The organism is Pseudoalteromonas sp. SWN29, assembly GCF_015864465.1.
Classification (GTDB): Bacteria; Pseudomonadota; Gammaproteobacteria; order Enterobacterales; family Alteromonadaceae; genus Pseudoalteromonas.
This window is the reverse complement of sequence record NZ_JADYXE010000003.1, coordinates 57,672-142,475: the sequence shown is the minus strand read 5'-3', so window position 1 is coordinate 142,475 and position 84,804 is coordinate 57,672. Positions and strand designations below refer to the sequence as shown.

The 84,804-nt window shown below is 39.0% G+C and carries 75 protein-coding genes and 3 tRNA genes (1 of these 78 cut by a window edge); 26 read left to right on the top strand and 52 right to left on the bottom strand.

Going from position 1 to position 84,804, the window contains the following annotated elements; genetic code table 11:
• Positions 1–257: 257 nt before the first annotated feature.
• The 4 genes from frr to rpsB all read right to left on the bottom strand — a co-directional run bounded on the left by frr (position 258) and on the right by rpsB (position 3,419).
• Positions 258–779 carry a ribosome recycling factor gene (gene frr, locus I6F53_RS02105; protein WP_231609641.1) on the bottom strand — a complete coding sequence of 174 codons (522 nt, stop codon included), beginning with the start codon at positions 777–779 and terminating at the stop codon, positions 258–260.
• 49 nt (positions 780–828) lie between these two features.
• A complete protein-coding gene (pyrH, locus tag I6F53_RS02100; protein WP_166421109.1) occupies positions 829–1,578 on the bottom strand; it encodes a UMP kinase in 750 nt (249 codons plus the stop codon).
• 157 nt (positions 1,579–1,735) lie between these two features.
• Positions 1,736–2,587, bottom strand: coding sequence for a translation elongation factor Ts (gene tsf, locus I6F53_RS02095; protein WP_007580981.1), 852 nt, complete (start codon positions 2,585–2,587; stop codon positions 1,736–1,738).
• A 103-nt stretch (positions 2,588–2,690) separates the two neighbouring features.
• Positions 2,691–3,419: a 30S ribosomal protein S2 gene (gene rpsB, locus I6F53_RS02090; protein ID WP_166421110.1), complete on the bottom strand. Its 729-nt coding sequence runs from the start codon at positions 3,417–3,419 to the stop codon at positions 2,691–2,693.
• 271 nt (positions 3,420–3,690) lie between these two features.
• On the opposite strand from rpsB, the gene map reads away from it, so the two are divergent.
• The 3 genes from map (at position 3,691) to dapD (ending at position 7,996) form a co-directional block, all read left to right on the top strand.
• A complete protein-coding gene (gene map / locus I6F53_RS02085; RefSeq protein WP_165739365.1) occupies positions 3,691–4,476 on the top strand; it encodes a type I methionyl aminopeptidase in 786 nt (261 codons plus the stop codon).
• A gap of 64 nt (positions 4,477–4,540) precedes the next feature.
• Positions 4,541–7,159: a [protein-PII] uridylyltransferase gene (gene glnD, locus I6F53_RS02080; protein ID WP_197160161.1), complete on the top strand. Its 2,619-nt coding sequence runs from the start codon at positions 4,541–4,543 to the stop codon at positions 7,157–7,159.
• 9 nt (positions 7,160–7,168) lie between these two features.
• Positions 7,169–7,996: a 2,3,4,5-tetrahydropyridine-2,6-dicarboxylate N-succinyltransferase gene (dapD, locus tag I6F53_RS02075; RefSeq protein ID WP_197238314.1), complete on the top strand. Its 828-nt coding sequence runs from the start codon at positions 7,169–7,171 to the stop codon at positions 7,994–7,996.
• A 130-nt stretch (positions 7,997–8,126) separates the two neighbouring features.
• Here dapD and I6F53_RS02070 read toward each other — a convergent pair whose 3' ends face one another.
• From I6F53_RS02070 to pspA, 9 genes are all read right to left on the bottom strand, one after another.
• Positions 8,127–9,212 carry a hypothetical protein gene (locus tag I6F53_RS02070; protein WP_197238313.1) on the bottom strand — a complete coding sequence of 362 codons (1,086 nt, stop codon included), beginning with the start codon at positions 9,210–9,212 and terminating at the stop codon, positions 8,127–8,129.
• Positions 9,213–9,460: 248 nt separating this feature from the next.
• A complete protein-coding gene (locus I6F53_RS02065) occupies positions 9,461–9,805 on the bottom strand; it encodes a 4a-hydroxytetrahydrobiopterin dehydratase (RefSeq protein ID WP_002958326.1) in 345 nt (114 codons plus the stop codon).
• Positions 9,806–9,842: 37 nt separating this feature from the next.
• Positions 9,843–10,640: a phenylalanine 4-monooxygenase gene (gene phhA / locus I6F53_RS02060; protein WP_165740569.1), complete on the bottom strand. Its 798-nt coding sequence runs from the start codon at positions 10,638–10,640 to the stop codon at positions 9,843–9,845.
• A gap of 237 nt (positions 10,641–10,877) precedes the next feature.
• A complete protein-coding gene (megL, locus tag I6F53_RS02055; protein WP_197178587.1) occupies positions 10,878–12,059 on the bottom strand; it encodes a methionine gamma-lyase in 1,182 nt (393 codons plus the stop codon).
• A gap of 147 nt (positions 12,060–12,206) precedes the next feature.
• Entirely contained in the window at positions 12,207–13,232 is a 1,026-nt protein-coding gene (locus I6F53_RS02050) for a TIGR01620 family protein (protein ID WP_166421616.1), read from the bottom strand.
• Positions 13,229–14,647 carry a YcjX family protein gene (locus I6F53_RS02045; protein WP_197119481.1) on the bottom strand — a complete coding sequence of 473 codons (1,419 nt, stop codon included), beginning with the start codon at positions 14,645–14,647 and terminating at the stop codon, positions 13,229–13,231. Before I6F53_RS02045 ends, I6F53_RS02050 begins: the two co-directional genes overlap by 4 nt.
• A gap of 63 nt (positions 14,648–14,710) precedes the next feature.
• Positions 14,711–15,112, bottom strand: a complete 402-nt coding sequence (gene pspC / locus I6F53_RS02040) for an envelope stress response membrane protein PspC (RefSeq protein ID WP_197178589.1) — start codon at positions 15,110–15,112, stop codon at positions 14,711–14,713.
• Positions 15,109–15,342, bottom strand: coding sequence for an envelope stress response membrane protein PspB (pspB, locus tag I6F53_RS02035; RefSeq protein WP_024612319.1), 234 nt, complete (start codon positions 15,340–15,342; stop codon positions 15,109–15,111). The genes pspC and pspB overlap by 4 nt, the downstream gene beginning before the upstream one ends.
• 67 nt (positions 15,343–15,409) lie before the next feature.
• Positions 15,410–16,069: a phage shock protein PspA gene (gene pspA / locus I6F53_RS02030; protein ID WP_197160136.1), complete on the bottom strand. Its 660-nt coding sequence runs from the start codon at positions 16,067–16,069 to the stop codon at positions 15,410–15,412.
• A 186-nt stretch (positions 16,070–16,255) separates the two neighbouring features.
• Here pspA and pspF point away from each other — a divergent pair, with 186 nt between their 5' ends.
• The 7 genes from pspF (at position 16,256) to I6F53_RS01995 (ending at position 23,186) form a co-directional block, all read left to right on the top strand.
• Complete coding sequence (pspF, locus tag I6F53_RS02025; RefSeq protein ID WP_165728517.1) at positions 16,256–17,320, top strand: phage shock protein operon transcriptional activator; 1,065 nt, start codon at positions 16,256–16,258, stop codon at positions 17,318–17,320.
• A 15-nt stretch (positions 17,321–17,335) separates the two neighbouring features.
• On the top strand, positions 17,336–18,943 hold the full coding sequence (locus I6F53_RS02020; RefSeq protein ID WP_165740564.1) for an ABC transporter substrate-binding protein: 1,608 nt from the start codon (positions 17,336–17,338) through the stop codon (positions 18,941–18,943).
• On the top strand, positions 18,943–19,977 hold the full coding sequence (locus tag I6F53_RS02015) for an ABC transporter permease (protein WP_166421611.1): 1,035 nt from the start codon (positions 18,943–18,945) through the stop codon (positions 19,975–19,977). Before I6F53_RS02020 ends, I6F53_RS02015 begins: the two co-directional genes overlap by 1 nt.
• Positions 19,964–20,857, top strand: coding sequence for an ABC transporter permease subunit (locus I6F53_RS02010; RefSeq protein ID WP_166421610.1), 894 nt, complete (start codon positions 19,964–19,966; stop codon positions 20,855–20,857). The genes I6F53_RS02015 and I6F53_RS02010 overlap by 14 nt, the downstream gene beginning before the upstream one ends.
• Positions 20,858–21,850: a peptide ABC transporter ATP-binding protein gene (locus I6F53_RS02005; protein ID WP_166421609.1), complete on the top strand. Its 993-nt coding sequence runs from the start codon at positions 20,858–20,860 to the stop codon at positions 21,848–21,850.
• The gene (locus I6F53_RS02000; RefSeq protein ID WP_197238312.1) at positions 21,850–22,611 is read left to right on the top strand and encodes an ATP-binding cassette domain-containing protein; all 762 of its coding nucleotides are present in this window, start codon (positions 21,850–21,852) and stop codon (positions 22,609–22,611) included. The genes I6F53_RS02005 and I6F53_RS02000 overlap by 1 nt, the downstream gene beginning before the upstream one ends.
• An 89-nt stretch (positions 22,612–22,700) precedes the next feature.
• A complete protein-coding gene (locus I6F53_RS01995; protein WP_197238311.1) occupies positions 22,701–23,186 on the top strand; it encodes a VOC family protein in 486 nt (161 codons plus the stop codon).
• A gap of 67 nt (positions 23,187–23,253) precedes the next feature.
• Here I6F53_RS01995 and I6F53_RS01990 read toward each other — a convergent pair whose 3' ends face one another.
• The 8 genes from I6F53_RS01990 to I6F53_RS01955 all read right to left on the bottom strand — a co-directional run bounded on the left by I6F53_RS01990 (position 23,254) and on the right by I6F53_RS01955 (position 32,429).
• The gene (locus tag I6F53_RS01990; protein WP_197238310.1) at positions 23,254–25,155 is read right to left on the bottom strand and encodes a SurA N-terminal domain-containing protein; all 1,902 of its coding nucleotides are present in this window, start codon (positions 25,153–25,155) and stop codon (positions 23,254–23,256) included.
• 171 nt (positions 25,156–25,326) lie between these two features.
• Positions 25,327–25,617 (bottom strand): HU family DNA-binding protein, encoded by a 291-nt coding sequence (locus I6F53_RS01985; RefSeq protein ID WP_157823336.1) that lies wholly within the window; start codon positions 25,615–25,617, stop codon positions 25,327–25,329.
• Positions 25,618–25,800: 183 nt separating this feature from the next.
• Positions 25,801–28,170 (bottom strand): endopeptidase La, encoded by a 2,370-nt coding sequence (gene lon / locus I6F53_RS01980; protein ID WP_197238309.1) that lies wholly within the window; start codon positions 28,168–28,170, stop codon positions 25,801–25,803.
• Positions 28,171–28,321: 151 nt separating this feature from the next.
• Positions 28,322–29,605, bottom strand: a complete 1,284-nt coding sequence (gene clpX, locus I6F53_RS01975; RefSeq protein WP_166421484.1) for an ATP-dependent protease ATP-binding subunit ClpX — start codon at positions 29,603–29,605, stop codon at positions 28,322–28,324.
• A gap of 135 nt (positions 29,606–29,740) precedes the next feature.
• Positions 29,741–30,358 (bottom strand): ATP-dependent Clp endopeptidase proteolytic subunit ClpP, encoded by a 618-nt coding sequence (gene clpP, locus I6F53_RS01970; protein ID WP_166421485.1) that lies wholly within the window; start codon positions 30,356–30,358, stop codon positions 29,741–29,743.
• Positions 30,359–30,522: 164 nt separating this feature from the next.
• Positions 30,523–31,827, bottom strand: a complete 1,305-nt coding sequence (tig, locus tag I6F53_RS01965) for a trigger factor (RefSeq protein ID WP_197178601.1) — start codon at positions 31,825–31,827, stop codon at positions 30,523–30,525.
• Between the two features lie 378 nt (positions 31,828–32,205).
• Positions 32,206–32,282: transfer RNA gene (locus I6F53_RS01960), tRNA-Pro, on the bottom strand.
• 70 nt (positions 32,283–32,352) lie between these two features.
• A tRNA-Pro gene (locus tag I6F53_RS01955) sits at positions 32,353–32,429 on the bottom strand.
• A 352-nt stretch (positions 32,430–32,781) separates the two neighbouring features.
• On the opposite strand from I6F53_RS01955, the gene folD reads away from it, so the two are divergent.
• Positions 32,782–33,636 (top strand): bifunctional methylenetetrahydrofolate dehydrogenase/methenyltetrahydrofolate cyclohydrolase FolD, encoded by an 855-nt coding sequence (folD, locus tag I6F53_RS01950; protein ID WP_002958348.1) that lies wholly within the window; start codon positions 32,782–32,784, stop codon positions 33,634–33,636.
• A 71-nt stretch (positions 33,637–33,707) separates the two neighbouring features.
• Here folD and cysS read toward each other — a convergent pair whose 3' ends face one another.
• Positions 33,708–35,087 carry a cysteine--tRNA ligase gene (gene cysS / locus I6F53_RS01945; RefSeq protein ID WP_197238308.1) on the bottom strand — a complete coding sequence of 460 codons (1,380 nt, stop codon included), beginning with the start codon at positions 35,085–35,087 and terminating at the stop codon, positions 33,708–33,710.
• Between the two features lie 155 nt (positions 35,088–35,242).
• On the opposite strand from cysS, the gene I6F53_RS01940 reads away from it, so the two are divergent.
• The 3 genes from I6F53_RS01940 (at position 35,243) to I6F53_RS01930 (ending at position 37,408) form a co-directional block, all read left to right on the top strand.
• Positions 35,243–35,734 (top strand): peptidylprolyl isomerase, encoded by a 492-nt coding sequence (locus tag I6F53_RS01940; RefSeq protein ID WP_197238307.1) that lies wholly within the window; start codon positions 35,243–35,245, stop codon positions 35,732–35,734.
• 87 nt (positions 35,735–35,821) lie between these two features.
• Positions 35,822–36,559 (top strand): UDP-2,3-diacylglucosamine diphosphatase, encoded by a 738-nt coding sequence (locus I6F53_RS01935; protein ID WP_197238306.1) that lies wholly within the window; start codon positions 35,822–35,824, stop codon positions 36,557–36,559.
• Positions 36,560–36,613: 54 nt separating this feature from the next.
• Complete coding sequence (locus I6F53_RS01930; protein ID WP_197238305.1) at positions 36,614–37,408, top strand: substrate-binding periplasmic protein; 795 nt, start codon at positions 36,614–36,616, stop codon at positions 37,406–37,408.
• On the opposite strand, the gene miaE is transcribed toward I6F53_RS01930, so the two are convergent.
• Positions 37,405–38,166 carry a tRNA isopentenyl-2-thiomethyl-A-37 hydroxylase MiaE gene (gene miaE / locus I6F53_RS01925; RefSeq protein ID WP_197238304.1) on the bottom strand — a complete coding sequence of 254 codons (762 nt, stop codon included), beginning with the start codon at positions 38,164–38,166 and terminating at the stop codon, positions 37,405–37,407. The two genes, I6F53_RS01930 and miaE, sit on opposite strands and share 4 nt — an antisense overlap.
• Positions 38,167–38,372: 206 nt before the next feature.
• On the opposite strand from miaE, the gene I6F53_RS01920 reads away from it, so the two are divergent.
• A complete protein-coding gene (locus I6F53_RS01920; RefSeq protein ID WP_197238303.1) occupies positions 38,373–38,972 on the top strand; it encodes a Yip1 family protein in 600 nt (199 codons plus the stop codon).
• Positions 38,973–39,087: 115 nt separating this feature from the next.
• Here the strand turns inward: I6F53_RS01920 and purF are convergent, their stop codons facing one another.
• The 10 genes from purF to I6F53_RS01870 form a co-directional block, all read right to left on the bottom strand.
• Positions 39,088–40,614 carry an amidophosphoribosyltransferase gene (purF, locus tag I6F53_RS01915; RefSeq protein ID WP_197238302.1) on the bottom strand — a complete coding sequence of 509 codons (1,527 nt, stop codon included), beginning with the start codon at positions 40,612–40,614 and terminating at the stop codon, positions 39,088–39,090.
• An 18-nt stretch (positions 40,615–40,632) separates the two neighbouring features.
• On the bottom strand, positions 40,633–41,127 hold the full coding sequence (locus tag I6F53_RS01910; RefSeq protein ID WP_002958356.1) for a CvpA family protein: 495 nt from the start codon (positions 41,125–41,127) through the stop codon (positions 40,633–40,635).
• Between the two features lie 261 nt (positions 41,128–41,388).
• The gene (locus I6F53_RS01905; RefSeq protein WP_197238301.1) at positions 41,389–42,030 is read right to left on the bottom strand and encodes an SPOR domain-containing protein; all 642 of its coding nucleotides are present in this window, start codon (positions 42,028–42,030) and stop codon (positions 41,389–41,391) included.
• An 11-nt stretch (positions 42,031–42,041) separates the two neighbouring features.
• Positions 42,042–43,307, bottom strand: coding sequence for a bifunctional tetrahydrofolate synthase/dihydrofolate synthase (folC, locus tag I6F53_RS01900; RefSeq protein ID WP_197238300.1), 1,266 nt, complete (start codon positions 43,305–43,307; stop codon positions 42,042–42,044).
• Positions 43,308–43,332: 25 nt separating this feature from the next.
• A complete protein-coding gene (gene accD, locus I6F53_RS01895) occupies positions 43,333–44,208 on the bottom strand; it encodes an acetyl-CoA carboxylase, carboxyltransferase subunit beta (protein ID WP_149591815.1) in 876 nt (291 codons plus the stop codon).
• A gap of 154 nt (positions 44,209–44,362) precedes the next feature.
• On the bottom strand, positions 44,363–45,157 hold the full coding sequence (gene truA / locus I6F53_RS01890; protein ID WP_166421495.1) for a tRNA pseudouridine(38-40) synthase TruA: 795 nt from the start codon (positions 45,155–45,157) through the stop codon (positions 44,363–44,365).
• 149 nt (positions 45,158–45,306) lie between these two features.
• Positions 45,307–49,872, bottom strand: coding sequence for a FimV/HubP family polar landmark protein (locus I6F53_RS01885; protein WP_197238299.1), 4,566 nt, complete (start codon positions 49,870–49,872; stop codon positions 45,307–45,309).
• A gap of 354 nt (positions 49,873–50,226) precedes the next feature.
• Positions 50,227–51,243 carry an aspartate-semialdehyde dehydrogenase gene (locus I6F53_RS01880; protein WP_197238298.1) on the bottom strand — a complete coding sequence of 339 codons (1,017 nt, stop codon included), beginning with the start codon at positions 51,241–51,243 and terminating at the stop codon, positions 50,227–50,229.
• Between the two features lie 48 nt (positions 51,244–51,291).
• A complete protein-coding gene (locus I6F53_RS01875; protein WP_197238297.1) occupies positions 51,292–52,413 on the bottom strand; it encodes a 4-phosphoerythronate dehydrogenase in 1,122 nt (373 codons plus the stop codon).
• Positions 52,414–52,691: 278 nt separating this feature from the next.
• On the bottom strand, positions 52,692–54,914 hold the full coding sequence (locus I6F53_RS01870; RefSeq protein WP_197238296.1) for a TonB-dependent receptor: 2,223 nt from the start codon (positions 54,912–54,914) through the stop codon (positions 52,692–52,694).
• Between the two features lie 1,096 nt (positions 54,915–56,010).
• On the opposite strand from I6F53_RS01870, the gene I6F53_RS01865 reads away from it, so the two are divergent.
• Positions 56,011–57,141 carry a porin gene (locus I6F53_RS01865; protein ID WP_197238295.1) on the top strand — a complete coding sequence of 377 codons (1,131 nt, stop codon included), beginning with the start codon at positions 56,011–56,013 and terminating at the stop codon, positions 57,139–57,141.
• Positions 57,142–57,153: 12 nt separating this feature from the next.
• A complete protein-coding gene (locus I6F53_RS01860; RefSeq protein WP_197238294.1) occupies positions 57,154–57,561 on the top strand; it encodes a phosphate ABC transporter substrate-binding protein in 408 nt (135 codons plus the stop codon).
• A 591-nt stretch (positions 57,562–58,152) separates the two neighbouring features.
• Here the strand turns inward: I6F53_RS01860 and I6F53_RS01855 are convergent.
• The 10 genes from I6F53_RS01855 to rlmE form a co-directional block, all read right to left on the bottom strand.
• Complete coding sequence (locus I6F53_RS01855) at positions 58,153–58,575, bottom strand: substrate-binding domain-containing protein (RefSeq protein ID WP_197238293.1); 423 nt, start codon at positions 58,573–58,575, stop codon at positions 58,153–58,155.
• An 11-nt stretch (positions 58,576–58,586) separates the two neighbouring features.
• Positions 58,587–59,921, bottom strand: coding sequence for a hypothetical protein (locus I6F53_RS01850; protein WP_197238292.1), 1,335 nt, complete (start codon positions 59,919–59,921; stop codon positions 58,587–58,589).
• A gap of 1,073 nt (positions 59,922–60,994) precedes the next feature.
• Positions 60,995–62,620: a methyl-accepting chemotaxis protein gene (locus I6F53_RS01845; protein ID WP_197238291.1), complete on the bottom strand. Its 1,626-nt coding sequence runs from the start codon at positions 62,618–62,620 to the stop codon at positions 60,995–60,997.
• Positions 62,621–62,817: 197 nt separating this feature from the next.
• Positions 62,818–62,902 (bottom strand) — tRNA-Leu (locus I6F53_RS01840).
• An 81-nt stretch (positions 62,903–62,983) separates the two neighbouring features.
• Positions 62,984–63,337: a preprotein translocase subunit SecG gene (gene secG / locus I6F53_RS01835; RefSeq protein ID WP_149591809.1), complete on the bottom strand. Its 354-nt coding sequence runs from the start codon at positions 63,335–63,337 to the stop codon at positions 62,984–62,986.
• A gap of 1 nt (position 63,338) precedes the next feature.
• Positions 63,339–64,088, bottom strand: a complete 750-nt coding sequence (tpiA, locus tag I6F53_RS01830) for a triose-phosphate isomerase (RefSeq protein ID WP_197238290.1) — start codon at positions 64,086–64,088, stop codon at positions 63,339–63,341.
• Between the two features lie 71 nt (positions 64,089–64,159).
• Positions 64,160–65,509: a phosphoglucosamine mutase gene (gene glmM, locus I6F53_RS01825; RefSeq protein ID WP_007586638.1), complete on the bottom strand. Its 1,350-nt coding sequence runs from the start codon at positions 65,507–65,509 to the stop codon at positions 64,160–64,162.
• The gene (gene folP, locus I6F53_RS01820) at positions 65,509–66,354 is read right to left on the bottom strand and encodes a dihydropteroate synthase (protein ID WP_197238289.1); all 846 of its coding nucleotides are present in this window, start codon (positions 66,352–66,354) and stop codon (positions 65,509–65,511) included. Before folP ends, glmM begins: the two co-directional genes overlap by 1 nt.
• Positions 66,355–66,434: 80 nt before the next feature.
• On the bottom strand, positions 66,435–68,378 hold the full coding sequence (ftsH, locus tag I6F53_RS01815) for an ATP-dependent zinc metalloprotease FtsH (RefSeq protein ID WP_231616509.1): 1,944 nt from the start codon (positions 68,376–68,378) through the stop codon (positions 66,435–66,437).
• 66 nt (positions 68,379–68,444) lie between these two features.
• A complete protein-coding gene (gene rlmE, locus I6F53_RS01810; RefSeq protein WP_197179309.1) occupies positions 68,445–69,074 on the bottom strand; it encodes a 23S rRNA (uridine(2552)-2'-O)-methyltransferase RlmE in 630 nt (209 codons plus the stop codon).
• Between the two features lie 88 nt (positions 69,075–69,162).
• On the opposite strand from rlmE, the gene yhbY reads away from it, so the two are divergent.
• On the top strand, positions 69,163–69,459 hold the full coding sequence (yhbY, locus tag I6F53_RS01805) for a ribosome assembly RNA-binding protein YhbY (protein WP_002963153.1): 297 nt from the start codon (positions 69,163–69,165) through the stop codon (positions 69,457–69,459).
• An 80-nt stretch (positions 69,460–69,539) separates the two neighbouring features.
• On the opposite strand, the gene I6F53_RS01800 is transcribed toward yhbY, so the two are convergent.
• Together I6F53_RS01800 and I6F53_RS01795 are read right to left on the bottom strand one after the other, a co-directional pair.
• On the bottom strand, positions 69,540–70,043 hold the full coding sequence (locus I6F53_RS01800) for a SixA phosphatase family protein (RefSeq protein ID WP_197238287.1): 504 nt from the start codon (positions 70,041–70,043) through the stop codon (positions 69,540–69,542).
• Positions 70,040–71,194 carry a serine hydrolase domain-containing protein gene (locus I6F53_RS01795; RefSeq protein ID WP_197238286.1) on the bottom strand — a complete coding sequence of 385 codons (1,155 nt, stop codon included), beginning with the start codon at positions 71,192–71,194 and terminating at the stop codon, positions 70,040–70,042. Before I6F53_RS01795 ends, I6F53_RS01800 begins: the two co-directional genes overlap by 4 nt.
• Positions 71,195–71,306: 112 nt before the next feature.
• Here I6F53_RS01795 and I6F53_RS01790 point away from each other — a divergent pair, with 112 nt between their 5' ends.
• The 6 genes from I6F53_RS01790 to I6F53_RS01765 all read left to right on the top strand — a co-directional run bounded on the left by I6F53_RS01790 (position 71,307) and on the right by I6F53_RS01765 (position 77,031).
• A complete protein-coding gene (locus I6F53_RS01790; RefSeq protein ID WP_197238285.1) occupies positions 71,307–72,110 on the top strand; it encodes a hypothetical protein in 804 nt (267 codons plus the stop codon).
• 164 nt (positions 72,111–72,274) lie between these two features.
• Complete coding sequence (locus I6F53_RS01785; RefSeq protein ID WP_231616508.1) at positions 72,275–73,057, top strand: MipA/OmpV family protein; 783 nt, start codon at positions 72,275–72,277, stop codon at positions 73,055–73,057.
• On the top strand, positions 73,047–73,430 hold the full coding sequence (locus tag I6F53_RS01780; RefSeq protein ID WP_166421238.1) for a DUF3019 domain-containing protein: 384 nt from the start codon (positions 73,047–73,049) through the stop codon (positions 73,428–73,430). The genes I6F53_RS01785 and I6F53_RS01780 overlap by 11 nt, the downstream gene beginning before the upstream one ends.
• 24 nt (positions 73,431–73,454) lie before the next feature.
• A complete protein-coding gene (locus I6F53_RS01775) occupies positions 73,455–74,159 on the top strand; it encodes a response regulator transcription factor (protein ID WP_197179291.1) in 705 nt (234 codons plus the stop codon).
• A 19-nt stretch (positions 74,160–74,178) separates the two neighbouring features.
• A complete protein-coding gene (locus I6F53_RS01770; RefSeq protein WP_197238283.1) occupies positions 74,179–75,471 on the top strand; it encodes a sensor histidine kinase in 1,293 nt (430 codons plus the stop codon).
• Positions 75,472–75,675: 204 nt separating this feature from the next.
• Entirely contained in the window at positions 75,676–77,031 is a 1,356-nt protein-coding gene (locus tag I6F53_RS01765) for a sodium-dependent transporter (protein WP_197238282.1), read from the top strand.
• 79 nt (positions 77,032–77,110) lie between these two features.
• Here the strand turns inward: I6F53_RS01765 and I6F53_RS01760 are convergent, their stop codons facing one another.
• Positions 77,111–77,560 (bottom strand): GNAT family N-acetyltransferase, encoded by a 450-nt coding sequence (locus tag I6F53_RS01760; RefSeq protein WP_197238281.1) that lies wholly within the window; start codon positions 77,558–77,560, stop codon positions 77,111–77,113.
• A gap of 74 nt (positions 77,561–77,634) precedes the next feature.
• Entirely contained in the window at positions 77,635–78,378 is a 744-nt protein-coding gene (locus tag I6F53_RS01755) for a sporulation protein (RefSeq protein ID WP_197238280.1), read from the bottom strand.
• A 267-nt stretch (positions 78,379–78,645) separates the two neighbouring features.
• Between I6F53_RS01755 and I6F53_RS01750 the strand changes: the two genes are divergently transcribed.
• On the top strand, positions 78,646–80,220 hold the full coding sequence (locus I6F53_RS01750) for a cation:proton antiporter family protein (protein ID WP_197238279.1): 1,575 nt from the start codon (positions 78,646–78,648) through the stop codon (positions 80,218–80,220).
• Positions 80,221–80,570: 350 nt separating this feature from the next.
• Positions 80,571–80,786 carry a DUF3820 family protein gene (locus tag I6F53_RS01745; protein WP_170071858.1) on the top strand — a complete coding sequence of 72 codons (216 nt, stop codon included), beginning with the start codon at positions 80,571–80,573 and terminating at the stop codon, positions 80,784–80,786.
• Between the two features lie 97 nt (positions 80,787–80,883).
• Here I6F53_RS01745 and I6F53_RS01740 read toward each other — a convergent pair whose 3' ends face one another.
• The 5 genes from I6F53_RS01740 to I6F53_RS01720 all read right to left on the bottom strand — a co-directional run.
• Positions 80,884–82,131 (bottom strand): ATP-binding protein, encoded by a 1,248-nt coding sequence (locus I6F53_RS01740; protein ID WP_197238278.1) that lies wholly within the window; start codon positions 82,129–82,131, stop codon positions 80,884–80,886.
• Positions 82,132–82,156: 25 nt separating this feature from the next.
• The gene (locus I6F53_RS01735) at positions 82,157–82,849 is read right to left on the bottom strand and encodes a response regulator (protein WP_197238277.1); all 693 of its coding nucleotides are present in this window, start codon (positions 82,847–82,849) and stop codon (positions 82,157–82,159) included.
• Between the two features lie 14 nt (positions 82,850–82,863).
• A complete protein-coding gene (locus I6F53_RS01730; protein ID WP_197238276.1) occupies positions 82,864–83,244 on the bottom strand; it encodes a DUF3019 domain-containing protein in 381 nt (126 codons plus the stop codon).
• A 1-nt stretch (position 83,245) separates the two neighbouring features.
• Positions 83,246–84,058: a MipA/OmpV family protein gene (locus I6F53_RS01725; protein ID WP_197238275.1), complete on the bottom strand. Its 813-nt coding sequence runs from the start codon at positions 84,056–84,058 to the stop codon at positions 83,246–83,248.
• Between the two features lie 447 nt (positions 84,059–84,505).
• Positions 84,506–84,804 carry the final stretch of a GGDEF domain-containing protein gene (locus tag I6F53_RS01720; protein WP_231616506.1) on the bottom strand. The gene runs 748 nt beyond the window's last position, so the window shows 299 of its 1,047 coding nt (coding positions 749–1,047); its start codon lies off the right edge, out of view; its stop codon occupies positions 84,506–84,508.

Here is an 84,804-nt window from a genome sequence, read left to right as displayed (position 1 = left end):
GGCGTATTTCAATATGGGGTAGAGCCAAATTTTTAAGGCTGCACTTAAAATTTTTCTTAAGTACCTACCTATGACATCCATGTAGGCAACAAAGAGTTAATCGCCCCTAGGCAGAACCCTTTGGGCAGCGCATGTTTGGATTTTATGCATCGTTATCGCCTAATTATGGGGAATAACCACACAACATAGGCTCTGCCTTACCTAAAAACCAAACACACTGCTGCAAATTCAACCTCGAAAGATAGACAGGACCTTACTTAGATTTCCATCAATTCTGTTTCTTTAGCCGCTAATAGAGTATCCATTTCTTTAATAAACTTATCAGTAAGCTTTTGAATTGCATCATCTGATTGACGCGCTTCATCTTCAGAAATGTCTTTCTCTTTTAATAAACTTTTTACATCGCCATTAGCATCACGACGAATGTTACGAATAGCAACACGACCGCCTTCTACTTCAGCGCGTACAATTTTAATTAAATCTTTACGACGCTCTTCAGTAAGAGGAGGAAGTGGTACACGAATAACAGTACCTGCTGACATAGGGTTTAAACCTAAGTCAGACGCCATAATTGCTTTTTCAACAGCTTGCGCTAAAGACTTATCAAACACACCAATAGCCAGTGTACGAGAATCTTCAATTGTTACGTTAGCAACTTGGTTTAAAGGCGTTGGTGCACCGTAGTACGACACCATAATGCCATCTAAAATTGCAGGGTGTGCACGGCCAGTACGAATTTTAGATAGTTGACTACCTAGTGCAGTTACACTTTTTTGCATGCGCGCTTGCGCGTCTTTTTGAATATCGTTAATCACGGTTTAATCCTAATTATTTGATTATTTCATCTGAGGCTTGTGAAGAAATAAGTGTTCCTTCCGCTTCACCCATAATTACGCGTTTTAGCGCGCCTGATTTATTCATGTTAAATACGCTCAATGGCATTTTATGATCGCGAGCTAGAGTAAACGCCGCTAAATCCATAACTTTTAATTCTTTGTCAATAACTTCATTGTAGCTTAAATGGGTATAAAGCGTCGCATCTGGATTTTTAACAGGGTCATCACTGTATACGCCATCAACTTTAGTCGCTTTAATTACAGTATCCGCTTCAATTTCGATACCGCGTAAACACGCAGCAGAATCGGTAGTAAAAAACGGATTACCTGTACCGGCTGCAAAAATAACAACGCGACCAGTTTTTAATAAGCTAATTGCTTCAGCCCAATTATAAGCGTCACATACACCATTAAGCGGAATAGCCGACATTAAACGACAGTTTACAAATGCACGGTGTAGCGCATCACGCATTGCAAGGCCATTCATAACCGTTGCAAGCATACCCATGTGATCGCCTACTACGCGGTTCATACCTGCTTCTGCAAGTGATCCACCGCGTAAAAAGTTACCTCCACCAATAACTAAACCCACTTCTACGTCGAGTTCTACTAGCTCTTTAATTTCTTGAGCCATACGATCTAAAACTTTAGGGTCGATGCCAAAGCCTGCGTCTCCCATTAAAGCTTCACCACTTAATTTGAGAAGAACACGTCTAAAAATAGGTTTGCGATTGATAATCATAGTATTGGGGCCAACTTTTATTGAATTATGGATAAAAAATAACCGCGCTTATGTTAAACATAAAAGCGCGGTTATTTTAAAGAATTTCTAGCTGCGAAGCAAAACCAAATAGTACTTTAATTGCATCTAATTTCCTTTTGCTTCACAAATAGTAATCTTACTTAGCTTTAGCAGCAGCGATTTGAGCAGCAACTTCAGCAGCAAAATCTTCTTCTTTCTTCTCGATGCCTTCACCAACTTCTACACGTACGAAGCTAGTAACTGTTGCGTTTTTCTCTTTAAGAATATCGCCAACAGTTTTCTTAGGCTCCATGATGAAAGCTTGACCAGTAAGAGAAACCTCACCAGTGAATTTTTTCATACGGCCAACAACCATCTTCTCAGCGATTTCAGCAGGCTTGCCTTCATTCATCGCGATTTCGATTTGTACTTGCTTTTCTTTAGCAACAACGTCAGCAGGTACATCTGAAGGTGTTAGGTATTCAGGGCTAGATGCAGCAACGTGCATTGCAACGTGCTTAAGTGTTTCTTCATCAGCAACACCAGCAACAACAACACCGATACGATCGCCATGACGGTACTCAACTAGGTTTTCACCAGTTACATACTGTAAACGACGTACATTGATGTTTTCGCCAATTTTAGTAACTAGCTCAACACGGTCTTCTTCAAACTTAGCTTGTAAGTCTTCGATAGAGATAGTGTCAGCAATTGCAGCGTCAGCAACTTTATTAGCAAATGCTAAGAAGCTTACGTCTTTTGCAACGAAATCTGTTTGACAGTTAACTTCTACTAGTACTGCAACACCCGCGTTTTGCTTGATGATGATAGTACCTTCAGCAGCAATGTTACCTGCTTTTTTAGCAGCTTTAGCAGCGCCACTTTTACGCATGTTTTCAATCGCTAACTCGATGTCGCCATCAGTCTCAGTTAACGCTTTTTTACAATCCATCATGCCAGCGCCTGTGCGCTCGCGTAATTCTTTAACTAGGGCAGTAGTTACAGCCATTAGTAAATCCTCAAATCTGAAATCAGGTTAGATAAGCGGGTTACCCGCTCGACAAGAATAGCAAGTCTTCACCTTAAAAAGATGAAGACTTGATGACAGCTAATTACTCAGCTTCAACGAAATCGTCTTTCTCAGCTTGAGCAACGATGTTATTCTCGCGGCCTTCAGTAATAGCAGCTGCAACAGCGCTAGTGTAAAGGCTTACAGCACGGATAGCATCATCGTTACCAGGTACGATGTAATCAACACCGTCTGGGTTAGAGTTAGTATCTACGATTGCAACAACTGGAATACCTAGGTTGTTTGCTTCACGGATAGCAATGTGCTCGTGGTCAGCATCGATAACGAAAAGCGCGTCTGGAAGACCGCCCATGTTTTTGATACCACCAAGGCTCTTTTCAAGCTTTTCCATTTCGCGGTTAAGCGTTAACGTTTCTTTCTTAGTTAACTTCTCGAAAGTTCCGTCTTGGCTTTGTGCTTCAAGGTCTTTAAGACGCTTGATTGATTGACGTACAGTTTTCCAGTTAGTCAACATACCACCTAACCAACGGTGATTTACGAAGAACTGGTCGCTTTCTAAAGCAGCTGATTTAACTGCGTCGCTTGCTGCGCGCTTAGTACCAACGAAAAGAACTTTACCTTTGTTTGCTGCAGCACCTGATAAAAACTTAAGTGCGTCGTTGAACATTGGTACAGTTTGCTCAAGGTTGATGATATGTACACGGTTACGTGTGCCGAAGATGAAAGGCTTCATCTTAGGGTTCCAGTAACGTGCTTGGTGACCAAAGTGAACACCAGCTTGAAGCATATCGCGCATTGAAACGTTTGCCATTTTATAGATCCTCTATAGTTGTTTAGGGTTAGGCCTCCACATATCCCATAGCACCAACACCGAAGTAATTAAACTTCAAATGCACCCAAGTGTATGTGACGATACGTGTGTGTGTTAAAATAAAATTGTGTTTGCCTTAAATACAAAAAATCATTTAAGAATTTATTTGTAAAAAGACGGCGCGCTTTATACCATATTAAAATTAAATACTCAACGTCGCGTGCAAAATTTGTTCTGCGACAAATGTTAAAAACTCAACTTTGGAGCCTCAATGAGCGCTATTATCAAGACCCCTGAAGAAATAGAGAAAATGCGCGTAGCTGGGCGCTTAGCGGCCGATGTACTTGAAATGATCGGCCCTCATGTAGTGCCAGGTGTTACCACCGATGAGCTAAATACAATTTGTCATGATTATATTGTTAATGTGCAACAAGCAATCCCTGCTCCATTAAATTATCATGGCTTTCCAAAATCAGTTTGTACGTCAGTTAATCATGTTATTTGTCACGGAATTCCAAATGACAAAGCATTAAAAGAAGGCGACAGCGTAAATATTGACGTAACGGTCATTAAAGATGGTTACCACGGTGACACATCTAAAATGTTCCACGTTGGTACACCAAATATTCAAGGTAAACGTCTTGCAGAAGTAACGCAAGAAAGCTTATACCTTGCTATCAAAATGGTAAAACCAGGTGTGCGCTTAGGTGATATTGGTGAAGCAATTCAAAAATATGCAGAGAGCTTTAATTACTCAATTGTACGTGAGTATTGCGGCCATGGTATTGGCGCAGGATTTCATGAAGAACCACAAATAATGCATTACGGTAAAGCCGGTACTGGCGAAGCCTTAAAAGCAGGTATGTGTTTAACTATTGAACCTATGGTTAATGCGGGTAAACGCCAATGTAAGCTTCTTAAAGATGATTGGACAGTAGTTACACGCGACCGTAGTTTGTCTGCGCAGTGGGAACATACTTTATTAGTGACTGAAAATGGTGTTGAAATTTTAACGCTACGATCAGATGATACAATCGACAGGATTATCGAACACTAATAAAAACCGAACCATTTGATAAAAGTACTTATCAAAATAAAGGTTCTACAAGGAGCCAGCCCACGTGGCATTACCCAACAAAGTAAAAAAGTTGCTCAGCGATGCTGAGCAACTTAGTGATTATCGCGATTGTTCTAGCTATTTTTATAAATGGCTACATAACGAGTTTTCTAAACAACCGGTTGGGAATTTAATTAATGCCCGGGCTGAGTTTATTGACCGCCTACTCATAAAGCTGTTTCATGTTTACGACTTAGCGCATGAGCCTGATTTAGCGCTAATTGCTGTAGGCGGATACGGACGTGGCGAGCTACATCCCTACTCCGACATCGACTTTTTATTGCTTGTAACTAAACCGCCAAGCGAAGAAATATGCGAAAAAATAGGCCAGTTTGTCACCATGCTATGGGATCTCAACTTAGAGATAGGTCACAGCGTGCGCACCATAGAACAAGCCATTGAGCAAAAACGTGAAGATGTTACTTTTGCCACCAGCTTGCTCGAAAGCCGCCTTATTTTTGGTAACCACATTGAGTTTGAAAAGCTCAAAATGCATATTCTTGAAACGCCAGTATGGCGCTCAGGTGAATTTTTTACTGCTAAAGTTCAAGAGCAAAACTTACGCCACAGAAAGTGCCACGGCACCGCGTATAACCTTGAGCCAAACATTAAAGAAAACCCTGGTGGTCTGCGCGACTTACAAACTATTATTTGGGTGGCAAAAAAGCATTTTAGAACCGAAACCCTGCAAGAATTAATAAGTCACGGATACTTAACTCACGAAGAGTTTCAAGAGCTTTCTGAGTGCCTAGAAAACCTATGGAATATTCGCTTTGCACTGCATTTAGCTGCAGGTCGAGCCGAAAACCGTTTATTGTTTGATCATCAACCGCAAGCCGCTGAAATTTTAGGTTTTGGTAGCGACGGCAAAGCCTCCGTCGAGCGTATGATGAAACGCTTATTTAGAATAATGAGCCGCGTGCGCGAGCTTAACCAAATGCTACTTTCATACTTTGAACAAAGTATAATGCCCGAAAGTAGTGAAAAAACGGTGATAGAACTCGACAGAAACTTTGAACAAGTGGGCCATCAAATACGCGTAAAAGATCCGTCGGTATTTTTTAGACGCGACCAACTCTTTGTATTGTTTGAACACATAGCCGATAACCCAGCAATAACGCATATTTACCCAAGCACTATTCGTACCATTCGCCAGGTGCGCCGTCGTTTATTGGGTGACTTACAAGATTACGCAGCCTGCCGTGAAGCATTTTTACGCTTAGTTAAACACCCTAATGGCATGGGACGCGCATTTACGCTGATGCACAAGCACGGCATGCTTGCCGCTTACCTACCACAGTGGCGTAATATATTTGGGCAAATGCAGTTTGATTTATTTCATGCTTATACCGTTGATGAGCACACCCATAAGTTAATCAAAAATATTTACGAATACTTTGATAAAACAGGCATTAGCGAGTTTCCTATTTGTAGTGAAATAGTTACTCGAATGGATAAACCAGAGTTACTTTATTTAGCCGGTATTTTTCATGATATTGCTAAAGGCCGAGGTGGCGACCATTCAGAACTTGGCGCTGTTGATGCCATAGCTTTTGCTAAATTGCATGGCTTTTCATCGGCTGATGCTAAGCTAGTAGCATGGCTTGTAAGTAACCATTTACTTATGTCGGTTACCGCACAGCGTAAAGATATTAACGACCCAGCTGTAATAAAAGACTTTGCTACACGTATTAAAACAGAGCGCCAACTCGACTATCTATATTGTTTAACCGTTGCCGACATACGTGCAACCAACGACAACTTATGGAACGATTGGAAAAACACCCTACTGCGTGAGCTTTATTTACACACGCAACGCGCACTACGCTTAGGGCTCGAAAACCCAATGGATCAACGCGACCAAATTCGCGACAAAAAGCATCAAGCTAAACAGCGTCTACTTAATTTAGGTTATCAAGAGGAACAAATTGATTTAATTTGGAGCCGCTTTAAAGCCAACTATTATACCGCTTTTAGTGAACAGCAAATATCATGGCAAACCGAGCATTTATTAAATAGCCCCGACTTAAGCCAACCCAGTGTTATTGTGTCTAACAAAGCGATGCATGGCGGTACGCAAGTATTTGTATACAGCCCTTACTCTGGCGCATTATTTGCCAGATTAGTGAGCGTAATTGGCTCTAAAAAAGCACAAATACAACACGCCCAAGTACTGACCACAAAAGACGGTTATATACTGTTTAGCTTTGTAATACTTGAAGTGAGCGGCGACCCTATAGCCAGTGGTAGAGCGCAATCAATTAAACGTGGGCTTGAGCAAGCACTAAGCGATCCGCGTAAAAAAATTCGCTTTAAAAAGAGCCGAACTCAACGCTTTAAAGATTTTAATATTAAACCTAAAATTGTACTGCGCCCACATGCACGCAAAGATCGTAGCTTAATAGAAATTCAAGCCGTCGATATTCAAGGTTTACTAACCAAAATAGCCGAAGTTTTCCAAGCGCATTTACTACACATTCACGCTGCCCGTATTACCACAGTAGGTGAACGTGCCGAGGATTTCTTTGTTGTATCTAATAACGAATACCAAGCGCTGACTGATGAAGAGCAAGCAAAAATTCATCAGGCATTACGTAAAAAATTCAACGCCGAAACAGAATAGAGGACACACATGTCAGATTTAAAAACGATGATCGAAAACGCATGGGACAACCGCGATAGCATTAGCCCAAGCACAGTATCAAGCGACGTAAAACACGCTATTATCGACGCACTTGATTTACTTGATAGCGGCGCTGCACGCGTTGCTGAAAAAAAATCAGGTGAATGGGTTGTACACCAGTGGCTTAAAAAAGCAGTGTTACTGTCGTTTCGTATTCGCGACAACCAACCAATGAACGATGGCGTAAACCAGTTTTACGACAAGGTACCGCTTAAATTTAGCGACTACACCCCAGAGCAGTTTCAGCAAGGCGGTATGCGCGTAGTACCAAACGCAGTAGCACGTAAAGGCAGCTTTGTAGGTAAAAACGTTGTACTTATGCCATCGTACGTAAACATTGGCGCCTACGTTGACGACGGCACCATGGTTGATACATGGGCGACTGTAGGCTCGTGTGCACAAATTGGTAAGAACGTGCATTTATCAGGTGGCGTTGGCATAGGCGGCGTTTTAGAGCCTCTACAAGCTAACCCAACCATCATTGAAGACAACTGCTTTATTGGCGCACGTTCTGAAATTGTGGAAGGCGTAATTGTTGAAGAAGGCGCTGTAATTTCAATGGGCGTTTACATCAGCCAAAGCACCCGTATTTATGACCGCGAAACTGGCGAAATTCACTACGGCCGCGTACCAGCAGGCGCAGTAGTTGTTCCAGGCGCACTACCGTCAAAAGATGGCACCCACAGCCTTTACGCTGCAATCATCGTGAAAAAAGTAGACAAGCAAACACGCGAAAAAGTAGGCATAAACGCCCTACTCCGCTCAATTGATGAGTAATCGAAGGTTAGGTTGAGTGAAACGAAACCCAACGATACGTTGAAGTTAGGTGTTTTAGCTGAACTTTACTTGTATATAGAAAAGCTCTAAGCCTTTGGTTTAGAGCTTTTTTGTTTATGGCAATAAACTCTCAATCAAGCAGCATTATTTTTGTCTTAATGAATAACGTATTAACTGGATCTTCTATCTTAAAGTCATATATGTAGTCTGTTTCTTCATTAAATCTTTTTAGGTAATGATTAGCTAATGGATCGTAGCGACTCTCATGCAGCCAACTATAAAACTTCCCTAACTCATAACTTAGCTTTCGACTTAAATCTGATTTAGGCTCAAGAAGTCCGTCATTATCTAAATCTATAATATTCATCAATTGGAGATTTATTTTTATTTCATCAATTAATAACTCTAACGACCTTCTGTAATTAGCAGCCTTAATTTCAAGATCTGGCTCTAAAGGCTCGGCTTCGTAAACCATAATTAAATTATCAATAACATCATTATAATAATCATTGTTTAATCTTATCTCAGACTCATTTTTTAAAATATATAACTGCTCTAAATAGGATGCTTTAGTTTCTATAGGCTGCTTAGTTAAAATCAGCTTAAAATCGTTAAATAATTTTGTTATTGCTTGAGATAGAACATCCAGATAGTTGTATCTCTTAAGAAGGAAACAAAATAGTTCGTTAGAGTTAAGAACCATAACTAAATCACTCTCACCCACTTTATTGCTATATAAGTTAACAGTAAGCTCATCATTATCCATGTGGTCATCATAAGGCCAACTAGCAAACCTTTTACAGTCTGAATGATTCAAATTTACAGGGTGAGCACCAAATGACGCTCTTATTGATTTGAAGTAGCTGTTGTCGTCCTCATCAAATAAACGATTTGTAAAACACTCCTTTTCGCCGGAGAAAGGCAGAGTCCTCGGGTTTATAAACACTCGGTGTAGTTGGGTTATTGCTTCTGAAACGAGATCTATCGCAGAAATTAAAGAAAACATCTGCATTACACGCACATCAATATTTTCCTCAAATCCTGGGGTATGTTGTAAATACCTAATCGATACAGTGATCCAGTCCATACAAGAACAAATTAGATTCCATTGGTTTTTGTCATTTTTATTATGATAAGTGTTATAAACAAAACTTGAATTGGAATTTACCAGATCTCTAAAGTCAGAAATCTTGTCATCCTTGATCGCCTTTTCCATTAACTTTTACTCTGAAGCTAGTTATTAGCTCTAAAATATCACTAAAAATACAAACGTATAAAGAAAAAAGGAATCTTTTAATCTAGGCCAAAAAAATATTGGTGGTAAAACAAGCGCCGAAGTAAATAAGGTCATTAGAGGTTCGTTGGGTTTCGTTTCACTCAACCCAACCTACCAAAAAATCTCCCAAAACCAAAAAAGCACTTATAAAAATAAGTGCTTTTGTTGGTTTGCTCAATTAGTGTGGTTTACAGCGCGTTAAATACGTCGTCAGTTTTAGCTGCGCAAATAAAATCGTTTTTGTGTAGGCCTTTAATTGAATGGCTCCACCATGTAACCGTTACTTTGCCCCACTCGGTTAATAAACCTGGATGATGGCCTTCGTCTTCTGCCATGTCGCCTACTTTGTTAGTAAACGCGATAGCCTGTTTAAAGTTTTTAAATTTATAAACACGCTCAAGCTGCATAATGCCGTCGCGTACTTCTGGTACCCAGTCTGGGATTTTAGTAATTAATTGCGCTAACTCTTCGTCAGATACTTTTGGCGCATCGACATGACAGGCTTCGCATTTTTGTGCACTTAATGAAGACATTCTAAATCCTTACTTTTAGCTTTTTTAGCATTAATGTTTAACTGGCTAATTTTTCTTTTGGTGGAAATTTTGGGTCGTGCAAGCCAAGCTCTTTAGCTCGCTCAACCAAAGTCATAATATCCATTTGCGATATATCAAACAGATCATGAATCGAATTTATGGTGTAGTACTGTGGTTGCATAATATCAATACGGTACGGCGTACGCAGTACATCAAGCACATTCATTGGGCTGATTTCTGGGGTGTTTGAGTATACGTACTGGGTTTCACCTGGGCTTGATAAAATACCGCCGCCGTAAATACGCAGGCCATCTTCGGTTTGCATTAAACCAAATTCAACCGTAAACCAGTATATACGCGCAAGGTATACACGGTCCTTTTTCTGCGCTGCGTAACCTAATTGCCCGTACTTATGCGTAAACTCGGCAAAGTCAGGATTAGTTAGCATGGCGCAATGGCCAAATATTTCATGAAAAATATCTGGCTCTTGTAGGTAGTCAAATTCTTCGCGGCTACGAATAAATGTAGCTACCGGAAACTGCTTGTTTGCCAGTAATCTAAAAAACTCATCAAAGTCGATAAGCGCAGGTACTGGCGTAACTTGCCACCCAGTAGTGGCTAGCAATACTTCGTTTAGTTCGCTTAACTGAGGAATACGATCGTGCGGCAGGTTAATCTTTTTTAACCCTTGCATGTACTCATTGCAGGCTTTGCCTTCTATGCACGCAAGTTGGCGTGCTACAAGCTCAGACCAAATTTTATTTTCTTCATCACTCCAATGTATAACACCATTTTCGTCTGGTGTTTTGGATGTGTATTTACTTGCTTTAGCCATAAGTACCTTCTTGGGTGTGTGCCCTAAATCGGTGTCAGTGTGATACTCAAATCTATTGAATATCGAATGACCCCATACTATGCAAAAGTGAAGAAAAGTTTAATAGATAGGCTAACATCAGTATTTGGCACGATCACTACAATCGTAAATTTATAATTACACCTGTGGAACATTAAAAATACAGGCCTTAAATTAAAGGCCTGCAGCCTGACTTTTCACGTACACAATTAAATACACCTAGCCAATTTGAGTGAAAGCTTGGTTTAAATCACTAATAATGTCGTTAACATCTTCAAGCCCAACCGAGAGCCTGATCAGCCCATCACTTATTCCAGCGGCAGCTCGCTCCTCTGGCGTATAAGGCGAGTGGGTCATAGATGCAGGATGCTGAATCAGTGTTTCAGCGTCGCCTAGGCTTACAGCAAGTGTACAAAGTTTCATACTATCAATAAATTGCGCGCCATCTTGTAGCGTACCTTTTATTTCAAATGCAATAACACCACCAGCGGCTTTCATTTGGTTACCAATAAACTTATAACCTGGATGCGATTTAAGCCCAGGGTAATATACGGTACTTACTTGTGGGTGCGCTTCTAGATATTCAGCTATTATTTGTGCGCTTTGACAATGGCGCTCTATTCTAATAGCGAGTGTTTTTAGGCCTCGATTAATTAGCCATGCATCGTGCGGGCTTATGGTTGCACCAATATCTTTTAGTACGGTCATTTTAATGTGTGTTATGTGCTCAAGCGATCCACATACAATACCCGCTACTACATCACCATGGCCGTTTAAGTACTTGGTCGCACTGTGCATTATAATGTCGATACCGTATTTTTTAGGCGATTGCAGTAGCGGCGTTAAAAAGGTGTTGTCGACCACACTAATTAAATTGTGCTCTTTAGCAACTGCGCCAATCAGTGCCAAATCAATAACCGCCATAGTGGGGTTAATTGGCGTTTCTACAAATATCATTTTTGAATTAGGTTTAATGGCAGCGCGTAGTTCGTCCTCGTTGGTCATATCAACAAACGTGACTTCGATTCCCCAGCGCGGCAACATATGCGAGAAAAACGCAAAGGTACAACCATACAAAGCACTTGAGGCAACAAGGTGATCTCCCTGCGATAAAAAGCTCAGTACTGAGGCTGATACTGCCCCCATACCTGTTGCGGTTGCAGCTGCGGCTTCACAGCTCTCTAGTTGGGCAACTTTTTGTTCAAGCTCTGTGGTTGTGGGGTTTCCTAAGCGCGTATAGATATAGCCAGGTTCGTCGCCTGCAAAACGCGCAGCACCTTGTGCGGCGTTTTCAAAATGAAAGGTAGAGGTTTGATACAAAGGAGAAGTAAGTGCGCCGTGCGGGTCGTTTGCTTTTTGTGGTCCGTGAATACATTGGGTGTTTATATGATGCTTGCTCATTGTAGGCTCGTTTTTTGATTATTATGTTTTTGCGATTCAACAATCAAAACGTATGCGCTTACAAACAGCAAGCATGCCGGATGCTCAGATGGCTATTTGTGTAAAAACCGTGCAGCTCATGTTTGTACACAAATATTGCCACTACCCTTACTGCGTTGACTCCGCCTTTTTACGGCTCATAATTTTACCTGCGATGCTTTGCACAGTGCCTTTTAGTAAGCTGCGTTTGTTCTCAAGCCGTGGTAATGGGCGGCTAAGCTCCATTGCTTTGTAACCAATACGTGCAGTAAAAATACCCGCGCTTACGCCCTGCGCAGCCCGTCCCGAAAGCTTACCTAATAGCTCAGCACTCAATGCAGTTGCAGCAAGGTCAGATACAAGCTCTGCACTGCCTACAAACATTACTTGTTTTATTAGCATGCGGTATAGCTTTATACGGCTTGCGTAGCCAAAACCAATGCCGTAAATTTTACCAATTTGTTCAATCAGTTTAGTACCGCGCCAAAGCACAGCCATCATATCAACCAGCGCAAGTGGGCTTAGGGCAACTAGCAGTGCAGATTCAGTCGCAAAACGATTTATAAGCTTTTTAGCTTTGGTGTCTTGGGTTATTAATAAACTATTGGCGTACAGCGTCATGATTTCTTTGTCGCTGTGATGCATCGCTACTTGGTTTTTAAAGGTTTCAAAGTTATCAAGCTCTTGGTGTTTATTTAGCTTTTCGAGCCAAGGTAATGCACCACCTACTTGCTCGCTGTTTAAAAGCCTGTCGGCTTCAACTCGGTGCAATTGGTTACGCTTTAAACTGCGCAGCATTCGGTACTCTCGCCACAATAAGCGCCCTATTAGCAGCACACCACTTACAACCGCAGTTAAATAAACACTGCCTAAAATAATTGACTGCTCGAAAGCAAATACTAACGAGTACGCAAACTCTAAAAGCACCAGTACTATAAAACTAATAGCAAACACACCTTTAAGCGTTTGCCACTTTGACTTTTTGTACACAGGCTCAAGATCAATTTCGGGCTCTAATGCTTCATCTTCAAGTTCTTCGTAATCACTTTGTCCGTGCTGAATAATTTTTGCAGGTGCTAAAACGGGTTCGTTTTGCTCAATGCTTTGCGTATCTATACGACGCCCTGCTTGAAATGGTTGGTTTGACTCACTCATGTTAATTTGTCTCCTAGCAGGTACTGCATGACATGATCTAATCGAATATGTTTTAGTTGTTTATCGGGGCTCGGCATTGGAGAGAACGATAAAAACTCAAATCCCTGTGCTGGCCACTCACTTTTATTTAGCATCCGCGTGGGAGGCTGCGGCGGTAAATACGTAAGCCAATCAGGCTCGTTTAATGGTTTACCGTAAATGCAATCAAGCGCTTGGCCTTTGTCGGTAATTTGGCGCGGCTGCGTTGCTGTAATTGACGACATAGCCATGGTTTCTATTTGCACACCATCAAACTTTAAATGATTACTCTGTTCATGCACGAGCGAATCAAGCAGCAGTGCTAAATCTTTATGGTGTTTTGCACTTATGTGGTCTGACTTATTAGCTGCAAATAATATTTTATCTATGTTTGGTTTAAATAAACGTTTAAAAAAGCCTGACTCACCATAGTTAAAGTGCGCGAGTAATTGGTTTATTACACTGCTTTGCTCTTGTAGTGTTTCGTGCCCTTCGTTTAGCGCACTAAGTACATCGACAAGTACAATTTGGCGGTCAAAGTGCCTAAAATGCTCATTATAAAATGGTTTTACAACTTCTTTTATATAGGCGTTAAAACGCTTAATTAAATGCGCTAAATTAGACCCCGCAACGACATTGTCACTGTTTATTTCACCCGATACCGGAAAAAACAATAACAATGGCGCGCCTTGTAAGTCGCCAGGCATAAGCATGCGCCCGGGTTGTAACATGGCAAGTTTGGTATCTTTTTTAAGCCCTACTAACATGCTTTGATAAAGCTGAGCAATATGAGCAAGTGCGTTTTCATCTACAGGCGCATTTAAATCAAGTTGCTCAACAGCAGCTAGAAAATCACTTGATGTATTTACACGCGAAGGCTGAGTTAGTAACGGATATTGCTGTTCGCACCATTGAGAATAGCTTTGTTCAAGCATAGGTAAATCAAGAAGCCATTCACCCGGGTAGTCAATAATATCTAAATAAAGCGTTGATTGCGGCGAAAAGTGCCCACGCAGCCCTGCATTACTCTGATACTTTATTGCTAAGCGTAGTGTATTAATACGCTCGGTTGATGCAGGCCACGTAGGCATCCCATCGCTGGGTAATAATGAACTTAGCGCGCGCGTATAATTAAATGTAGGGACTTTTAACGCCTCTTGCGGCACAACTTTAGTGGCAACATGGCGATGCTCGCGCATTACATCAAAAAAAGGTAAGTTTTTATCGTCCGCTTGGGTTGTTAAGTGTTTAACAAGCGCGGTAATAAAGGCTGTTTTACCACTACCACTTAGGCCTGTTACGGCAAGTTTTACGTGTTGGTCTAAACTGCGATGAAGGGCTTTTTGTGCTTTGCCTTTAATACTTTTAAAGGTCTTTTTTGCAAATGATTGGCTCATAAAGTGTCTTGCACCTAATTTGCCGTAATTTATCACGCTGCAAATAAGGTGCTATTAAATCCTTTAAAGTTTGTTAATTTCACGGCTCACCGTAAACTCACTTGAAGTAACATGGCGCTCCATATCTTGAAGGCGAGTATCTACACGCGTTAAACGCTCTTTTAAATCTTGCAATGCGCGGCGCGGTGGCTCGCCCTTTTGCCATACTTTAAATTTTACTTCTAGTGGATCGTCATGTTTAGTTGAGCTGTTAGTTTGCGCTGTCGCGGGCTCTTTTTTATCTAAAATAAACCAGGCTGCAATATACGCTACCACAAATAATGGGCCACCCGTTAGCAGTACCGCACTAACAAATATAATGCGAACTAACCATAACTCCATATTAAAGTAGTCACTTAATCCCGCACATACGCCGGCTATTTTACCGCGTTGTGGGTCTCTTAATAATTCGCGTTTGGCACTCATACTTTGCGTCTCCATTGTGGTGACTCTTGATCAAGCAATGCTTCTAGTGTTTCGACTCTGTCGGCCATTTTTTCGGCTTTATGTGCAAGCTCAAGTAACTGGCGATGTTCGTGTTCACTTAAACCTTGGCTTACTTGTTTTTTGCTACGGTAGTGTAAAATTAACCACAGCGGTGCAACAAAAATCATAAACAAGATAAATGGTGCAACTAGTATCTCTGGATCAAACATAATCCTCTCCTGACAATCCGTTTTGATGTTTTTAAGCAGTGGGGTACTTTAAGTACCCCTTTATAAGTTATTTATCAGCTAGCTTCTTTTTAAGTTCGGCTAGCTCATCATCTATCTTTTCATTTTTTTGTAGATTAGCAATTTCGTCCGCTAACGTTTTTTTACCTAAATCGTAAGACTCAATTTGAGATTCTAGTCCATCAATTTTAGTTTCGTAACGTTCAAAGCGATTAAGTGCGTCTTCTACTTTTGAGCTATCAAGTGTCTTTTTCACTTCAAGGCGCGACTCAGCCGAACGTTGGCGAAGTATAATTGCCTTTTGACGTGATTTCGCATCTGCTAGCTTTTCTTGTAGTGTCGTTACTTCTTGTTGTAGTTTCTCGATATGAGACTCTACATGTTCAAGTTCACTCGCTACTGAAGTAACTGCATCTGCAGACTTTTGCTTTTCAAGTAAGGCTGAACGCGCTAAATCGTCGCGGTCTTTACTTAAAGCCAGCTCGGCTTTATCTTGCCAATCACTTACTTGTGCTTTAAGTGTATCTAGGCGGCGTACGATTTCTTTTTTCTCAGCTAATGTTTTAGCTGATGTAGAACGTACTTCAACAAGCGTATCTTCCATTTCTTGAATAATCAGACGAACCATTTTTTCTGGGTCTTCTGCTTTATCTAAAATGGCGTTGATATTAGAATTAACAATATCTGCAAAACGTGAAAAAATTCCCATAACATTTACCTCTGTAATTAAAACTTAGTTAGTCTGCTATAACTAGTATCAATATGCTTGCCAACTTTTTAAAAGTTAAAATACACTTTATTTTCATTACGTTAAACTAAATATACAAATTTCTTTAGTTATCCCTATTTATGAAATACACTAACTGTTAGTAAAAATGACCAAGAGTTAGGAAATATGAGCCAATATCGCCAACAGGATAATTTACTCGGCCAATCAGATAGCTTCCTGTCTGTATTAGATCAGGTATCGCAACTGGCTAATTTAGATAAACCGGTACTTATTATTGGTGAACGCGGCACAGGTAAAGAGCTAATAGCAGCACGCTTACACTTTTTATCAAAACGCTGGGATCAAAACTACGTAAAGCTTAACTGTGCAGCGCTTAACGAAAACCTGCTCGAAAGTGAATTGTTTGGCCACGAAAGCGGTGCCTTTACTGGGGCAAGTAAACGCCACGAAGGTCGTTTTGAACGCGCTAATAGCGGCACACTGTTTTTAGATGAATTAGCTAACACCTCCGCTATGGTACAAGAAAAACTGCTGCGCGTTATAGAATACGGTGAGTTTGAGCGTGTTGGCGGCAAACAAACTGTAAAAGTAGATACACGCTTAGTGTGTGCTACAAACGAAGATCTTCCTTATTTAGCTGAGCAAGGTGAATTTAGAAGTGACTTACTCGATCGCCTCGCCTTTGATGTAATTACCCTGCCGCCACTGCGCGAACGCCAAGACGATATTATGCTGCTTGCTGAACAATTTGCGATGAATATGGCGCGCGATTTAGAATGGGAACTCTTTAGCGGTTTTACCCGAAGCGCAACAGAAACACTGCTTAGTTATGATTGGCCTGGTAATATTCGCGAACTTAAAAATGTCGTTGAACGCAGTTTGTATCGCCATGGTAGTGAACATATCCCCGTTCACCAGATTATTTTAGACCCATTCGACAGCCCATTTAGACCAAAAGCGCGCATTAAAGCACCTGTAGCGGCTCAAACTGTTAATGCCGAGCCTATTGTGGTTGCGCAGCCGATTGCTCAAGCAAGCGCAGATATAACCCTTGATATTCAATTTCCGTGTAGCTTAAAAGAACGTTCAAACGACTTTGAAATAAACATGATTAATAAAGCGCTCGAACATAGCCAATTTAATCAAAAGAAAACTGCAGAAGTACTTGGTTTAACGTATCATCAATTACGTGGTTATCTTAAAAAATACAACTTGTTGGATCAACAATAGTCAGAGGTTATGCGGGTGCATAAATTATTACTTGTTTTGCTTGCCACCACTTTAGTTGGTTGCCTTGATAGCAAAGAAGAAATCATAGAAGAAAAAAACCAAGGCTTAGTTTACTGCGCTGAAGCCAACCCTGTGTCGTTTAATCCGCAAGTCACGACCACCGGTTCAACTATTGATATAATTGCTAACCAATTATACGACCGTCTAATTAGCATTGACCCTGTTACGGCAGAGTTTCAAAGTGAGCTGGCAACCGATTGGAAAATTAGTAAAGATGGTAAATCGGTTACCTTTACCCTGCGTAAAGATGTAAAGTTTCATACTACTTCTTATTTTACCCCCTCGCGGGATTTTAACGCCGACGACGTTATATTTACCTTTAGCCGATTATTCGATGTATACAATCCATATCACTTTGTGGGCGATGCCAATTACCCGTATTTTCAAAGTGTGGGGATTGATCAACTTATTCGTAAAATTGTCCGCGTGTCTGACTATCAAGTCCGTTTTGAATTGTTTAATCCTGAAAGTAGCTTTTTAGCCAATATGGCTACCGACTTTGCTGTGGTGCTTTCAGAAGAATACGCCATGAAACTTAAGAAAAACAATCAAGAAAACTTATTTGATCAGTACCCAATTGGTACCGGTCCGTATATTTATAAAGAATATCGTCGAGATCACCTTGTACGCTTTTACCGTAATCCACTTTATTGGAAGCACGATGTAGCACTTGAGCAACTCGTTTACGACATAACGCCTAATGGCACTGCGCGCATAGCCAAAATGCTGACTAAAGAGTGCGATGTAACGGCTCACCCAAGTAGTGCGCAATTAAGTATTTTAGCGCAACGCGATGATATAAATATCGAAAAAGAAACAAACTTAAACATAGGTTATTGGGCGTTTAATACAGAACGTGCCCCATTTGACGATTTACGCGTACGCCAAGCACTCGCGCATGCAATAGATGTAGATAAAATAATGCAGGCGGTTTATTACGGTAACGGTACTCGCGCACAATCTATTTTGCCACCAACCTCTTGGGCGTTTGAGCCACAAGAAGATATTCCTACGTTTGATCCAGAACTTGCTAAAAAGTTACTTATTGAAGCAGGCTTACCTGATGGCTTTGATATGACAATATGGGCTATGCCTGTGAGTCGTATTTATAACCCTAACGCACGTAAAATGGCTGAGCTTATGCAAAGTGATTTACGCAAAGTGGGCGTTAATGTAAGCATTGTAGAATATGAGTGGAACACGTTTATTCAGCGTATTGGCGAGCACAGGCACGACAGCGTGTTACTTGGTTGGGCGGCAGATACACCCGATCCTGATAACTTTTTTAGCCCACTGCTCAGTTGTACCGCTACTTTTAGTGGCAAAAACCCAGCAAACTGGTGTAATCCCCAATTTGATTTATTGCTTACTCAAGCACTCGACACCACTGATTTAAACAAACGTAAAAAATACTACGACGATGCACAAAGTTTGATTATTAAAGAGCTGCCGTTATTGCCTATTGCTCATGGCCTGCGCTTTCAAGCGAGTAGCGCCGATGTGGAAGGCATAACACTTGGCCCGTTTGGCGCTATTTCGCTTGCCAATGCGAGGAAAAAATAATGATCTTAGATTATATTTTACGCCGCCTTGGTTTATTCCTTTTTATGATACTAATGCTTAGTGTATTTACGTTTTCGCTAGCGTATTTATTTCCTGGTGATCCACTCAGTAATTTAAGTGGCATACCGAGCAGTAACTTTGCACAGCATAGTGAGCTTGAAGACAAATATTTATACAACAGCAATTACTTTATGCAATACATTGCCTTTTTAGGGCGAATATTTCAGGGTGATTGGGGGTTTTCGTTTGCCTCGGGTAACAGCGTCTTTAGCCATATTGTTGATTTGCTACCGGCCACTTTAGAGCTAAGTATTTATGCTTTAATTGTATCGGTTGTTGTTGGTGTACCTTCGGGTATTTTAGGCTCTGGCTATCATAAACGTTGGCCCGACAAGCTTATAAACTCGACCACTATGGTTGGGTATTCGATGCCTGTATTTTGGCTCGCATTATTGTTAATTATGGTTTTTTCATTAAAGCTTGGCTGGTTTCCTATGTCGGGCAGAATGGGACTACTTTACGAAATACCCGCAAATACTGGGTTTATTTTAATTGATATTGCACTTGCTGGCTTTCCGTATAAAGGCATGGCTTTTATTGATGCGCTGCGCCACTTAACACTTCCGACTATTGTACTGGCTATGTATCCAACCACGGTATTAGTGCGCTTTACTCGCGAGTCGATGCTTAAAGTAATGGATCAAAACTTTATTAAAACAGCTAGGGCAAAAGGCCTTAACCGCCGTCAACTTATCATGCACCATGCACTGCGTAATGCATTACTGCCGGTAATTAAGCAAATTGGTTTGCAATTTAGTACGCTAATAACGCTTGCGATGATTACCGAAGTTATTTTTTCGTGGCCGGGTATTGGCCGATGGCTAATCGATAGTATTTATCAGCGTGACTTTCCTGCAATTCAAGGCGGATTAATGGCGGTATCTTTATTTGTTATTTTAGCTTCTATTACAGCTGAACTTACTTACACTTTATTCGATCCACTCTCGCGGAATCAGGCTCATGGCAAAGTTTAATTTATTTTCTGAAGAGTCGAATAAATCGCCACTCGCGCGACTTTGGCGAAAGTTTAAAAATAACCACCCTGCTTTGGTTGGTTTATGGATATTTATAGCGTTTGCACTATTAGCCGCCACCGCTCCTTTTTTAGCCCCGTATGGTGTAAATCAACAACACAGTGATGCACTACTTATTCCACCATCGTGGCGAGAAATGGGCGATGTACGCTTTCTTTTAGGTACCGATGATTTAGGCCGTGATGTACTCTCGCGCTTAATGAATGGGGCTACGTATACGTTTGGCCTTTCTGTTGTAGCCGCCCTAATCACCACTATTTTTGGTGTATTAGTAGGTACTTTTGCAGGGATTAGTAAAGGGCTGCGTTCAAGCTTTTTAAATCATTTACTTGATATAACGCTTTCTATTCCTTCTTTGTTATTGGCAATAATCATAATCGCCATACTCGGCCCAGGTTTAATGAATACCGTATGGGCCATTATTTTAGCGTTACTGCCGCAGTTTATTCACTCAGTGCGTAACCTGATTGTTGATGAATTAAGTAAAGACTACATTACTGCGTTTAAACTCGATGGCGCATCTAATTGGCATATTATATCGCGCGGTATTTTCCCTAATATTTATGAGCATATTGTGGTTATATTCACGATGGCGCTTTCTACCGCTATATTAGATATTTCAGCACTGGGATTTTTAAAATTAGGGGCTCAGCCACCAACGACCGAATGGGGCGCAATATTAGCCGAAAACCTAGGCCTTATTTATTTAGCGCCGTGGACTGTAGCGCTACCTGGTGTGCTGTTATTTTTAGCCGTGTTATCTACTAATTTAGTAGGCGATGGCCTGCGACAAGTGCTTAAAGCACGTAAGGCTGATTAAATGCAATTACTCGATGTTCGTAACTTAACAATTGAACTACGTACCTCTGAAACTGTAATTAGAGCCGTAGACAGAGTGAGTTTTAGCTTAAAAGAAGGCGAAGTACATGCGCTTGTAGGCGAGTCTGGCTCTGGTAAAAGCCTAATAGCAAAAGCGATTATTGGTGTATTGAACGAACGCTGGGATATTACTGCCGACCGTATACATTGGCGCGGCGTAGACTTAATGCGTTTAAGCCCAGAAAAGCGCCGTAAAATAGTAAGCCAAGATATAGCGATGATCTATCAAGATCCAAGCCGCTGCCTTGACCCAACCGCTAAAATATTTGATCAAATTGCCGAAACACTCCCTGAGGTAGCAACTAAAGGTTTCTTTTTAAAACGCAACCGCGAAAGAAAAGACAGAGTAAAAGCACTTATTCATAAAGTGGGTATTAAAAACCACGAAGCGGTACTAAGTAGTTACCCCCATGAGCTCTCCGAAGGCGTATGCCAAAAAGTAATGATTGCGATGGCCATTGCTCGCACGCCTAAGTTATTAATAGCTGATGAGCCAACTACAGCGCTTGAAAGCACAACTCGCGCACAAGTATTTAGGTTATTAAAAAGCTTAAACCAGCTTAAAAACATGTCTATTTTAATGATTTCTCATGAACTTGAAGAGATTGCACATTGGTCGCATGGTATTCATGTTTTATATTGCGGGCAAATGGTTGAAGCAGGCCCAACTCATGAAATATTTAAACAGCCTCGCCATCCATACACGCAAGCCTTATTAAAAAGTTTGCCAGACTACGAACAAGGTTTAGCGCATAAAGAACCTTTTTATGCCCTTAAAGGAACTATCCCTACCCTGCAACATTTACCTATTGGCTGCCGCCTCGGGCCGCGCTGCCCGCAAGCGCAAAAAGCCTGCGTGGTAACTCCCACCCTAACTAAGCATCATGGTCATAGTTATGCGTGCCATTTTCCGTTAATTAAGGACATGAAATAATGCAGCCGCTACTTAAAGTACAAGCGCTATCAAAAACATTTAATGTGCGAGCTGGGCTTTTTTCACGTAAAAAATTTGAAGTACTTAAGAATATTTCATTTTCTGTGGGTAAAGGCGAAAGTATAGCCATAATTGGTGAAACAGGTGCAGGTAAAAGTACGTTAGCAAAACTACTTTCAGGAGCTGATACTGCTGATAGCGGGCAAATTTTGCTCGAAAATAATATTATTGAAGACAATGGCGTACGCGATAATCAATGTCGCCATATTCGTATGATTTTTCAAGACTCTGCTGCATCGCTCAACCCGGGGTTAACCATTGGCGAAATGCTTGATGATTGCCTGCAATATAATACTGAGCTTGATGAAGCCGAACGAACTGAGAAGATTGATGCAACGCTCTCAAAGGTGGGTTTGTTAATCGATCATAAACACTACTACCCGCATATGTTTAGTGTGGGGCAATTACAACGTGTAGCATTTTCTCGCGCATTAATTTTAGATCCTAAGGTGATTGTGCTCGATGAAGCCGTTTCGTCTTTAGACCCTTCTATACGTGCGCAAATAGTGAATTTATTACTTAAGCTGCAGCGCGATACAGGCCTTACGTACGTCCTGATCACCCATCATTTAAGCCTAGTGCGTCATATCAGTGATTATGTGGTTGTACTCGATAAAGGCGAAGTAGTTGAATACGGCCCGACTGAAGATGTTTTTCAAAACCCTCAATCAAAAGTAACGCAGCGATTACTTAGCTGCTAAAAACAGCTTATAAATTTATACCTTTTTTGTAAGGTAACCGTATTTAGATGGGTCTTGTTGTTAACTTTATTTAATTAACAAGAGACCTCATGCTTAAAAACACGTTATTGCTTAGCCTTTCCCCCTTACTCCTTTTGTCTGCCTCAGCCATTGCTGATACATCAAAAAACGTTAAAAATTGGGTTGGCGGTGTTGATCACCTTGGTTTAACAGTGTCCAATTTAGATTCATCTAAAGTGTTTTTTACAGATGTACTTGGTTTTAAAGTGCTGGGAAATGACCCAACCTATCCTGCTTATTTTTTATCTAATAACAAAATAACTATTACACTGTGGCGCGTTAAAAATGATGACAAGCGTGTAGAGTTTAATCGGGCAGACAATGTGGGGTTACATCATTTAGCACTCAGTGTTGAAAGTATCAAAAAGTTAAGCGAGCTACATGAACACTTAAAAATGCAAAATAATATTATTATAGAGTTTGCACCAGAGAACTTAGGAAAAGGCCCAACGCAACATATGATGATTAGAGAGCCTAGCGGCAATCGGATTGAGTTTATTGCCAGAGGTAATTAATACCCACTTTATTCAAGACAATAAAAAAGGCGCTTTAAAAAGCGCCTTTTTTTATGAACTAAATTAATTATTCAACAGTTTGTGTAGCCGTTGGTAAATTAAGCTCAGCATTTGCTTTAAGCGCTTCAATAAATACCATGTAGTTTTTATTAGCTTGCGCCATAGTAATACTTTGTTTTGCTTGAGGGTCAATGTTAGCTGCAACTTGTGCATCTGTTACCGACTTAAGCGCAACAATTGCTGCATCACCATTATTTAAATTAACAAGCTCAACTACTGCAGAATCTGCTGGGTGAGCCATCTTAAATGCTTGAGTCACAATAGCAGGTGAAACAGTGTAGCTTTGACGCGTTAACTGCGCTTCTTGGCGAACCGTTAAACTTTGCTCGTTTGCTACATCGTTTAAGCTCTTACCTGCTTGTACTTCTGCAAATAAGCTACGCGCTTTTTCTTTAGCAAGCTCAGATGATTTTTCGTTAACTAAACGCGCTTTAATTTGCTCGCTTACTTCATCCAGTGGTTTAGTCGCAGCAGGTTTATGCTCGTTAATACGAACAATAATTGCGTGCTCTTCACCCAGTTCAATAACTTCAGAGTTTACTTTATCTTCAAGTAAATCAACTGATGTTAGTGCTGTTACAACTGCAGGACTGTTTAACGGCTCTGGTAGAGCATTAAGTGCTAAAAGAGGTGTAGATTTAACTTCTACGTCAGCAACTTCTGCAGCGTCGTCTAAGCGGTCTGAAATTTCAAATGCAAGTGCACCCATTTCTGTTTGCTTTTCGTAAAACGCATCTACTTTTTCAGCTTGTTCTAGTTCAGCACGTAAGTCAGCTTTAACATCGTCATACGCTTTAACTTGTTGTGGTTGAATATCTGTCAGTTTAATTATGTGATAACCAAACTCAGAAGCAACAACTTCAGAAATATCACCTTTGTTTTGAAGTGCGAAAGTCGCGTCTTCAAATGCAGGGTCCATTACGTCACGTTCTATCCATTCAAGATCGCCGCCCATTTCGCCACTAACGATATCGTCAGATGATGACTCTGCTAACTCAGCAAAGTCTGCACCTTGCTCTAGTTGTGCATGAAGTGCATTAGCTTTTTCTTTTGCTGCGTCATCGTCTTCACTGTTATCAATTAAGATATGTGATACGCGACGTTTTTCTGGCTCAACGTATTGTGCTTTATTTTGCTCGTAATACGCTTTAACGTCATCCTCGGTCACCGATTCAACATTAATATCTGCTGCTTTAAGCTCAATGTAACTTACTGAAATAAGCTCTGGAGACAAAAATTGTGATGCGTTTAGGTCATAGTAATCAGACACTTCTTGATCTGATACTTCAACGTTCGCGGCAAGCGCCTCTTTGTTTACTACTACATAATCAATACTACGAGTTTGCTGCTGTAGAGCAATTGCGCTTTTAAGCTCGCTCTCTAGTGCAAAGTCTGTACCTGCAACAGCCGATACTACTTGGCTGCGTGTCATATCTTTACGTAAGTATTCACGAAAAGCATCTGGTTGAAAGTTCATTTGACGAATTACTTGTAAGTAACGGTCGTTATTAAATTTTTCACCAATTTGAAAGTACGGTAGTTCTAAAATTGTTTTACGTACACTTTCGTCACTTACGCGAAGGCCTAAATCAGCCGCTAGCTGTGATTGCAATTCTTGTTGTACTAAGCGGTCAACTACACCTTGGCGAATTTGCGCCATGTAATTTGGATCAGCCGCAATTTGTGTAAAGTATTCACCAAATTGTTGCTCTAAACGGCTACGTTCATTTTGGTAAGCACGGTTAAAATCGGTTTGACTAATTTTAATTCCATTTACTTCAGCAACGGGTTGTTCTGTGGTTTGACCTAAGTAACTACCGATCCCTGCTAAGGCAAAAGATAAAATCACCGCGCCTAAAATTATTTTGGCTACAGGTCCTTGCGAACCTTCTCTGATTTTCTCAAGCATTTGTTTATCTCTTTTTGATCAAGGTATTTTACCTTGTCACATGTAAAAAAAGCGTATCTTACCAGATACGCTTTTTCACTTGAAGTAACTGGCGGTAAAGTTACTTAATTCATCTGTTGTGGTGAATCAGTAACTTTACACTCGCCATAACTAATGTGTTTAAAACAGTGATTAGTTTACTGCGTCTTTAAGCGCTTTACCGGCTTTAAAAGCCGGAATAGTTGCAGCAGCAATTTGGATTGTTTCACCAGTTTGCGGGTTACGGCCTGAACGTGCAGCACGGTCACGTACTGAGAAAGTACCAAAACCAACAAGTGCAACTGAGTCGCCTTCTTTTAGCGCGCCAGATACAGATTCGATGAATGAATCTAGTGCACGACCTGCAGCCGCTTTAGAAATGTCAGCATCAGCTGCGATTTGATCGATTAATTGAGATTTATTCACAATATCATCCTCTTTCATTGTTATTATCAAGAGCGATGGTTTTTTAAACTAACATCACTGTTTTTAAAATTTTAGAGCAAACTTTTAATGCTCACATGATTATATTTTTCTTAAGCCTACGCCCCATAAGGGCTAGGCTTGAAAACCAGTGCTTAACTTATCATACCGTTTAGATTTGAAAAGCCCTAAAAAGCATTTTTTTTAGCTTTTTTCTTGGTTTTTAGGTGTTTCGACCGAAAAACTCTCAACAGGATGCACTAAAGCAAGCTTTAACACCTCGTCAATCCAAGTAACTGGGTGAATATCCAAGCCTGCCAGCACGTTTTCTGGGATCTCTTTTAAGTCACGTTCGTTAACTTTTGGAATGATGACTGTTTTAATTCCACCACGATGCGCCGCTAATAATTTCTCTTTAAGGCCACCAATAGGAAGCACTTCACCACGTAGCGTAATTTCACCGGTCATTGCAACATCTGCTCGTACAGGATTACCTGTTAAGCTAGATACAAGACCTGTTACCATTGCTGCGCCCGCACTTGGACCATCTTTTGGTGTTGCGCCCTCAGGTACGTGTACGTGAATATCACGTTTTTCGTAAAAGTCGCTATTAATACGAAATGTATCTGCGCGATTACGTACTACCGTCATTGCCGCTTGAATCGACTCTTGCATTACATCGCCCAGTGAACCGGTATAAGTTAACTTGCCTTTACCTGGTACCGCTGCACATTCGATTGTTAGCAAATCACCGCCAACTTCTGTCCATGCTAAGCCTGTAACTTGACCAATGCGGTCGCCATCTTCAGCTTTACCATAGTCAAAGCGTTGTACACCTAAAAAGTCTTCTAGGTTATCTTGATTGATAGTTACTGTTTTAGTGTCTTTTTCAATTAAGATATTTTTAACTGCTTTACGGCATAATTTTGAAATTTCGCGCTCTAAATTACGTACACCCGCTTCACGCGTGTAATAACGAATAATGCCAATAATTGCACTATCATCAATTTCAATCTCATGCTCTTTTAAGCCATTGCGCTTAACTTGCTTGGTGATTAAGTGTTCTTTTGCAATGTTTAGCTTTTCATCTTCGGTGTAACCCGATAAGCGAATAACTTCCATACGATCCAATAATGGACCAGGAATATTAAAGCTATTTGATGTAGCTACAAACATAACATCAGATAAATCGTAATCAACTTCGAGGTAGTGATCCGCAAAGTGACTGTTTTGCTCAGGATCAAGTACTTCTAAAAGTGCTGATGCTGGGTCGCCACGCATGTCTGATGACATTTTGTCGATTTCATCTAACAAGAACAGTGGATTTTTAACGCCCACTTTAGTCATGTTTTGAATTAGCTTACCTGGCATCGAACCGATGTAAGTACGACGATGCCCACGAATTTCAGCTTCATCACGTACGCCGCCAAGCGCCATACGAATATATTTACGACCAGTAGAACGCGCAATAGATTGACCTAATGACGTTTTACCGACACCTGGTGGGCCCACTAAACACAAAATTGGCCCTTTAAGCTTATTAGTACGCTGTTGTACCGCGAGGTACTCTAAAATACGTTCTTTAACTTTATCTAAGCCATGATGATCGCTATCAAGGATTTTTTGTGCGCCTGCTAAGTCTTTCTTCACTTTAGAGCGTTTTTTCCATGGCACATTAATTAACGTGTCGATATATGAGCGCACTACGGTAGCTTCTGCAGACATTGGCGACATCATTTTAAGCTTATTAAGCTCTGTGGTCGCTTTTTCTTGTGCTTCTGTTGGCATACCCGATTCTTCGATGCGCTTTTTAAGTGCTTCAAATTCGTCAGGTACATCGTCAAGTTCACCAAGCTCTTTTTGAATGGCTTTCATTTGCTCGTTGAGGTAATACTCGCGTTGAGATTTTTCCATCTGCTTTTTAACGCGGGTACGAATTTTCTTCTCAACTTGTAATAAGTCTATTTCGCCTTCCATTAATGCCATTAAATATTCAAGACGTTCTGTCACGCTTGAAATTTCTAGCACTTTTTGCTTTTCAGGTACTTTTAATGGCATGTGTGCAGCCATTGTATCGGCTAAGCGCGCAGGCTCATCGATACCTGAAACTGAAGTTAGTACCTCAGGTGGAATTTTTTTATTAAGCTTTACATAGCCTTCAAACTGGCTAATCGCGCTGCGAATAAATACATCTTGCTCTTGCTCATCAATTAAATCAGATTCAATAAATTGAGCATTAGCAACAAAAAAGTCATCGTTATCAACAAAGTCTTCAATTTGCGCGCGCTGTGTACCTTCCACTAAAACTTTTACTGTACCGTCTGGTAATTTTAATAACTGAAGTACAGTGGCAATAGTCCCGATACGATAAATATCATCTTGTTCTGGTTCATCTACAGTTGCATCTTTTTGTGCAACCAAGAAAATTTGTTTGTCTTTGTCCATTGCCGCTTCTAGGCATTTTATTGATTTTTCACGGCCTACAAAAAGCGGGATCACCATGTGCGGGTATACCACAACATCGCGCAGTGCTAGGACTGGGATTTCGACTAGGTCGGTTCTCTCAAGCGTCATTATAGTTTCTCTTCGCACTTCATTTATTTTAAAGATTACTCAAGTATATGGGGATAACCTAATTAAAGTTCAACAATTTTCCCTTACTCGATTAAATTAATTATAAAAAAAGGAGCCTAAGGCTCCTTTTTTCATTCAAATAGCTTAAAAACTATTCTGACGCAGCTTTATCTTGTTTATTATTTTCATAAATCAAGATTGGGTCTGACTCACCTTTAATAACGGTTTCATCAATAACCACTTTGCTTACGTCATCCATTGAAGGTAGCTCGTACATAGTATCAAGCAATACACCTTCAACGATTGAACGAAGACCACGTGCACCTGTTTTACGCTCCATTGCTTTGTGTGCAATTGCAGCTAAGGCATCATCGCGAAACTCAAGTTCAACGTCTTCCATACCAAACAATACTGAAAACTGTTTAGTAATCGCGTTTTTAGGTTCGCTTAATATTTGTATCAGTGCAGCTTCATCAAGTTCAGTTAATGTTGCAACCACTGGTAAACGACCTATAAACTCAGGAATCAAGCCGTATTTAACTAAATCTTCTGGTTCTACGTCTTTAAATGTATCACTTAAAGAACGGCTCGCCGCAGATTCTTTTACGCTAACGCCAAAACCGATACCGGTATTTTTATGGCTGCGTTGCTCAATTACTTTATCTAGGCCTGAAAATGCACCACCACAAATAAACAAGATTTTAGATGTATCTACTTGTAAAAACTCTTGTTGTGGATGTTTACGACCACCTTGCGGTGGAACCGAAGCAACGGTGCCTTCAATCAGTTTAAGTAGCGCCTGTTGAACGCCCTCGCCCGATACATCGCGTGTAATTGACGGGTTATCTGATTTACGAGAAATTTTGTCAATTTCATCAATGTAGACAATACCGCGTTGCGCTTTTTCAACATCGTAATCGCACTTTTGTAAAAGCTTTTGAATGATGTTTTCAACATCTTCACCTACATAACCTGCTTCGGTTAATGTAGTAGCATCGGCCATAGTAAACGGCACATCAAGTAGACGCGCTAACGTTTCTGCAAGTAATGTTTTACCACTACCTGTTGGACCGATAAGCAAAATATTACTTTTACTTAATTCAATGTCTTGCTTAGTCGATTGATTGCGCAGGCGCTTGTAATGGTTGTATACCGCTACAGACAATACTTTTTTAGCATGGTCTTGACCAATAACGTAATCGTCTAAGTGTTTACGAATTTCTTTTGGTACAGGTAGTTTGTCAGACGTATCATGCTTAGGAGCAATGTCTTTGATCTCTTCCCTGATAATATCGTTACACAACTCTACACATTCATCACAAACGTATACTGAAGGGCCTGCAATTAATTTACGCACTTCATGTTGGCTTTTGCCACAAAAAGAGCAGTATAACAATTTATTACTTTTGTCGCCGTCTGTAGGAGTGTCAGACATTCAGCTACCTCATTTTATTACGTTGGCCACCAAAACTGTTGGCGGCTATTTCAATACGCTTTAACTATACCAAAATTTATTAGTTTTCGCATAGTAACTCAAAGTGGCAAACAGGCAATCCTGCTCACCAAGCGCTTACTTTTTGTCGCGATTTGTAAACACAGAGTCTACCAAGCCATAATCTACAGCTTGCGAAGCACTCATGAAGTTATCACGATCTGTGTCTTTAGAGATAATATCTAATGGTTGACCTGTATGCTCAGACATCAAGCGATTAAGCTTATCTTTAATAGACAGAATTTCTTTAGCGTGTATTTCAAAGTCAGATGCTTGACCTTGGAAACCACCTAATGGTTGGTGAATCATCACACGTGAGTTTGGTAGGCAAAAACGCTTACCTTTAGCGCCAGCAGTAAGTAAAAAAGCCCCCATGCTTGCAGCTTGACCAACACATATTGTACTTACATCTGGTTTGATGAAGTTCATTGTGTCGTAAATAGCCATACCCGCAGTTACTGAACCACCTGGTGAGTTGATGTATAAAAAGATATCTTTATCAGGATTTTCTGATTCTAAAAATAGCATTTGCGCTAAAATCAGATTTGCCATGTTGTCTTCAACTTGACCTGTTAAAAAGATAATACGCTCTTTTAATAATCTCGAATAAATATCATACGAGCGCTCGCCTTTCGGTGTTTGTTCAACAACCATTGGGACCAATGCATTTAGGGGATCTGTAATACCAGTATTCATACTTATTTAATTCCTTATGCGCTTATACTTATCCTTATTATAAGGAAGCATAGTTATCGTTTTTCGCAAATTTAAAGCCAAAAACTAAAATGGCCCGGGCACGCTGTATAAACAGAGTAGCACGAGCCATTTAATCGTTAGCGAGAGCTTAAGTCAATGACTTATTAAGCGCCTTGCTGTGGATTCATGATGTCATCAAATGCTTTTTCAACGTCAGTTACAGTTGCCTTAGCTAAAATAGCTTCAACAGCTTGCTCTTCCATTGCTACATTACGCATTTGCTGCATAAGTTGATCATTACCTTTGTAGTATTCTACTACTTCAGTTGGATCTTCGTATGCAGAAGCTACCGTTGCGATTAATGCTTCAACTTTAGCGTCGTCAACTTTAATCTCGTTAGCTTTAATCACTTCACCTAATAAAAGGCCAGTTTTAACACGTGTCACAGCTTGCTCGTGGAACAATTCAGCTGGAAGCTCTGGCATGTTTTGAGCGTCGCCGCCAAAACGTTGAGCTGCTTGCTGACGTAGAGCATCAACTTCTTGATCAACAAGTGCTTTAGGCACTTCGATCTCGTTGTTAGCTAAAAGACCTTTGATTGCTTGGTCTTTAACGCTTGCTTTAACCGCTTGGTCTAGCTCACGTGTCATGTTCTTTTTAACTTCTTCTTTAAGCGCGTCTACGCCGCCTTCGGTAACACCGAATTTAGTTGCAAACTCTTCGCTTAATTCTGGTAATTCTTGCGCTTCAACTTTTTTCACTGTGATAGTGAATTGAGCCGCTTTACCTTTTAAGTTTTCAGCGTGGTAATCATCAGGGAAAGTTACATCAGCAACTACTTCTTCGCCTGCTTTTTTACCTACGATGTTATCTTCAAAACCTGGGATCATACGACCTTGGCCAAGTTCTAATGGGAAGTCTTCAGCTTTGCCGCCTTCAAATACTTCACCGTCGATAGTACCTACGAAATCAACTGTTACACGGTCGTTTTCGCCAGCAGCTGTATCAACATCAGCCCACGCTGCGTGTTGCTTACGAAGTGTTTCTAGCATGTTAGCTAAATCTTCGTCAGTTACTGTTACCGCTGGTTTTTCAACAGTAATTTTGTCTAAACCTTGAACTTCAACTTCAGGGTAAACTTCAAACGTTGCTGAGAATTCTAAATCTTTACCTGCTTCAAGTGATTTAGGTGCGAATGTAGGCGCGCCAGCTGGATTGATTTTTTCAGAAACGATTGCTTCAATGTAATTACGTTGCATTACTTCGCCAGCAACTTCTTGACGAACTGCAGGGCCAAAGCGCTTGTTAATTACAGATACTGGAACTTTACCAGCACGGAAACCATCTATACGCTGTGTTTTTGACAGTTGTTGTAGGCGTTTTTTTACTTCGGTCTCAACGTTCTCTGAAGGAACGGTGATAGTTATACGGCGCTCAAGGCCTTGGGTCGTCTCAACAGAAACTTGCATGATTTACCTCAATATTCAATTTTGGCGACTGTTCGCCTTCCTTTACAAACAAAGTGATCTGCATGAGTCTTGATAAAGTTTAAGCGGTTTTTCACACTTAAAAGCATCCGTCGCTACCATGAGATACCATTGCTGCTTTGCCCTTCGGGCACTATGTTAAACAATAGACGCGGCATTATAACCTAATATTTATGATAGTCGAGTATAGGGGGCAATTATTTGGACTAGATAAGGGACTATAGAGGCTAACTGAATAAAAAACAGGCTAACTGAGCATTGAATAGAATAATGTACAAATTATTTAATAAAATTATAGGTTAACGAATTTAGATTTATAACTTAGAGGAGTTTACTTATTATTCTTATTAGATAAGAAAATGGTCGGCGATGCAGGATTTGAACCTGCGACCCCTTGGACCCAAACCAAGTGCGCTACCAAACTGCGCTAATCGCCGACATTGAAGAATTAACTTCTTTTTTCATACTGAACACTTAAACTGAGAGTTTAAGACCATTTTAAGAAAATGGTCGGCGATGCAGGATTTGAACCTGCGACCCCTTGGACCCAAACCAAGTGCGCTACCAAACTGCGCTAATCGCCGAAACTTATTATTGTTAGCGAGTGACCTCGTTGACAACGGGGTGCATAATAGTGATTTGACGGGGTTAGGTCAAACGTTTTTTTAATAAAACCAATCAAGTGCTCATTTTTAGTGCACAATGGTTAAATATTACAATAGTAGGCTGAAATTTAGACTATTTAATAACTCAAATGTTATATACATTAAAAGCAACTTGGCGCTGCTATGCTTTTCTGCGAAAATAGTAAGCACATTATAAAACGAGTTAAATAAAGAGTATGTTTTCTTTATTAGCATTTTTACCCCTATTTTATTATGCATTCGTTTTTAGAGTATCGGTATCTAGTTAATTAACCCCAATTAAAGGTCACCCATGACGGCAAACATCATTGATGGTAAGGCAATCGCAAAACAAGTACGTAGCGCTGTAGCAGAACGCGTAAGTGAACGTGTAGCAAATGGTTTACGTGCACCAGGACTTGCAGTAGTACTTGTAGGACTTGATCCAGCAAGCCAAGTTTATGTTGGTTCAAAACGTAAAGCCTGTGAAGAAGTAGGTTTTATCTCCAAATCATTTGATTTACCAGCAGACACGCAAGAGCAAACTCTTTTAGATTTAATTGACGAGCTAAATAATGATGCCGAAGTTGATGGAATTTTAGTGCAGTTACCACTGCCAAAAGGTCTTGATGCTGAAAAGATTTTAGAACGCATTACCCCACATAAAGATGTTGATGGATTTCATCCATATAACATTGGTCGATTAGCACAGCGTATGCCTGCCCTTCGCCCATGTACCCCTAAAGGTATTATTACATTACTTGATTCAACGGGTGTACGTTATAAAGGGATGCATGCAGTTGTCGTTGGCGCGTCAAATATTGTTGGTCGTCCAATGTCGCTAGAGCTTTTATTAGCGGGTTGTACTACCACAGTATGCCATAAGTTTACTCAAGACTTAGAAACGCATGTTCGCCGCGCTGACTTATTAGTTGTGGCTGTAGGTAAACCTGAATTTATACCTGGAGATTGGATAAAAGAAGGCGCTATCGTTATCGATGTGGGTATTAACCGTTTAGATACGGGTAAATTAGTTGGTGATGTTCAATACAGTGTGGCTGAACAAAAAGCGCATTTTATTACACCTGTACCAGGTGGCGTTGGCCCGATGACGGTCGCTAGCTTAATTGAAAACACACTTGAAGCGTGTGAGAAATATCACAGCTAAGCTGTTAAAAAATTAAAAAGGGTTGCCATTTGGCAACCCTTTTTTAGTTTAACGTGTATTATTTTAAACGCTTATGCTTTACGCCACGTTGTTTTACCGGCTGAATCTTCAAGTATTACACCTAACGCATTAAGCGCATCACGTGCTTCATCAGCAGCAGCCCAGTTTTTACTCGCACGTGCTTCATTACGTTTTACAATTAATGCTTCAATTGTCGCAACTTCATCGTCATCTTGTCCGCCTTGTAAAAAAGCTTCTGGTGCTTGTTGAGCAACCCCTAGCACTTCACCAAGGCTGCGCAGTATAAACGCTAATTCGCCAGCTTGACCTGCATCAGTGTCTTTCACGCGGTTTAACTCTTTAGCAAGTTCAAACAACACAGGTAGTGCTTCTGGTGTATTAAAGTCGTCATTCATTGCTTTTCTAAATTTAGCAACAAACTCATTGCCTTCTAAATCACACTCTACAGGTTCTACACCACGAAGCGCTGTATAAATACGCTCAAGTGATGAACGCGCTTGGTCTAAATTTTCTTGCGAGTAATTTAGTTGGCTGCGGTAATGGCCTGAAATTAAAAAGTAACGAACAGATTCAGGATCGTATGCTTTTAAAACTTCACGTACAGTAAAAAAGTTATCTAACGATTTAGACATTTTTTCTTTGTTTACTTGCACCATGCCAGTATGAATCCATGTATTCACATACTTGCCGTTATTGGCACAGCACGATTGCGCAATTTCATTTTCATGATGTGGAAACTGTAAGTCAGAACCCCCACCGTGAATATCAAAATGTTCACCTAGATGCTTTGAGCTCATTGCCGAACATTCGATATGCCAACCCGGTCGCCCTTCACCCCAAGGTGATGACCATGATGGCTCACCTGCTTTTGCTTTTTTCCATAAAACAAAATCAAGTGGATCGTCTTTGTCTTGCGCTACTTCAACGCGAGAACCTGATTGCAGCATCGTTAAATCTTGCTGAGAAAGCGCACCGTATTGCTCAAACGTTGATACATCAAACAATACATCGCCGTCGGCAGCAACATAAGCATGACCCTTTTCAATCAAACGTTTAACCATAACGATAATTTCGTCCATATGGCTTGTAACTGTTGGCTCTACGTCAGGGCGCAGCATGTTTAAGCTATCAAAATCTTCATGCATTGCTTTAGTCATGCGCACAGTTAAGTCGTTTATTGACTCGCCATTTTCGTTCGCACGTTTAATTATTTTATCGTCGATATCTGTAATGTTACGCACATATTTTAAATCGTAACCAATATGACGTAAGTAGCGCACAATAACGTCAAAACCAACAAAAGTACGTGCGTGTCCAATATGACAGTAATCATAAATGGTGATACCACACACATACATGTCGATTTTTCCTTCGACCATAGGTTTAAATTGCTCTTTTTGTCGCGTGAGTGTGTTGTATATATTTACCATTTACTTTGAGTCCTTGACTATTTACTTGAACAGTTATGTTACCACTTGAAAAGCCCCTGCTCTAGCGCTTTATAACAAACCAAACATCTACTTTGTTAATCTTAGCCAACTACGATAAAATAGCGCCAATATTTAAACCGGATATAGGAAAACACATGGTTGTTCTACACACTAATTTTGGTGACATCACCATTAAAATGTTTGAGAAAGAAGCTCCAAACACAGTTAAAAACTTTTTAGAGTATGCAAATGCTGATTTTTTCAACGGCACTATATTTCATCGTGTAATCGATGGTTTTATGGTTCAAGGCGGTGGTTTTGTTCCAGGTATGGAACAAAAAGACGTAAACGACCCAATTCAGAATGAAGCTAATAACGGCCTGTCTAATAAAGTAGGCACTTTAGCTATGGCACGTACACCTGATCCTCATTCAGCTACAGCACAGTTTTTCATTAACGTGAACAACAACGACTTTTTAAACCACAGCAGCGAAACATCGCAAGGTTGGGGTTATTGTGTTTTTGCTGAAGTAGTAGAAGGCATGGACATTGTAAATAAGATTAAAGCAGTTGCAACAGGTAGTACTGGTTTTCACCAAGACGTACCTCTTGAAGATGTGATCATCGAAAGCGTTACTGTTAACTAGTAACGTTTACTCATATTATGTGAGTATATAAGCGGGTGTGTACTATTAGTATATGCCCGTTTTTTTAAAACTAGAATAGACTGACCTATGACTCGCCAAACTTACTTTATTGCAGATTTACACCTAAGCGAAAACCGCCCCGACATTAGCGCTGCATTTTTTGACTTTTTAAATACACATATATTAAATAAAGATGTAGATGCACTTTATATTTTGGGTGATTTTTTTGAAGTATGGGTTGGAGATGACTACATTACTGCACTGAGTGCCGATGTAGCAAAACATTTAAGCGCCGTTAATGATGGTGGCACACCTGTTTATTTTATACATGGCAATCGTGATTTCATTATGCGCAAGCAATATGCCGACATGGCCGCAATGACATTACTCGATGAACAAACAGTCATTGATTTATATGGCACGCCTACCATTATTTTACATGGCGACGAAATGTGCACTCAAGACACTGAATATCAAAACTTTCGTAAAAAGAGCCGTGGTTGGTGGTGGCCAAAATTGATGCTTGCAATGCCGCTTTGGTATCGTAAAAAAATAGCGCGTAATGCCCGCGAAAAAAGTAAGTTAAGCCAAGCTGATAAACCTATCGAAATTTTAGACGTTGTCGATGAGGCTGTACTTGCCACCTTTGCCAAACATAACGTTACGAATATGATTCATGGCCATACTCACCGCCCTAATGTTCATACGTATAAAGTTAATGAACAAACACTTACTCGCACAGTGCTAGGTGACTGGTATACCCAAGGCTCTTATTTAGTCGTTACCCCTCAATCACAAGAATTAATTAGCACGCCTTTCGCATAATTTAAAATTCTGACTATTATTTATCTATATATATGAATAATAGTGAGAGGTTGAATGATTAAGCTGTTAATTTTCATCGTAGTAATTGCCATTCCTACACAAGTATTTAGCAAGCAAACATGGCAAATTGTTACAGAAAACTACCCTCCCTATTTTAGCGAAAACCTACCTAGTAATGGCTGGCTATATGAAATAGCCGAATCAGCGCTTAAAACGCAAGGTATTAATAGCGAACCAGAATTCACGACATGGGATCGCGCTTTAAAGCTATTAGAAAAAAACAGAAAAACCGCTATTTTAGGTGCTTTTTATTCATTAAAAAGAAATGAAGTTTTTTACTACTCTCGTCCACTTGCAGTTGCTCACTCAGGAGTTTTCAAACGAAAAGAGAGTGTTATTAATTTCGATGGCAGTGTCCAATCGTTAAAACCTTATAGTATTGGCACAGAAGACAATGCCTTTGTAAGCCAAGAGTTTGCTAGAAATAGGGAGCTGGCAATAACGTCCACTAAAAGCCTTCCTACAAGCTTATATTTACTACAACAAGGGCGTATTGATTTAGTCGCGGGTACTAAAGAGGTTGGAAATTATTGGCTTGAACACACTAAAACCGAAGATTCAGATGATAATAATATTGAGTACTTATCGCCAGATCTTGCTTCTCATAAACTATATTTAGTTGTCTCTAAATCAAATTATAGAGCCAAAGAATACTTACAAAAATTTAATAGAGGAATTGATATAATAACTAAAAATGGACGCATTGCTAAAATTATGAAAAAACATAATTTCAGCAATCAGAAAATAGCAGAATATATTAATTTTTTAAAAGAAAATGAGGGTATTTAAACAGTGGGAACACCGCTGTGAAATTTAAAATCAGTATCGGTTGTAGAAATTAACTCTTTTTCTTTTTCACCAAAAAAGTTTACTCGTTCGGTAATATCAAAATCAGCAATTTCTTGCGCTAAAGTTAAATAATCTTGGTAATGACGCGCTTCTGAACGTAACAACGAAATATAAAAATCACCTAAACGTTTGTCAACATGCGGTGCAAGCTTTGCAAAACGCTCACACGAACGCGCCTCAATATAAGCGCCTACTATTAGCTTATCGACTAATGCATCGGGCTCGAACGTTTTAACATGACGGAGCATGCCTTTTGCGTAACGACATGGTGTAATACTTTGATACTCAACACCGTACTCATCCATAATTTCGAGCACTTGATAAAAGTGATGCAGCTCTTCTTTTATCAGCAAAACCATTTTATCGATTAGACCTTGCCCGTATGGAGAACTCGATTTAGGAATTATTGATTTAGTTAGCTTATTTTTAGCAGCCAGATCGCGCCAATTCCCTTCTCGTTTGTAAATAAGCGTTTCAAATGGCTTTAGCCACTCGAGTAATGCATCACTACCCTCTTTATCTACCGCGTATTTACGTATTAAAAACATCGCACTTTGAGCTGCTTTCAATTCACAAATTAAGTGATCTATTAAAATGACTGATAAGTTTTCTTTTTTAATTGCTTGCTCCACCCATTGCTCTGGGGTGGTACACAATAAAAAGTTATTAATCGGCTCTAAAAGTTGGCTATGTGGCACGTTGACTGCTCATTACTAAATAAATTTGATAGACCGTTATTTTAACACGAAATTTTGCTTGGGATAAATCAAAGCCCTTATCTGCGTCTAAATGTTAATAAAGAGTTAACTTGACTTTGCAAAATAAGTGAACCATAACTGTACATAGACTGTATAAAAATAAACCAACCAAAACAATAATACGTTCCTTTTATGGAGTAAGTACTATGATACTAAATCACCTCTGGGGCATTTATGCTCACCCACTTGAAGAATGGCAAACAATAGATAATCGCCATGAAAGTTTAACCTATAGTTTGTCGCATATTTTACTGATTGCTTTATTTCCTTCAATAATGGGCTACTACTCATCTGTTTATTTAGGATGGAGTATAGGTGCAGGCAATCCCGTATTTTTAACGCACGATAGTGCACTGCTAATTGCAGGTGCAATGTATTTTGCTTTAATAGCGGGTGTTTTTGCATTGGCGTATTTAGCCCATTGGATGGCGGTTACATTTGGCTCTAAACCTACATTTACACAAACACTTGAACTTGCAGCATATACTGCAACACCAGTGTTTATGTCGGCACTCGCCGCTTTTTGGCCTGTACTTTGGTTTGTAGTGTGTATTGGAATTATTGCACTGGCTTACTCGGTTTATTTACTCTACACCGGCGTACCAATACTTATGCATATTCCCCAAGAGCGTGGCTTTATTTACGCCAGCTCGGTAGTAACGTGTGGATTAATATTACTGGTTATTATTTTAGCTGTAACAGCTATGCTTTGGACTAATGGGATTGTTAGCCCAATGTTTACTTAATAAAGTTTACCTAATAAAGAGTCGTGTTTGATAGAAATGTTCCCTTTCTTTCCTTCGCAAAAAAGGAGCTAATTAGCTCCTTTTTTTTGTCTAACGACTTTTTATTAACTAACTATTAATCAGCTTCGTTTTCGTCTTGGTTGTGTATTTCTAAACCTGAAGACATCGCACTTTCGCGGGTACTTTTTGCTGAATCGTTACGTAGCTTATCAATACGGTTTAAATAGTTTTGATCAATATCGCCAGTAATATATTGGCCATCAAATACTGAAGTTTCAAACTTAGTAATTTCAGGATTTTCTTGGCTAACCGCAGCAATTAAATCTTTTAACGATTGAAAGATTAAACCGTCAGAACCAATACTTGCATTAATATCTTCTACTTCACGTCCGTGAGCAATAAGCTCAGCCGCTGAAGGCATATCAATACCGTACACATTAGGGAAGCGTATTTCAGGTGCTGCTGATGCAAAGTAAACGTTTTTAGCGCCAGACTCTCGGGCCATTTCAACGATTTGTGCTGATGTTGTGCCACGAACAATTGAGTCATCAACTAATAATACGTTTTTACCTTTAAACTCACGATCAATTGCGTTTAGCTTTTGACGCACTGATTTTTTACGCATCTCTTGGCCAGGCATGATAAATGTACGACCAATATAACGGTTTTTAACAAAACCTTGGCGATACGGTAAATCAAGCACACGTGCAATTTCCAGTGCTACATCACATGACGTTTCTGGGATTGGGATAACTACATCAATGTCTTTATCAGCCCATTCGCGTGCAATTTTTTCACCTAGTTTAGTCCCCATGTTTACGCGTGTTGCATAAACAGACATACGGTCGATAGTTGAATCAGGTCGAGCAAAATAAACAAATTCAAAAATACACGGTGAATAAGATGCTTTCTCTGCACAACTAAGTGAATGGAATTCACCATCTTCAGTTACATATATTGCTTCGCCAGGTGCTACATCGCGAATAAACTCAAACCCATCCGGTTTCAACGCAACGCTTTCTGAGGCAAACATGTACTCAGTACCTTTTTCGGTTTCGCGTTTACCAAATACAAGTGGGCGAATACCATTAGGGTCGCGAAAAGCAACAATACCGTGGCCAATAATCATTGCAATGGTTGCATAGCCACCGCTTACTTTATTATTTACTTCGGTTACTGCTGTAAAAATATCTTCTGGGTCTAAATGCAACTTATCAGATTTACTTAATTCATGAGCCATGATATTAAGTAAAATTTCAGAATCTGATGTTGTATTTACATGGCGACGGGCTTCTGAAAACAACTGCTCTTTTAACTCTTCTGCATTAGTAAGGTTGCCATTATGGGCAAGCGCTATACCAAACGGTGAGTTAACATAAAAAGGTTGTGCTTCAGACGAGCTTGAAGATCCTGCGGTAGGATAACGCACATGGCCAAGACCAATTGTACCTTGTAGTCGTTTCATATGACGAGTGTGAAAGGCATCTTTCACAAGGCCATTTGCTTTGCGTAAGCTAAACGTATTATTCTCAATGGTAATGATACCCGCGGCATCTTGACCACGGTGCTGCAAAACAGTTAAGCCATCATAAATCGCCTGATTAACAGGGGATGTTCCGACTATTCCAACGATACCACACATGTAATTTATCCTCGCCGATTAACGGTTTACTGAATTTAAAAAGCTCGAGTTGTTTTCTAGGTACGAAAAGAACCATTCAACTACAAAGCCAAATTCTGGAATCAAAATAGAATTGCCCCACCAGTGCGTATTGGGTGCACCAGTAAAAGCATCAAGAAAGAAGAGTAACGCGCTCACGACCAACACGCCTCGTAGAGCACCAAACACTATGCCAAAAACACGGTCGGTACCCGATAAACCAGTACGATGTACAAGCTCACCTAAAATATAGTTTAGTAAACCGCCTAACAGTAGCGTCGCAAAGAATAATATGGCTATGGCCGCCGCATTTCTTAAAAGGGGTTCAGAAATGGTTGTTAGGAAGGAAGCTAAATATTGGTAAAATAAGCTAGAGATGATAAAGGCGCCAGCCCATACCGCTAATGACATTGCTTCTTTAACAAAGCCGCGTATTAAGCCGATGATGGTAGACAATACAATGATGCCAATAATGGCGTAATCAACCCAGATCATAAGAACCAATTAGTCGCTAATTTGGGGCGCATTCTATACCCAAACATCGTTTGTATGCAAGTTTAAGCGGGAGATAACTGTCATGTAATTAATACAATTATTTAACATATAAAAATACTAATATACGGCGGTCAAATATAATTAATAGACGGGTAATAAAAACTAAAAAACCCCGCTTGGCGGGGCTTTTCTAATGCTTGCTGAATATTTAAAACTAATACTACTAAAAGCTAAAAATAAACTTCTTATTAAAAGCGCTAATTACTTAGCTACTTCATACTGAGTTACTTTACCGTTTAACTTAGTAAGCTCTTTAAGTTCTGGCAGTTTTTTTTGTAATTCATTTTTATTCAAAGATGGGCCAACAAAAACCTTAGTTAATGTACCATTAGGTGTTTTAATCGGTTTGGTAAATGTCTTAAAGCCCTTGGCTTTTAACTTAGCCTGCAGTGCTTTTACGTTTGCAGCATGAGAAAAGCTACCCAATTGCACAACATAAGCCATGCTCGTTAAGTTTTCATCACTTTTACGCGGTGCAATAGGTTTTGGTTTAGCTTGAACAGGTGCTTTAACAATGGGTGCTGCTTTGGGCTCTATTGTTGCTTCAACAACTTTATCCTCTACGGCGTAATCACTCTCATCCATTGCATTTTGCTGTTCATATGCTTCATCGTCAGCCTGAATATCTTCAATTTCATCTTGCTTTAACGGCTCAGCATTAGCCATATTTTCATCAATTGACTCTTGGAGATCGATTGTTTTTAACTCAGGGCGATCTGGAATCGCTTTAAAGCCTTCTTTATAATGCACTTTTTCGCCATCGAGTATATTAGGAATAAACACAATTGCTGCGATCACTACTATACTTGTTCCGACTAAGCGATTAATAAAACTTGAGTTCACCGACATCCTCTCTATTTTTTAAAGTAATTAATAGCGTCAGCCACTGTAAAAAACGAACCAAATGCAATCAACATAGTATCACTTTGCTGTTTTGGTAAAATTACACTCAGTGCTTGTGCCACGCTATCATAGCTATTAACAGTATTATGATGAGATATACCCTGCAGCGCATTTTGTAAATTACTTGCAGTGTCGCCTCGTGGGCCACTCAAACTTGCTAATGACCACTCATCGATCAGATGACTTATTTCTTTAAGTACACCCGCTTTATCTTTATCAGCAAGCATAGCGACTAATGCATGAATTTTAAAGCCTTTATCTTTATAGCTTGATAACTTATTGGCTAAATAACGCGCTGACTCAGGGTTATGCGCCACATCAGTAAATACTAAAGGCTCGCTACTTAACTGCTGAAACCGCCCTTCTACAACTAAATTAGCTAAGCAACTTCTTATTATCTGTTCGCTAGGTAGTAAGTTTAAAACACTTAGCGCAGTTAACGCAGTGGCTGCATTTTGACACGGTATTGCTGGCTTATCTATTTCTAGGTTGTGTTCTTTATATTGCCAATTAAAGCTCTCAGCATTTTCTTTAAAAATAAAGTCACTGCCGGACAACGTCATATTGGCATTAATTTTTGTGCCGTAATCAGTCATTGTATGAGGAATATTTAAATCACCAATAATAGCTGCCGTGTTTTCACGAAAAATACCGGCTTTATCATAAGCCACCAGCTCACGTGTATCACCTAAGTACTCTTTATGGTCTAAATCGATAGTGGTAATCACGCTTGCATAAGGAGTGACTATATTTGTAGCGTCAAAGCGCCCACCTAAACCAACCTCTAGCAATACATAATCGACGCTGCAGCGTTTAAAAATTGCCAACGCACCCAAAGTACCATATTCAAAATAAGTCAGAGGAGTGTCTTTGCGACCTTGCTCAAGCTGGTGAAAAGCATCTATATGAAATTGGTCTGCCAATTCTTCGCCATTAACTCGTACACGCTCGTTATAACGAATTAAATGAGGAGATGCGTAAGTACCCACGCTTAAACCTTGCGCTAGCAATAGTGACTCTAAGCAACGTGCAGTGGTGCCCTTACCGTTTGTACCGGCAATAAGAATAATTTTACTTGGTGTGTTTAAAAGACCAATATTATTGGCAACATTAGCAACGCGTTCTAAGCCCATTGCAATGTTAGCTGGGTGAACACTTTCTAAATAAAAAAGCCAATCATCAAGGCTTGATGATTGGCTAGGTATTTTTTTTGTCATAGCGTGTAATCAGTAAAGCTGAAATTTACGCTACTCTATGCTCTTGTTCCGTAGAAGGCAAGTTCATAAACTTAGCTAAAATGCGTGCAAGGGTATCGCGCATTTCACGACGGTCAATAATCATGTCAATTGCGCCGTGTTCTAGCAAAAATTCACTACGCTGAAAACCTTCAGGTAATGTTTCGCGAACAGTTTGTTCTATAACACGAGGACCCGCAAAACCAATTAAAGCTTTAGGTTCAGCAACATTAATATCACCCAGCATAGCAAGTGATGCAGATACACCACCCATTGTTGGGTCGGTCATTACTGAAATAAATGGAAGACCTTTTTCAGTCATTTTTGCAAGTGCAGCACTTGTTTTAGCCATTTGCATAAGCGACATAAGCGCTTCTTGCATACGTGCTCCGCCTGATGCAGAAAAACAAATAAGCGGCATGTTATGCTCTAAACATTGATCAACAGCATCAACAAAGCGAGCGCCAACAACAGAAGCCATTGAACCACCCATAAATGAGAACTCAAATGCTACCGCTGCAACTGGAATACCTTTTAATCGGCCTTTCATAGCTACAAGTGCATCTTTTTCACCGCTTGCTTTTTGCGCTGCACTGATACGGTCAGAGTACTTTTTAGAATCTTTAAACTTAAGAATGTCTTTAGGCTCATGTTGTGTACCAAGCTCTAGACGATCGCCTTCATCTAAAAAGTGCTCTAGGCGCTTACGGCCACTAACACGCATGTGATGGTCACACTTAGGACATACGTTTAATGACTTTTCTAATTCAGCTTTATATAAAATTGAATCACACGATGTACACTTAGCCCAAACACCTTCTGGGATTTCTTTACGACCTGATGATTTTGTCGTTTTAGGTAAGATTTTTTCTAGCCAACTCATTTGCAACTCTCTTAATACTGTTCTGTGTCGCGAGCCTGCTAATAGCAATTAGCAGACAAATTTTTTCAATTAAAACATGAATTACACTAACGCGGTATAAAAAACTGGTCTTAGTAGTTAAAAGTGCTCATAAAAAGTACTGACACAACCCTAGCTAAACATCTATATCAGGCAAAAACAAAGGCCCTAATGGTGTTTGAGGAATATTAAATTGCTCAGGGTAGTCAACATCCACTAAATATAAACCAGCCGCTTTAGCAGTAGCACTGGCTTTTGCGCGTTCTTTACAATCAAGTAGTTCTTTTATCCATATAGGTTGTTGTTTATGTAAACCAACATCCATTAAGCTGCCTGTGATATTACGTACCATGTGATGTAAAAACGCATTCGCTTTAATATCAATAATAACGTAAGTACCTTGGCGCTGTACCGACAGGTGATGAATTGTTCTTGTCGGTGTATTAGCTTGGCAATGTATCGCTCTAAAAGAGGTGAAATCGTGTTTACCTATTAAGTACTGACACGCCTCTTGCATCTTTGTTTCATCAAGATGATGATGAAAATGCGTAACGCCCTCATTTAATACAGCACCTCGTAAAGGTGAGTTATAAATAACATAGCGATAACGACGAGCTGTAGCACTAAAACGGGCATGGAAGTCATCAGCAACCGGTTGGGCGAAGCGAATAGCAATATCTTTAGGCATTAACGTATTCATACCGAGTGTAAATGCGACCATATCGCGATCGGCTTGCGTTTCAAAGTGTATTACTTGGCCTGTGCCGTGCACACCCGCATCTGTACGCCCTGCACATATAACTTCAACAGGATGATTACAAATACGCGACAACGCTTTTTCTACTTCTTGCTGTACGCTATTTACATGTGATTGACGCTGCCAACCACTATAACGTGCGCCGTTGTATTCAACTCCAAGTGCTACTCGCATAATTACCGTTTTACCTACTGTGCTAATGAACGAGGCATTTTATGCTATCTAACGATGCAATAAAAGGAGACCTGTCGTAATCAAACCAATACACATAAAAAAAAACCGTATTTAGCTAAGCCAAATACGGGGTTTTATAAACATTTAAATTATTTTAGTTTAGCTTTTAAGCTAAGTGCTTCCTCTTGAACTTCTTCAGGGCCTTTGTTAATAACATCCTCAATGACTTTAAGCGCAGAATCAAAATCATCGATTTCAATATAAGCACGCGCTAAATCGAGTTTAGCTGAGTAGCCACCACTTTCAGCATCAACATCCGTTGGATTATCACCGGCAAGTAATGCATCAAACTCACTTAAGCCCACATCCATATTAACGTCGGTGTAAGGTTCGTGTTCAAGTTCAGCATCGTCACTTTCTTCTAATAATGAATCAATATCTACAAATTCATCATTATCAAGTTGCTCAACATCACTACTTTCAACAAGTGACTCTTTTGTAGTTAATGAGTCATCTGCCTCTAAGTCTTCTTTTAATAGGCTATCAAAATCAACATCAAATTCACTGCTGTCATCAACATTTAGCTCTTCGGGCTCTGCTAACTCACTAAGTAATGAATCAAAATCAGTTTGCGTCAGATTTGACATAAACTCTTCATCTAGCTCATCATCAGAGCTAATATCATTGCTACCCACTTCATCTAAGCTGGTTAACTGTGCTTCACGCTCTACATTTGTTTGCTCTTGCGATTCGTCTGATAACTCATCAGTTAGCGCTTGCTCTAAACTATCTTCGTCAAAATCAGCATCTAATTCAGAAAAATCATTTTCAATTAAAATTTCATCGTCAAAATCGTCTTCTAAGCTATCTTTAAAATTATCTAAACCAGCATCTGCCATAAGCGAATTTGCTAAATCTTGCTCAGCCTGACTAGAAGCTATTCCCGGTGCCTCGCCATCTAAATCATCCCCTTGTAATTCTTCAGGGGTAAATGGCAGCTCACTTTCTAATGTTTCTTGAACTTCATCAAGGTTAAGAGGTTTAGTGTCCTCTTCTATACTTGCTGATTCTACAGGTTCAATTCCATCATTAATATTTTGAAGTAAATCATCATCAAGCGATTCGTCTACAATCTCAGCTTCTAATTCAGAGAAGTTATTATCAATTAATAGTTCATCATCAAAACCATCTTCTAAACTATCTTTAAAATTATCTAAACCAGCATCTGTCATAAGCGCATTTGCTAAATCTTGCTCAGCCTGACTAGAAGCTATTCCCGGTGCCTCGCCATCTAAATCATCCCTTTGTAATTCTTCAGGGGTAAATGGCAACTCACCTTCTAATGTTTCTTGAACTTCATCAAGGTTTAGAGGTTTAGTGTCCTCTTCCATACTTGGTGATTCAACAGGTTCAATATCATCATTAATATCTTGAAGTAGATCATCATCAAGCGATTCATCTTCTAATTCAGAAAAGTCATTATCAATTAATAGTTCATCATCAAAATCATCTTCTAGGCTATCTAAGTCAGAATCTGCCATAAGCGCATTGGCGAGATCTTTCTCTGTTTGACTTGGTGCTACAGCATTTTTATCATCCGATGCATCGTCTTTAAGCTCTTGCGACTCAAATAAAGACTCACTCTCTAATAATGATTGAGCATCGTCTAATTCAAGTTCTGGGTATTCATCTAACTCTTCACTTGGCGTTACAAGTTCGCTATCAAGTTGGTCTTCAGTCTCTGTAAGATCTGAGTCATCGTCGCTCGCTAGTGGATCATCACCAAGGTCAACTTCTATTTCTTCAATATCATCATCAAGTTCATCTAAAGACCAATCAGGTGTTTCAACATAGTCATCATCTGTAGCTTGTTGTAGCTCGTTTAAAAGATCATCAACACTCTTTAACGTATCATCTGTATATTCTTCAAGGGCATCTTCAGGATCTAAAAGCGTTTCTGATGTATCTGAAAAATCATCAATCGATACATCTACAAGTTCAGGCTCATCGTCAAGCTCGGGCTCTTTTTCAAGCTCTGGATCTTCTTCAAGCTCTGGCTCTTCTTCAAGCTCTGGCTCTTCTTCAAGCTTAGGCTCTTCTTCAAGCTCAGGCTCTTCTTCAAGCTCGGGTTCTTCTTCAAGCTCGGGTTCTTCTTCAAGATCTGGCACATCGTCAAGCTCTGGCTCTTTTTCAAGCTCTGGCTCATCGTCAAGCTCAGGTTCTTCTGCAACCTCAAGCACTTCTGCAATCTCTGGCTCTTCTTCAAGCTCAGGCTCTTCTTCAAGCTTAGGCTCTTCTTCAAGCTCAGGCGCTTCTTCAAGTTCAGGCTCTTCATTTAAAGATGAAGCGAGCGACTCAATATCATCAACATTTAATTCTTCTTGAGCATCTGCTAAATCCTCAACTGAGTCTGCTAATGCATTATCAATTTCTGAATCTCTTACATCTGAATTTTTTAATTGATCATCAATCAAGCTGTCTATGTCGTCTAAATCGAAGTCGTCAGTTTCATCTACAAGCTCGTCTTCATCGAGTAACTCACCATCTAATGAGTCTTCAATCACATCGCTTTTTGACTCATTCGCGTCATCAATTAAGCTATCTATATCGTCTAAATCGAAGTCATCGGTTTCTTCAACTAATGAGTTATCTGCAGTATCAACCGCTGCCTCATCAATTAAGCTGTCTATGTCGTCTAAATCAAAATCATCAGTTTCTTCAACTAATGAGTTATCTGCAGTATCCACCACGGCTTCATCAATTAAGCTATCTATATCGTCTAAATCAAAGTCGTCGCTTTCATCTACAAGCTCATCTTCAACCACATCAGCTTTTGATTCATCAATTAGGCTATCTATATCGTCTAAATCAAAGTCGTCGCTTTCATCTACAAGCTCATCTTCATCAAGCAACTCACTTTCTAATGAATTTTCAACCACATCAGCTTTTGATTCATCAATTAGGCTATCTATATCGTCTAAATCAAAGTCGTCGCTTTCATCTACAAGCTCATCTTCATCAAGCAACTCACTTTCTAATGAATTTTCAACCACATCAGCTTTTGATTCATCAATTAGGCTATCTATATCGTCTAAATCAAAGTCGTCGCTTTCATCTACAAGCTCATCTTCATCAAGCAACTCACTTTCTAATGAATTTTCAACCACATCAGCTTTTGGTTCATTCGCTTCATCAATTAGGCTATCTATATCGTCTAAGTCAAAGTCATCACCTGTATCCGGTTCAGCTGAAGAGTCATTTGGAGTCTCTAACTTAGTTGATGTTTGATCTAATAATTCATCTATATCAAAATCATCATCCGCTGCAAGCTCTTCACTTAAAGCCGCCATTTCATCATGGGATTCTAAACTATCATCCTCTAAAGCTTCGCTTGTTTGCTGTGCATCAAACTCAGGTAGACTATCGTCTTCATCAAACAAGCTATCTAAATCGTCATTAGTTAGAATTTCATCATTGTTTATTGAGTCATCAGATAAGTCTAAATCAATATCTTCAGTGTTTTCATCTGAAGGTTGATCAAACCCTTGCTGCATAAAAATATCGAGTTCATCATCGTCATCGGTATTTTCATCATCAAAAACAATGTCATCACTTAGTAGACTTTCAAGCTCATCCTGATCGAGTAAATTCTCACCACCTGAAAAATCATCTAGGCCGTCATCTAAATCATCATCAGGCAACATATCATTTTCGAGATTATCATCAAGTTGAACACTCAAGTCATCTAAAGGGTCGGGTACAATTGGATCGTCATTTAAACTTGGGCCTAAATCATCATCGCCAGTGTAAATTGGGGTTTGTGGTAAAAAGTCATCATCGTTTTGTGGCTCGTCTTGCTTATTTGCTCGTTTGCGTAAAAACATAACAATTGCAAAAATAATCAGTAGCCCAGGAATAAACATTAATAAACCCAGCACTATCGGATTTGAAAATAATGAGCTTAAATCAAACGATTCTTTTGGTACTATCTCTTGTTTTTTTTGCTGTGCAATAATCTCGTTTTGCTTAACAATTAGTTCTTTTAATTGATTTTGAATTTCACTGTCTTGTCCTAACTGTAAGCGTAAGTTTTCAAGTTCGTTTGAAATACCTGATAATTGTTTTTTAAGATTATTATTCTCAACTAAAATTTCTTCTACATTGCTTACAGAATTTTTAAATTGTTGTTGTAACTCAACCAGCTTAGTACTTTGCTCTGTTTTTATTTCATTTAATTCTTTCTGTATCTCTTTTTTGGCATCGTCTACGTCGACTTTACGAGCTTGGGTTACTTTTGTTTGTGCTGAGGTAATTTCGCTTTGCGTAAGTGTGCCATTTTTTTTCTTTTCCCATAATGCATCATCTTGCTCTGAGCGTTGTTTTGCAAGCTGTGTATTTACACCTTTTATTTCGGCTAAAGTAGGGATTTTTAAATAGGCACCATTTTGAATATGATTAAGATTTTGTTCTAAAAATGAGTTGGGGTTTTTGTTATACAAGGCCTGCATAACTTGATAAATGCTGACGGAGTTATCTGGGCGCACTTTAGCCGCTATACGCCAAAGTGTGTCTGTTGGTTTAATTGGCCCAATAGATCGCCCTTGCGCACCATAGTCAACGCCTTTAGGCCCCTTTAATTGGGTACTGTCTTGAGAGTAAACTGGCGTTACTATCAATGCAGACGCTAATATAATAAGTGTAACTAAACCGCGCATGCTGATCCTTTAATATTTAAATATTAACAAAACACTTAAAGCTTAAGTGCATAAATAGTGTTGATTATTGCTGTTATCAGCCAAATGACTGACTCGCATTTATTATTACAATCTATTTTTATTGCAAGCTCTATTCCAATTACAAACTATAAACCAGTTAAGGCTTAATATCCATCGCAACACCTTGAAAATAAATGCCTTAAAACATCTTTATAAATATTAATTTATTGAGTGTTATCAATCAGTTTTTATACTTTTAAAAATAAACGGCAAAAAATTGACAAGCTCTATAAATAAAAAGCGGCAAACAAATAATGTTTACCGCTTCGAATGTGTGTTTAGCGCTATTAACTATTACATGTAATTAGCAATAAGCTCTTCTGCAATTTGAATACTGTTAGTTGCAGCACCTTTGCGAGTGTTATCACTTACAACCCACATGTTTAATCCATGAGGATGAGAAATATCAGCACGTAATCGGCCTATATAAACAGTATCGTTACCACTAGCGTCAGACACTGCTGTAGGGTAATCACCTTCATCATCAATTAGCTCGACACCAGGCGCGTCTTTTAAAAGTTGCTTAACGTGTTCAAAGTCATAAGGCATGCGCGTTTCAATATTAATTGATTCTGAGTGACCAAAAAACACGGGAACACGTACACATGTAGGATTTACTGCAATAGTGGTATCACCCAAAATTTTATGAGTTTCATTTACCATTTTCATTTCTTCGCGTGTATAGCCATTATCTTCAAAGCTATCAATTTGAGGAATAACGTTAAATGCAATTTGTTTTGGAAATACTTTATGATCTACAGGGCGTGCATTCATTAAATTAGCTGTTTGCTTTGCAAGTTCATCAACCGCCTCTTTACCTGCACCCGATACAGCTTGGTAAGTAGATACATTTATACGGTCTATTCCGTACGCATCATAAATTGGCTTAAGTGCTAACATCATCTGAATAGTTGAACAGTTAGGGTTAGCAATAATATTACGGTTTCTAAAATCAGCTAGACTTGAAGCATTAACTTCTGGCACGACTAAAGGAATTTCGAAGTCATTTCTAAAGTGCGATGTATTATCGATTACAATACATCCGGCATCAGCGGCAATCGGTGCGTACTTTTCTGACACACTGCCACCTGCAGAGAAAAAGCCAATATGCGCTTGGCTAAAATCAAAGCCTTCAACGTCAAGTACTTCAATAGTCTCACCACAAAACTTTATGTCTTCACCTGCGCTGCGGCTGCTCGCAAGTAAAAAAAGCTGATCTACAGGGAACTTACGATCTGCTAGCGTTTCAATGATTTGACGGCCTACTAAACCAGTAGCGCCAAGTACGGCAACGTTATATTTTTGCGACATATTTCTTCCTCTATAAACGACATTAAAACAACATCGTTAGTTAAATAATTATTTAGCTATGCTAAAGCCAAGTTGACTAAGTGCTGCTAGTTGTGGGCTATCACCTTGTAGGAATAAGGTGCTAAATTCTCGCCTTACCGGATAGTTTTTACGTAAACTATCAAAGCCCTCACCTTCTAAATGACGAAGTAAAATTCCGTCATCGCGGCGTACGTCATAAATTAAATGCACCAAACGGGCAATATCTTGCTCGCTTAGGCTTTGCGTAACAGTTGCATGTGTAATAGCAGGTATTGGTAAAAAATCATCCAACGATTTACTCACCTCTACACCTTTTAGGTCACACAATTTTTGATACAACATTTGTGTACCTCGTGCTTTCCCCTCAAGTGTATGCCCTGCAATATGTACACTAGCATAACGAACATGTTCTAGTAATTCAGTTAGAATATTGGGCTCTTTTTCCCATACATCAAGCACTAAATCTAGATCAGCCCCAGCTTCCATTACCTCAAGCAATGCTTGATTATCAATTACATCGCCTCGGCTTGCATTAATTAGCGTGAGTCCTGGCTTAAGTGCTTTTAATCGCTCTTTATTCATCATGTGCAGCGTTTTGTGCTCACCACTTTTAATAAGTGGAACATGAAAAGTAACAACATCTGATTGCGCTAATAACTCATCAAGCGCTACATGCTCTTGTAGTAAGCCCTGTTCGTGCTTAATTGGATCGCACAGCAGTACGTCGACATTTAATGCTTTTAATTTTTGCGACAAACATGTGCCAATGTTACCCATTCCTACAATACCAATTGTTTGACCACACAATGGGCGCGCATTTTCTTGGCTTAATGCAAATAAGCTACTAATGACATATTCAGCTACAGCAATGGCATTACAACCAGGTGCACTGGTAAAAGCAATATTTCTATCATGCAGTAATTGTGTATCAACATGGTCAATACCTATTGTGGCAGTGCCTACAAAGCTCAACTTGTTAGCTTGTGCTAATAGTTCATGATTAACATTAGTCACTGAACGAGTAAGAAGGACATCTACATCAACTAATTTTTCAGGTGTTAATTTACGACCATCAAAACGCTCAACCTCACCAAAGTCTGCAAAGTACTGCTCAACTAAAGGCATATTTTGATCGGCAAGAATTTTCATTACAGAGTCCGTTTGGCAATTAAGAGGCGCCATTGTAGCGAACAACCTAGCCTTTACACAAACTAAAAAGGCGCATTTTAGTTAATACAAACATTCAAAAATGGGGATGTGGATTGTTTTAAATCAGCAATTAAAATTAGGGATTTAAATTAGAGATTTAAACTATGCAGATAATAATTTTACTATTGAATATAGTAAGGCCGAATCACAAGATGAGTCGGCCTTTAATATAGAAAATAAACTTCAATTGCATTGAATTTTATTTACTTGATTTTAATTTATAGCTCAAAATCTTTTTTGAATTTCAAACCAAATTCACTGCGGTCATTACTGCGCATTACACCAACAAAACCTGATTGTTGTAGGCGACCAACATCGTAAACTTCGTTTAGAACGTTTTCACCATATAATGTAACTTCCATATCGCCATATGGGTTAGTGTACGAAATATTAAAACCAACTAGTTCACGAGAATCAATAGTCTCACTTTGGTTGTAAACTGATTGACCTTGCATTTCACTGCGATACGAATAGTTAGCATTAAACGCAAGTGTTGCGCCACTATCTAAATCCATAAAGTAAGAAGGTGCAACCATGACAGTCCAGCGTGGTGTAAGTGCAGGTGAATCGCCTTTACCTATGCCTTGTACGCCCTCAGCCACTTCTGTTATTTCAGAATCTAAATAACCCACTGCACTGCGAATAGTAAAGTCATCAGTAATAGCAACGGTTGTTTCAAGCTCAATACCTTGCGCTTTAGACTGACCCGCATTTTCTACAATTGTTACAAAGCCACCACCCGCAGTTGGATCTGAAAACGGTAATGCTAAATCGGTGTAATCAGTCACAAATACCGCAAGCATCATAGATACATTTTCGTGTACTTGGCCTTTTAAGCCCATTTCGTAGTTAATCGCTTTTGTTTCGTCAAACGATACAAATTGATCTGGTCCACCAAATGGACGCGGTGGAAAACCACCTGTTTGATAGCCTTTTTGAATCTGGCCATACACATTCATATTATTGCTAAGCTGATAAGATGCATTTACATCCCACGTAACCGCATCAAAATCTGCACTTACATATTTACGAGTTGGAAATGATGGGAATATAGCATTTGCATCTTTCTTATCTTTTGAATAACGAAGACCACCACCAACCGTTAAATCGTCAGTTAAATCGTAGCTGGCATTTATATATGCTGCATACGAATTAGTTTCTTGGTTAATTTCAAATTCGCCGTAACCGCCAAATGATTCTGTTACACCATCATTCAACAAGCCATTAGGTGTATTAAATGGGCTAAATACAAACGGGCCTGAACGTGTAAAACCATCTTCATTAAAAAAGTAAAGACCAGATACAAAGTCCATATTATCGAATGTCGCATTTAACTGAACTTCAAAAGAGTACTGATCAGCACCGCCCTCCTCTGGAAACTCAGACAAGTTTAAAGGTGATGCATCATCATCTAGGCCACCTTCGTATTCAGATGTACGGTAGCTTGAAATAAACTTAGTGGTATAAGTATCATTAATTGCCCAATCGGCTGAAAACGATGTGCCCCAACCTGAGTAAGAGGTAGATTCAATACCCGCAACAGTTGTACCTAAATCATCAGGGTCTGATGGAATTAAATCTTGAGTTAATAATGGGAAATCACCATTAAAAACATCATTTGGATCGAGTGGGTCTGTCAGTTCAATTGTATAAGGCGATTGGCCAGATTCGTTATCAACACCATCTAAAGAAAAAGTGAATGCTAAGTCGGTATTTGCTTGCCATTTAAGGGCAACACGGCCGCTAAACTCCTCTTCTTCACCAATTTCTTTCTCTGGATTTGCTAAATTAACAGCTTCACCAACACCATCACGTGTTTTATAAGATGCACTTGCAGACATACTTACATCATCTGTTAGTGAATTATTAAAATAAACATCGCCAGCAATACGTCCACGACTACCCAACTTTGCTGTAGTAGTAACAATACCTTCATCACCAGGCTGCTTTGTAATTACATTTACAGCACCACCTAATGTATTACGGCCATATAAAGTACCTTGGGGGCCGCGAAGCACTTCAACACGCTCAACATTAGGTAATGATAAGTTAGAACCCATTTGACGACCTAAGTACACACCGTCAAGATAAACACCTACACCAGGATCGGTAGTGATAATATGATCTTGCAAACCAATACCACGAATAAATACAGATGCATGCGCAGAGTTACCCACCCCATAGCGGGTAATATTTAAGTTTGGAACATATTTACCAATATCTTCGAGGTTACTCATATTGGCTTTATCAATTAGATTTGCACCAATTGAAGTGATAGCGGTTGGAGATTCAAACAGGCTCTCTATGCGTTTACGAGCTGTGACTTCTATCTTTTCAAAAGCATCTTGTTTAGCTGTTGTTTTAGTTTCTTCGGCGTTTACAGAGGTAGTGAGTCCAGCAAGAATTGCTAAGCTTAGTTGTGAGAGGTTACGTAATTTCAAAATATTCTCCAAAGGATACCGTGTGATTTTAGTTATGCTTTTATATTGATAATATAAATTTTAGGCATAAAAAAAGACGCTAAATAGCATCTTTCCTCTGGATGGGTATTATATGACAGAATTGTGAATAAATGTATAAAATAATTTAAATAATGGCATGAAGAATAAAAATAATTTAAGCATTATTAGCTTTAAGTGAATTATCATAAATCAACAACATTGATATCGACCTCACTAAAAATTGTTTTAAAAGTAGATAAAATAAACTTTATAATCAGTACCTTTTGTGAGAGTCAATGTTAAAAATCCACTTTTCGAATAATAATACTGCAAGTAGAAATTATACCTTTCCCCTAACCATTTCTTAATAAATGAAATAATTGCCAAGTATTGTTATTACTTATCGTACAAAGCAGTTGCCTCGCACCACAAGCATTTAGATATTCAGCAAGCACTGCACTAGGTCCTAGAGTTATACTCCCGAGGCCATCTGAAGAAAACTGAAGATTATTATTTTGTGTAGTAAAGCCGCACACTGGTGAGATATGACCCAACAGAGTTAAACCTACTTCATCGTTACTATATGCATTTATTGCAAAGCAATATAATAAAAACCAAACATGCTCATTTATTATCCCTATTTTTCTTGAGCAACTCGCTAAGACAGTTAAATATTAAGCAAAATATAAAAATAACACTGTTGATATTTGTTTATAAAAAAGTAATGGTGCTCGGTGCTATAACTTTACGTGCCAAGCTAAATAAACAGCTGCAAGCTCCTCTATCTTTTGTTCAAGCTAAGCCGTAGGGCTTTTCAACAAAGCGCTTACTGTTTACAAACCAATTGCAAATAAGTAAACAAAATTTAAATAAGCAATATACACAACCATAGTCATCTAAATATTATTCATTATTTTCATATGAATTTATCACCGCGTTTAATTAAAAAAACACACCAATAAATAAATATATTTACAAATGTAAATTCACATAAATCTGATGGCTTTCATTTATTTTCACTAACACGCTAAATTTATTAGATAATTATTGATATCGACTCTATAATATTCATGGAATCAACAAATAGGAAATACATATGAAAAAGCTATCTGTAGCAGTAGCAATATGTGCAGCTTTGGCATCTAGCTATGCTAGTGCTGAAGTGCGAATTAATGGTTTTGCATCAATTATCGGTGGTAAAAGTCTGGATAGTGACAGTACTTTGTACGGTTATGATGATGATATTACATTTAAAAATGAAAGTGTTTTTGCATTACAGCTCTCTGCAGACCTACAAGAGAAACTTACTGCAACAGCTCAAATTGTAGCTCGAGGCGAAAACGACTTCGATGCAGAGTTTGAATGGGCGTATATTACATACGAATTTTCAGATGAACTGCAGCTAAGTGCGGGTAAAATGCGCGCTCCATTTTACAAATACTCTGACTTTTTAGATGTAGGCTATGCATATCGTTGGGTACGTCCGCCAAAATCAGTATACGGTATCCCATTTTCAACTTACGAAGGTCTTAGTTTAGTTTACAGCTCACAATTAGGTGATTGGGATTCTACGCTTCAAGGTTTTTACGGTGCATTCGATGGTGATATTGATGTATTCGGTACAGAGTTACCGGCTGAATTAAATAACTTTGGCGGCGTAAACTGGAACCTATCTTATGACTGGTTTAGTGCTCGTGTAGCATATATGGTTGCGGATACGAGTATCTCATCAGAGGATAGCGGCCTTTTAGGGCTTGCTGGTGCATTATCAGATAATGGCTTAACTGATACGGCGAATGATCTTATCACTGATGAAGATAAAACAACCTTCGTTGGCGTTGGTTTTTCTATTGATTATGAAAACTTTTTGTTTGATGCCGAATATACACAATTTGAGGTTGAAGACAGTATACTACCAAAACAGTCACAGTATTATGCATCCGTTGGTTATCGTATTGACAGTGTAATTGTTCATTTTACATATGAAGATAATGATGACAAGCATGACTCATCACGTTTTAATACTATTGAGTCAATACCAAGCTTAAATTCGGCTGTGAATGGTGCTCTTGATGGGCTTCGTGCGCAAAGTAATGTATATACAATTGGTACACGTTATGATTTCCACCCTTCAGCTGCATTCAAAATCGACTTTAGTCGTTTTGAGGATGATGTAACTGATACAGAAACTGATGTTGTAGCTGTTGGCATAGACTTGGTATTTTAATTGGAGCTTATGATGAAAAAATTAATTTTAGTTAGTGCACTTTCATTGTGTTCAATTAATGTATTCGCAGAAGTTGCTGTGATTATTAATCCAAGCAACGTTAGCTCTGTAGATGCTGACACAATAAAAAAGATTTATTTGGGAAAAAGCAAGTCATTTAGTAATGGCGATAAAGTTAACCCAGTAAATCAAGATGGCACTTCGGTGACTGATGAATTTAACGATAAAGTAGTCGGTAAGTCTAGTAGTCAGTTAAACGCATATTGGTCTAAACTGATATTTACAGGTAAAGGTACACCTCCTGAAAAGCTTGCATCTGACCAAGCTGTTATTGATTTTGTTGCTGCAAATAACGACGCTATTGGCTATATTGATAGTTCGAAAGTTAGTGATAAAGTAAAAGTAATTGCTACTTTTTAATCATTAAAAACTGATATAAAACCACTATCTATTTAAAAGTGAGCAGTTAAAGATATTTAGCTGCTCAATTAACTAACTTAAAATTCATTTACTCTGCTTTGAACATCCTATATAAGCAATAGAGTCCAAGTACTTCCCTCTAAAAGCGGTAAAAGTAATTTAGCTCTTTTACCTTGCAAAATTTCTCGCTTAATATTGCGACTTAAATACTTACTTACCTCTACTAATGATGGAGGATAACTTTTTTCCATTATTGATAGTTTGTTAAGAGATTTATTTTGGCTAAATAGTGACTCAAATATAATAGTAGGCAATCTAGCCTTAGAAATTTAAATTATTAACAGAGCACATATATCATAAAGGTAGAAGGTAGTTATAGAAGGATTTTTTGCTTGAGTAAGAGGTGCTCGTTAATTAGTTTAATGCAACGCTTAGTATATTAATTTTTTCTTATTTAGGAAGGGTTGCACAAGTTTAAATTAAGAGAAACCAGGGCAAGCTACTCACTATCTAAACCCACGTTACTTTACACATAAAAAACTCTCGTAATTAGTATTACGAGAGTTCTGATATATTGAATTAACTCAAATATTAGAAAGTAGCTATTACTCTTACGCTATCTGTCACATCACTGGTTTCTAAATAGCCGATAGCCTTTTGATTAGAGCTAACCTCTTTCAAAACTTCATTTACATCTTTAGCTTGTAAAGGAGGCGTTCTTCGTCCTGTAAAAATAAGCTTTGACCATACTGCATCTACTTGAGACGTGTTTCTTTTTAAAACAGTGTCATCAAATGCAGTTCTAGCACCTTTTCCGGCTTCGAACAATACAGGTACGGCTTCAGTTCCATCACTAAACTGTCCTAATTTACCCATGAATATATTTTTCACTTGAGCTTCAGAAATCTCTGATGTGTTACTTTTATTTACAACAACAGATAATGCCGCATTACTTGTAGTCATCATAATAGACAATAAAATTAATAAGAATAAAATTGATTTAAAGATTTTCATAGATTATTCCTTTAGAAAATAATATCTAGCGATACAGTTGATACAATAATGTTTTTACCAGTAGCTGAAAGTGTTTCATTGCTAAGGTTTCTAAAACCTGAACCACCAGTCGCAAAGCCATCGTTATTTAGAGGACGGAAACTATCAAATTGCATTTTCAATGCCATTTTTTTGTAAAAATCCCAACGAAGACCCGCTGTAATTGTATTTGAACGTGAACTTGAATTTCTTACAACATATTGATCAAGCGGCTCACTACCTAAACCAACAACTTGAGAATCAAGGCTAGCTTTTATATCGGCATCAACATCTAGTTTAAAATTTTCAGTTAAAGACTTAGCATATGAGTAGCCAACATAAGGCGTAAGTGAATCGAATCTATATCCAACCATTCCATAAGCAGCTATACCGTTAGCTAAAGAAGATCTTGCTTCTCTGTGTGCCCACTCAAATTGACCAAAGTAACTGCCATTATCGTATACTACAGCAAGGCTTGTAAGGTTGAATGGTCTACGTTTACGTTGGATAATACTAAAAACATCCGCTGCATTTGGAATAACTTCAGAACATGCACCTACTGCACAGTTGTCGTTCAAAGGGTCAATGTTTAATCCCAGTTGATGGTCAGTACTTACTAACATCCTCATATTACCAGGCACATACTCGCCTTCTGCGCTAATAGTTGAATGTTGAGCATTCATGTATCCAGCTCTGAAAGTCCATGAGTCGTACTGTACTGTACCAACTAAACCGGCCATATGATGAAATTTGATATAACTTTTACCAGGGAAATATAGTTTATCAAACTTGCCTGCATAAGCCTGTATTTGGTACGACACATCGCCGTCACCAATATAGTTACTATATATAGCATCAACACCATCAACATTATTTATTGTAGCTTGGCTATATAAATCTATAACAGGTCTTACCCAAACGTTAGAATAATTAACATTACGCGTATCTGAACCTAAAAATACAGGTGATACAAATCGACCCGCTCTTAAACGAAGATTTGGACTATATTTGTAGCTAATATACCCCCAATCTAATGAAGGCTGGTAATTATTTTTGTAATTACGACGTGACAAGACTTGGATTACAGCAGACAAGTCATTTGTAAACTTATATTGAGCTTGCAAGCCTATCACAGTATCGTTATCAAATCTCCAGTGGTCTTCTGAACCACTTGGTAGTGTATTGTTTTGAATGAACTGTACGTTTTCTTTGTTCGTTTTTGATGCACTCAAAGTTGCAAAACCAGATATTTTAAAATCATCTGACGCTTGAGCAAAGTTCGGTAATAATATTAAAGTTAAAGTTAAACAGATATAAATGTATTTCATATTGATCCCTTGATTTAGTTAGTTTCTGTTTAGCAAGTTCCCTTGTACACCTAAACAAAACCAACCTTTTCGTTTGATTATCTGATGCTATTATAGTCTACATTTGTTTTTTTTTAAATAAATATTGAACTTGTTTCATTTAATTTAGTCTAATGTCTATTTTGAATTTTTTATATGAACATATTAGAGCCGTTGACCTTTCAAAATTAAACTTTGTTCTATCTAGGCGTGAAATTTATAACACAGTAGGCTCGGTAAATACTCTTGCGTTACTCTAGGGCGTGTTGTTCTTTGTGGATTGAAATTTGTTCAATCTAGGGGCGATTTAACCGCGGCACGAGGTTTGTAACCTAGTCGGCTCGGTAACTGCTCTTGCGTTACTCTACTGGCTTACATCCATGTAAGAATAAGTAAAAATCGAGCAACAAAGATTTAATCGTCCCTAGAAAGAACCCGAAGGGCAGCGCATGTTTGGCATTTATGCTGCGTTATCGCCAATTTATGGGGAATAACCACACTACATAGGCTCTGCCTTGCCTAAATACCAAACAGTCTGCTGCAAAATTAATCACGGAAGATCAACACGCCCTAGTAACTTGCATCCATGTGAGAATAAACTAACAAGCTTCTGTGCTCTGCTCATACTCTTTGTTACCTCCATGTAGGTAACAAAGGGTTAATCGTAACTAGGATGAGTTTAAAGGGCAGTGCGAGTTTAGTGTTTATAATTTATGCATCATTATTACCTATTTAAGGGGAATAATTACACTTCAGACGCTCCGTCTTTCCTAAGGCTATATGCACTACTGAAAATTTAACTTCGAAATTATTGCCGTATCACAATCCACACCAATGAACCTCGAAGATATTATGAAAAACTTTAGATACTCAACCTGAAAAATGGGAACCTGCTCAAGCAGCTCTTTATTTTTTCGCAACTGATAGAGCGACGTTATTGGCTATATTAAGTAGCTCTGAAATTAACGATTATAGTAAAAGTTATTGCGGCTTTCTAATCGTTAAACGTTGCTATAAAGACCGCCCTTGGGGTGATCTTTATATAAAGCGGAAGATTATTCTATTCTAAATTTAGCTGTTGCATCGAGTAAATTATCAGAGAGGTAATGTAAATTTTTGGCAACATCACGAACAGCAAGTAGAGAGCTCATCGTATCCTCAAACGATACATGCATATTAGATACGTTTTCAACAACCATAGCAGCAACAGAAGTTTGCTCCTCAGTTGCTGCTGCAATCTGCGAATTCATTCCATTTATTTCTAGCATCTGCTCAGCTATTTTCTCTATTGAAATACCTGTTTTCTCTGCGGCAGTAGCATTATCTGTTGCCATGTCTCGTGCTGAAGTCATAGCGGATACAGACTCATTTGCAGCGGTAGTTAATGCGCCAAGTAATTCTCGGATCTCGTTAGTTGAATGTGCCGTACGGGACGCTAATTCACGAACTTCGTCAGCAACTACGGCAAAGCCACGTCCATGCTCACCGGCACGAGCAGCTTCAATCGCAGCGTTAAGAGCAAGTAAATTAGTTTGATCAGCGATAGAAGTAATAACGTTTAAAATCTGCGATACATTTTTTGTGTCATCTGCAAGCTTATTTATAGTTGTAGCGGCTTGATTTATTTCGTTGCTTAACGTGCGAGAAACAGTGACTGACATTTTAACTTGTGTACGACTTTGTTCGACTTCTTTTTCGGCGGTTTCTGCTGCGTGAGAAGCACTGGCTGCAGATTGAGATATATCACCTACACTCTGCTTCATTTCTTCCATAGATTGCTTAACAATTTCAGCATCAGTGGTTTGCTTTGTTGTAGCACGCTCAGCTTGTTCCATACCTTGAACTAGTCGTGTTGAGTTTTCCATTAAAGGCTCACATACGGCAATAACTTCAAGAACCGTCTCTCTTAGTAAAGAAATAAATGCGTTGAAGTTAATAGAAACTTGGCCAATCTCGTCTTCTGAATTAACAGATAGTTGTGTGCTTAAAGAACCATTGCCGCTTGCTAATAAGCTAAGGTTATTAGCTGCATCACTAGCAGATGAACCTATATTTTTAGCAATCCATATAGCCATAAACAATAATAAAATTAATGAGATAATGGATACAACTAACATTAGAGTTAATGCTTCATCAGAACGCGCTTTGGTGTTGGCAACCAGTTCGAAAAAACGATTATCAGCTTTTTGTTGGGCACCTTTAAAGCTTTCTAAAACAGATCCATATAAATTTGTTTTAAGCTGCGCTTGTTGCTGTATTTTACTAAAATCAGCAGTTCCATTGACCATACCTGTAGCAATACTTGAGGATATTTTTTCATAATCTGACAACTCATTAATAATATCACTGTTAATGTAGGAATTATTAAGCTGCGTTATTAAGGTAATATTAGACTCAATAGTACTATAAACATTATCTGCTTTAATAATAATGTCTTGTTCACCGAACGTAACTGCTTGAGTATAAAGCTCGTCAAGCTTTTCTAAAAGCCCTACGTTCTCCGACGTTATTTTTACTATTTTATATGATGAACTGCCCATTTCATCAAGTGAAACCTTGTTATCATTCATTGATAAATAATTTATCAATACGATCACTACAAAAGCCACTACCGCAATACATGTAATAGCATGTATTTTCTTAGTGATGCTTAAGTTTTGAAAAGAGAAGCCTGAAGCCATGCTTTATTACCTTATTTTATTGTCTATATCTATTATCGGCCTGATATCTATAAGTGTGAGCTAAATTTGTAATATTTCTAGTTTTTTCTAATAAATAGAAGAATTATTTCACGACAAGCAAATGATGTTCAAAAAACTCACAATATATTTCAGGCACAAAAAAACCAGTAACATCTCTGTTACTGGTTTTCACAATTTGGTGCGGATGGGGGGACTTGAACCCCCATGCCCTAAAGCACCACCCCCTCAAGGTGGCGTGTCTACCAATTCCACCACATCCGCATTTTTAAGCTTTCGCTTAGGTGTTAAACATATTGATTCATTTGAGGAGGATAAATCGTTTAACGATAGCTTTACGCTAAATTAGTTCGGCACGTCAGAGCTTTGCCCTTTCGTAGATGTTACTGGAACATCTTCTTCAACAGGAACTACCGTTTCTACTGCTGGAGCTTGTTCTAGGTTTTCCCATTCGTCAGTCTTTTTAATTTGACCAGCGGTTAAGTTACCTAACACAATGCTTAAAACAAAAAATACCGTTGCTAAGCTTGTGGTTGTTTTTGTCATAAAGTTACCAGCACCTGACGAACCAAAAACTGTGCCTGATGCACCAGCGCCAAATGAAGAACCCATATCTGCGCCTTTACCTTGTTGAATTAAAACCATTCCAACTAGAGCCAAAGCCACAACTAAATAAACTACTAATAAAATTTCGTACATCTTATACAGTCCCTTTTGCACTGTTACAGATTGCAGTAAAAGATTCTGCTTTTAGACTTGCGCCGCCAATTAAGCCGCCATCTATATCTGTTTGTGCAAATAATAATTCGCTATTTTTTTCATTAACGCTACCACCATATAAGATGGTAAGCCCTTGTGCTAAATTGCTATCAAGTGATGCAATTTTGTCACGGATAAATTTATGAACAGTTTGTGCCTGCTCTGGCGATGCAGTCTTACCTGTGCCTATGGCCCAAACGGGCTCGTATGCTATCACAGAATCTTTCAGTGCTGCTACACCTAATTTCTCTATTACTGCATCAATTTGTGCAGCAACTACTTGTTCGGTTTGACCGTTTTCTTGCTCACTTTCGCTCTCGCCTACACATAATATTGGTGTTAACCCAACTTGCTGTGCTCTAGCAAACTTTTCAGCGACTGCTGCATTACTTTCGTTATAAATACTGCGGCGTTCAGAATGACCAACGAGTACGTAAGTTGCACCTAAATCTTTTATAAGCTGCGCATCAACTTCACCAGTAAATGCGCCAGGTGTATTTTCAGAAACAGTTTGAGCCCCTGTAGAAACACCGCTAGCTACCATTGCTGGTACAAGTGGGAATGGAGGAAATAAAACAATGTCCATCTCTTGTGATTTTACATCGTTAATAGCGTCAGACATTTGTTTAACTAACTCTAAAGAGCCATTCATTTTCCAGTTGCCTGCGACCATCGCCTTGCGTATTGCCATTATCCACTCCACATTAGAAAGCGGGCGAGATATTAACTTTTCTCGCCCAAAGTTACAAGAGGTTATTGTTATTAATCAGTTTGTTTGCTCATAGATTCTACAACAGCTGCAATTTTTTGAGCGCTGTCGATTACAATCTTTTCTTGCTCGGCTTCAACCATAACACGAACCACAGGTTCAGTGCCTGACTTACGCAGTAAAACACGCCCTTTATCGCCTAAAGCAAGTTCAACTTCTGCAACAGCTGAAAGCACTTCTGGTGCTTTTGTCGGGTCAGTTCCAGCTGTATAACGAACGTTAATCATCTTCATTGGATACTTGGTAAAACCAGCGCCTAAGTCTTGCAATGTACGATTTTGTGCAACCATAGCAGCAAGTACTTGTAAGCTTGAAATAATACCATCACCCGTGCTAATTAAGTCCAGATTTAGTACATGGCCTGAGCTCTCACCGCCAATTTTCCAGCCTTTTTGCTGTAGTAATTCCATAACATAGCGATCACCCACTTTACTGCGAGCAAACTCGATACCTTTTGCTTTTAAAGCGTTTTCAAGGCCCATGTTAGACATAACAGTACCAACTACACCACCACCCAAATTATCATCTTGGGCTGCTTGGCAAGCAATAATATAAACCAGATCATCACCATCAAAAACACGGCCATTATGATCAACCATCATCACGCGGTCACCATCACCATCGTATGCAATACCTACGTCGGCTTTAAGTTCAAGCACTTTACGTTTAAGGGTATCTACGTGAGTAGCGCCACATTCATGGTTGATATTAACGCCGTTAGGCTCACACGCATGTGTTATTACTTCTGCGCCAAGTTCACGCATAACAGAAGGTGCGATATGATAAGTAGCCCCATTTGCGCAATCGACAACAATTTTAAGACCTTCTAAAGATAGGCCTTGTGGGAACTGGCTTTTACAAAACTCTATATACCGGCCATCCGCACTGACTAAACGCGATGCTTTACCTAATTTATCTGAGGCAACACATGTCATTTGCTCATCAAGCATAGCTTCAATTTCAAGCTCTACTGCGTCATCAAGCTTTAAGCCTTGACCATTGAAAAACTTAATACCGTTATCGTAATACGGATTATGTGAGGCACTAATTACAATACCGGCCTCAGCACGAAATGTTTGCGCTAAATAAGCAACGGCCGGTGTCGGCATAGGACCTAATAATACAACATCAATACCAGCGGCAATTAGACCAGCCTCAAGTGCAGTTTCAAGCATATAGCCCGAAATACGCGTATCTTTACCAATAATAACTTTTTTAGTACCACTTTGTGATAATACACGCCCAGCAGCCCAGCCTAGCTTCATTGCAAACTCAGGGTTAATAGGCGCTGCACCTACTAGCCCACGCACACCATCGGTGCCAAAATATTTTCTTTCTTTCATTATGCAATTCCTTGTTCGCAGGCTTGATATACACCAAGTACATCTGCGGTTTCTTTTACGTCATGTACACGAATAATTTTTGCGCCATTTTGCGCTGCGATTAACGCACCCGCTAAGCTGCCCGCTAACCGTTCATTTGTATCTCTGTTTAATAAATTACCTATCATCGATTTACGAGATAATCCGGCCAATAATGGCAAACCTAATTTATTAAAATCATCAAACCCAGCCAATATTTGATAATTATGGCTAAGCGTTTTTCCAAATCCAAAACCTGGGTCTAGAATAAGTCGTTCAAACTTAATCCCCGCTGTTTCACACGCTTTAATGCGTTCACTAAAAAACATATTTATATCTGCAAACAAATTATCGTAATGAGGTGCCGATTGCATGCTGCGGGGCTGCCCTTGCATATGCATTAAACAAATTGCTACATCTTCATATTGCGCAACCGTTTCTAAAGCATCTAGTTCTTGCAAAGCTCTAACATCATTGACTATATCTGCCCCTGCAAGTATTGCTTGTTCCATTACCTGTGCTTTACTGGTATCAATTGATATAACGCAGTCACTGTGCTGACGTATCGCTTTAATTGCAGGGATCACGCGAGCAAGTTCATCTTCTAAACTAACATCTGGCGCGCCTGGACGGGTTGACTCCCCCCCTATATCTAAAATTGTCGCACCGTCATCTAATAATTGCACTGCGCGCTTTAACGCTATTTGGGGATCTAAAAACTGCCCACCGTCAGAAAATGAATCCGGCGTTACATTTAATATTCCCATAATAACGGGCTTTTCAAGATTAAGCGTACGCCCTCTCGGGAGTTTTAATGTGTTAGTCATTGCCAACCTTTATAATTATTTCTAAATAGTTGATACAAAAAAGCCCCGAAGTTCGGGGCTTTCATTAACTATTTTAACGATTATTCAGCTTTGTCATCAAGGTTTGTTTCATCTTTTTTAGATGAATCATCAGTATTTTGACTTTCGTCAACAACTGGCTCTTGAGGTTCTTCCGCTTTTACCGGTTTTGCTTCATGACGATCATGTGCATCACGCGGTTCACGTACTGGTTGGCGTGCCATTAAATCATCAATTTGCTTAGCATCAATAGTTTCGTATTTCATTAACGCATCTTTCATTGAGTGAAGTATATCAATATTTTCTTTTAATATTGCTTCCGCTCTTTGATAGTTACGGTCTGAAAATAAACGTACTTCTGCATCGATTATTTTAGCTGTGTCGTCTGACATGCTAGATGAACGACTACCGCCGCCACCCATGTACATTTCGTTCTGATCTTCAGCGTAAAGTAACGGACCTAATTTTTCACTTAAACCCCAATGCGTAACCATTTTACGCGCTATGTCTGTAGCTCGTTCAATATCGTTACTTGCACCCGTTGTTACTTTATCAGCACCGTAAATAAGTGCTTCAGCAATACGACCACCATAGAGGCTAGAAATCATTGACTCTAAGAGCTCTTTTGAATGGCTAACACGATCTTGTTCTGGTAGGTACATTGTTACACCTAGCGCACGGCCACGTGGAATAATAGATACTTTATAAACTGGATCATGTTCTGGCACCATACGACCAACAATTGCATGGCCTGCTTCGTGGTACGCAGTCATTGCTTTTTCTTGCTCGCTCATCACCATGGTCTTGCGCTCTGCGCCCATCATGATTTTATCTTTAGCAGCGTCAAATTCAGCCATACTTACAACACGTTTATTACCACGTGCAGCATAAAGTGCAGCTTCGTTTACTAAGTTTGCTAAATCAGCACCCGAGAAACCAGGAGTACCACGAGCTATAAGAGCCGCTTCTACGTTATCGCCTAATGGCACTTTACGCATGTGTACTTTAAGTATTTGCTCACGACCACGAATATCAGGTAAACCCACTTCAACTTGACGGTCAAAACGACCCGGACGAAGTAACGCAGGGTCTAATACATCAGGACGGTTAGTTGCTGCAATAACGATTATACCTTCGTTACCACCAAAACCATCCATCTCTACTAGCATTTGGTTAAGTGTTTGCTCACGTTCGTCGTTACCGCCGCCCATACCAGCACCACGTTTACGACCTACAGCATCAATCTCATCTATAAAGATAATACAAGGCGCCGCTTTTTTAGCTTGTTCAAACATGTCACGTACACGTGACGCACCAACACCCACAAACATTTCAACAAAATCTGAACCAGAAATTGTAAAAAATGGAACTTTAGCTTCACCAGCAACAGCCTTTGCAAGCAACGTTTTACCGGTACCTGGAGGACCAACCATCAATACGCCTTTAGGAATACTTCCGCCAAGCTTTTGAAATTTCGATGGGTCACGTAAAAAGTCGACCAATTCGGTAACGTCTTCTTTCGCTTCATCACAGCCTGCAACATCAGCAAACGTTGTTTTAATTTGGTCTTCGCTCATTAAGCGAGCTTTACTCTTACCAAATGACATAGCGCCTTTACCGCCGCCGCCTTGCATTTGACGCATGAAGAATATCCATACACCTATAAGCAGTATCATCGGGAACCAAGAAATAAATATACTTGCCAAGAATGATTGTTCTTCAGGTTGTACACCCTTCACATTTACATCATTTTTAAGTAAATCATTAATTAAGTCTTCATCGTACATTGGCATCGTTGTTTGAAAACGCTCACCACTGCTCTTAGTACCAGTAATATTTCCTGTACCACGGTCGATAATAACTTCTTGCAAAGAGCCACTGCGGACATCTTTCACAAATTGAGTGTAACTTGTTTGACGATCAACTTGCTCGCCGCCATTAAAGCTCTGAAAGACTGACATCAGCACAACTGCAATCACCAGCCATAGTATTAAATTTTTCGCCATATCGCTCAAGGGGTTAACCTCTTGTATCCAATTAATTTAAATTCAACTAAACGCCAAGCAACTGTACTACAGTTTGTATCCAGTCGCTACTATATATACTTCCCGAGAACGGGCACGTGAGGCATCAGGTTTGCGTATTTTCACTGCTTTAAAACTATTACGTACATCTTGCAAGTATTGATCAAAGCCTTCTCCTTGGAAAACTTTAACAATAAATGCGCCATTTTTCTTTAGTACTTGAGCACACATATCTAGCGCAAGTTCTACCAAATACATACTACCGGCTTGATCTACTGAGTTATTGCCACTCATATTTGGTGCCATGTCAGAGAGTACCACATCAACATTTTTACCATCAATACGTTTTAACAACGCATTTAATACAGCCTCCTCACGAAAGTCACCTTGTAAGAAGTCAACACCCGCAAGTGAATCCATTGGTAATATATCACACGCGATCACTTGGCCTTTGTCACCTACTTTTTCAGCCAAATATTGAGACCAACTTCCTGGAGCCGCCCCTAAATCAACAACGGTCATACCTGGACGAAGTACTTTATCTCTGTTTTGTACTTCATCTAATTTAAAAACCGCTCGGGAACGCCAGCCTTTTTTTTGCGCTTCTTGAACATATTTATCATCAAAATGTTCTTTCAGCCATCGCTGTGAACTGGCTGACTGTTTTTTATTTGTCATAAATTAACACGCAACTAATTAGTAATATTCTCTAGATGGCGTTAGAATACCCTTAATTCAAGCCATATTCAGCAAAATTTGTATAAACATGACATTATCAAACAAACAAAAGCAGTTTTTAAAAGGTCAGGCACATAGCCTTAAGCCTGTAGTTTTACTAGGTTCTAACGGTTTAACCGAGGGCGTAGTAGTAGAAATTCAAAGTGCATTAGAAATTCACGAATTAATCAAAGTTAAAGTTCCAACTGACGATCGTGAAACAAAAGCACTTATTTTTGAAGCAATCGTACGTGAAACTGGTGCGACTAAGCTACAAACGATAGGTCACACTATTGTGCTTTATCGTCAAAGCGTTGAGAAAAAAATACATTTACCGCGTAACTAATTAATCCTATTTAAGGATTTAGTACGTTTAAATTGAAAAACCAGCTTAATGCTGGTTTTTTATTATTTAACGCTTTTAAATTAAAAACTCATTTTATGATGGGTTACATCATAGTCACTGCCATTACTACTGGGCTTCTTATTCAATATAAAGAACTTGGTAAATTGTGTTTCACTCATAGCAGGCATTTTTTCATTCGAGAGTTGTTCGGCCAGTTCTGGTGTTGTATTACTGTGCCCAATGACAACAACTACGCCCTCTAGTTTTAGTAACTCATTTTTTAAATTATTTAGCTCACCTGCATCATAAATATTTATATTTGTATTAAAATATTCCTGCAAAGGGGCTGCTGTTTGTAGAGTACGGTTATAGTTGCTGCTGAAAAGATGTATATTTTGATGCCATTTAAACAACGTAACTAAATTATTTGCACGTGCCTTCCCTTCCTCTGATAGCTCAGGGTTTTTACCCGTTAACTTTTCGCTATGACGAAATAAATATATCTCATTAGGTGCTGCAAATGCCAAACTACAATTAAATGACATGACTAAAAAAATGATTGCTAATATTATTTTATTCTTCATATTTTTTTACCTCGTTTGTATTCTAATAGCCTGTCGATAAATTCAGTCGTTAGCTCATTGATTACGCCGGTTTCAGCATTAACTATTAAGCTAAAACCAATATTCAAGTGAGGAAATACAACCACATCACTTCTATACCCCTGAACCCAACCACTATGATAATAAAGCGTTTCATCGGCATAGTTATAAACACGCCAACCTAAACCGTAATAGGCTTCATTAAGGTGTTTTTTCCACACCCTGCGATACATTTCTTTTTTTGTGTGAGTGTATGGGCGTGTTTGTTTTGCCAGCGTATCCAATGACAAAACATCAGGATATTGCCCTAACTGCGCTTTTAACCAAATAGCCATATCACTTGCGCTCGCATTTACACCGGCTGCTGGGCTCACTTTATAGTAATTTTTTTTAAGCTTAGCGCTATACCAACGTTTTTTACCACGCACGTGCGGTAGCGCGTAATTTTTGTCATTCGTCATTGATTCAAAGCCTAAACTGGCATCACTCATTTTTAAAGGCTCAAAAATAGCTTCTCGTAACCACTGTCCGTAACTTTTATCGGTGCTTTGCAATATTACATCACCTATAAGGCTAAACATTACGTTTTGATAGCCATAGCACTCACCTGGTTTGCAAATAGGTTTAACGCTAAGTAACTTTTCGACAATTCCGGGGTAATCCATACGAGATTCTATTAAGTTATCGTATGCATTGGGCACTAATCCACTTGAATGACTTAAAAGATGAAACACCTTTAAATCATCTTGATAAACAGTCCCTTTAAAATCAGTTATGTATTCGCTAACAGCTTTGTCTAATTCAAGTAAGCCATCACTGGCTAATTTAGCTGATAACGAACCTGCGAATGTTTTAGAAACAGACGCGAGCCTAAACCGAGTATGCTTATTAACTTTTTGCCCATTGCGTGTTTTAGTAACACCTATGGTGTGGATGTAATCAGAGTTGCTTATATTTACAATCGAAAGGGCTGCACCGGGTATACCTTTACTTTTTAATTTTTTTTGTGCGTAACGGCCGTACTTTTTTACGAATGCATCCCAATCAGGATCTGCTTTTGCTGCAAAACTCAAAGAACTAAACAACAAACACAAAGCAGGTAGGCTATACAATAAAGATTTGAGATACTTCATTTTTATAAATTTTATCTTTTTAACTACATCTATGTAGATAATATCATGAAGTTTTGTTTGGACTAACGTACAATACGACGATTATTTGGTTTTTAGCGAGTGTTTAGTACTTATGCGTTTTTTAGTTGTGTCACTTTTTGTTATATTATCAACTGGTTGTACTCTTACAAAGCAGCCGGCCGAGCCACTGGCTGTGCCATTAAAGCCAACATTAAAAAGTCAAACCTACCAGCTTGAGTACACCACAGAACACTCATCTCCAAAAGTTAAATCCGTTCAACTTCCTGCACATAAGGTAGTTAGAAACCAAACAGTAAAAATTATTACCGATAAGGCAAGTGTAACCGATAAACTTCTATCGCAAATTAGCCAAGCACTTAACGACAAACAGCTAAAAGTAACAACTAAAAACAACAGCGACTATACACTGACTATTCAACAGCTTGACTTAACTTTCACAGACGATACCAAGTACGCAATAAAGCAACCAGAGAACCCTTTTCCCTTATACTCAAATATTGCACAGCAATATCCAACCCAGCAGTGCGCTGTAATATTTGCACAAGTTAGTATGCGTCTTACACACAAAGCGTCGGGTGATGTTGTTTGGTTTGCTAAATCCTCTATCGACAGTGCAAGTTTTCATCGTGAACCACTAATTTACAATTTCACTGAAGAGCAAAAAATAACAAATGAGCTTGAGGTTGTTGCTTTTGTTCATCAGCAAAACACTGATGAAGCGCGTATTGAAAGACTTGGAAAAGATATTCAAATTCCTCAGTACAAAACATTGTCAAAACTATCTAGCCTTACCAAACTTAGCGGTCCATGTAACAGAACAGAAGTAAGCGCATTAACACCTATGATGCAGTTTTACCTAAGCAGTATATTAATCGATAAAATTAAAGTTCAGTAAATTTATACTTACTACATTTTTTTACAGATTAAAGGAACGAATTAACAATATACTACGCTTAATAACAAATAATAATTAGGCCCTTAGGGATGAGAAACGCTTTGCTTAACCATACTTTACTGAGCATAACACTGCTTTTTTGCTGCATTTTTAGCACACCGAGTATGGCAAGTAACCGCTATTATGCAGATAATACGTTAGAGCCAACTCAAGGTTTTGCGTGGGACTGGAGTGCAGGCGCTGGTTTTTATATTGAAGATTCTTACCTAGTCGGTATCGAATCTTACGATAAAGGCACTGAAATCGACTTAAGCCTTGCTGTTTCCTACGATAAATTTTACCTTGATTTCGATCACAATCAACTCAGTGGCGGCCTTGTAATAGGCTACAGTCTTATAGATAAATTTGATTGGGGCCTAGATATATTAGGCACAAATACTCAAGCTGGATTTGACGAAAAAGGCCTCGGATTTTATAACCATGGTGTTATAAAAGAACTCCAAGGTATAAAAAAACGTAATTACGACTTTGATGTTGGCCTTCGACTTTCTCGCCGATTTGAAAACTCACAGTTCTCCTTTGAATACCTCCATGATGTATCTGGCGCACACAACGGCTGGGTTATAAATAGCTTCTTTAGTCATATTTTGCCATGGCGAAACTGGGAGTTTAGATCAGGTGTTGGTTTAAGCGCCTACTCTGCTGACTTTACCAATTATTACTTTGGTATTGATAGCGATGAAGCCACCAGGCTTCGCCCGGTTTATAGCAGCAATGCCAGTACTAGTATTATTTTTGAGTTCCATGCTGAGTACCCAATAAGCCAAGATTGGGTGTTTTTATCCGGCTGGCTTACAACATGGTTTTCAAAAGAAATTGACGACAGCCCAATTATTTCCCAGGGATATCAACATAAAGCCAAGGTAGGCCTACGTTATGTATTTTAGATGGATCTGTGTATTACTGATCTTCCCCAGTACTTTTACTGTTAAAGCGCAGGAGCCTCCTGAGGCACTCATCGCACTACCCGACACCTGCGTTGCACTGCGCGAAGGGCGAAATTGCTATGCCGATGTTACGCTTACATGGGAGCAACCGACTATTGGTAATTACTGCCTACGTGACGCCACCTCAAAGTACATAATGCAATGTTGGCTTAAACAACAAAGTGGTACTTTTAATTATGCTTTTGACTCACAGCAAAGCATTTCGTTTGAACTATTTGATAGCAATACGTCTAAAATAATAAGTATTGCCGAAGTAAAGCTTCAATGGGTATATCAAAACAGGCAAAAAAAGCGCCGCTGGCGACTATTTTAATACCAATCGCATTAAGGATATTTTATGGATAACTACGGCACTATTTTACTTGTTGAAGACGATGTATCACTTGCTCAATGGGTTGCTGAATATTTAACAGAGCAAGGCTACACAACGCATGTTTGTCATCGAGGTGACGAAGTTGTTAGCCAGGTAAAAACGTTAAACCCAAATATTGTGCTCCTTGATATTATGCTCCCGGGGCAAGATGGCATAAGCGTATGTAGGGAGCTTCGTAGTTTTTATAATTCGCCTATCATAATGCTTACTGCTCGCGATGAAGAAATGGATGAAGTCATTGGTCTAGAAGTAGGTGCAAGCGACTACATAATGAAACCTGTACGCCCTCGTGCATTACTAGCGCGTATAAAAGCGGCCCTGCGTCAAAATAATGAATCTAATACCCCACACGTTAACGAAAGTGTTATTCAAGTTGGTACGCTTAGTATTGATACCGAGTCTCGTAATGTAAAACTTAACGAGCAAGACATAAATATATCAAGCGCTGAGTATTTACTGCTTCATTATCTCGCGAGCAATGCGGGCCAAGTGGTCTCTCGTGATGCTGTATTTAAAGCAACCAAAGGCAGAGAATACGACGGACTTGATAGAAGTGTTGATGTACTTATTTCTGCACTACGCAAAAAATTTAATGATGACCCACAAAATCCAGAAAAGATTAAAACTATTTGGGGTCGTGGATATTTACTTGTTTCTACTGCGTGGTAATAAAGTGATGAATCAATAAATGAAAAAGTTTTATATATCGCTTCTAGGCAGTGCGCTTTTATCTATAGTGGTATTGGGCTGGCTTATTGATGCTTTTAGTCAACAAGCGCATACCCCACAGGATGAATTTAGTCAGCAAAGTAAAATGATCACGGGTTTTAGCAAGCAGTTAGCTAATATACCCACATCTGAGCGCAGCGATTACGTAAAACAACTGGCGCTAGAGTTTGATATTTTAATTGATTACAAGCCAAATGAATCACTTGCTTTACCACCATCTTTATTATTACAAATGCATACACCGGGTGGACTGATTTTAGAAGATCAGCAGGGCTTTTATATGCTTTATAGCAGCGCCGTTTTAAACCCTTTTCATTTATCAATGCGTTTAGACAAAATAGTTGATATCGAGCAGCATAATGACATTGTACTTACCCTGCTATTTTACGCAGGCTTATGTGTCTTTATGGGGTTTATTATTGCGCCCTTAGCAAAACGATTAACTGTGTTAAACGAAGCCGCTAAAAAGTTTGCCTCAGGTAATGTTCAAGCACGTATAAAAGTATCGCACTTTACCTATATAAAAGATGTAGAGCTTACCTTTAACCGCATGGCTAGCCAAATAGAGAAACTTGTTGCCGAAAATAAACTGATGGCCTCAAGCTTATCTCATGACATACGCACCCCTATTGCGTGTCTACGTTTTGGTTTAGATGCCGCATTAGATAGTCACAATGAGCAAAAAATAAAACAGTATTTAATGCGTATGGAAAATGATTTAGATCATATGGAATCTATGCTTAGTAGTTATTTAGCATTTGCCACACTTGAGCAAAACGCCAACAAGCTCACTTATTCTGCAACAAATATTAAACTCTATTTAGAAGATATTTTGATACAGCTTGCCCCTAAGCTTGAAATGCAAATGCTTAGCGTACAACTCAATAGCACTGATGAAATAATAAATGCAGATCTTCACTGGCTTGCGCGTGCAATTACTAACTTATTAACTAACGCATGTGATTTTGCTAATCAATATATATACTTAAGCGCAAAGTTACATGAGCAGCAGCTTATAATAACGGTAGAAGATGACGGCCCTGGTATCGCACGGGAAAACTTTAGTAACGTATTTAGCCCATTTTTTAGAGAAGAAGATCACCGAAACAGAGCCGATAAAAGTTATGGGCTTGGTTTAGCTATTGTAGCTAAAGTAGCCGACTGGCATCACGGTAGTGTTAAAGTGACTAAAAGTAATCAATTAGGCGGGGCGTGCTTTACTCTTATTATTGCTCAGCACCACAACCCGTAAAGCAATTCTTACAGACTGTAATTAACAATTATTAAACAAAATCAACTCGTTATTTTAAACGTCTCGATAACAATAATCAAAACAGATAGATATTACATACACTCTACTTATTAAATTGTGCAGTATCAGCAAATAAGCACTTTTTATTTATTTACATTTCCAGTAGATTGTCAGCGCCGTCACACAATAGAGAAGTACAATAATATGAGCGCAGTTAGAGGCGAGTTTAGCTCTCGCTTTGGTTTTATTATGGCCGCCGCGGGTTCTGCCGTTGGTTTGGGCAATATTTGGGGATTCCCTACACAAACAGCCAGTAATGGCGGTGCTGCATTTTTAGTCGCATATTTAGTGCTTGCGTTCTTTTTAGCCTACCCCGCTTTAATGGCTGAGCTGATGATTGGCCGTCATGGCCAAGCAAATGCGGTTTCATCACTTCAAAAAATATCTAATAAGCCATGGCAAAAACATTTTGCCTTTATTGTTGGTTTTGGCGGTATTTTATGTGCTGGCTTTATACTCAGTTTTTATGCCATTGTTGCAGGTTGGATGCTTAGTGCTACAGCTGAGCCCATAGCCACTTTAGTCGGCGCCGACACAGCATCGACATGGCTAAGCGAGCAATCACTTACTCGAAACATTATATTCACTCTCGTCTTCATTGTACTAACTGTCGCTATTATCAGTAGAGGTGTAGAAAACGGGATTGAAAAATGGTCTAAACGATTAATGCCCGCTCTTCTCGGTATTTTATTTGCGCTCATTGCCTACGTAATGACACAAGATGGCGCAATGGAAGGTTTAAAAGCGTATTTGGTTCCTGATTTTTCATCTATTTTTGATGCACAGTTATTAGTTAGTGCACTCGGTCAAGCCTTCTTCTCGTTATCGCTTGGTACTAGCGTAATGATTATTTACGGCTCGTACATTAGCAAAAAAGAAAACCTTGTTTCTTTAGGTGCTTATGTAACCCTTATTGATGTATTTATAGCTTTTGTAGCGGGTTTACTGATTATTCCGGCCATGTATGTAGCACAAGCTCAAGGCGTTGAAATTTTCTCTGCCACAACGGGTAAACTACTCTCTGAAGACACATTAGTGTTTCAAGTACTCCCTGCTTTATTTGATGGTATGGGCGACGTAGGTTTATTTGTAGGCTTTTCATTTTTTGCGTTAATGAGTATCGCCGCTTTGACATCATCTATCTCAATGCTAGAAGCGCCTGTTTCATACACTGTGGAACGCTTTGCAATGAAGCGCATTCAAGCTACATGGCTAATTGGCGCAATCATTGCGGTTGTGAGCATTACAATTGTGTGTAACCTTAGCAGCTTATTTGGCTTAGTAATCACTCTCACTACAAAAGTAGCTCAGCCTTTACTTGGCCTGATGTGTTGTCTATTTGTAGGCTGGATTTGGTACAGAGGCTCATTACTTAAAGCAATTAAAGAAGGTAATCCGGAGGTCCATAACACCTTGTTTTGGAAAATATGGCCTTGGTATACCAAGTTTGTATGTCCACTTGCTATTGGTATGGTGTTTTTACACTCACTATTGAGCTAAATAATACCTTAGCCTTAAAATAGTCTTAAATTAAAATAGCCCACATTAGTGGGCTTTTTTATAACTGCTTAAATTGGATTTATTTAGCGAGTTTTAAAATCATATCTTGATGAGGTATACCGTCTTCTAAATATTCACTTTTATAACCCTCAAAGCCAAAAGAGCGGTAAAAATCAAGCAAGTAAGTTTGTGCACCTATATAAATATCTCGCTCAGGCCATTGTGCTTTGCAGCAGTCTATAGCTTCAGTAATAAGTAAAGTAGCATACCCATTACCACGCGATCCTTCACTCACTAGCACGCGACCTATTGCGCAGTATTGTGCACTTTTTTCATAGCATCGCGCGTAAGTTTGTAGTTGTCCATTATCCAATGTATATAAATGCCTTGTATTTAACGCAATATCCACATCATCAAGCTCAGGGTAAGGACACTCCTGCTCTACAACAAACACATCAACACGTCCGCGCATAATAGAAAAGAGAGTCCGGGAGTCGAGAGAGTCAAACTGCTCACATTTAAATTGCATATTAAATCCTATAAGCAAAAAACCCAGCTTAGGCTGGGTTTATTAAAATCACTCGCTAGCTTAGTTAACTTATATTAAGTAAATAAGCGCTCTAGTTGGTCACACAGCTGCGATAAATTTACATGGTCATGCTCTATGGTTAAATCTACATAACCGTCGCTTCTAAAAGCTCTATCAAGCTCAATTAGTACATGGGTTTTATGCGCCTCAGGAACAAACGATAGTTCAATCTCTTGAATACCAAATAAGCTGCGACTATTAGGTTTATACTCAAGCTCTTGGTAACAACCAGATAACGACTGAAAAGTAGATGCGCGTAAGTGACCTTTTTCTACATCCGCTTTCATCAAACTAAAACCCAATCTTTCCATTGCCTGCATACATGTTTTAACGGCTTCATTAGGGTAAATGTGTAAATGGTCTTTATCTGTTGGGTCGAGTGCTAAGTCTATGTCTAAGCCTGTTTCTAGCCATACATGTGATTGATTGTACCCTGCATTGATTTCTGTAATAGGTGTTTCAGAATGAAGGCGTGCTTCAAAAGGAATATTTTTAACTTCGCCAGGCTCAATTGTACCAATATCAGTAATTCGCCATTGGTCAATCACATGATTAGTAAAATAATCGCCATCATCACCCGCCACTTTTACACGGGTCATTAATAATAAGTCTAGCCCTGCAATCTCTTGGCTAACATCACCTGCGGTAATGACTATTTGTGCGTTAAAAAGCTGACCAGGTTGTAGGTGTTCAGTTTCTAAAATAGTGTCTACTTTTGCAGCACCAATACCTACCGACGCTAAAATCTTTTTAAACATATATTTCTCCTTAAGCTGAGCGACTCTATTATTTGCTCCGGCTTAAACTTCTTCGTTATTGCATCTTAACCATATTTAAAAGCGGTTGTCAGTGAAAAAATGTTATTTACATACTATTTACGATTAAATACGTGTTTAATGTGCATTTTTTATACGTGGTGGGGGCAAGTAATTGATTAGACGCGTTCATTTTTAGGTCTATTTTTATTTTCAATGGTATAAATTTTTCGTTACACTGCAATCCCAAATGAAGTGATATTAAGAATTATGGAACTAATCTATTTTGCCGCCGCGTTTGTTTGTGGTTTTGCTGTTTATCAATTAAAACTACCTCCTCTTATTGGCTTTTTACTAGCAGGTTTTGCTTTAAATTTATCGGGTTATAAAAGCACCGAATTGCTCGAAGCAATTGCAGCTCTTGGTGTTACCCTTCTTCTTTTTAGTATTGGTTTAAAGCTAAAGGTAAACAGCTTAATTAAACCTCAAGTGTGGGCGCCTGCAACTCTACATATTATTTTTAGTAGTGCATTATTTAGTGGCTTTATGTTGCTACTTGGTATTTTCGCCATTCCACTGTTTGTTGATTTAAGTTGGCAAAGTGCTCTATTGGTTGGATTTGCACTTAGTTTTTCAAGCACTGTATTTGCAGTAAAAGTACTTGAAGAGCGCGGAGAAATGGCAAGCTTACACGGCAAAATAGCCATTGGTATATTAGTAATGCAAGATATCTTTGCCGTTATCTTTTTAGCTATTAGTACCGGCAAAGTCCCAAATGTATGGGCAATTGCATTAATAATTGCTTTGCCTTTATTACGACCTGTAATGTATGGCGTGTTGAACCGATCTAAACATGGTGAACTATTACCATTGTTTGGTTTTTTCTTTGCTCTAGTTGCTGGTTATCATGCATTTGAATTTGCAGGCCTAAAAGGCGATTTAGGTGCATTAATAATTGGAATGATGTTTGCCCCTCACAAAAAGGCTGGTGAGCTATCAAAATCTTTGCTTAATTTAAAAGACATATTGTTAGTCGGTTTCTTCTTAAGTATTGGTTTAAGCGCAGAGCTAACTACTAACTCACTAATTGTTGCCATTATACTTGTTTTAGTTTTACCTATTAAAATAGCGCTTTATTATGTGTTCACTAACGTATTTAAACTACGCGCGCGTACATCATTACTTACCGCTTTTAGTTTATCTAACTACAGTGAGTTTGGATTAATTGTATGTGCAGTGGCTGCAACTACTGGCATGATCACCTCTGAGTGGCTCGCTGTAATGGCAATTGCCGTTTCTATTACCTTTATAATTGCTTCGCCACTTAATAAGCGTTCAAATGAGTTATACGTAAAAATAGAGCACTGGCTATTAAAATTCGAAAGTAAAACACGTTTAGCTGAGGAGCTACCCGTTAACCTTAACGATACTAAAATAGTCATTTTTGGTATGGGCCGTATTGGTACCGGTGCTTATGAGACTATCAACGCGACTCACCCAAATGTTGTTGCAGGTATAGATATAAAACCTGAAGTGGTGGACAAACACGTTAACAGAGGACGCAACGTATTAATTGCTGATGCAACCGACCCTGACTTTTGGCAACGAGTAAATCACTCACAAGTAGAAATGGTTATGCTTGCAATGCCAAAGCATATGCAAAATATCTTTGCTCTAGAGCAGCTACAAGCCTCTGGTTATAAAGGCCAAGTAACGGCTATTGCCAACTACCCTGATCAGCAAAAAGAACTAGAAGAAATGGGTGTTCACTCTACTTATAACTTCTACCTAGAGGCCGGTAGTGGTTTTGCAGAGCATGTTAAACAAGAACTGTTCAACGAATAACCTCTTTTTATGACGTTCATAAATAACAAAGCCTTAAAAAATTAAGGCTTTGTTATTAGCTTTTAAATAAAAAACAATTCTATTTACATTCCTTTACAAGCCAATTCTCCATAGCAATAAAAAACAGGTAGACTAGCGATGTTGGTTAAATAAGAACCCATGTTCTAATAATAACTTAATTAGATCCCAGCTAATTGATGTTCAACTAGGTTTATATTAATTAACATAAAATCATTAAATTAGAGGGCCTACTCCCTCGAAAAATAGGCTGTTTCTTGCCCGTCACAGCCTATTTTATATCTCTAAAATCCCTTACACTTACCCAGACTTTAAATACCTAAGTAATCTTTATGGATCCAAAACAATTAAAAATAGCGATAAATACCACAATGCCGTTTGGAAAATATGCAGGACGCCCGTTATTGCTTCTGCCAGAACCTTATTTGGTGTGGTTTAACAAGCAAGGGTTTCCAGATTCAAAGCTAGGTAGCCAACTTGCGATGATGTACGAAGTAAAACTAAATGGCCTTGAACAAATGCTAATGCCATTACTTGAAAAAAAATAAAATAGTTGAGAACTTTTTTGAAGGTACGCGGTCTATTATATTGCTACTTGTTGATTTTGGTTTTTAACCGCAAAAAAAGCGCCTTTAGGCGCTTTTTTTATATCTTTAATGTGAGAGGTAAACACACAATAAATTTTGCTCCGCCTAAACTTGAGCTTTCAACTGTGCACTCCCCCTGATGCCACAACACGATTTTAGCAACTATAGCGAGACCCAAACCAAAACCACCGGTACCTTTTCCCCTGCTTTTATCTAGGCGAGTAAAAGGTTTAAATACATTTTCTCGCTCAGCCGGGTCAACCCCTTCACCATCATCTTCAACAATCAATACAATGTGATTTGCCTCTTGTTTCAGGGAAATTTTAACCTGTTGATGTGTATACTTGAGCGCATTACCAATTAAATTTTGAAATACTCGCGCCATAAAGTGACTATCACAGTAATAATTTAAATGCTCAGGGAGGTTTATAGAGAGCATTGTTTTAGCTTCAAAATTTAGCTTTTCAACAGTGGTTTTTACCAGCCCAGCTAAGTCACAGTTTATTGGCTGTAAACTAGGTTGTTGAGAGTCTAATCCCGCGTATTCAAGCATTTCAGAAACTAGTGACTCAAGCTCACTAATATCCGTTTGCATATTTACTAGGTATTTTTCGCCTTTTTCATCAAGTATTTGTTCTTGTAGCATGACAATTGCAAACTTTAAACGCGCTAGTGGCGTTCTAAATTCATGCGACACCGATGAGGTAAGTTCTTGCTGCGCACTAAGTAAAAACTCAATACGTTGCTGCATTACCTTTAATGTATCGGTGATGGGTAAAAAGAAAGACTTAGAAGAATCATTTAACTGAAAATCTTGTAAACCCTCTACCGCTTCACATGCTTTACGAAGCTTTGCAAAATCGCGCCACAATAAAAAGCTCCACAGCCCAACAGGAATACCAACAATAACAAGGAGTAATAAATAGGGCCAAACAGAAGATGATTGCGGCGTTAATACACCGACCGGTCCTACTTGAAGTAATGAATCATTACCGAGATCTACATACCAAACAATGCGTTGTTGCTTATCGTATAAGTATAAGTAGTGGTTTTGGTTGAGCTGCGATTGTTGTTTTTGAGGGAGTATTAAATCACGTCGTTCAATCACTTTACTTTCAAAGTTGTGCTTTAATTTTTTAAGACCATTTGGAGTTTGTGAGAGCAACCAGAGTGATTGCCCAAACTCATCATCTAAGAGAACTTGCTGTTGCGACTCTTCATAAGGCCACAACTGCTCTATAACACCACTTACTACAAACAAAGAAACAATGATGTATAAGTATAAGCTGGTAAACAGTTTTCCCATTAAAGCCGACTAACCTTAAATAGTTCTAAAGATCCCACGCATCAGAAACAAATAAATAGCCTTGTCCCCATACAGTTTTTATACGATACGGCTTATCGCTGTTATCGCCTAATTTTTTACGAATTCGTGATACGCGTACATCAACAGTTCTATCAAGTCCATCGTATTGACGGCCAATCATATGTTGGTGCACATGTTCTCTACTTAGTACTTCGCCCGCATTTGATGCTAATAACCATAGTAGCTCAAACTCGTGTGATGTTAATACAATCTCTGAATCACTTAGCTTTACAATGCGGCTTGTTTTATCAATAACTAAATCACCAAACTGAAGTTCTTCATTTGATTTTACGATTGGTTGCCCACGACGAAGTAATGCATTAATTCGTGCTAATAATACACGTGGCTCTGCTGGTTTTATAACGTAGTCATCAGCGCCAAGCTCTAAACCAAGTACTTGGTCGAAGTCTTCACCTTTAGCAGTCAACATTAAAATTGGTAGAGTAAATTTATCTCTTACTTGGCGGCAAACGCTAAAGCCATCTTTACCTGGCAGCATAACGTCTAAAATCATTAAATCGGGTGTATTGTTTTCTAAGTAATTAAACACTTCGTCACCACGGTCTAATACTTCGACTTCAAGGCCATTATGTTCAAGGTAATCTTTTGTTAGTTGTTGTAAACCGAGATCATCTTCAACAAGTAAAATTTTTGGCATTAGTTGCTCCTAAATTAAAAAAAGCTCCACGGAGAGCGAAGCCTACGCCTATTTTTTTTAGCATGGGCGCTTTGTACTTCAACTTGTGTTTTTGCTATTAACACACCCGTATGAGGATTGATTAATGAGTATATGGTCTCCACCTGAACACGCGCTTTATAATTAAATTGCCCTGAACGTTGCTGCTGCCAGCATTGAAGCCGTTGCTCTTGCTGATACAAACAGACATCACTATAGGCATTTAATTGCCATTTAAACTGTAAATCAAGATCGCAAAAATCCTGCTGTTCAGAAACGACGCAGACTTTTGGAGAAACATTAAAAACAGGGATTTGTGCCATACTAAAGCCACTAAAAAAAGTGGCCATAAACACAACTAATATTGAATACTTCATATTAAAAAGTACGGTCGAATCCTATAAATGCAGTCATTGAATAAGTACGTTCAAAGAGCGGACTGCCATCCATAGCCGAATAGTCATAATATGCTACATGAAAACGAAGAGAGTCAGCCTTACTCAGTGGCCAACGGGCGTCGATTTTAGCATAAGGTTGCCAACTACTACCAACGTCTATTTTACCAAATTGAGTTTCGCCCTCATTAAGTCCATAAAAATAGCTATTTAGTTCCGCAGATTTATAGTTTATTCCAAGTGTTGGCTTTATTTTGAGCTTTCCTATTACAGTATGATACTGCCACTGTAATGCTGCGCGTATACCTCGATAAACATCGGTTATATCATGCAGAGCCTGAACCGAAAAAACATGGTCTTCATTTACATAGTGATATGCAATACCCGCATCGAGTGCAATTTGCCGTTTATGTAAATTATCAATATCAACATAGCGAGAGGACGAGGCTTCATCTTGCATTACGAACTGATTGTTGAGGGCACTACTTTGTAGTGTAAATACATTTTTAGGGTGCCAGTCTATAAAAAAACGAGACTCAGAGTTGAGTTCACCAACTAGATTAAATTGATGCTTAGGGGTTTGCAAAAATGAATAACCAAGACGGCCATTATCAAAAAACCATTGCTCTGCATAAAACGCAACTTGAGGAATAAGCACGAGCGGAATATTATCTCCACCATGCAAAGGGTTGGTTATAACTCCAGCCCCCACGCTTAAACTCAAATGCAGACGATCGGTTGTTATATCTTGCTCTGTATAATCGTCAGCATGCTTGTTTGCCTGTGTTGCTTGCACCGAAAGGCAAACAAACAAAGTGCTAAAACATAGAGCTGTTAATAATGAGAAGGCATACCGCATCAGCGTAAATCAAAGTATCAAAATAAGTGAGTTCCCCATACTAGCAAGGTCTTTTTAAACTAGCTCTAGCTGGTTACAATTATTCACAATTTGTATACAAAAATGTTAACTTTATGCTTTTCGGACTATTTATCTTTCAAGGTAGTTGTGTCTAAGGATTGTATTTTGAGTTGCTTGTGTAGTTTTTGACTAATAGTACTTTAAGATACTTTGAAAATGAGGCACTACGTAGCAAATGCAATTATCCAAATAAAAAATTACTAAGAGCTAACTCGCTACAGCTCTATTGGGTTTTACCTGCTTGTTTACCAAAACTGAAGTTGGATTAAATCGCCCTAAATTGAGCAGCTTTAACCCAAATAAATCAAAAACCTCTGGTACTTATTAAATATCAGGGGCTATTTCTATACGATTTCGCCCATGTGTTTTGGCAATGTATAAGGCTCTATCTGCACGCTCAACTAAAACAGAACTATTTGTAAATGGCCGTAAAATTGCTAAGCCAAAACTTGCTGAAATAGCACGTTTTGCAGTTACATCATGCTTTTTACGAATCGCCAACTTTGCAATAGCTAAACGAATACAATCCGCAAACGCTATTATATCGCTGATAGTGTCAAAATAGGCTGTTATGCAAAACTCCTCGCCACCATATCTATACACATTTGCAGCTTCAGTTATAT

Excerpts from the sequence above, each read along its gene's own strand:
- frr (WP_231609641.1), bottom strand. The coding sequence starts at position 779 with ATGCAAAAAAGTGTAACTGCACTAGGTAGTCAACTATCTAAAATTCGT.
- pyrH (WP_166421109.1), bottom strand. The coding sequence starts at position 1,578 with ATGATTATCAATCGCAAACCTATTTTTAGACGTGTTCTTCTCAAATTA.
- tsf (WP_007580981.1), bottom strand. The coding sequence starts at position 2,587 with ATGGCTGTAACTACTGCCCTAGTTAAAGAATTACGCGAGCGCACAGGC.
- rpsB (WP_166421110.1), bottom strand. The coding sequence starts at position 3,419 with ATGGCAAACGTTTCAATGCGCGATATGCTTCAAGCTGGTGTTCACTTT.
- map (WP_165739365.1), top strand. The coding sequence starts at position 3,691 with ATGAGCGCTATTATCAAGACCCCTGAAGAAATAGAGAAAATGCGCGTA.
- dapD (WP_197238314.1), top strand. The coding sequence starts at position 7,169 with ATGTCAGATTTAAAAACGATGATCGAAAACGCATGGGACAACCGCGAT.
- I6F53_RS02070 (WP_197238313.1), bottom strand. The coding sequence starts at position 9,212 with ATGGAAAAGGCGATCAAGGATGACAAGATTTCTGACTTTAGAGATCTG.
- I6F53_RS02065 (WP_002958326.1), bottom strand. The coding sequence starts at position 9,805 with ATGTCTTCATTAAGTGCACAAAAATGCGAAGCCTGTCATGTCGATGCG.
- phhA (WP_165740569.1), bottom strand. The coding sequence starts at position 10,640 with ATGGCTAAAGCAAGTAAATACACATCCAAAACACCAGACGAAAATGGT.
- megL (WP_197178587.1), bottom strand. The coding sequence starts at position 12,059 with ATGAGCAAGCATCATATAAACACCCAATGTATTCACGGACCACAAAAA.
- I6F53_RS02050 (WP_166421616.1), bottom strand. The coding sequence starts at position 13,232 with ATGAGTGAGTCAAACCAACCATTTCAAGCAGGGCGTCGTATAGATACG.
- I6F53_RS02045 (WP_197119481.1), bottom strand. The coding sequence starts at position 14,647 with ATGAGCCAATCATTTGCAAAAAAGACCTTTAAAAGTATTAAAGGCAAA.
- pspC (WP_197178589.1), bottom strand. The coding sequence starts at position 15,112 with ATGAGTGCCAAACGCGAATTATTAAGAGACCCACAACGCGGTAAAATA.
- pspB (WP_024612319.1), bottom strand. The coding sequence starts at position 15,342 with ATGTTTGATCCAGAGATACTAGTTGCACCATTTATCTTGTTTATGATT.
- pspA (WP_197160136.1), bottom strand. The coding sequence starts at position 16,069 with ATGGGAATTTTTTCACGTTTTGCAGATATTGTTAATTCTAATATCAAC.
- pspF (WP_165728517.1), top strand. The coding sequence starts at position 16,256 with ATGAGCCAATATCGCCAACAGGATAATTTACTCGGCCAATCAGATAGC.
- I6F53_RS02015 (WP_166421611.1), top strand. The coding sequence starts at position 18,943 with ATGATCTTAGATTATATTTTACGCCGCCTTGGTTTATTCCTTTTTATG.
- I6F53_RS02010 (WP_166421610.1), top strand. The coding sequence starts at position 19,964 with ATGGCAAAGTTTAATTTATTTTCTGAAGAGTCGAATAAATCGCCACTC.
- I6F53_RS02005 (WP_166421609.1), top strand. The coding sequence starts at position 20,858 with ATGCAATTACTCGATGTTCGTAACTTAACAATTGAACTACGTACCTCT.
- I6F53_RS02000 (WP_197238312.1), top strand. The coding sequence starts at position 21,850 with ATGCAGCCGCTACTTAAAGTACAAGCGCTATCAAAAACATTTAATGTG.
- I6F53_RS01995 (WP_197238311.1), top strand. The coding sequence starts at position 22,701 with ATGCTTAAAAACACGTTATTGCTTAGCCTTTCCCCCTTACTCCTTTTG.
- I6F53_RS01990 (WP_197238310.1), bottom strand. The coding sequence starts at position 25,155 with ATGCTTGAGAAAATCAGAGAAGGTTCGCAAGGACCTGTAGCCAAAATA.
- I6F53_RS01985 (WP_157823336.1), bottom strand. The coding sequence starts at position 25,617 with ATGAAAGAGGATGATATTGTGAATAAATCTCAATTAATCGATCAAATC.
- lon (WP_197238309.1), bottom strand. The coding sequence starts at position 28,170 with ATGACGCTTGAGAGAACCGACCTAGTCGAAATCCCAGTCCTAGCACTG.
- clpX (WP_166421484.1), bottom strand. The coding sequence starts at position 29,605 with ATGTCTGACACTCCTACAGACGGCGACAAAAGTAATAAATTGTTATAC.
- clpP (WP_166421485.1), bottom strand. The coding sequence starts at position 30,358 with ATGAATACTGGTATTACAGATCCCCTAAATGCATTGGTCCCAATGGTT.
- tig (WP_197178601.1), bottom strand. The coding sequence starts at position 31,827 with ATGCAAGTTTCTGTTGAGACGACCCAAGGCCTTGAGCGCCGTATAACT.
- folD (WP_002958348.1), top strand. The coding sequence starts at position 32,782 with ATGACGGCAAACATCATTGATGGTAAGGCAATCGCAAAACAAGTACGT.
- cysS (WP_197238308.1), bottom strand. The coding sequence starts at position 35,087 with ATGGTAAATATATACAACACACTCACGCGACAAAAAGAGCAATTTAAA.
- I6F53_RS01940 (WP_197238307.1), top strand. The coding sequence starts at position 35,243 with ATGGTTGTTCTACACACTAATTTTGGTGACATCACCATTAAAATGTTT.
- I6F53_RS01935 (WP_197238306.1), top strand. The coding sequence starts at position 35,822 with ATGACTCGCCAAACTTACTTTATTGCAGATTTACACCTAAGCGAAAAC.
- I6F53_RS01930 (WP_197238305.1), top strand. The coding sequence starts at position 36,614 with ATGATTAAGCTGTTAATTTTCATCGTAGTAATTGCCATTCCTACACAA.
- I6F53_RS01920 (WP_197238303.1), top strand. The coding sequence starts at position 38,373 with ATGATACTAAATCACCTCTGGGGCATTTATGCTCACCCACTTGAAGAA.
- purF (WP_197238302.1), bottom strand. The coding sequence starts at position 40,614 with ATGTGTGGTATCGTTGGAATAGTCGGAACATCCCCTGTTAATCAGGCG.
- I6F53_RS01910 (WP_002958356.1), bottom strand. The coding sequence starts at position 41,127 with ATGATCTGGGTTGATTACGCCATTATTGGCATCATTGTATTGTCTACC.
- folC (WP_197238300.1), bottom strand. The coding sequence starts at position 43,307 with ATGACAAAAAAAATACCTAGCCAATCATCAAGCCTTGATGATTGGCTT.
- accD (WP_149591815.1), bottom strand. The coding sequence starts at position 44,208 with ATGAGTTGGCTAGAAAAAATCTTACCTAAAACGACAAAATCATCAGGT.
- truA (WP_166421495.1), bottom strand. The coding sequence starts at position 45,157 with ATGCGAGTAGCACTTGGAGTTGAATACAACGGCGCACGTTATAGTGGT.
- I6F53_RS01885 (WP_197238299.1), bottom strand. The coding sequence starts at position 49,872 with ATGCGCGGTTTAGTTACACTTATTATATTAGCGTCTGCATTGATAGTA.
- I6F53_RS01880 (WP_197238298.1), bottom strand. The coding sequence starts at position 51,243 with ATGTCGCAAAAATATAACGTTGCCGTACTTGGCGCTACTGGTTTAGTA.
- I6F53_RS01875 (WP_197238297.1), bottom strand. The coding sequence starts at position 52,413 with ATGAAAATTCTTGCCGATCAAAATATGCCTTTAGTTGAGCAGTACTTT.
- I6F53_RS01865 (WP_197238295.1), top strand. The coding sequence starts at position 56,011 with ATGAAAAAGCTATCTGTAGCAGTAGCAATATGTGCAGCTTTGGCATCT.
- I6F53_RS01860 (WP_197238294.1), top strand. The coding sequence starts at position 57,154 with ATGAAAAAATTAATTTTAGTTAGTGCACTTTCATTGTGTTCAATTAAT.
- I6F53_RS01855 (WP_197238293.1), bottom strand. The coding sequence starts at position 58,575 with ATGAAAATCTTTAAATCAATTTTATTCTTATTAATTTTATTGTCTATT.
- I6F53_RS01850 (WP_197238292.1), bottom strand. The coding sequence starts at position 59,921 with ATGAAATACATTTATATCTGTTTAACTTTAACTTTAATATTATTACCG.
- I6F53_RS01845 (WP_197238291.1), bottom strand. The coding sequence starts at position 62,620 with ATGGCTTCAGGCTTCTCTTTTCAAAACTTAAGCATCACTAAGAAAATA.
- secG (WP_149591809.1), bottom strand. The coding sequence starts at position 63,337 with ATGTACGAAATTTTATTAGTAGTTTATTTAGTTGTGGCTTTGGCTCTA.
- tpiA (WP_197238290.1), bottom strand. The coding sequence starts at position 64,088 with ATGGCAATACGCAAGGCGATGGTCGCAGGCAACTGGAAAATGAATGGC.
- glmM (WP_007586638.1), bottom strand. The coding sequence starts at position 65,509 with ATGAAAGAAAGAAAATATTTTGGCACCGATGGTGTGCGTGGGCTAGTA.
- folP (WP_197238289.1), bottom strand. The coding sequence starts at position 66,354 with ATGACTAACACATTAAAACTCCCGAGAGGGCGTACGCTTAATCTTGAA.
- ftsH (WP_231616509.1), bottom strand. The coding sequence starts at position 68,378 with ATGGCGAAAAATTTAATACTATGGCTGGTGATTGCAGTTGTGCTGATG.
- rlmE (WP_197179309.1), bottom strand. The coding sequence starts at position 69,074 with ATGACAAATAAAAAACAGTCAGCCAGTTCACAGCGATGGCTGAAAGAA.
- yhbY (WP_002963153.1), top strand. The coding sequence starts at position 69,163 with ATGACATTATCAAACAAACAAAAGCAGTTTTTAAAAGGTCAGGCACAT.
- I6F53_RS01800 (WP_197238287.1), bottom strand. The coding sequence starts at position 70,043 with ATGAAGAATAAAATAATATTAGCAATCATTTTTTTAGTCATGTCATTT.
- I6F53_RS01795 (WP_197238286.1), bottom strand. The coding sequence starts at position 71,194 with ATGAAGTATCTCAAATCTTTATTGTATAGCCTACCTGCTTTGTGTTTG.
- I6F53_RS01790 (WP_197238285.1), top strand. The coding sequence starts at position 71,307 with ATGCGTTTTTTAGTTGTGTCACTTTTTGTTATATTATCAACTGGTTGT.
- I6F53_RS01785 (WP_231616508.1), top strand. The coding sequence starts at position 72,275 with ATGGCAAGTAACCGCTATTATGCAGATAATACGTTAGAGCCAACTCAA.
- I6F53_RS01780 (WP_166421238.1), top strand. The coding sequence starts at position 73,047 with ATGTATTTTAGATGGATCTGTGTATTACTGATCTTCCCCAGTACTTTT.
- I6F53_RS01775 (WP_197179291.1), top strand. The coding sequence starts at position 73,455 with ATGGATAACTACGGCACTATTTTACTTGTTGAAGACGATGTATCACTT.
- I6F53_RS01770 (WP_197238283.1), top strand. The coding sequence starts at position 74,179 with ATGAAAAAGTTTTATATATCGCTTCTAGGCAGTGCGCTTTTATCTATA.
- I6F53_RS01765 (WP_197238282.1), top strand. The coding sequence starts at position 75,676 with ATGAGCGCAGTTAGAGGCGAGTTTAGCTCTCGCTTTGGTTTTATTATG.
- I6F53_RS01760 (WP_197238281.1), bottom strand. The coding sequence starts at position 77,560 with ATGCAATTTAAATGTGAGCAGTTTGACTCTCTCGACTCCCGGACTCTC.
- I6F53_RS01755 (WP_197238280.1), bottom strand. The coding sequence starts at position 78,378 with ATGTTTAAAAAGATTTTAGCGTCGGTAGGTATTGGTGCTGCAAAAGTA.
- I6F53_RS01750 (WP_197238279.1), top strand. The coding sequence starts at position 78,646 with ATGGAACTAATCTATTTTGCCGCCGCGTTTGTTTGTGGTTTTGCTGTT.
- I6F53_RS01745 (WP_170071858.1), top strand. The coding sequence starts at position 80,571 with ATGGATCCAAAACAATTAAAAATAGCGATAAATACCACAATGCCGTTT.
- I6F53_RS01740 (WP_197238278.1), bottom strand. The coding sequence starts at position 82,131 with ATGGGAAAACTGTTTACCAGCTTATACTTATACATCATTGTTTCTTTG.
- I6F53_RS01735 (WP_197238277.1), bottom strand. The coding sequence starts at position 82,849 with ATGCCAAAAATTTTACTTGTTGAAGATGATCTCGGTTTACAACAACTA.
- I6F53_RS01730 (WP_197238276.1), bottom strand. The coding sequence starts at position 83,244 with ATGAAGTATTCAATATTAGTTGTGTTTATGGCCACTTTTTTTAGTGGC.